Raw genomic sequence first — 114,457 nt, 5'->3', positions numbered from 1 at the left:
CATAGCCGACGATCAGGTCTATCTTTTTCTCTGGATAGTCGGCGAGGGCCTGAGCCGAGGTAATGCTTGCGAGGCAGAGAGTGGCGGCGATGGTTGAAAACTTAGTGAGCATATTGTTGTACTCCCGTTTACATTCACGGATGGTCTAAAAGGCAAAGCCTGTCTAGTGCAGTGAACAGTACAGAATTACTTGATTAAAGCGAATAATGTTTAACTGTGTGGTAAGTTTTTCTGTATCTATGGGGAGGATAGGCGATAAAGCCCATGTCATCGGGGTTGGCCGCTAATACCATGACGAACGGCCAGTAAAGGCTTACGACTATGGTCGGGGGTGGTGGGAGTAATTCAGTGTGACTATGTATTTAGTGTGACTATGTATTGAGCGAGGCTGGTGCGCCGGGGGGATGAAATAGAGATAAACCGGCGCGGGACAGCAGTGCCTCGCGTCGGTCTGTTAAATGAGTTTATTTCCAGGGCGTCTCTTCCCAGGTGCGACGCGCCAACTCATCCTGGGCCTCGGCCAGGGCTCGATAGTCTTCCCCATAGATGACGCTCAGCGGGTTGCCCTGCTGTGCCATATCGGAGCTAAAGTCCGCGTCCTCGGCCACATCCTCAAGTGCGCTCAGCAAGGCAGAGCGAATGTCATCCGGTAGGTTGGCCGGTGCCGCCAAGCCGCGCAACGAGCCCATTTCGATATCGAAGCCGAGCTCCTTCGCCGTCGGCACGTTGGTGGCTTGCTCCAGGCGCTCGTCGGCCAGCACGGCCAGTACGCGTAGCTCTTCTTCAAAGCCCACCGTCTGGCTGTAGGCCATGGTACCCATGGCCACGTGCCCGCCCATCAGTGCGCTTCGCGCCTGGGCGGCGCCATTAAACGGTACGTAGTTTAGTTCAATGTCGGCCGCCTCGGCGAACTGGATAGCGGAGAAATGGTCGTTGCCGCCTAGCGAGGACAGGCCCACCGGCATCTTGCCTTGGACGTCCCTGGCGTGCGCGATCAGGTCTTCCACCGAGGCGATGTCAGAGTCTTTCGGCACCACTAGGGTATTAGGATCGGAGACAAAGTTGGCTAGCCAGGTGAAGCTGTCCACGTCGTAGTCAGCCTCGCGGTCATAGGTTAGTGCCAGGGCAGCTGGCAGGTTCATGGTGCCAATCGTGTAGCCGTCTGGACTGGCCGAGGCTAGCGCCGAAAATCCGATCTGGCCGCCCGCGCCAGGCATGTTCTTAACCACCACCGTGGCGCCGTCGCCCAGTTGCTCCTCCAGATACTTGGCGACTGTGCGGGCCATGACGTCCGTGCCGCCACCGGCGGAGTAGCCGACCACCAAGTTGATCGGTTTGTCGGGATAGTCGGCTTGAGCGAGGCTGGCGCCGACCAGGAGGGAAGTCGACGCGACAGCGGCGAGGGACAAGCTTAAAAAACGTTGTTTCATGTTGGCGTACTCCGATCTTGTTGTTGAACTTGTGGGCATGGCTCTTTAACGGCGCGGTTAGTTAGGTCAGGAACCGGCAGGTAGCCGGTAGACCCGTGTAGCCGTGTCGTGAAACACGGCGTTGCGTTCCTCCTGGCTCCAGGAGGCGGTGAGTCGGTGATAAGCGTTCCACAGCACGCCGTAGCAGATACTGCCCTTATCGACAGGGAAGTTGCTCTCCAACATGCAGCGCGATGGTGTAAAGCGCTCAATGCAGGCGTCCACGTCGGGGGCGATGGCATCGGCAAGGTGCTGTGAGTTCGGTGGCGTCTTTCCTGTGTTGAAGCTGAAGCCCATGATCGGCATGCCAAAGCCGCCGATCTTGAGCATCACATTGGGGAGTTCGGCCAGTCGCGCCAAACCGTCGCGCCAGGCCTGGCGATGGATCGAGTTATGGTCACTATGAGGACTGGGATAGGATCCGACGCCCAGAGGCCCTCCAGCATGGTCGAGAACGATGGTCAGCTCGGGCAGGCGGCGGGCCAAGGTTGCTACCTCGTCGAGCTGGGTTTGGTAGGCCCATATATCCAACGACAGACCGAGGCGGGACAGCTGCCGTGCTCCCTCGACGAAGGGTTTGCTGACCATCAGCCCCTCCGGTGCTGGCACGGGGTTGGAACGAACGATGGGGTCGGGATGCGCCGCGACGGGCATGCGCACACCGCGAAAGCGCCCGCCGCCAGCCTCCATCAGCGCCTCGAGCACCGGCGTGACGCTGGCACCCATCAGTAGGTCGGCATAGCCAACGATGGCCGTTGCCACGTCGGTGGGCCCGTAGTGGCCGCTACGCGACTGAGCGGAGAGGCCGCGAACGAACTCGATCTCACCGACGGATCGATAGGCCTCGGGGCCGCTCGCGCGATACATCGTCCGGCACTGGATGTAGATCGAGGCAGTCACCCAATGGCCACTGTCGCCGATGTCGTCGGTGAACTCCTCAAGCAGATAGCGAAAGCCTCGGCGATCCCAAAGGTGGTGATGGGCATCGACGATCTTCTGATCCGGAGCCAGCGAGGGCTCCCGAACCTGGGTGAGCCAGTCCGGCCGCGGCGGCGGGTTCGGTGAGTCTACGACGGGGCGTCGGCGCCAGGGTCGCTCGTTGGCGGCATCGTCACTGTCTTGGTGATTCCGCTGGGTCGTGGAACAGGAGGTAAGGAAGCTGTCGTAGGGCTGCGGTTTCGTCGTCAGCATCACATACCCCAGCCGGAAGCCATGGGAAAGCCGCCGACGGGCAGCTCAGCGCGCAGAATAGTGCCGGTGTCAGACTCGGTGATGAAGAGTGTACGGCCTTCCGGCTCGCCGAAGGCGCAGTTGGTGGTGCCGAGCCCACGAGGGGATCTCACCACGGCGATTGGCACACCGAGCGCATCGTGTACCCAAACCAGCCCCATGCCGGTCTGACACACCACCACGCCGCCATCCTCGGTCAGTGCCAGGCCGTCCGGGCCCGCTCGACCACCGGAAAACTGCAGGAATAGCCCCGCTTTTACCACGCGCCCGCTGTCCGAGATCGGCAGACGCCAGACAGCATTGGCGCGGGTTACCGCCACATAGAGTGCATGGCCAGCCTTATCGAGCACCAGCCCGTTGGGACTCGGCACCTTGTCGATAAGGCAGTCCAGCCGACCGCTGCCTGGGTGCCAGCGGTAGACACGGCCAGAGGGATCCTGCAAGCCGGTTTGGCCCTGATCGGTGAAATACAGCGAGCCGTCGGGGCCGAAGTGCAAGTCGTTGCAGCCCTTGAAACCCTCGGTGTCAGCATCGCCAAGCGCGGTGGTCACTTCGCCGGTATTCGGGTTCAACTGCATGATGCCGTTACGAAAATCGGCAATGTAGATGTGCCCGGCGGCGTTGATCTTCAGGCCGTTGGGCTGGCCTTCGTACTCGGTGATCTGCTCGACGGCGCCGTTAGGTGAGGCGCGAAAGACCCGACCAAAAGGAATGTCAACGAACCACAGGTTGCCTTCGAGATCGAAGGATGGGCTCTCAATGAAGCTGTCGACCACCGCCCCGCGCCGGTTGCGATCCGCCCAGTAAGAGCGTTGGCCGGATCTTCTCAGTGACGTCGGCAGTGTGGTGAAAACCTCGGCCTCAATCAGTATCGGGTCGGGATGGGGGAATGCCATATTCAACCTCCAAAGGTCGTGGTTGGGAGCCACAGGGCGATGTCGGGGAACCAGATCAGCAGAACAAGGAAGGCCAGGATGATCAGGAAGAAGGGCAGCACACCCATGACGACGTCTTCGACTTTAACGGTGGGATCCGAACTTGCGACCACGAACAGGATGATGCCCAGTGGTGGCGTCAGTTGGCCGAGCTCGACCAGGATGACCACGAACACGCCAAACCACACTGGGTCGATGTTCATCGCCATCAGCACTGGAAAGATGACCGGTACAATGATCGCGATCATGCCTAGACCTTCCATAAAGCAGCCGAGGATGGCGAAGGTGACCAGCAAGATCATTAGAAAAACGAACGGCGACATGTCCGCGTTGGACACCCAACTCACCAGATCCTCGCCGACGCCGGACAGCGCGGTGGCGTAGGCGAAAATCATCGAAATAAAGACGATAAACAGAACATTGCCGCTCATCACCAGGGTACGTGAGATGGCTTTGCGCAATATGCTCAAGCTGAGCCTGCGGTAGGCGGCGGCGATCACTACTGCCCCAACTACGCCAACAGCACCGGCCTCGGTAGGCGTAGCGATGCCCGAATAGATACTGCCCAGTACGAAGCTGATCAATATCATGAACGGCACGACATCCAGCGCCGCTTTCAGGTAATCGGCAAGCCGCAACTGGGTGATGTCGCGTGGCACCAGCGAGGGGTTGAGTAGCGAGCGCGCGGCAATAAACAGGCTATAGCAGCCAGCCAGCAGGATACCGGGCACCAGCCCGGCCGCGAACAGCTTGGCGATGGAGGTTTCGGTGAAGGTGGCGTAGATGATCATGGTGATCGAGGGTGGAATCAATATGCCCAGGGTGCCACCGGCGGCCAGTGAGCCTGCGATGATACGCTTCTGGTAGCCCCGTGCGGATAGGGCTGGCAGGGCCACGGTCGACATGGCTGCGGCTGTGGGAGCGCTGCCGCCAGCGACGGCGGCGAAGATGCCGCTGCCCATGATGTTGGTATGTAGCAGCCCGCCCGGCAGGCGACGCATGAAGGGTGCGATGCCGTTATAGAGCCGGCCACTCAGGCCGCTGCCGAGCAGGATTTCCGCCATCAAGATGAACAGCGGAATGGCGGCTAGGGTGAAGCTGTTGGACGCCCCCCAGCTAACCATTCCAAGGGCATTCCAGCCAGCAAATCCCTTCATCAGCCACAGATACCCCAGGGCCGCGGCTCCTACGGCGAAATGCACCCAAAGACCGCCGAGGATCAGTAGCAGCAAGACGGAAAAGGCAATGATTGCATCCATCAGCGTTGTCCTCCGATACCTAGTTGCAGCAAGGCACGCTCTAACAGGAAAAGGGTCATCACGGACAGGCCCACAGGCAGCAGCATCTGCGGGGTCCAAAGCGGTGTCATCAGGGCGGTGGGCGCCACGTTGCCGCGTGCGAACGAACTCATGACGAGCAGGGAGGAGTGCCAGGCGAGCACACCGCAGATGCCCATGGCTAGCGCGACGTACACCAGACCAAGCACCTGTCTGACCCGAGGCGGCAAGGTTTCATATATAAAACCGACCTGAAACAATGCATTGTTCCTGATTGCTAGGCTAGCGCCGAACAGAGTGGTGGCGATAACCAAGTAGCCGGAGAGCTCCTCCACTACATGTAGGGAACTGTTGAAAAGCAACCGTGATCCGATCTCGGCGACGACCAATACCGTTAGCGTTATTAGCCCAGCGCTAGCGAGAATGCGCACAATAGCGGAGAGTACGTCAAAGATGGGGCTGGCGGAGGCCGGCCCTTTTCTTGTGTCATGTTGGGGGGCAGACATGTTGAGATCCTCTGAAAGATCAATCACTTGCCGAGCGCTGTGAGCACATCCTGCAGTGCCTGTTCATGCTCAGGACCGGCTTCGCTGGCCCATTCCTGCCAGAACGGGGCGAGAGCTTCCTGGGCCTTGATAATCTCTGCATCACTTGCTTCAACGATGGTCATGCCAGCGTCCGCCTGCGATTCCTTTTGGGCCTGCTCGTCTAGAAGGAAGGCCTCGGTGATGTTAGAAGCCTCCTCTCTGATGATGGTGGCGAAGGTTTCGCGATCGGCTTCGTTCAGGGACTCGTAGGCGTTGGTATTGGCGATAATGGCGCTATAGGCGTAGTTCACCGGTAATCGGTAGTTGTAGTCGAGGAACTCGTGCCAGTTTTTTGCACCGCCCGCACTGGCTGTTAGCACACCATCAATTACGCCGCGCTCCAGGGCAGTTGGAACCTCGGAGCCGGATAGGGTGATCGGTGAGCCCCCGAAGGCCTCGACGAAGGCACCCTGCTCGGGCGAGGTCACGCGGATCTTATGACTTTCGAGATCGTCGAGGGAGTCGATCTCGAACGAGGTGAAAATGACTTGTTGAGGGTAGCGATAAGCGCCCAGAAAGGTAACATCCTGCTCGGCGAAGCCTTGCGTGAGATAGGGAGACATGGCCGCGTAGGCTTTATCCCACTCCTCATCGTTCTGGATCAGCATTGGCAGATTGAGGATACGCGCTATGGGCACATTGCCGGAAAAAAAGAGATCAGCCGAGAAATCGATAAAGCCATTACCGACCGCCTGGGTAATATCGCTGGAGGCAATCTGCAGTGTCTTTCCCAAATGCAGCGTGATCGACAGGTCTTCGGTTTCAGCTTCAGTACGGTCTATGATGCGCTGCATTCCCTTTACTGCCGCGGTAGTGGAAACCGACGAATAGGTGTAGCCGGTCCAATCAGCGGCTTGAGCAGCACCTGTCGTGGCTATACCCATGATGAGTAGGCTAGTTACCAAAGAGGGCTTGAAGGCTTTCATATCGATACCTCATTAATCGTTGTTATGTCTCTACCGTTCGAGGAACTGGCGGTACAGCGCATGTTGTTAGATGTTGATCTATGATCGAAAAGACGCGAACCACGGGCATCTAAGCCATTGGTAAGCGTGTTTCTAGCAGAAGTGGAACATGAAAAGAGTTTCTGTATAAAGCGCGTTTTTCTTGAAGAAGTATGAAGAATTTCTTAATTAAAGAACCGTGACTTTATAGCCTTGTATATGCCGCTTTAGTGGTAGTTTATTGGCATGGCGTAGCAAAAAGATGCAAACGTGCTTGAGGCGATATCAACCTATACGGTTGCATTGGGGGCAATATTAGAACGGGAATCGAGCAGAATCGAACTCCGCCAATCCGTATCAAAAGAGGTAAGTTAGCTTGTTATAGGGTGAGGTTTTATTGATTATCTAGTCACCCATAATAGTGATGCATCTATAAACGTTATTGGTTTGAAGTCGCCTGCGTATGCAAGGGCTATGGGTCACTCAGCTTTTACGATCCTTGTTTAGAGCCACTAGCAGCACGAGTAACATGGCTACTATGGGGAGGCTGCTCAAACCGAAGATGACGCGGTTGGATGTATTCTCGGCGATTAGTCCGGCTGCCATAGCCCCCATGGCTGGTAGGCCTCGAAAGATCATTGTATAGAGTGAGAGCACTTTTCCTCTCACCGACTCTGGCACCTGTGTCTGCAGAACAACTTGCGTACACACACCATTGGCCAGGATGGCTCCTGACAAACAGGCGAGGGTTAATAATCCTGCCCATAGCACATGACTAATCAGGAATAATCCGCATGCCAATACTGCTGATAGTCCGAAGCCTATGGCCAGTGAGAGAGGAGAGCCTTTTGTTAGTAAGAAGGAGGTCATCAACCCACCGCCTATCGCACCGAGCCCTTGAGCTGATGTCATCAAAGAGAAGGCCTTTGCTCTTGCTGCTTCTCCAATAACGACCTGACCGGCAAAAGCCGGTAATAATTCGAAAATAGGCCTATAACATAGCGCTAGAAGGGCGAAGAACAGCAGCAAGAGCTTGTGATGTCCAGTCAGTGCATGTATTACCGCTGACCATGTTGAGTGGCTGAGTTTGCCTTCCGTCGACCCTTCCAGTCCCTCAGACCCTCGCCTTTGGTTAGTATTTTCTGATTGGGAAAGCCGCGCTAGTATCAGTGCAAAGAGCAAATAGCTAATTGTGTTAAATAAGAAGACCGACCAAAGTGCTTCCAGCGTTAGCGCCATGCCGGCGGCGGCTGGACCTAACATCCGCGCAAGGTTAAACACCATGGAGTTGATCGTTATCGCTCCAGGCACATCTTCTTTAGGGACGATGCTACCGACAACGACCATACGCGTTGGATGATCGAATCCGTTCAGGATGCCAGTTAATCCAGCCACGATTAGCAACATTGTCGGGCTGACAAGCTCGGCCATTATGGCAATCAGCATAATGCAAGGCGGCGCTATTGAGAGAAGCTGCAGCCACAGGGCTAGGCGAATTTTGTCTTGTCTATCGACCAATGTGCCTGCAAAGGGAGCCACGACCATTGATGGCAGCAGGTCCGCCATTGCCATTAGCCCTAGCATGAAGCTCGACTGTGTCATCTCCCAGGCGAGCCATAGCAGCACCACACGTTGCGCCCAGGTGCCAACAGCCGAAGCCGCGTTACCCGCCAAGTACGCGCGAAGCCGAGCGTTTGCCAGCGGGGCGGCGGCTTTGGGCAGGTGCAAACTCAGCCTCGCAGGAGGCTGCAGCCCGTCATTTCCAAAGCCTTATCGACCCAGGTGCGGTCGTTCTCGCCAGTATGTATGGCGACCATTTGCTTCTCTTCGGAGGCCTGTTTCGCTTGGGCGGCTTTTAGCACTGTCTCGGCATCAGCGTAGGGAACGGCCAGCACGCCATCGGCGTCACCCAGAATTAGGTCGCCCGGCTCGATAACCATCCCGCCAAGGTTGATCGGAGTATTGATCTCACCTGGCCCGTTTTTGTATGGGCCGCGATGCGTGACGCCCACGGCGAAGGTCGGCAGGTTGGTATCGCGAAAGCCGTCCAGGTCGCGCAGCGCACCGTTGAGCACGAAACCCGCAACGCCTTTCTTGACCGCGTAAGCCAGCATTAACTCACCCATCAGGGCATTGGTGGTGTCCCCTCCGGCATCGCAGACGATGACGTCACCGGGCTGGGCCATGTCGATGGCCTTGTGCAGCATCAGGTTATCACCGGGGCGCGTACGAACAGTAAGGGCGACCCCGGCTAAATTGCCAGCGCGATGCATCGGGCGAAGGTCTGGGCCACCGGCGAAGACGCGGGACATGCTATCGCTGACCACCGCTACGGGCAGTACTGCGAACGCCTTAACGAGGTCGTCGTCGACACGGCGCTGGCGCTGAAGAACTCTATTTCCGACTGTCATGGCATTACTCCGTCATGTGACTCAACATTAAAGATGGTGCGTTCAGGCTAGGGTGTTGACCAAGCGGGCTTTCGGTAGGGTTTCTCCAGCGAGGAAGTCCACGATACCGCTTACCGCCAGTTCGCCGACGCGCTTGCCAGCTTCTTTGGTGACGCCTGCGATATGGGGCGTGAGAATGACTCGCTCAGACGCGGCCAGAGCGTTCACGTCCAATGGCGGCTCCTGTTCGAAAGTGTCTAGTCCTGCGCCTGCGATATGCCCACTCTCTAGGGTGGCAAGCAGGGCCGCCTCGTCGATCAGACCACCCCGAGAAGTATTGATGACGTAGCTGTCGGCCGGCATCAGGGCGAGCATCGCGGCGTTAAGCATGTGCGTATTGCTTTCGGTAAGGGGGCAGTGCAGGCTGACGATGTCCGATTGGCGGAGCAGGTCCTCGATGCGTTCGGCGCGGCGTGCGCCCATAGCTTCGATGGCGTCCACCGAGGCATAGGGGTCGTAGACGAGCACGTCGAGACCCATGCCTTTCACCAGCTTCGCTACGGCGGCAGCGATGGCGCCGCCACCCACTAGACCTAAACGCATGCCGGATAATTCTCGACCGAGGAATCCCGCCTTTTCCCAGCGTCCTGCCCGCATGCCTGCATCCAGTGGCAGCAAACGTTTGATCGTCGAGAACATTAGAGCAACCGTGTGTTCCGCAACAGAGACTGCATTGCCACCTGCCGCCCGGATGACTTGGATACCATGTTGGGTTGCTGCATCGATGTCGATATTGTCGACGCCTGCGCCATGCTTGGAGATAACGCGCAGCGATTTCCCTGCTGCGACAGCACCGGCACCAAATTGCCCCATTCGAGACACGACCCCAACCGGGTCGTACTGTTTGAGGAAGTCAGCGAGTACCTCCTCAGATGGATAGGGGGGTGTGTGAACAAGGGTATAGCCAGCGTCTTCGGCCATTTGCTTTGCAGTGGGGGCAAGGTCGGGGCCTGTTATTAGAATCAAAGGTTGTAGTGCCAAATCAGATCCTCCCTGTTGTAACGAGGGCAGCCAGACACTGATCGGCGTAGCATCACAGGCGACTGCTTTCGAATTGATTTTTAGAATACAGGAAGATTTTTTATACAAAAGCGAATAAAATTTGCCTTTATGTTAAGCATTTCTTCATTTAAGGAGGGTTTATGGACACTCGCCAACTACGAACATTCGTAGCGATCGCTGAGCATGGCACATTCGCGCGGGCGGCCTTGATCGTAAATTTGACCCCTTCCGCTGTTAGCCAACAGGTCCATTCGCTTGAGCAGGAACTGGATACCAAGCTGTTCAATCGTGACTCCCGCCCTCCTAGCCTCAACCTCCAGGGGCTGAAAATGCTTGAAACGGCTAAACAGATTCTGGCCTTGGTGGATGAAACGCGTGGCGTTCTGTCCGGGAAGCAGATAACGGGTACGCTCAATATTGGCTCGGTGCGCACCAGTACTATCGGCCTACTGCCACGTGCCATCGTGGCACTGCGACAGGAGTTCCCCGAGCTGAACGTAAACCTACGAGTGGGCATGTCTTCGACGCTGATCAGTGATGTCAACGCCGACCGGCTGGATGTGGCGGTGGTCGCCGAGCACTCCGGCGTGTCGCGCGATCTCTTGTGGTCGCCGTTCATACGCGAGCCGTTAGTGGTGATAGCGCCGCCCGGAACACCGCCGATGCCGGTTCAGCAGTTGCTGGAAACGTTGCCCTTCGTGCGCTTTGGCAGTAACGTGCCGCTGGGCGCAATGATCAACAACGAGCTGGCCCGGCTAGGCATAGCGGTGCAGGACATCGCTGAGATCGACACCGTGCCAGCCATCGTGGAGTGCGTGGCCGCGGGCCTTGGTGCCAGCATCGTGCCAAATGTCGCGGTGCGCGAGAACGGTCGCGACATGCTGACATTGCCGTTCGGTGAGCCCCAAGTCTTCAGACAAATTGGCATGATCCATCGCGCCAGTTCGGCCAAGGCCGAGCTACTGACAGCGTTACACAATAAGCTGGCGGAAGTTGCGGGAGAGTTTGGTGTTTATCGAGAATAGTCGTCATTACGGAAGTCGTAGATACAATATCGCACTTGCCCGAGCCGTCCCCGCTACGCTGATGAAACGTCAACAGGCCCTAGAATATACTGGACGATTCAGTTTCTACGAAAAATCGTCTCGCAACCAACGATCTATACATGCCAAGCAACCATTTCCCTAAAGCTACTGGCGAATTTTCATAGCGTGTAGTGATGTGGAGACTATGCTTTCCCGCCTTGGTCTGATCACGGCCCAGCTTGACGGGTGGTGATCTCACTGCCTCTCGCCGATCGCCATACTTATCACAGCATACGCGCTGTCGATATCCGCCTTCAGCGCTTCTACGGCAGCCTCGGTATCACGGGAGGAGATTGCTACCAAAAGGTCGCGATGCTGGCAATTTGACACGCGATAGTGCCCCGATGACTGCAAAAGGTGGAACTGCGGCGTTATTCTCAACCATAGCGTCGCGATGATATCGAGAAGCAACGGCGATCCCGCATACCGATAGATGGCGAAGTGGAACTTATAGTTTTCATAGATAAATTCCTTAACCCGCCCAGCCTCCTCGGCTTTTTCCATCTCGGCGAGGATTCCGGCCAGCTGATCGATAAAGGCCTCGTCCGCAGCCGCGACCGCCCAACGTAATGCGGTCGTCTCGACCTCGATACGAACCCTACGTAGATCGGCAAGTTCTGCGGGGCCTAGCCGGGGCACGCCGACGGATCGTCCGGAGACCACGGTCAATGCTCCTAGCGCCATTAACTGTGAGATCGCCTCGCGGACTGGCATGGGACTCACATCCAAAGCCTTAGCAATACGCGCCACTGTCACTGACTCCCCAGGCACGAACGCACCCTGGAGAATCAATTCACGTAATTGCTGATGCACTTGTGACTGCAAGGTCTCATGCCTCAGCGGCATCACTCCTTCAAACATTGATTTCAGTCCTTGTTTCTTTACCACAATTATACTCCTGCTGCGTCTAAAGTATACCTTTTAATAATTGATCAAAAATCAAAAACTGCCTATCTTAAAAAAACGGCTCGAAAGAAGCCGCTTAAACAATAGGAGGTCATATGCTGAATTTGAGTTACAAGGGTGCTGTGCGCGCCGCAGCCGTTGCACTTTACGCGGCGGTGCCAACGCTAGGCCATGCGCAAGAGGAGCCCTATGACATTTACCTCTCGATGAGCTACAGCGGCAATGACTGGCAGGCCGAAGCCTCAAACATGATCAAAGCGCTGGCCGCTAGCAGCGACTATGCCGACAAAGCGAATCTGGAGGTGCAAGTTGCCGGCCCCAACACTCAACGCCAGATTCAGCAAATCAACGCAATGGTGCAAGCGGGTGCCGATGCCATCGTGGTTTATCCGATATCACCCACAGCGTTGAATAACGTCGTCAGAAGTGCCTGTTCACGTGGTGTGGCAATCATTGCCTATGATGGCGAGATTACTGAGCCCTGTGCCTACAACGTTACCATCAACCAGTCCGAGGCGGGCCGAAAGACGGCGGAATGGCTGGTCGACCAGCTTGATGGAGAGGGGGACATCATTCTCGTCAAAGGGGTACCTGGCACGTCGGTCGATACCGCCCGAACGCAGGCTGCCAAGGAGGTTTTTGCGCAGCATGATGGTATTAATGTCATTGGCGAGGCCGATGGTATGTGGAGCCAAGCCGTTGCGCGTACGGAGCTTAACAAGCTTATGTCGACCCGCGATTGGTCTGATGTGGATGGTTTGTGGATGCAGGTTGGCTGCTATACCGCCAACGCTATGCAACTCGAGTCCGGGATCGCCCCCGAGGATGTGGCCCCCTGTGCTGGCGAAGGATCAAATGGTGGACGCATTCAGATGCTTCCGTTGGGGACGGAGGTCGATGGTGCAGAGTTACCCTATGCCCCATTCGGGGCCCCTCGCATTTCTTACGCTGCGCCTCCCTATTCCGGAGCGATGGCATTTAAGCTTGCCGTAGATATCCTTGAAGGAAAGGAGGTCGACAAGCGAACCGAACTGCCACTACCACTCATTACGAATGAAACGGTTCAACTGTGCGAGACAGGTAGTTGGGATGAGCAGAAAGCGGGCTGTAATGTCTTCAACCCCAGCTTGGTGTCGAACCCCGGATGGTTCGCCTCGATATTTTCCGAAGAGCTGCCGCAGTTGGGCTTGGACGCAGCCCTTGAAGGGCTGCCGGAAAACTGAGCCCTTCCGAGCTCCGACGGCCAGTGCCGCCGGAGCTTTCGAAATTCCGGGACTCCAAGGAAACACTATGTCCGCAGACCATGAAACTGTGCCTGGGATCGAGGTACAGGGCCTAACCAAGGCCTATGGCCCGACCCTGGCAAACAGCGACGTTACGTTTAAGGTAGCTCCCGGCTCCGCCCATGCATTACTTGGGGAGAACGGTGCTGGCAAGTCCACCACAATGAAATTGCTTTCGGGACTGATAAGGCCCGACAGCGGTGAAATTCGTATTCACGGCCAACTTGTTACCCTTAACAACGCCCGCGACGCCCACGCAAGAGGCATCCAAACCGCCTTTCAAGAATTAACATTGATCCCCGATCTGACGGTGTTAGACAACATGCTGCTGCCGCGAGCGCCTTGGACGCTGTTCGGCACACTGAACCGAACCCGCGTCCGGCATGAGATGTTGCAACATTTCGCGGCACTTGAGCTAGATATCGATCCCGACGCGCTGGCATCGGAGTTGAACCTCGCCACTCGGCAGAAGATTGAGATTGCACGCGCGCTTAGTCGCAACCCTTCGGTATTACTGCTCGACGAACCAACTTCTGCGCTCTCTGGAGAGGATGTTGAATGGCTTGGCCGAATCATAGCTGGTGCGAAAGCACGTGGCATCACTGTGTTGTTTATTTCCCACCGGTTGCCTGAGGTTCGCGCATTCTGTGACACGATGACGATCCTGCGCAACGGCAAATCGGTCTATTCGGCCCGTGTGGATGCGGTGACAGACGACGAGGTGGTTGAGCTGATTATCGGTCGGTCGGTCGAAAATGCTTTCCCGCCGCGCCGTCCGGTGTGTGATCGCAGCGGCGAGACGCCGGTGCTCGCTACGCGTGGATTATCCGCAGGACCGAAGTTGCGGGAGCTTGATTTGTCCCTGCATAAAGGGGAAATCGTGGGCATCGCTGGGCTTCAGGGCATGGGGCAGGAATCACTATTTCCCGCGCTTTTCGGTGAAGAGATAGTAACGGCAGGGCGCATTGAACTGGATGGTAAGACGCTACACCTGCGGTCGGCAGCCGATGCACTGGATCCTTCCGTCGCAATCGGTATGGTGCCTGAAGAGCGCAAGACAGGAGGGCTGTTCCTAAAACTGTCAGGACGTCAAAACGCCACGCTGCCAGCGCTGGGGCGTTTCCATCGTGGCTTGCTGCTAAATGAAGGCGCAGAGGCGCGTGCGGCCGCAGGGGCTTTTGCGGCGGTCGAGGTAGATGAGCGTGCACATTATATGCCAGCTGGAGCGTTCTCCGGCGGCAATCAACAGAAGATAGTAATAGCCAAGTGGCTGGTGGCGCAGAGTCGGATCCTTTTACTCTTCGACCCGACTCGCGGCATCGACGTGGGCACTAAGGAACAACTCTACGCACTATTCCGCGCATTTACCGATGCGGGTGGGGCGGTGCTGTTTCACTCCACTGAGATTCCCGAGCTTGTGCATCTCTGCGACCGGGTGGGTGTGCTCTACGAGGGTCGGCTGGCCTCCTGGCTGGAGGGCGAGACGCTGACGGAAAACGCGATTCTGCAGGAGACTCTGGGTGGGGTAGACCCATTGGCTAAGGCCGCTGTGCGGGAGGCGAGCACATGATTGATCAGGCGAGAAAACAGAGATTTCGCTATCGGTTCGGAGTGCCTGGTGGGAGCTTAAATGGGGTGATGCTCGCTGCGCGCCGTGGACAGGCAGTCATCGTTACCGTCTTAGTCTTTTTGGCACTGATGTGGCTGAATGTGGGGCTATCCCCTTACCCCCTGAACTACTTCGACATTTCCTTTTTGGCGAGCGGCGGCGCAACCACTGCCATCGCCGCTGCGGGGCAGTCGTTAGTGATCCTTTCTGGAGGTTTCGACCTGTCGGCCGGGGCAGTTGTTTCGCTGGTCAACGCCGTGCTGGCGACCTCAATGGATCCTGCACAGGAGGAGGCCTCCGTGCTCCTCTGGACGCTTATAGGCATCGGAATCGGGGCCTGTGTCGGTGCAGTGAATGGGTTCTTTGTAGCGGTAATGCGGCTGCAGCCCATCGTGGTGACGCTCGCGGTAATGTTCATCGTGCAGGGCATCACGCTTCTGGTAATGGCTACCCCGGGCGGTTTCGTGTCGCCCTCGCTGGGCATGGCCTACCTGGGGGATGTGATCCCTGGTCTGCTACCTGCACCGGTGGTGCTGTTGTTGGTAGTGGCCGTGTTGTGGCTCTGGCTGAAGCGCACTTCCTTCGGTGTGACGCTGTATGCCGTGGGAAGCGACTCAGAGGCTGCGGGCACCACCGGGCTACATACTAAGGCGGTGACTTTCGCGACCTATGTTCTCGCGGGTGGTCTCTATGGTCTTGCTGGTGTATTCGTGAGCGCGCAAACCGGGGCGGGCGACCCGCTGGTGGGTAATTCCCTGTTACTGCCAACCTTCGCAGCAGTGGTGATAGGTGGTACTCGATTGGGGGGCGGGAAGGGCGGCATAGTAGGCCCACTCTTTGGTGCTTACGTGCTAATGATCGTTGTCAATCTGCTATTGTCGCTGAACGTCTCAGCCTATTACTCAACCATCGCTGAAAGTGCGGTACTTATGATCGCCGTTCTGATGGGGTCGCTGTCGCGTGATAGCGTGCTGTCGAAGCGACTGCGTGATTTGAAGGCAGGGCTTGGCGCGCGGCGCGCCGGGCAGCTTGCTGTGCAACGCGCGCGAGAGGATAAGCGGTTGACCTTCACCGCACCCGGCGAAGATGTGCCACCTTCAAGTTTTCTGCAGCGACATGGTCCGACGCTACGCCATGTACTGCCGAGCTACATCTGCCTGCTATTAGTGGTAATCGTCACGCAAGTAGTTCTGAGCAATGTCTTCGGTAATCAACGCTACTGGGACTCCCTGCTTGTGCTGTCGAGCTTCCTGGCCATCCTCGCGCTGGGGCAGGGAGCGGTGATCCTCACTGGTGGACTCGACCTGTCGCTACCTTGGTGTATCGCACTCTCGGGTGTGATGCTCACCGGTCTCGTCGGCGGGCAGGATGTTGGCCTCTGGTCCGCGATTCCGATCGTACTTCTCGTAGCCACCGCCATCGGTGTGCTCAACGGGCTAGGTGTGGTCGCTCTAGGCCTCTCCCCCATCGTCGTGACGCTTGCAATGAACGGCTTCCTGCAAGGTGCAGCTCTGATCTGGTCGGATGGCTCGCCTGCCGGCTTCGCACCTCCCTCCCTGCGCTGGCTTATGACCAGTAAGGTAATGGGCTTCACTCCAGTAACCATGTTTATGGTGGTCTTTGTCGCTTTCGCCATTCTGTTGCTTAACCGTACCAAATTCGGTCGTCAGGTCTATGCCGTGGGCAACAGTGAGCTTGCTGCACGCTTGTCGGGCGTGCCCGTCGGACGGGTCATTGTTTCGGTCTACGTGCTCTCAGCGCTTTGTGCGGCGCTGGTGGGGATTCTACTTGCTGGATTCTCGGGGCAAGCAAGCCTTGGCATGGGCGATGACTATCTGCTGCCCTCGATTGCCGTTGTGGTGGTTGGCGGCGCCCTCATCACCGGTGGCCGGGGCCATTACGTAGGGATGTTGGGTGGGGCGCTGCTGCTGACTGCAATGCAGATGTTGTTGGCGGGTACGTCACTGCCAAGCGCCTTCCGAGCGGTGTTCTTCGGATTATTAATCCTGGCGGCGGTGGTCGCAATCAAGGAATGAAGGAGAAGAGACAATGACTAATATGAAATTGCCAGGCCTAAACGGTTTGCGTGTGGCCGTTACCGCTGGGGCCGGAGGAATCGGCTTCTGCATCGCACGGGGGCTGGTACAGCAAGGAGCCCGAGTCGCTATCTGTGACGTGGATAAGATGGCGCTCGACGCCGCGGCAGAAGAGCTGGGTGTCGAGGTCGCCACCGTTGCCGATGTTTCTGACGAAGCACAGGTCGCGGATTTCTTCGCTGCAATCAGGACGAAGCTCGGCGGTCTCGACGCGCTAGTGAATAACGCGGGGATCTCCGGGCCGACTGGCGGTGTCGAGGAGATACCTCTTGCCGACTGGAAGCGCTGCATCGATATCTGTCTGACCGGTCAGTTCCTGTGCTCGCGACACGCAGTGCCCATGCTTAAGGCCGCCGGTGGCGGCGCCATCGTCAACATCTCCTCGTCAGCGGGGAAGTTCGGATATGCTTACCGCACCCCCTATTCCTCAGCCAAATGGGGTGTCATCGGCTTCACACAATCCTTGGCCAAAGAACTGGGACCGTCGAACATCCGTGCCAACGCAATCCTACCTGGGATCATCGAAGGGCCACGTATGGAGAACGTGATTACTGCCCGTGCTGAGCAGACTGGCGTTAGCTACGAGCATATGAGAGCGGAGTACCTTGGCCGCATTTCGCTGCGCCGAATGACCCCACCAGAGGATGTGGCGGACATGGCAGCCTATTTGATCTCGGAGGCTGGGAGGAACCTTTCGGGCCAGAGTTTTCCCGTCGATGGCAACGTGGAGGCACTGTGATGTTAGCTCCTGTCGCTTGTATCGGCTCCGGCCTGATTGGACGGTCCTGGGCGATAGTCTTCGCCCGAGCGGGCCACGAAGTTCGTTTATGGGACGCCAAGCCCGAGGCATCCGAGGCCGCTCGCGCCTTTTGTGCCGAGGTACTACCCGAGTTGGAACAACTTGGGCTCATCGACTGCACCGCCACCGATGCCTTGGCGCGTATCCACACAGCCAGCACGTTAGAAGAGGCTCTTGATGGCGCCATTCATGTACAGGAAAGCACCTTCGAGAATCTCGCAATGAAACGGGAAATCTTTGCGTGGCTTGATGCGGTGGCTGCACCGGAGACAGTGCTAGCCTCCTCCACCTCGGCGCTGCTTCCCTCGGCCATTTCCGAGGGGCTAGAGGGCCGCGCCCGTGTCATGGTGAATCATCCAATCAACCCATCCTACCTCGTGCCGGCGGCCGAGCTGGTACCAGCGCCTTGGACCGACAAATCGCTAATGAACCGCACGGCGGAAATGCTGCGGGCCGCCGGTATGCATCCCATCGTAATGACTAAAGAGGTTGATGGTTTCGTTATGAATAGGATGCAAGGCGCGCTTTTGCATGAGGCGTTCCGACTTGTCGCAGGCGGCTACGCAAGTGCTGAAGACGTCGATATCGGAATCCGGGAAGGTCTTGCGCTGCGTTGGTCTTTCATGGGGCCCTTCGAGACTATCGATCTTAACGCTCCCGGCGGTGTGCGCGACTATGTCGGCCGTTACGCCGGGGTCTATGAAAACTTAGCTGGCCAGCCCGCAGTCGACTGGCAGGGTAAAGTGTTGGACCAGATCGAGGCGGATCGCCGTGTGGCGCTGCCGCAGGAGAAACTTTCCGAGCGCCAAGCTTGGCGTGACCACCGGCTGATGGCGCTGGCCGACCACAAGCGGCGTGCCGCGAACGAGATTGGAGACTAACTCATGCCCAACAAGGTTATTATTACTTGCGCCGTGACGGGCGCAATCCATACCCCGACCATGTCGGAACATCTGCCCATTACACCTGATGAGATCGCTGAGGCAGCAATCTCTGCAGCAGAGGCGGGCGCGTCGATACTTCACCTCCACGCCCGTGACCCTAAAACGGGCAAACCCGATCAGTCCGCTGAAGCATTCAGGCCATTTCTTGGGCGGATCAAACAATCTACCAATGCGATTGTGAACATCACCACGGGCGGCTCACCCTATATGACCGTGCAGGAACGAGTGCAGCCAGCCGCGCAATGGCAGCCTGAGGTTGCCTCGTTGAACATGGGGTCAATGAATTTTGGTTTCTTCCCACTGCTCGCAAAGTATAAGGAATTTAAGTACGAATGGGAGCGAGATCACCTTGAAGGTTCGCGAGACTTGGTCTTTCGTAACTCGTTCAAGGATATCGAATACGTGCTCGAAACCTGCTATGGCAATGGCACACGGTTTGAATTCGAATGCTACGACATTTCGCATCTCTATAACCTCGCGCATTTCGCTGACCGAGGCTTGGTGAAGCCACCTTTTTTCGTGCAGTCGGTGTTCGGTCTTCTGGGCGGAATCGGCACACATCCCGAGGATGTGATGCACATGAAGCGCACCGCCGATCGTCTGTTTGGTAGTGATTACCGCTGGTCCGTACTTGGAGCGGGTAAAGATCAGTTCCGTATCGCCACGCAGGCAGTTGCGATGGGTGGAAATATCCGCGTGGGGCTGGAGGATTCGATCTGGATCTCCCGCAGCAAACTCGCGGAGTCTAATGCCCAGCAGGTAGTAAAGGCGCGAAGCATCGTCGAGGGGCTAGGCCTGGAAATTGCGACGCCCGATGAAGCGCGAGAGATGCTCTCGCTCAAGGGTGACGATGCGGTGAATTTTTGAGGAGGAGGAGGAGGAAATATGCAAATTGACATATTGCTGGACGTCAAGACTACCCTGGGCGAGGGGCCGGTCTGGGATGTGGAGCAACAGCGACTCTATTTTATCGACTCAATGGACGGTCGGGTATTTCGCTGCGCCGCTGACGGAACAGATCTGAGAGCTTGGGACGTACCGGGCAAGATCGGCTCGATGGCGCTTCGCAAGAATGGTGAGGGGGCTATACTTTCACTCGATAAAGGATTCTGGCTCCTGGATTTCAAAAGCGGCCACTGCGAGCTGTTGCATGATCCTGAGTCCAATCTGGTGGATACCCGCATCAACGATGGAAAATGTGACCGGATGGGGCGCTTCTTTGCCGGGTCGATGGATATGATGGAAGAAGGTCCGAAGGGGGCACTCTACCGCGTTGACCCGGACATGACCGTGACCAAGATCGAGGATGGAATCATTTGTTCCAATGGACCCTGCTTCAGTCCCGACGACAAGACCTTTTACTTTACCGACACCTGGACCGGCGAAGTCTGGGCCTATGACTATGACATCACCACGGGCGAGATTTCTAATCGGCGAACCTTCGCCAAGGTTGATACGTTAAATGGCGGAGCTGCGGACGGAGCAACGGTGGACTCCGAAGGTTACTACTGGATGGCATTGGTCTATGACGGGCGGATCTGTAGGTTTGCGCCCGACGGCACACTAGACCGAGAAATCGAGATGCCGGTAAAAAAAGTGACGAGTGTGCAGTTCGGCGGACCCGATCTAGACGTGCTCTACGTTACCTCTATGGCTAAGCCGCCGCTACCTCGCTTCCCGAGCGACGGCGTGCAGCGCGGCAGTCTCTTCGCCATTACTGGGTTGGGCGTGACGGGTGTGCCCGAGCCCCGCTTCGGCGGCTGATTCAGGGATACCGGCCAATTATACTGGCGGGATTCTGCTCGGTCGCGGATCATGTCTGATTACTTACGTTTTGAGTCAGTACAAGATGAGCCGACTGGGCTCTAAATACACCCTTTGCCACCAGATCCGCCCCTCGAGGGGCGGATCTATTTCGGTTTGAACTAACCTCTGTCCGACACTGATCTGGAGGCGCCACTAGCCACCTACATGCATGGAAAGAAGCCAGTATGCGTCGGACACCTTCCAGAAGCTGCTAACGCAACATGGTTATCGGTGCAACATGAGTCGTAAGGGAAATTGCGGGGATAATGCCCCATCAAAGGTGAGTATTAATATCTTGTCATGATGCTCAATATTTACAGCCGCAAAATCATCGGCTGGGAAGTCTTCCACGCGGAATCGGCACATAACTCCCGCACGGTTCTGGAACGTGCAGTGCTGGCCGAGAAGGTCGTCGATCAACCCTTGGTACTTCATGCCGATAATGGCAGTCCGTTTAAGGGGGCCACGTTACTAGAGAAACTACATGAGCTAGGCATCGCCCCCTCGTTCAGTCGCCCACGGGTCAGCAACGATAACCCCTACTCGGAGTCGCTGTTCCGTACGTACAAGTATCGTCCCTGTTATCCCACGAATGGCTTCGCCCATGTTGATGCCGCACGGGAGTGGGTAGCTGGCTTCGTTCAGTGGTACAACCACGAGCACCGCCATAGCGGAATCCGTCTCGTCCCCCCCCCCCACGCAACACCAATCCAGCGCGATGGAGCGGCCACACCCTTAACTGGACGCCAGTGAAGACAGTATCACTTAACCCAGAAAGGGAGCTGAGTGTTACGGTAAACGAACCAGAAAAGAAGGCTGCATACATATAGTCAGAGACGACAACTTACTTGACGATTATCGCCGATATGGCGACGCTATTTCACCTCGACAGGGCGCTGCTCAATACTCACCCGATTGGGATCTTGCCTAACCCCGCCCGCCACGCCAGCGTGGTACCAATGAGAACACCAATGGACTGATTAGGCAGTATTTTCCTAAAGGTACTGACTTCCGAAAAGTGACCAATGCCGAGCTACGAAGTGTCGTCAATAAGCTAAACGATAGACTAAGAAAGCGACCGGGATAGCGAACCCCAGCCCAGGTGTTCTTGTGTGAATACTAAGGAGCACTAGAAACCGCAGGCGCTGCACTTATTAGTTGAATTCAGGGTTGATGCCTATCATGATGAACTAACAGCACTAATGACTGAACAAGGTATTGATTCGGAAGATATCGATATCGCAAGAGATAGCAGTAATAGGCACTCAATTGTGCTCAAAACCCCATTTTTTGGCGGCCCTGATGACAGTCAAATAACCGCTTTAAGAGAAGCTTTGCAAGCTATCATCGAAACTAAAGATACAGCCTTGGAAGTAAAATTTACTCTTCGCTTCGATCAAACGAGTGATATATCTCCAAGTGAGAGAGAAGAAATTGAGGCGTTAGAACAGGAATATACCGTTGCGTTAGAAGTGGAAGAACACGTGATTCTGGTAGATTACGGTATCCAAGACGGGCTGAGAACCGCTTTTTCACAAGATGGAACGATACATAGCGACGCTAGATGCAGTATGGCCATGACGGTCGAGCCGGCGCTCCCATTCCGGAAGTTAACGATACGCAGTAAGTCTGAAGAAGCGTTTGAGCATATATTCGTTAAAAAACTAAATACCAGCAATAGTTTAAGGGAGACTCCAGTAGAAATTACGACCGGCAATCAAAAACTGCTGGAAGCTTTAGAAAGCAATGAGGTAGCTATGCTCGTCAATATACGAGAGGAGTATATCAATCCCATAAGACAACATTTTGAAGGAAGGGATGATAGCCAACAGTTAGAGCTGGATCTCGGATCAATGGGCACGATACGTCATGAGTATGGAGCCGTAAATAGATCCCAAATGTGGGGGCTAGAAGAGAAGTGCACCAATATAGCTGTCACTTATGGTCGACCGTTCACCTAAGTACGGGGAATCATTAGACAGGTTGGAGTCGGTTAGCTTCAACTAGAATAGCCGCTCTTTTCTGCATGCCGCTGAATAGCGTGCCCCATATCCCCTAGCCTGAAGCGCTCATATGTTTCAGGGCTCTAGCAATAAATTCATTCCTTTTGAGAATGGCCCGCCTCATTCATGAGGGTGTCGATTGAGAGTTTTTGAGCCAGGGGTTGTCAGCTTCGGTTTGCCGCAGCCGTATCGATGGCGTGATGGTATATTGATCAATACCCCAGGTGCAGCGCTTATCTCTGCTATTTATAACGTTCAGGCAGAGGCTGTTCAGGTGGCCGCCCACCATGTCGTTAGTCTCTGCAAACGACGCGACCAGCGGCGAGTAGGTGTGGGCACCGTAATGACCATGAAAGGCCATCCACTATCCAAGGAGGGGGTTGCACTCAGAGCCTGCATCCGCCCTGTGGCCAACTGGCGCGTCCCATACCCAGTGATCAAAATTGAGCTTTCCTTTTCTCAATGGCTATATTAAAGCTATAATGCGTAAGATATATGTTTAAGGGTTACCTTAAATTTTAAAAATATAGGAATTTAGACTATGGCGTCGGTACTGAGTAACTATCTCAAAAAAGAACAGATGTTAAAGCAGCTGCAGGAAGAACTGCAAGCGCTGGAAAACAACAGTGAGCTAAAAGCAGAGCTTGAATTCAAAGAAAGACTACAAGCACTTATGACTGAGCACGGAAAATTAGCGCGCGACGTATGTGAAATGCTTGACCCATCTTACCGCTCTAAACCAGCAAAAGCTGGAAAGGTAAGCACCAGCAGCACAGATGGGCGTAAAAAACGTCCCTTGAAGGTATACAAGAACCCACACACTGGTGAGGTAGTAGAAACCCGTGGCGGGAATCACAAAGTTATCCAGGAGTGGAAGGCTGAATTTGGTAATGAAGAAGTGGTCAGTTGGGTTGTGAAAGAAATCGCGCAATAAGACTAATTTTTATTAGTGGTGACAACGCCAGCTTGGCAAAGTTACCCTTTAAAACGCTCACTGAGCCCGCTCAGTGAGCGAAAAATTATTTAAGCGATGTGCTGGGAAAGAAAAGTAACGAGTAAGTCCATCAGCCATTCGTTAATTTCGCGACAGGTCTTCCCTGAGGATAGGTACTTCTACTCTACTAAGGCCGCCCAATCTCCATGCCTCGACTGAGTTGCTACCCTCTGGCACGTTGAACGACCCCCAAATCACTCGAAACGTGGTTGCGTACACAGACCCGTCTCCCATGACGATGTTTGCATCAATGTGAAATCGACGCTTTTGCTCTTGCATTAATGCATCATCAAAATCAGATGTCGTTTCAATATCTGCTATACCGTTATCTCTGCATGCTGTATGGAAGGCAGAGAATTTTTCCTCATAATATAGATCGGGTTCAATTTTCCGCTGGTGCATTGAAAGATGTCTTTCTTTATCACCCTCGCAGATCGCTTGAACAGCGGCTTCGACCATACCGGTTGCTGTCTCGCTGTACACCTCATCCGCCAAAGCCGAGGAAGATAGCAGCAGAGAAAGAGCCGTGGCGGTCGAACGAGAGATTAAATAGCTGTTTTTTAACATTCCCATTTCCCTTTATTTTTTAGCTCCGCTCAACTAGAAGCCGAGCATAAGCGTAGGGCGACTGATGACCACATAGGCTATAGAGGTTTTCCTCTGCTGCCCGATAGAGTGCTCTAAAGCAATTCATGTCATGTGGGTGCAGGCCTATGGGCACCTACCCCAGCAAGCAACCACAATACCCCAGTTCCGTGCCGTGATTCGGACGGCGCCTTCTAATATTAGTGGTAGTGAGCGGGCTCGCAAATTTAACTTTACTAATGCAGTGATTCTCCTCGGTGGTGCTGGGGGATGTAGATGCTAAGCCTCACACGGGTTGTAATCTGATAGCTACCCTATCGCAGTAGTATAAAGCCGTAATGGCTGTTCGTAGGTTCTTGTGCTTTGATCAGGTCTGATCAATAGATTTTGTATTTGACCGTACCGCTGAAGTACGAGGGATAAAGAACTTAACCGTTGTCGACGACGATACCCATGAAGCATGGCCATCGTGCCCGAGCATGCTATGGGCTGTCATTAACGCAGATTCTGGATCAACTGGCTGTGTAGCGTGGGCCATCTAGCACCATTCGTACAGATGATGGAAAGGAATTCTGTGGGCGCGCTATGTTGACGTGGGCTCATCAGCGTGACGTTGCACTGTTTTTAATTGAGTCTGGAAAAATCAATCATAACGCCCACATAGCATCGTTCAACGGGCGGTTTCGAGATGAATGTCTGAACGAGCGTTGGTTCACCAGCCCTCATCACGCCAAGGTCGTCATCGATACTAATTGCTGCTAAGACGCTTCCAGAAAGTATCAGCAGTTGCATCATGATTACCTAGCCATCTCACCAAAATTATCTCTAAATGATTCGAGGGCATATCGGGGTATAGTCTAACCAACCGGCCTTCCTCGACTAGAGGAGCTATCATGTTATGTGGCATACAGGCGATGCCCATCCCTAACGAAACCATAGGCTTGAGCGCTTCTGATACAGTAGCTTCGAAGGTTCTTTTTAGGCGATTTGGTTCAGGATGCCGAGCTACTTGAGGTCGCGATAATTCATGTAATTGAGCCGATCTGGCATAAGTGAGCCAAGGAATAGTGCCATGAGACTGTTGGCACAATTTGGCCATCTCCGGTGTGCCTACCCAATAAAGCTCTTCTGTTCCTAGCGAGAGCACTTCAAAGTCATCGCGCTGAAAATACCGCTCCGATTCAGTGTCACGGTAGAACAGAATAAAGTCGCTGCGCCCAGACACAAGTGACATGTAATAATTCTCGGTACTTTTATGCCCTGTATCGATCCGTGTAAATAATGGTTCGTCTAGAGTGGAGTACTGGGATATCCATTGTGGAAAGAAGTTGCAGGCAAGCGTATGCAACGATGCAAAGGTCAAAGGGTGGTCAAGTACTCTTACACTCTGTTCGCATTCTTGAGAAAGCCGTACTAACTCAGACGCAGTAGGCGTGAGCGCTTTACCAGATGGGGTCAGGCGAATAGGTGTGACACGTCGATCAAAAAGCTGTGTGGCTAGGTGATTTTCCAGCAACTGAATTCTGCGACTTAAAGTCGATTGTGAACATTGCCTTAAGCTTGCAGCAGCTGTGAACTTGCCCGTTTCAGCAAGTGCTAGAAAATCTTGGTACCAAGTAATGTCCATGTCGTCTCCAGATAGACCTTAGGGATAGCAGTCTCTGTTTGTAAGCCATATGCGGAAGTTCAATAAAATTGCTAACCAATATTACTTGAGAACTGCACTGGAACTGGTAGCTAGTGTGCCAGATTAGCGGGCATCTTTAATATTAGGCTATCCGTATATTAGATACTGGGTGCAAGAATGGCGATCAGTCAGCACTCGCGACCGATTCTTAGGGGGAGTAGAGTTATTGAGAAGAAACAAAGCAATATCAATAATAAGTCAGATTAAAATCTTGACGAAACAAGGATAAAGATATGAAAAAACCACTCTTATTGAAAAAATGCGCAGTCTACAGTGTTCTAAGTGTTGGTATCTCCATGATGGGCAGCGTTCAAGCAAGTCTGCTCGAAGATGTGAAATCCCGCGACACACTGCGCTGTGGTGTCAGCAGCGATAAGGCAGGTTTCTCTCATCTAACAGATGACGGTGAATGGGGTGGGATGGATGTCGATCTCTGTCGCAGCGTGGCCGCAGCGGTACTCGGTGATGCCAGTAAGGTCGATTTCGTGATCACTACGGCGAAAAACCGATTTACTGCACTCGCCTCAGGAGAGGTGGATGTGCTGGCTCGCGCTACTACCTGGACAGCTTCGCGTGACGCCAACCTCGGGGTTGATTTCACAACACCTTGGTTTTATGACGGCCAAGGTGTAATGACGCATGCCGACTTCGGTGTTAGCACTATCGAAGAGCTCGATGGGGCTGTCTTCTGCCTTTCTCCCGGCACTACCTCCGAGCAAAATCTTGAGGATTACTTTGGTCGTCGCGACATGAGTTATAGCTCTGTGGTGATCGAGAAGAGCACTGAATTGTATAACGCCTTTCAGCATGGCCGCTGTGATGCCATCACCAACGATATGAGTGGCCTTGCGTCAAGGCGAACACAGTTTGCTGATCCAGATGCCTTTACCCTTCTACCCGAAACCATCTCAAAGGAGCCTTTGGGTGCTTATGTCCCTCAGGGTGATGCTCAATGGCGCGATATTGTTACCTGGGCAGCCTTCGCATTGATGAATGCTGAAGAGCTCGACGTGACGTCAGAGAATGTCGAAGAAATGCGCAATAATTCTGACAACCCCAACGTTGCGCGGCTGCTTGGCAGCGATGGTCATATTGGAGAGAAGTTCGGGCTGGATGATGCATGGGCATACCAGGCCATCAAACAGGTCGGGAACTATGAAGAGATCTTCAATCGCAATGTCGGTCCCGATACTCCACTGAATTTCGAGCGCGGGCTTAATCGTCTGTGGAGCGATGATGGCATCCTCTACGCTGCTCCCGTTCGATAACTCTGTGCCTACTTAGTAGGCATTGACTGACTGGGGCGTTCGAACAATAAGGCTATCAGGCCGCCCTTGTCTTGCCTCTCATGTCTCAACTGCTATTTCGTCATCACACGGCCTAACAACAGGTAACACTTATGTGGACCAAGATTGTTCATAACGCCCGCGTACTCAGCGCATTACAGCAGTGTATTGTGTTAGCCGTTGTTGCTGTTGCTTTCTATGTGCTGATCACTAATGCCAGTGCGAATATTGATGCTTTAGGCATCGCCTCGGGATTCGGTTTTCTTCAAGAGCGGGCTGGCTATGCGATTAGCTTCCAACTGATTGACTATAGCCCGAATGATACCTATTTGCGTGCTTATGCAGTAGGGCTTCTCAACACATTACTTGTTTCAGTATTGAGTATTGTTTTCGCGACGATTATTGGTGTCTTCCTTGGTGTATGCCGCGTTTCTGAAAATTGGCTGCTTGGGCGTCTTAGTCACCTAGCAGTTGAGTTCCTCAGAAACGTGCCACTCATTGTGCATTTGATTTGGTGGTACGGGCTTATGCTGGCCCTCCCTAATGTTCGCCAAGCGATCTCTTTTCAGGATGGTGCCTTTCTTAGCAACCGTGGGTTGACCGTTGCATGGGCATCCGATGGTTCTTTAGTCGGCTGGGGAGTCGTGTCTATCATCGGAGGCGCTGTCCTCGGTTACGCACTGATTGCACGTTATCGAGCAGGTTTACAATGGAAGGGATTTGGCCCTCCAGTGTGGCCAGCGATATTGGCCGGTGCCATCGCAGTTCCGATACTCGTATACCTCTTTACTGGTAGTTCCTGGCAATGGGATGTGCCGGTTTCGCGAGGTTTTGGCTTTGCAGGTGGGGTCAACTTACCACCCGAGCTACTGGCTCTTTGGTTAGCGCTCTCCTTTTATAGCGCGAGCTATATTGCCGAGATCGTGCGGGGCTCGATTCAGTCTGTTTCACGCGGCCAGTACGAAGCAGCCAGCGCCTTAGGCTTCTCTGAAATGCCTACCATGCTGCGTCTGATCGTACCCCAAGCAATTTACCCAATGGTTCCCCAAGTCACCAGCACCTATCTCAATATCATTAAGAATTCTTCTTTGGGCGTGGTCGTAGGCTACATGGAGTTAGTGTCTGCCACGGGAGGCACAACGCTTAACCAAACTGGCCAGGCGATCGAATGCATTGCCTTAGTGATGGCTACCTACTGCGCTATTAGCCTCATTACATCGCTGCTGATGAATATTTACAACTACCGCATCAGCCTGCGCACCCACGGTTAAGGAGCGATGATGACCGTATCAGCTACACAAAGTCATAGCGGTGTACAAGTACCACCTCACCATCCTTTGGGGCATCAAGTGACTCGATGGATCAAGACGCAACTCTTCCCTACTCCATTTCAGTCTTGTTTGAGCCTGATCACATTGGCGCTATTGGTATGGTTCACTCCGCTCGCACTGGATTGGTTGCTGTTCTCCGCTACCTTTGTTGGCGACAGCAAGGCCGATTGTGTCGGTGGCGGAGCCTGCTGGCTACCAGTGACACAACGTATCGAGCTATTTGTCTATGGGTTTTATCCTGATACCGAAATTTGGCGCGTCAATATCGCGTTCGGTCTAGCAGCGGCAATCTTGCCTTTGCTGTATATCAAGCAAATTGATCGCCGCTGGGTGTTGGGATACCTAATCGTTCTTCCGTTTTTGATGTGGTGGCTTCTAAAGGGTGGTATTGGCCTGCCCGAGGTCTCCTCAACGAAATTTGCAGGGATTCTGGTTACCGTATTTCTTGGCGTAATCGGCATGCTATTCGCTCTGCCGATGGGGATTCTGCTTGCCCTCGGTCGACGCTCTAATAAGCCGGTGATCAAACTACTTTCAGTACTTTATATCGAGCTCGTGCGCTCGGTACCGGTGATCACGCTGCTGTTTATGGCGTCGCTCATGATCCAACTGCTATTCCCCGAAGGGATGACCATCGACATTTTCCTGCGCGTGCTGATCGTGTTGATTATGTTCACTGCGGCCTATATGGCAGAAACCATTCGTGGCGGCCTGCAGGGCATGCCAAGTGGGCAATATGAAGCCGCAAAAGCCCTGGGTTTTTCCTATTGGAAAACGATGGGGCTGATCATTCTGCCGCAGGTCTTACGTAACACCATACCTCCATTGCTTACCCAGTTCATTGGTCTCTTCAAAGAAACCACCCTCGTCGTGGTGGTCGGCGTGCTTGATGTCGTCGGTATCGCGATGAGTACCACAGCAGCTCCTGAATGGCTCGGACTCGAGCATGAGGTCTACCTCTTCCTAGCCTTATTCTTTTTTACGATCTGCTTCACGTTGTCTCGCTACGCGCGACATTTGGAAAAACAAATGGAAAAGAGTCGCTCATGAGTACTGCATCCCAATTCAGCAGCACAGTATCAGCTAACCACGACACTACTGCGATTAGCATCGACAATCTCAACAAGTGGTATGGCGACTTCCACGCGCTAAAAAACATCTCTCTCAAGGTAACCAGTGGCGAGCGTATTGTGGTTTGTGGGCCTTCGGGGTCTGGAAAATCAACGTTGATTCGCTGCGTCAATCAGTTGGAACGGCATCAGCAAGGGTCTCTGACCGTGCTAGGAGAAACGCTGGATGAAAACCGTAAGCGCCTGCAACGGATCCGGCGCAACGTCGGGATGTGTTTTCAGCATTTCAATCTTTTTCCCCACTTGAGCGTACTCAAGAATTGTACGCTGCCTCAAACTGCGAATTTGAGGGTTCCCCAGGCGGAGGCGATTGAGTATGCGCTGTCTCTTCTGGATCGTGTTCAGATGCGAGAGCACGCCAATAAATATCCTGGCCAACTCTCAGGTGGCCAGCAGCAGCGTATCGCTATAGCTCGAGCATTGTGTATGCGGCCAAAAATAATGCTCTTTGACGAACCTACTTCGGCACTAGATCCCGAAATGATTGCTGAAGTACTGGAGGTAATGGTGGATCTTGCCAATGATGGCATGACCATGCTGTGCGTCACTCATGAAATGGGGTTCGCGCGGCGCGTCGCCGACCGTGTTGTCTTTATGGATCAGGGCGAAATCGTTGAAGAAGCTCCACCGCAGCAGTTCTTTGATACCCCTCAGTCAGCCCGTACCAAGCGATTCCTGACACAGATTCTCGACCATGGAGTAACTGCTGCATGAATAAGCCCCCTATCGCCATTGCGATTCACGGTGGCGCCGGTGTGCTAACCCCCGGCTTGTTGTCGCCTCAGGATGAGGACGCGATTCATGAGGCCTTGCGCCAAGCTATTGATGCTGGCCACCGGATACTGGCAGCAGGTGGCACCAGTCTGGATGCAGTTGAGGCCTGTGTCGTGTCGCTGGAAGAGTGTTCCTGGTTCAACGCAGGTAAAGGTGCTGTGTTCACTGCAGACGGCATTCATGAAATGGATGCTGCTATAATGAACGGAGCTGATCGGAGTGCAGGTGCCATTGCGGGTGCTCATTATGTCCGTAATCCGATCCGTGGAGCTCGTGCTGTTATGGAGCACAGTGATCATGTCATGTTGGCTGGAGAAGGCGCCGATCGTTTCTTGCGTGAGCAGAATCAGCCTCAAGTAGCCAATGATTGGTTTGATACCGAGCTACGCCGTCGTCAATGGCAGGGCAACCGCTCTAGCTCAACAGCCCCCAGTCTCGAACCAAGCCACGCTGATCACCATATTGAAGAAACTGCGGTAAATGATAACTCGGGACATAAATTTGGCACCGTAGGGGCTGTTGCTCTTGATAGCCATGGTCATGTCGCAGCCGCCACATCGACCGGCGGCATCACTAATAAACGTTACTCACGTATAGGCGACACGCCGATTATTGGCGCGGGCACTTGGGCAGACGACCGTAGTGCAGCGATATCGGCGACAGGGCACGGTGAATACTTCATGCGTGCTGTAGTAGGGCATGACATAGCCGCCCGCATGCGCTTTGCTGGCCGCGATCTTCATAGGGCCTGTGACGAAGTCGTCCATCAGGAGCTAAAAACGTTAGGAGGACAGGGTGGCGTTATCGCCGTGTCACCGAATGGAAAAACCCAGTTGAGCTTCAATACACCTGGCATGTATCGGGCGTGGAGGGATGATTACGGTCAGCTTCACACTGCGATTTATGCAGAAGACGACCGAGTGCATGGCTAATCGGATATTAAGGGAAAAAGAGGTTGGGAAGCCAATGGCTTCCTACCATCTTGGCTATAATCTGGAACTCAATCAATAAGTGAAGCACCTACGGTGTTCGTTCCTCAGTCCTTTGCTCTGTCATTCTTCTCCAGCAACGATAGACATTGGTTTAAGCGATTATCCGGGCTTCAAAAGCCTCCGGGCTGATCATCTCTGCCGCCGCTGCTTGTTGTAGTCGATTTCCTTCGGTGGTTCATCACCCGCTAACGGCTGCGCCTTTTGATCTGATACATATGGCTGTCAGCACGGCTCAGCAGGGTATCGGCGTCTTCCCCGTCGGCGGGGTAGCAGGCCACGCCGATGCTGCAGGATGGCATTTTGACCTCGCCGAATTCAGCACCTAGTGGCTCGTTCATGACCGTGAGAATCTGTTCCACCTTTTCTGTCACAGCGTGCGCTGACTTGATGTCCGTTAACAGCACCGTGAATTCATCACCGCCCATGCGGGCCACCGTGTCCGTCTCGCGTACACAGCCTTCCAATCGTCTTGCTACCGTGCAGAGCACCCGGTCACCCGCCGCATGTCCATGAATATCGTTGATGCTTTTGAAGTCGTTAATATCCAGAAATAGCAATGCCAGGTTGTTCTGATAGCGATGGGCCATGCTCAGGCCCAAGGTAAGGCGGTCATAGAAGAGCGCTCGGTTGGTCAACTTTGTCAGTGGATCATGGTGGGCGAGGTAGCGTAACTCTTCCTCGGCCTGCATAAGCGCTATGACGTTGCGCGCTACACCGACCCGCACTTCCTCTGCTTCGTACCAGCGGGCAGACCACAGGATATGCACGATACCGCCGTCTTTGCGGATATAGCGGTTGCGGTAATCAATATGGGGCTTACCGCTCATCACACGAACAATGGAGTCCCGCGTGGCCGCTAAATCGTCAGGGTGCATGTAGTTCGTGATTAGAGTGCCGATCAACTCTTGAGGAAGGTAACCGAGCAGCGACTCACAGGCATCACTCACGAAGACGATCTGGTTGTCTTTATCGACCACGAAGACGGTGTCCAGCATCAGGTGAATCAGTTTGGGGTAAAGGGCTTGCAGGTCAACGGTCATAGACAAGGGATAATCCGGTTAGCGTTCCTCGACTATAGAGCAATCGCGAAGTGGACGATAAAGAATTCTGGAAATTTTGGGGGAAAGGTCACTCCCGTAATGACAAGCGCGTATCGGCCATCGCCAGGGTAGGCTTTGCCCTCCCGGGGCGAGTGCCAACGGACGACATTCAGGGGTTGAAGCTTTAGTTACTAGAGGTTTTATAGTACCGGGAATGAAAAAACTTAACGAGGTTTATATATGGGACATCATCATGATCATCCCCACATTGATCCTGCCTCTGGCGACCGACGTGTCAGTATTTCCATTTGGGCAAATGGCTTATTAACCATCGCCCAGATCGTCGGCGGTATTATGGCGGGCAGCCTCTCGCTGATCGCTGATGCGCTGCATAATTTTTCTGATATGGCGGCGCTTGTTATTGCCTTTGCTGCGCGCAAGATCGCAAGACGGCCCGCCGATGCGCAAATGACCTTCGGCTATGGCCGAATAGAGATAGTGGCAGCACTGATTAACTACACTACGCTCATTCTCGTTGGCCTCTATCTGATTTACGAAGGCGCCATGCGCATGATTGAACCGCCAGAGATCCAGGGTTGGTTGGTCGTTATCATCGGTGGCGTCGCTCTTGTTGTCGATGCCCTCACCGCCATGCTTACTTGGTCAATGCAAAAAGGTAGCGTCAATATTCGCGCCCTTTTTCTGCATAACCTGTCTGATGCGTTCGCCTCCATCGCTGTGATTATCGGCGGTTCATTAATTCTGCTCTACGACATGCGCTGGGTAGACCCTGCGATTACGATAGGTATTGCGCTGTATATCCTTTACCTCGCCTTTTCGGAGATTGGGGGGCCTATCCGCACACTGATGCTGGGCTCTCCCCCAGATATTAACGGTCAACTCGTCATTGAAGCCGTGCGTGGTGTCGAAAGTGTCCACGATATTCATCATGTGCACCTATGGCAGATGCAGGAAAACATGGCCGCCCTTGACTGCCACGTGGTCATTACGGAAGCAGGCTGGCAGCAGCTTGAGGCAATTAAGACAGAGATCAAAGAGCAGTTAAAAACGCGCTTCAACATTGTCCATTCCAGCTTAGAGTTTGAGCATATTGATCACGCACATCAGGATGCCAACCTCTATGGGCATGAGTAATACACGCTCACGCTGGTATACATAGGCAGTCATTTAGCTTGGTTTGTGCAATCAAATCTTGGCCTAATTTGCCAAATAATCACTGAAATCGAGAGAGAAAAATGTTCAAAAAAGCGACTTTAATGCTTGCGGGTACGTTGATGCTGACAGCTGCCATCGTGGTGGTATTGAAACCTGCACTATTGGACATGCAAGCTGAGGCGGCGAGTGAGGATGCTGGACAGGCCGAGAGCTCCTTGGTGCGTTCACACTCACCGATCCTGGGGCCGCAAGAGGCACCTATAACCATTGTGGAATTTTTCGACCCGGCCTGCGAAGCCTGCCGTGCTTTCTATCCTCTCACCAAAAGTATTCTGGAAACCTATCCTGAGCAAGTGCAGCTAATCGTGCGCTACACACCTTTCCACGGTGAGGTTTCTGATACGGCCATACGCGTGCTGGAAGTCGCTCGACACCAGGACGTATTCGAACCGGTACTCGAAGCTCTGCTCTCTCGTCAGGATCAATGGGCATCTCATGGCCGTTTCGATGAATCAGCTATCTTGGAGATTGCCAGCCAAGCCGGTCTTGACCGAGCTGCCGCTGAGGAGCAACTCAACTCAGCTGAGGTGCAAGCGGTGATTGACCAAGACATGGCAGACGTCAAAACGAATCAGATTCGCCAGACGCCAACCTTTTTTGTCAACGGTGAGCTGCTAGAACCCTTTGGTATGCAGGAGCTGATTGATGTCGTAAAGAGTGAAATCGAGGAGATATCTGAAGAAGCAAAAGCCCAATGAATCAGCGCTGGTTGCTGATAGGGCTTATGAGTTTAAGCCCCGCGCTGGTCGAGGGCGGTTGGCGAGAGCACCTATTTTTGGGGTAAACGCGGCCAAATTGACTGCCCAATCGGCGTTGTATTCGCCACAAGACAATAAGGCAAATCATTCAACTTTCATTTTACTGACATCGCCTCGTCACTTAATACCCGCAATCTGCTTAATGTTGGATCGTCTTCCTCCTTACGAAACAACGTCGAAAGAACGATCGAACGGCTTCAGCTTTGGCGTCATAGGCGCATCATTCGAACGACATCTCTCTGGATTAAGGAGCAGTAAAATGGCCGATACTCCCTCAGTAGATAATGCGGGTGGCGGTGCTGATTCCGCAATCGCCGACATGAAAGCAGTGTTCGATCAGGCGATCGAGAAGTCCGCAGAAATCACCAAAGTCACGACAGAGAAGAAAACCGAGCTCGACGCTACCAAGCAGCGTCCGCAAAACTGATGCTCGGAAGTCGCGGGCGGCGTCAGTCGCTCGCGGCCTTGTTGTCGTTTCCTGTCCACGCATTCCTGGACGGTAGAGATTTCAAAACCTCGCCCGGATGAATGCCCCTGTATCGAGACATTCGACGGAAGAGCCCCTCCAAGCTTCGTACGACACGGCGAGTTAAGTATATGACTTTATTCACCTCAGCTTCAGCGTCGGTACGCGAAGCCGTTACGACGCTCAAGGTTATCGCAGGCTTGCATCGTGGTGCCTCCATTACGCTCACTGAGCCGGTCTGCTGTATCGGTAGCGACGATTCTACTGATGTCATGCTCGGCGATCCGGGCACTGCGCCACACCATATTGTGTTGAGATTCTATGGTCGTTATATCGCTATCGAGGCGCTTGGTGGCGACATCACCATTAATGGTCGTAGTGTCAGCCAGGGCACTGGTTTGCGCTGTGAATTGCCAGCGAAGCTCCATTTCAACGACGTGGCACTCGAGCTTTCACGCCCCCCAGCGCCTGCCATATTCCCTGGGCTGCCGACAGTTCCTGTGCGTTGGCGTAAGTGGCTAAATCGCAGTGCCACGCTTGCCGCACTAGTCGTAACGCTGGGAGTACTGGCTTTCTATGAGTTCATCGATGTCAATCAAGCCGACGCCAACATTGGCTATCATCCAGTCACGGCAATGCTCGATGAGCAGCACATGATGGACACTGCTCAGAGTACTCCCCCAGTGATGGATGAGGTTCGCCCGAGCCCGGTTCAAGCACTGCGTGAGCGCCTGGCGGAAGCCGGGCTTGCATCGCTGGAGGTTGCCGACAGTGGCGACTATATCAGCGTCTCCGGTCACTACGACCCCGACCAGGTGGGCGCTTGGAATGCCACACAGCGTTGGTTCGACCAACATTACGGCAGCCATAATGTATTGCTGAATGAAGTCAAACAGCGCGAGGCCCCGGTTCGACCCGACCTGCAGTTGCAGGCCGTATGGTTAGGCAAGAACCCGTACGTGATCGACGCTCGTGGACAGCGCCTCTATCCAGGCGCGTCGCTGTCGTCTGGCTGGGTTATTTCCGCTATCGAAACGGATCGAGTGCTGTTGAGCCGTGGCGATGACCAGTTCGCCCTGACACTATAATCCGGCGTATATCGCTATGAAGATCACTGATCGTCTTGTTCCAAGGGATCGTTATCACGTCGCTGGCATTGATCCCGTCAAGCCTAGCGTCGTTGAGAAACCGCCGCAGCAGGACGATACGTTCACACACGCTGCCAGCGAAGCCCGGCAACGTGGCTCAAACCGCCCGGCGTGGACTGAGCGCCTCGAAGCACTCGCACGCCCGGAGGCCATTGATCCTGCCAGCTACGCTAACCTTCGCAGCATCGAGCTGCTCCAACACGTAGCTGACAACGTTCTACCTTCGCTGGACGCCGATGATGAGATCATGGCGTTGGCGAAGGAGGTGATCGGTGAAGAGATTGATTGGCGCCAGGCATGGGAAGGGCGGATGAGTGAAGCAAGCGCGCTGCCGCTGGACAACATCGCCGATCAGGAGAGCGTGCCATGAGCGATACCGCTGATCGCGATGCCGTCGACCTACTGCATTTGATGGGACACCTCTATCTCAAAAGTGGTCAGGTACAGCGCGGGTTGATATTGCTGCTTATCGCGACACGCATGGCACCGAATCACACCGGCGTGCTGCAGGCGCTGTGCCAGGGGTTCCTTGCCAGCGGCAACGGTCAGCGTGCGCTCAATGTGCTCGACCGGCTCGAGGCCGCCGGTGAACAGGATGACGCCATGCAACTCTTGCGTAGCCGCGCCCACTGGATTAACGGCGAACGTGATACCGCTCGTCGCCTATGGCGAGAGTATCTCGAGCGGCGGCGTCACCCGGAATCCCGGCAGGGAGAGCCCGTTACATGAATAAGCTCCTCGGCCGTCTCAATACCCTGGCTCGTCAGGCGTCCCAGCGCAGTGACGTGATCATCGCCGTTTTCATGGTGCTTGCAGTAGTGATGATGATCATCCCGCTGCCGACGGCAATGGTCGACACCCTGATTGGTATCAATATCGGTTTCAGCCTTCTGATTCTAGTGGTGGCGTTCTATATCTCGCATCCGGTGGAATTCTCCTCGCTGCCGCCGATCATTCTGCTTGCCACACTGTTCCGGTTGGCGCTGTCGATCTCTACTACCCGACTGATTCTACTAGAGGGTGACGCCGGCCAGATCGTTTCCGCCTTTGGCAATTTCGTTATCGCCGGCGAAGTGGTCATCGGCATGGTGGTCTTCCTGATCATTACGGTGGCCCAGTTTCTGGTGATTACCAAGGGCTCGGAGCGCGTAGCGGAAGTGGCGGCGCGTTTTACTCTTGATGCCATGCCCGGCAAGCAGATGAGCATCGACAACGACATGAGAAACGGCGACATCGAACCCGCTGAAGCCCGTCGCAGACGCTCGCTGCTGGAGAGCGAGAGCCAGCTCTACGGTGCCATGGATGGGGCGATGAAGTTTGTTAAGGGCGATGCCATTGCTGGTTTGGTGATTCTGTTCGTCAATCTTATCGGTGGGCTGTCGATCGGCATGCTCAAGCACGACATGCCCTTCGGCACGGCGGTGGAAACCTATTCGCTGTTGACCGTCGGCGACGGCCTGATCGCACTGATCCCTGCATTACTGATTTCGGTTGGCGCGGGTACCGTGGTGACCCGCGTTAGCTCCGATAACGCCAGCGATTTGGGCAGTGAGATTGTCGGCCAGCTTGGCAGCAACGCCAAGGCACTTGGTTTGACGTCGGCGGTGCTGTTCTGCGCGGCCTTCGTGCCGGGCTTCCCATCGACCGTCTTTCTGACGTTGTCAGCACTGCTGGGCTTAGCTGCCTTTTTCCTGCATCGCCGTCGCCAGACGGCCGATGCCGAGACGGAGCAAGCAGCGCAGTCCGAAGTCATCTCAGCGCCCCCAGCCGCGGAGATCAACGCCGTGAATGAGGCGATGAACGAAGCACCACCGCCCAATGCCGCCGACGATCCACGCCAGTACCGCGTGATGCTCTGCCTGGCTGCAGGGCTTGTCGATAAGTTATCACTCGACTTACTACGTGAAAGCGTTCAGGCCACCCGCGAAGGTGTTGAACGCGATCTGGGAATTGCCATTCCTCAGGTCGGACTACGCCTGGAACCCGCCCTCAGCGACCAGCGCTTCGCCATTGAGCTGGATGAAGTGCCGGTGCTCAACGGTGAACTACCAGACTCTTCAGTACTGCTCGACGACGATGCCGATGTTTTGGAATTGCTTGAGTTGACCGCCTTCACGCAACCAGCGCTCGTTGGCCGCGGCAGTTGGCAATGGCTTCCTGATGAGGCGACTTCAGCGCTGACGGAAGCCGGGATTCGCTATCGCACGCTGGATCAGGTGCTGGAGCGCTGTCTTGAGCGCACGCTAACGCGTTACGCCGGGGAGTTCGTGGGGATTCAAGAGGCGCGTGCCCTGCTTTACAAGATGGAAACACACTATGCCGAGCTGGTGACCGAGGCCGTTCGGGTGGTATCGCTACAGAAAATCGCCGAGATTTTACGTCGCTTGGTCAGTGAGGGCGTTCCGGTTCGAGCCATGCGCACTATTCTTGAAGCCATAGTGGCCTGGGGGCCGCAAGAGTCGAGCAGCGCTCGGCTGAGCGACCGCATACGCCTTGCCATGGCGCGGCAGATCAGTCACCGCCATGCCCGCAGCGATCGGGTTCTGCCTGCCTGGATCGCGACCCGACCGTTGGAAGAGGCCCTGCGTACCGCCCAGCGAAATAGTGAGAACCAGCCCGTCCGTAGCGGCATGCCGGCACCGCTTTCGCGGGCCTTGAACGGCTGGTTCCAGCAGCAACTTGAGGCGCTCGATAGCGACCTTCAGCCAGTGGTAGTAGCGGCAAGCGACGTGCGTGCCGCGCTGCAGCAGTGGCTAAAACAGCACGATATCGATCTTCCGGTCATGGCCTGGCAGGAGATCGCACCGGAATTCAGCCTGCAAGCAATTGCTCAGATACGCCTGCCCAAACCGGTTCCACGCCGGGAAACGGAAACAACCGCCAAGTTGTAACACGCTTGCGAAACAATGGCGCCGTGCGTCGATGATTCAGCACCCATGCAAATCGCTACAACAGGGATGAAGAACAACCGTGATCAGCATAAAACCCGCCGATAGAAACCCTCCCCAGGCTGTCCGGAATTCGACGCTTTGGGTATGGGCGTTACTGCTGTGGTTCGCGGTAATTACTGCCAGCGCTGATGTTTCCGTGGACGCTTCCGGAGGTGCGATGACGCTGGAGACCGGGCAGGGGCGTATCCTGCGCTTCGACCAGGACGTTGCGTCGGTGTTCGTCGCTAACCCTGAAGTTGCCGATGTGCAGGTGGTTTCTTCCGGCGTCATCTATCTCTTCGGCAAACAGGCCGGCGACACCAACCTTATCGCGCTGGGGGCCGACGAGCAGAGCCAAGCCTCGTTGCGGCTGCAGATTCGCGACGATAGTGCGTTGGCTTCTCAGGCGCTACGGGATATCGACGGTGACAGCCAGATCCACTTGCGTATGGCGGGCAACCAACTGGTGGCCGAGGGCAGCAGCCCCACGGTCGAGAGCGCCATGGCCACGCAATCGACCCTTGATGCCCAGGCGCCGGCCGGCGGTAGCATCAATCGCTCGACTTACGACGGCGCCACTCAGATCAACATTCGGGTGCGCTTCGCCGAAGTCGCCCGGGATGAACTGCTCAGCTATGGAGTCAGTTGGAATACGCTGATCAACAACGGCTCGTTCTCTTTCGGTGTGCTCACCAGCAATATCGCCCCCAATCCTATCGGTGGGGGTACCGATAGCATCGACGGTTTACTCCAGGCGCTACAGCAGAACAATCTGCTGCAGATCCTCGCCGAACCCAACATCACCACCGTCTCAGGGCAGACGGCGAGCTTCCTTGCTGGCGGCGAGATTCCTATACCGGTACCGGTTAACAGCGAACTGGTGGGTATCGAGTACAAACAGTTCGGTGTCTCGCTGCTGAGCACGCCAACGCTACTGCCTAACGGCCGCATCTCGATGGAAGTCCGCCCCGAAGTCAGCAGCATTGCCAGCGATAGTGTCCGTATTGGTGGCTATGACGTTCCGTCGCTTCAAGTTCGGCGCGCCGATACCGTAGTCGAGGTGGGTAGCGGGCAGACCTTTGCTATCGCCGGCCTGTTTCAACGCCAGGCGAGCAACCAGATCGAACGAATCCCGCTCCTCGGTGATATGCCGATTCTGGGCAATCTATTTCGATCACGACGTTTTCAGCGTAACGAGACCGAGCTGGTCATCCTGATCACCCCCTATCTGGTGGCGCCATCCTCCGCGCCGGTACCCAGAATGCCGCTGGATCGGGCACAGGTCAGCCGTAATCCCCAACTCGAAGATGACCCATTCGGATTCTATCTGCAATGAGTAGAGGCAACGTTTGCATGTCGCAGCTATTTACCTATTGGACGCGTACGGCTTCACGCCTTGGGCTCTGTTTGGTGGCGTTGCTGCTGGCCGGCTGCCAGTCCTCGATGGGGCCGATGGGCTGGGATACCGGGTACCGTCAAGTGACGACTGCCGCGGCGACTAACGCCCCCCATGAAGCAACGATCATGCCGCGTCTCTGCCAGGCTGGGCCTGACGATGCAGAGCGAGTCGGGCTGCCACCCGGCTGCGCCAACGACTTCAATCTGCAGCAGATGATCGTTGAGCCACAAGATTTGGTAAGGGGAAGAGCAATGGGGCCCGCCATGGGGGCGCCGGTAGCAGATGCCGCGAATGAGTATCTAAACGGCCGCGAACGTGCCAACCAGCGTCGTTCGCTATTGGAGCAGGAAGCGCGCAATGCCATGGGCACCAACGCCACTACCAGTGATCTGTGACGGTATTAGTTAGAGGCTGATGCCAACCCGAGTGCCCGGGCGCGAGCGGCGGCATCGGGCAGCGTTGCTATGTGCTCGGCACTGGCTATCAGGGAAAGGCGGTTGGCCGCTGATAGGTCGGGGATATCGACTTGCTGTGCCTCATCGCTACGCCCGGCCAGTACCAGCACAAGAATCAGGTTGCGGAAATGGCGTTCCTCTGCCAGCGGGGAGCCCGTAATGCGCTGCATGTTCGCGATGGCCTGGGTATTTTCGCCGGCTAACGCTTCGGCTAGCGCCAGGTTGGCCTGAGCGTCGAGATCACGCGGCTCGAGCGCTACGGCGTTAGCAAACGCACTGGCCGCTCGGGCGGGCTGACCGGCCAGCGCTTGGGCGGCGCCAAGACGGCTCCAGGCTGCCACGCTGTCCAATTCGGGCGCCGCCAGGGAAAGGTTGCGCAGGGCGCTTTCCGGTTGACCTAGGCGCAGTTGGGCCGTTCCGAGGCCGAGTAATGCTGGCGCGAAGTGGATGTCTTCGGCAAGCGCGGCACGAAACGCCTCAGCGGCTGCCTGGGGCTCGCCACTGGCAAGCAGTGCATTGCCCAGGCGAACCTGAATATCTGCGGAGGGGCCGTTCTGCTCCAGGGCGCGCTCGTACATCGCGGCGGCGGTCGCATGGTCGCCTTGCTGATCGACATCTTTGGCCAAGTTTAGCAGGCGACCTTCATCGATCTCGACAGGCGTCGCAGCGCAGGCTGACAGTAGCAGGCTCAGTATCAGGCTTGGCCCGGCGACGAGTGCAGGCCGGCTCATGCTGGGCAAAAACGTACAAAATTCCTTCATCCGTGACTCAGTCCAGAGGGTTAGGAAATGAAAATCAGTGTACCGGAGAAACCAGGCTTGGGGCAGCAGGGATATGGATGAAGCGTGATGCGTGTTTACCCCAGAAGGGCAAAAACTCAAAAAGACAGATTGCCGGTCACTCAACTGTCATCGGGGGGTGGGTAGGATGATGGCAGATAGGTGGAAGCACCCCTGGCTGGGCCATCTTGTGATGCTGGTGCTCGGTTGTTGTTTGCCAGACAGCCCCACGCTGGCCGCCGAGGCGCCTTGGGCGGATCGTGAATATCGCTACATTGTGATTGAGCAAAGCGTGCGTGATGTGTTGCAGGAGTTTGGTCGCAACCTGTCCCTGCCCGTTGAGGTCAGCGACGCGGTGGATGGCGAGGTGCGTGGTGATATCCGCGCCAGCACCGCTGGCGAGTTCCTCGAACAGGTCTGCGAATCCAATGGCCTGGGATGGTTTTACGATGGCTACGTACTGCATGTCGCCGCCCGACAGGAGCTGAGCCGCCGGAGGTTTGAACTCACGGATGTCGATGTACCACGCCTGCGCGCGGAGATTACCCAGGCACAGGTCGGCAAGCCGTTGAGCGCAATGATTAATGCAGAGCACGACAGTCTTGAAGTGATGGGGCCACCCGCCTGGATAGCGGACATAGCCCAACGGGTCGACGCGTTGCGCCAGCCGAGTGCGCCGTCGATCCCCGCTGAAGTTGAGGTCTTTCGAGGCAGTGTGGCCCAGCCGCCTGGCTCGTGAGTGAGCAAGCGATGAAACCCACAGGAGGCAGTCCATGGCTATCGATCCCGTCAGCAGTAGTAACCCGGCAACAGAGTCACTCCCCGATTCCCAGGCTTTCGACGACGCCGTCGATAACGCGAAGCTGCAGGAAACAATGGTAGAGGGAATGGTCAAGGTCGGCGGGCAGATGATTCTGATGCCGATGATGAACAATATTCTCAAGGAAGCACAGTCCGACGAGTAATGACGAGGGCGCGACCCCAACCGCGGTGTTCGCGCCTTTCTCATTCTATGCGGCGGGCTCTGTTCTGTAAGGAGCTATTGCGACGAGGTGAATGATGACTCCCGCGACACCACCGGGCAGCGGTGCGCTAACTCCGACACCCATGCCAGAGGTTAGCGCCGATACGTTGGCATCACAGAATATTTTCGAACATATGACACAGCAAGCCGGTTCATCTTTATCGGGGGCCAGCCCCAGTGAGCTGGGGTCAAGTCTGCTCAACAACCTTGATGGCTTTATTGACCGAGTCAATAACTTCGCTCAGCAGGCTAAGACTCCCGATGTGCAAACACCTGATCGTTTAGCTCAGGTGATGCCCCAGAGCGTGCCCGACGCTGGCGACACGCCACCCGCCTTGGGGGATGACAAGCTGGCGCAAGTCGTCGAATCGCTGGGGCGTGTTTTTGATCACTCCATCGAAACCACCATGATCGTTCGCGGCGCCACTCAGGTTTCGGGGTCGGCGAATACCTTGCTAAAAGGCCAATGACACTTGCACTTTAATAAACAATTCGACGGCAAGCAGCAAGTGTCACAACGCAGGTGGCGTAACGCCCTGCGGGGCATGGTGTTTCTGGTAATGGCGCTGCTGCTTCAGGCCTGCGACACCGATCTCTACACTAACCTCGACGAGCGCGAGGCGAATATCATCGTGGCAACGCTGGCCCGCAACGGCATACCTGCCGCACGTCAGGCACAGGACGAAGGTCAAATGACCGTCACTGTCAGTGAGGAGCGCTTCGCCGAGGCGGTAGAGATACTCGATCGTGCCGGGCTGCCGGAACAGAAATTCGCCAATATGGGCGATATTTTCCAGGGTAACGGGCTGGTGTCGTCTCCCGTGCAGGAACGCGCTCAGATGATCTTTGCGTTGAGCCAGGAGCTCTCGCACACCGTGTCGCAGATCGACGGCGTACTCTCGGCGCGGGTTCATGTTGTGCTGCCGGACAATGATTTGCTGCAGCAGAACAGTACGCCGTCTTCGGCCTCGGTCTTCGTGCGCTACATTCCATCGCTTGAGATCGCCCCACTGATTCCACAGATCAAGACGCTGGTAGCCAATGGTATTGCTGGCCTCTCCTACGAAAAGGTCTCGGTGGTGCCTGTTGTCTCTGCTATTCCCGAGGAAATGGACACGCTGCCGCAGCCGATGATGGGCTCATTTCTGGGTGTCGCGATGCCAGCGTCCAGCGTTTCCCGTATCGGCTGGATCATCGGTCTGCTGAGCGTTGCGGTGATCGGGCTTGCCGGTGCGGTGTGTTGGTTGGTCTGGCGTCAGCGTCGCCAGCGTCCCTATTCATTGACGACAGCGCCATGAATAGTGCCTCTAAACGCGCTAGCGAATCGACCGCACCGGTCTCTGGTATCGAGACGGATATCGAGCCTGCTATCGAACCACCGGTACGAGTTGCTCTCGACCACTGGGTTGACTGCCTGGACGGCATTGCCGCCGACGCGATGCTGCGCCGTTGGTGCACTCAGCCGCGCTTTCGCCAGCGCTTGCTTGCCCGCCTGCAGCGCCGTCATCAACTCACCTCTATCGCGGAACAGCCGCTAATGGATGCCGCCGACCAGGCGCTATGTCAGCTGGACAGCGATGATTTTACCGCCTGCGCCCGTGCCGCTGGAGTGATCATTCACGCCAATGCCTTTGTGCGCGAAATTCATGCGCCGCGAGTTGCGGCACTCAAACAGTGTTTCGGCGCTGAGCTCTATTCCCTGGCGCTTACCCATCGTGACCACGCCAGTACCGAAGCCTGCGCTGAGGATGATCTCGACGCGCTGGAGGCCGCTGTCGAGCACGATGGTCGACGCTGCTTGGAGCGATGGTGGCAAGCGCAAACGGTGGCGTTGCGTGCCTGGCTACGGCTGGGGTGGGCTGGCCAGTTTGAGGAGCCTGAAACGATCGCAGCAGATACCGCAGCTGTTGATATTGCCCGCTTGGCCGCTACACACGGCCTCTTCCAAGCCGACGATAAAGAGCGAGCAGGGATATGAATTCACTGCCACCACGCCCCGGGAAGATCATCCTGCGCGCAGAGGAGGCCAACGCTTGGGTCGATGGCTACGCTTTTCTCGAGCGGGCGCGTCAGCGAGCCGATGATAAAGAGGCCTTCATTCGTCGCGCCCGCGAAGAGGGCCATGCCGAAGGCTTTGAAGCCGGTCGCCGCGATGGTGAAGCCCGCGCCGCTGAGCTGCTGGCCAGCACCCAGCGTGACGTCAAACGTTATCTCGACGGGCTCGGCCCCGAGCTGGCCGAACTGTCGCTGACTCTGATACGGCGTATTCTCGGCGAGTTCGACGATGTAGAACTCATCACTCGCTGCGTACGCCATGCCCTGAGCGAGTGGCGCCATGAACACCTTATCCGTATTCGTGTTGCACCGCCGCTAGAGGCGCGAGTCGCCGAGTCTCTCGCCGCGTATTCGCCTGCGACGGCCGACTATCAGGTCGAGGCCGACGCTCAATTGGCGCCAGGTCAGTGTTTGCTGGTGAGCCCCATCGCGGTTATGGACATCGGCCTGGAAGCGCAGCTCGAGGCACTGCGGCGTGCCTTGCGGGATGATTGGGAGGGTGCATGAGCGCGAATGCGTTCGGGGATCTGCTGCCGCGGCTCGGCGAACGTTTTGCCCTAGCCCAAACTCGCCCCGTCAATGGCCGGGTACGCCGCATTCGCGGTTTGTTGGTTTACGCTAGCCTCGAAGGTGCTGGCATTGGCGAGCTTTGCTACCTGCGCGATCCCGTCAGCGGTCGCCGTGTCGCCGCGGAGGTGATCGGCTTCGAAGAGGAGAACGTCGTGCTCTCGCCGATTGGCGAGCTCCAGGGACTGTCGACCCGCAGTGAAGTAATTGCCACTGGCAGTGCCCAGGGTGTGGCCGTGGGTGATGCCCTGCTCGGTCGCGTCATCAGTCCGCTCGGCGACTGGCTTGATGGTCGCGCTGCACCAGCGCCCGGCTCACTGCGCCATTACCCCGTCCATGCCGAGCCCCCCGCGCCGCTGTCCCGCCAGTTGATTGAGCAGCCGCTGGCACTCGGGGTACGTGCTATCGATGGTCTCAATACCGTTGCCCGCGGCCAGCGCGTCGGACTGTTTGGCGAAGCCGGCGTCGGTAAGTCATCACTACTTTCGGCCATCGTCCGTGGCAGTAGTGCAGAGATCGTGGTACTAGGGCTGGTGGGCGAGCGCGGTCGGGAAGTCCGCGAGTTGCTTGATGTGCAGCTGGGTGCCGACGCGCGCCAGCGCACGGTATGCGTCGTGTCCACGTCTGATCGACCGGCGATCGAGCGCGCCCGTGCTGCCATGGTGGCGACCAGCGTGGCGGAGTATTTCCGTGATCAGGGGCGCGATGTGCTGTTGTTGGTCGACAGTCTTACCCGCTTCGCCCGCGCCCAACGCGAGATCGGACTGGCTGCCGGTGAACCGCCGACGCGTCGTGGTTACCCGCCTTCACTGTTTGCGGCGCTGCCCCGTTTACTCGAACGCGCCGGGCCCGGTGGCGCGTCGGGAGGCACCATTACGGCAATCTATACGGTATTGACCGAGGGCGATGGCATGCTGGATCCGGTGGCCGAGGAGGCCCGGGCCATTCTTGACGGTCACATCGTTCTGAGCGCCGATCTCGCCCGCCGTGACCACTTTCCAGCCATTGATATCCTCGCCAGCCGCAGCCGCTTGATGGAAAACGTTGCCAACGCCGAGCATCGCCGTGATGCCGGCAAAATGCGTGAGTTGATGGCGCGTTATCGCGATGTCGAGCTGCTACTGCAAGTGGGCGAGTACCGGGAAGGTAGCGACGCCGCCACGGATGAGGCGATTCATAAACGTGCTGAGATCGAGGCGTTCCTACGCCAATCCCGCGATGACCACAGCGCCTTTGAAGACACCTTGAAACAGTTAAGGGAGGCCGTCCAATGACATCGCAACGTCAGCTTGACCGGCTGATGCAGCTTCGGTGCCAGCGTACGCGTCTCGCCGAGGAAGCCCTGGCAGCAGCGCAGCGCCACTGTCGGGAGTTCGAGGTTCACTGCCAGACGCTCGGGCAGGCCCTGGAGCAGCACCAATACCAAGCAGTTCAGCGCGAGCAGGCGCTGTTCGAACAGGGTGAACAACGACCGCTGAACGCCGAGGATCTGGCCGGTTGGCAGCAAACACTTGCCGACGATGCCGCCCACCAGGAGGCATTGCTTGAGCAGCAGGCAAGCAGCATCCAGACCCTGCGGGCCGCTGAGCGAGAGCGCGAATACCGCGCTACGGAATGGGCGTACCGGTTACGCGCCCAGCGTGCGCTGGAGCAACTCCAGACTTGTCAGGGGCAGGCGCGGGCGGTCAAGGCCGAGCATCTGGCCGAACTGGAGATGGAAGAGAGCCGGATCGGCCGGGCAGGTGAAGTATGACTGCCTTCAGCTCAACCGTTCGCGCGGAAGTGACGCCAGTGCCGCTAACCTTGACGCACTATGATGCCGAAACGCTAACCCTGCATAACGCGCTGCATCGTTCTCGACAGCCGCTGACTTTCGGTTGGCATGGGCGTTCTGCCAGCTTGTACCTGATGCCGGAAGCGGCGGAGGTCACCGCTGACATGACCGTCGCGGTATGCCTCGGCAACGAGCAACTGGCCTTGAGCGCCAGTTGGCGCACATTCGACCATCTCAGTGAGCACCCTGATCGCAGGCGCTCTATGGAGGACGTCGATGCGGAGCTGGCCGCGATGTGGCTGGAGGCGGTGTGGTTGGCGTGGCTTGAACCGCTGGAGGCGACACTGGGTGTCGATATCCGTGTGCAGCCCGCCGACCTGCATGGTCGAACGGCAAACCCGATCCACATCACTCTGGCCTTTGAGCTCGACGGCGATGTTCATCCGCTGCGTGTGGGGCTCTCGGCCGCTACTGCCAAACACTTGCTGCCCCTGTTTGATCGCTATTTCCCCACGCAGCCCGCGATGGCGAGCAGCGTAATGGTGATGTTGAGCCTAATGGCCGGAGCCCAGACATTGACCCTGGGGGAGTGGCGCAGCCTTCGCCCAGGCGATGTGGTTATGCTCGAGTCATTCGCCACTAGCGACGATCCCAATGGCGCAACGTTGAACGTTGGCGACCGGTTTAGCGTCGGCGTCAGCTTAAGCGCCGATAGCGTGTGCCTTAAAGGCCCGCTGACCTCTCTTACCTCTTCCCAAGCGTCGAACCCACCATTCGAGAACCTCATGAGCGCCCCCCCCGTGGATAACCCAAACCTGGATGATCTGCCCGTCCGCCTGACTTGTGAAATGGGCAAACTGGAGATGTCGCTCGGCGAGCTGCGCGCGTTGGGCGAAGGCAGCGTACTGCCGATGCAGCGTCGACCTGAGCAGGCGGTTGACCTAATCGTCAACGGCCGCTGCATGGGGCATGGCCGCCTGGTGATGATCGGTGACAGCATCGGGGTGCAGATCGAGAGGCTCGCGCTCGATGAAGGACACGCCGGGGATGAGTGAATTTCAGCCCAATTTGATCGCCATCATTATCGTCGTTGCGACCATCGGCCTGGTGCCATTGGCGGTGGTGACCATGACGGGCTTTCTCAAAATTGCCGTGGTGCTGTTCTTGATCCGTAACGCGCTCGGCGTGCAGCAGACGCCGCCTAACCTGGTGCTCTATGGCATTGCCTTGATTCTAACGGTCTACATCACCACGCCGCTGGTCGGCGATATGCTTCATCAGTTCGAGCAGCGACCCGCAGGGATGGGCAGCGTCGAGGAGATCAAGCAAACCGGCGAGGCGCTGCGTGGGCCCTTGCAGGATTACCTTTCTCGCTATGCCAGCGAACGCGAACGGGCTTTTTTCATTGATGCGACGCGCACACTTTGGTCGGAGGAAGCCCGCAGCGGTCTTCAGGACGACGACTTAGTGGTGCTTATTCCTGCCTTCGTGAGCTCGGAGTTGACCCGTGCATTCGAGATCGGTTTCTTGCTCTATATCCCGTTTCTGGTGATCGACCTGATCGTCTCCAACGTGCTGATGGCAATGGGCATGATGATGGTCTCACCCACGTTAATATCAACACCACTCAAGATATTTCTGTTCGTTGCCGTGGACGGCTGGTCACGGCTAATGCACGGCTTGATTCTTAGCTATGGTGGAGGCTGAGATGAACGACGATATCTTTCTCTCACTAATGCAGAATGCGCTGTGGACGGCGTTGTTGGTGTCGGCGCCAGCACTGCTGGTGGCCATTGTGGTCGGTTTTGGGGTTGGGCTACTGCAGGCGCTGACACAGATTCAGGATCAGACGTTGCCACAAGCCGTCAAGCTGGTTGCCGTGCTGCTGGTGCTGATCATCGCCGGGCCGCTACTGGCCGGGCCCGTCGTCAACATCACCGATCAGGTGTTGAACAACTTTCCAGCCTGGTCTCGTTGAGCCGGGCCGGCGTCGCTTATGCATTACGACGACTTCGCCCGCTTCCTGACCGATTTCGCCTATCCAATGATCGCGGCGGCAGCGGTCGGCGTGGCACGGGCGCTAGGCATGGTGCTGGTCACGCCAGCGTTTAATCGCCTGGGGCTGACCGGCATGATCCGCTCGGCAGTGGCGGTGACGATCTCGATTCCGCTGATGGTGCCGCTGTTCGATGCCATGGTGAATGCTGAACAGCTATCAAGCTTCACCCTTACCGGCATGGTCATCAAGGAGTTGCTGATTGGCGTCGTCATCGGGCTGGTCTTTGGTGTTCCGTTCTGGGCCGCGGAGGTGGCTGGCGAACTCATCGACCTGCAGCGCGGCTCAACCATGGCGCAGATACTCGATCCCATGGGCTCGACTGAATCCGGCGTTACCGCCACGTTGCTGACCGTGACTTTGCTGGCGCTGTTCTTCATTACCGGCGGCTTCATGCTGCTGCTCGGCGGCTTTTATCGCAGCTACTCGTTGTGGCCGGCGGTGAATTTCACGCCACTCATGACCAAAGCATCGGCGATGGCGCTACTTGGCCTGCTCGACCAGGTGATGCAGATTGGTGTGTTGATGATAGCGCCGCTGGTCATCGCGCTTCTGGTCGCAGATTTGATGCTCGCCTACCTCGCGCGTATGGCGCCCAACCTACACGTCTTTGACCTGTCACTCCCTATCAAGAACCTGTTGTTTGCATTCTTGATGCTGGTCTACGTCATTTTCCTGATCCCCTTTATGCTGGAGCACCTCGATGCAGCCAATCTCTATATGGAACGCCTAGAAGCTATATTGGGCGCTATGGGGGGAACGCGGTAACAGCAGGGGGGACGCGGGGTACTTTGAAAAGAGGGTATCAAAGCAGCATCACAAAGTTGCCATTAGAGTGTCACGCAGTCTCTTCAGACTGGTTTTCCGTCAGTGAAATTGGGCTTCTCGTTGCCTGCCCCATCAGCTTGCGCTAACCGTGGAGGAGTATTCGATGCGTGTCGACCCAAAAACCAACCCCAAAGCAACACCGTTGACCAGCGCCTTTGGAAATTTTGGCTTTGTCCTCGACCTGGCAAAAAAGGCGGAAGCGGGCAAAGATACTGTGGAAGCGGGCAAAACGCCGTTGATGCCGGGCAGCCAGGATTATGAGGACACGCTGAATTCACTGGCAGTGGATATGGCGGATGGCATCGATATCGACAACCGCAAGGTGTCCGCCCTGAAGGGAGACGCTGCGGATAAGTTCGAGGCGCTGGTCACCGCCGAGCTCAATGCGCAGCGCGCCGATGGCAAAAGCGCTGATCTGTCCAAGGCGATCGACAGTGCCAAGGACGCGCTGTTTGACCGCATCGGGCATGCCCTGGACAACGCAGATCGAAACGCCGACAAGGGCCTAGATGTCTTCGAGGGTTACTGGAAGCGCCATGGTGGTGAAGAGGCTGCGATCAACGCGGGCTATGACGCCTATGATGACTTTCTGGCCGATACCACGCTGACCGACAACCCTAGCTACGAAGATAACCTCAACGCTCTCGCTTCCGGGTTGGCCGGCGGCACGCTGACCGATCAACGCAAGATATTGCACCTTGACTCCTCCGATACACTGTCCCAGCTCTATAAGAATCTGATCAAGAGCAAACTGGATGAAGGTGCCACTACTGAGGAAGCGCTGAGCGAGGTCAATGATGAACTGCGTGACCGTCTCGAAAACGCTGGCGGCAAGAGTGTAGTCAATGTCTTCGACGGCTACTTCAAACGTCACGGTGGTGAAGAGGATACCAAGGCGCTGGCCGAAGAGACTTACCTGACCAATCGCGACGAAGATGACATCGCCTACGACGATACCCTGGATTCGCTTGCCAGCGACATGGCTGAAGGCATCGACATCGACAACCGCAAGGTGCGACCGCTGACAGGAGACGCCAGCGATCAGTTCAGCCAACTGGTGGAGTACCAGCTTAACCAGCAGCGTGAGCGGGGCGAGGCGCCGGATCTACAGGCAGCCATCGACGACGCCAAGGATGACCTCTTTGATCGTACCGGCAACGCGCTGAGCGATACCGACAAGGACAGCAAAGATGGGCTTGATGTGCTCAATGGTTACTGGGAGCGTCATGGTGGCAAGGATGCTGCCACCTCCGCTGGCTTCGAGGCCTACGACGACTTTCTCGCCGACACCACCGTGACGGATAACCCGAGTTATGAGGATAACCTCAACGCACTGGCCTCTGGCTTGGCGGGCAGCACGCTGACGGGGTCGCGCCAGATTCTGCATATCGAAAGCTCCGAAACGTTGTCGCAGCTCTATCAGAACCTGATCGACAGCAAGATGAGCGACGGTGCCTCCCTCGAGGACGCCACTGCCCAGGTTAACGATGACCTGCGCGAGCGGATCAGGCACGCTGCCGGAGACGACGGCAAGGCGGTTCAGAATATCTTCGACGGTTATTGGTCGAGGCACGGTGGGGAGACCAACACCCAGCGTCTCGCCGACAATGCGGAGCTGGACACAGCCCGGCGCGATCATGATCTACCGGCCTTCAGCGATGTCGATATTCAGTCGATGGAAACCAGCGAGACCGATCCGGACGACAGCTCACGCAAGCTGACCGTCAGCGAGCTGACCTGGCAGAACCTGATCGAAGAGTGGAAGACGGGGATTGAGGACGGCAGTATCGATAAAAACGATGAGCGCGCCCAGTTCTACCGTGCGCTGCGAGCCCAGGGCGCGCTTGAAAACGGCCTGGATCTGGTCGGTCTCGATATGTCGGAAGGCTTGAGTCTTGACAACGTCACCGGCGAGGATCTCTCATCCATCATCGACGGCGAGAAGCTCGATGAAAGCCTCGGCGAGCTATTCGCCTCCGAGGCGGTGCAGGAGGATTACCAGGCGACCCAGGCAGACGCGATCGACAAAGTCGCCAATAAGGACGCGATCGCTTCGCAGCTGGAGGAGACCGCCTTCAGCGAGGAGTACATCAACTACATCAACGACCTGCGCGAGAGCGGTCAGGGGGAACTCGCCGAGCAGGATATCTCGCGAACCTACAATGCACTTTCGGCGATGTTCCCGGCAACGGAAGAGAGTGACAAGGCAGCCGAGTTCGCCCAGAGCCTGCAGCTCGACTCGATGATCACCGATCTTGATGATCTGATTGCCAATCCTGATCAAATCAATGATGCCAACACCGCGACGGCCACGCAGGATGTGGTCAAGATGGTATTGACCGCGCTCAAGCGTGCCGGTGTCGATATTCCGCGGCGCACGGCGGAGACGATCGACAAGTTTGTTAACGAGTTTCTTGACGATAAGCAAACTGCTAAGAACTTCGGTAAGGCGCTGCAGGAGCTCGGGGATCGCTTCCAGAAAAATGGTTCGATCACCCAGTCGGACATCGATGGCCTGCTGAAGAACGGTGTCTACAAGGCGCTCAACGAACAGACCAACGGCGGCATGATGGCGCTGATTGGCACGCTCAACAGCAACGGCGCGTTGGGCACGACCGGCGGGCTGATCTCGCTCGCCTCGGGCATCTATCAGCTCGCAGGCGGCGCCAGCAAGCTGGCGGACAGCCACGAGGCGCGAATGGCCGTGGCCAAGGAGTTCATCAGCTTTCTGGGTGCCAGTCAGCACTTCGTCAACCTCGGCAGCAACATCTGGGACAAGGCCAAGGGCACCAACGTCAATACCATGCTGGGGCTCGACAAGACGCTGCCGCAGATATGGGCCGACGACAAGGTCAAGGGCAAGGCGCCCGCTCCTGATGCCCACACCTGGGAGCGTTTCAGCGAGAACTTCCAGCAGATCATCGACGATGCCCCGGTAGGTGATCAGAAGGCACTGGCCAAGAAGCTGGATATTTCCTATGAAGACGCTAAGAAGATAGTCGAGGGCGCCCAGAACGGATACGCCAAGAATCCGGCTCTGCCCGATGCCACGACGACGACCCGCACCGTCAGCTCTTTCCTGCGTGTGCTGGATGGCGCTGCCAACTCCGCCACTGGTGCGCTGGACATTGCCCTCGGCGGGCTGATGATCAAGCGCGGCGTGGACAGTGGCGACGGCGCTACCATCGGTCAGGGCGCCGTCACCGTCGCGGCGGGTGCCTTCGGCCTTGCCGGTGGAGCGTCATCGCTGGCGGCGCTCAAGGGCATTGCCGTCGCCCGTGCCGTCACCGGGCCGCTGTTCTGGATATCCGCCGGTCTGACGGTGGCGACGCTGCCATTCACTATTGTCCAGGATATCAAGCGCACCAACGCGCTGGAGGGGCATAAGGCTGACCTCAAGGAGCTTTTCTCGTCGCTCGATGAGGATGGCCTACTGACCGAAGACGGCCTGACCCGTTATGAGTTTCTCGAAGCGTACGTCCGGAGCTACGGTCAGCGCGATGCGCCGGACGACGAGAGCATTTTCGACTACCGCAGCGACGAGTATGAGTTCTACGTAGAGGAGGGCCATCTACCTAACTCGACCTGGGACGATTTCGAGCACGAAGATTATGCAGGTGATGGCAACAATCTCGATACGCAAATGGATAAAGGCTCGACAGTAGGTTCATAGGGTCACAGCAGCGCCATGAGCCAACAGCCCTCTGAAGAGAAATCGCTGCCGCCATCGTCGAAAAAACTTCGCGATGCGCGCAAGAAAGGCCAGGTCGCCAAGAGTGCTGACCTGGTCACCGCGATGGTGATGTTGGCCTGCACGCTTTATATCGCTATCAGCGTGAATGACATCATTGCCCGTGTGCAGGGGTTGATCGACTCGACCGCGCGACTCTATACCGAGCCGTTCGATACGCTGTGGCCACAGTTGATGACCCAGGCAGGCGAAGTACTGCTGCTCTCGGTGTTGCCGCTGGTCGGTCTAACGCTGTTGGTGATCGTGTTGACCAACATCGTGGTATTGCAGGGTTTTGTATTCTCCACAGAGCCTGTTCAACCCAAGCCTGAGAATATTGACCCGATCCAGGGGGCCAAGCGCATCTTTTCGGTACGTGGGTTGGTCGAGTTTCTTAAATCACTGTTCAAGATGGTGGCATTGGCCGTCGCGCTGGTGATTGTCTATCGTATGGGCCTTCAGTCGCTGATGGAGTCCTCACGCTGCGGCTATCCCTGCGTTCAGGGGACTTTTCTGGCTTTACTACAACCGCTGGTTATCACTGCACTGATTGCCTTCTTACTGGTTGGCGCTTTCGATGTCCTGCTCCAACGCTGGCTATTTGAGCGCGACCAGCGCATGACAAAGACCGAACAGAAGCGTGAGCGCAAGGATCAGGAAGGCGATCCGACAATGAATCAGGCGCGCCGTAAACAACGGCGCGAAATGCATGAGCTGAACGCCAAGATCGGTGTTCAGTATAGCTCGCTGATGATCGGCACCGCAGACGGTTGGCTGGTCGGCATTCGTTACGTTCGCGGCGAAACGCCAGTGCCGTTGGTGACCTGCAAGGCCTCACCCGATCAGGCCGCTAGCTTGTTGGCCAGCGCTGCGCCTCGCCGAGTCCCGCGAGTCGCCGACCCGAGGCTGGCCGAACTCATCGCCAAACGCGCGGGCAATGGCGATCCGGTGCCTGATGGTACCTTTCAGGCGGTCGCCGATATGCTGGTGGCAGCCAAGCTGATTTAGCCATCACTCGGCTGCAATCGTTTGCCATGCCACATGATTCATACGAATGACATTAAACCGGGCAACAATAAACAGGCTGTCCAACCAAACCTCTGCTTGGGAGATATCCGATGTCTACTGTAGTGTCACCTACAAGCGTAAACGCCCCCACTCAAAAAACCTCCACCTCATCCTTCGACGACCAGTTGAATATTGCCAAATCCAGTCAGGTTCTAGTGGATTATCTGAAACAGCAGGGCAAGTCGGCGATCAATGCCGATGAGCTCGCTCAGCTTGCCAACAATTCGTCAGGCGGTGTCCCTGCTGAGGTTTCGGCAGCCGCCTCTTATATGACGCGCCACACCAGTGTTTATACGGCAATCGAAACCCATGATGTCCAGGGTAAAGATGGCCTTTCCGGTGTCTGGAATTTCGAGTGGGCGGCAGACGGTGGCCTCGAAGGCACATCGGTAGAGGCGATGGCGAACATGCAGGATGTCTTTGATCGTGCCATTACGAAGTCTGCAGAAATTACCAAGTTGACTACCGAAAGCAAAACCGGATTGGATGCCACCAAACAGCGTCCGAGCAACTGAGTTTGCTTGCACGGTGAACAACTAGACGCATTAAATCGTTTGTCGAGTGGCGGATAATAAAGGCCTAGGCCTAATAAACCATCGGCGACGTAGCTGCATAAAAAAGCTCTGGTGGGTATACAGTCCTGGTAGGTATAAACCTAGCGGGTATATAGAATACCGTTAGTGATGCTTACCCTGTTCCTGGAGCTGCCTTGGATAGATTCGAAGAGATGCGCGTGTTTGCAGCGGTGGCGCAACTGGAGAGCTTTGCGGACGCCGCACGGCAGCTTGCGTTGTCGCCGCCTCGGGTTACCCGGGCGGTGGCAGCGCTTGAGGCGCGTTTGGGCGTTGCCTTGTTACAGCGCACCACAAGGCAGGTGTGCGTGACGGAGGCGGGGCGCCGGTATCTGGAGGATGCCCAGCAGGTGCTTGCTCAGCTTGCGGAGGCCGAGGCCGCTGCGACCGGCAGTTACCTTACCCCACGTGGCCTGTTGCAGGTGACCGCGCCGGTGCTGTTCGGCGAGTACTTCGTTACCCCGCAGATCGTCGATTATCTGGAGCAATACCCTGACGTGCAGGTGCGCGCTGAACTGATCGATCGACCGGTCAATCTGCAGGAGGAGGGCATCGATGTGGCGGTGCGCATCGGCCATGTGCCCCAGGATTGTCAGCACTTGACCGTGCCAGTCGGTGAGGTGCGGCAGGTAGTTTGTGCAAGCCCCGCGTGGCTGGCCGAGCACAACGAGCCAACGCACCCGCAAGAACTGGAAGCATTGCCTACCGTGGTGGCCGAAGGCGGCAACTTGAGCGGCCACTGGTGGTTCGAGGAGGAGGGCAAACGCATTGAAGTAACGCCCTCGCCACGGCTGCGCATCAGCGCTATTCATGCGGCGTTAACGGCGGTCGAGGCAGGTGCCGGGCTTACTCGGCTGCTGTCTTACCAGGTGGCTGCCAGTGAAGCCGAAGGTCGAGTACGGCGCGTGTTAACGCGTTTCGAACCAGTGGCCATTCCCATCAATATCTGGGTGACAGCGGGCCGTGGGCGTGCCGCCAGTGTGCGTACCTTCGTTGATTTTCTTGCCGAGCGGCTACGTGCCGACCCGGCGCTCGCCTACCGCAGTTAACCATGGCACTCTCCCCTGAATCACCGCTACGCTTTGAGGCCTTAAAGGCGCTTTCCGCCGTTGCCAGGCACGGCAGCGTGCAAGCCGCGGCTGAAGCGTGCAGCCAGTCGGCGGCGAAGCTCCACCGTCTGCTGCGTGCTCAGGAGCAGCATCTGGGGGTTGCTTTGGTCACTACCTCTGCCAGAGGCAGCACGTTAACGGCGGCGGGCGAGCGATTGCGCGCCTACGCCGATACGCTGATCCACGCAGTCTCCGACGCCGACACCAGTGCGCGCCAGGAGCACCGCGAGCTCAACGGCACGCTACGTTTGCAGGCGCCCCAGGCGTTGATGGAGCCACTGCTGGTGCCGTTAGTGTTGCGGCTGCAAGAGCAGCATCCTGCGCTGAAGATCTGCCTGCTGGCTGATGAATATCCCATCCGTATAGAAAGCGATGCACCGGCGCACCTACGTCTGATGCGTGGGCCGCTGCCTGCCTCCGCTTATGCCAGGCCCCTGGGTGATTTGCGCGTTGGTCTGTTTGCTAGCCCCCGTTACTTGGACAAGACCGGGCGCCCCGGTAGCCTGCAAGGCTTGGCCCGTCATGCACTTATTCACTGCCCCAGTGAAGGACAGGCGCCTGTCTGGCGCTTGTCTGAAGACTACCCGCTCCGTTTTGAGCCCAGGCTTGCCATCAGCACCAGTGCTGCTGCGCTGCGGGCTGCCATTGAAGGTGCGGGTGTCGTGTGTTGCTACCAACTGGAGGCGCGTCGCGCCTGCGAGCGGGGGCTGCTTGAACCCGTTGCTGAACCCCTCTGGCCTGCGGGACACCCTCTGGCGCTCACCTATCCCCTTGGCATCCGGGCGCCCGCCAGCGTTATGGCCTTCCTGGAACTGGCAACACCCTGGTTGCGAACGCAGTTGGTCGGCTGATTATTTCATTCAGCGCAATTTTGTATTGTTCAGTATCGCTATTCTTGCACCCCTTGATTTGGCTCAGGATAGGTGACGTCGCTTAACACATGTGACGTTCATCTATCGAGGCGCTCAATCAAGGAGATAATCACATGTCACACGCTATCAAGGTTTACCGCCACGCTCTTTCCGGCCACTGCCACCGTATCGAGCTGATGCTTTCGCTGCTCGGTTTGCCTGCCACTTTTATCGATGTTGATCTTGCCGCGGGCGAACACAAAGCGCCGCCTTTCCTGAACCTGAACGCCTTCGCGCAGGTGCCGGTGATCGATGACCAAGGGGTTATCCTGGCGGATTCCAATGCCATTTTGGTCTATCTGGAACGCCGCTATGGTGCTGGGCAGGGTGCTGGTCGCTGGTTACCGGACGATCCGTTGCTTCAAGCCCAGGTACAACGCTGGCTGTCTGTGGCGGCAGGGCCTTTGGCGAACTCCGCGATGAAGGCCCGGCTGGTGACGGTCTTTAATGCCCCTTTCGACCCTGAACCGCTGATTGCTGATGCCCATGAGCTGTTCGCGATTGTCGATGCCCACTTGGCGCATCAGCCCTTCCTGGCGAGTGAGCACGCCACGCTGGCGGAGATTTCGCTCTACAGCTACATCGCCCATGCGCCCGAAGGGAATGTCTCGCTGGAACCCTACCCGCATATCCGTGCTTGGCTGCAGCGTATCGAGGCGCTGGAAGGGTTTGTACCCATGAAGGTGACCAAGGTGGGGCTGGTGCGCTAGGCCAGCCGATATAGCATTTCAAATCGGTGCGGGCGGACTGCTCGCGAGGAGTCTAGGGTGAATAACGACGTCACCAGCAGCCCATGGCATGAAGGCGAGCTTGCCTTGCAGCGCGTGGTCGGCGTGGAAAAACAGATGGCGGAGGTGGGCCGCAAGGTGATGCGTCCCTTTCTAACGCCACAGCTGCAGCACTTCTTTCCCCAGTTGCCCTTTGTGGCGGCAGCAGCGGTGGATCATGACGGCTGGCCTTGGGTCACGCTGCTGGAGGGTGCGCCGGGCTTTGTTCATGCGCCGGACGAGTCACGGCTCGATTTAGCATTAACGCCGCCTGTGGATGACCCTCTTGCACCGCTACTTAACAGCGGCACCAGCATTGGCCTATTGGGCATTGAGCTACACACGCGCCGTCGTAACAGGGTCAACGGTGTATTGCGGGGCTCAGCAAGCCAATGGCAGTTGGAAGTGACTCACGCCTTCGGTAACTGCCCCCAGTATATTCACGACTGGTCGGCGATGAGGCCGGTGCAGCCCCAGCCGGGCCCCGCGCTAATCAAGCGTGACGCGATCCTCGATCAGTTGCCAGAGCCGGTGCTGGCGCATATCGACCGGGCGATCACCTCCTTCGTGGGTAGTTACGCGCATACCGACCAGGGCGTCCAGGTGGATGCCTCTCATCGCGGAGGGCAACCGGGGTTCATTCGGCGTCAGGGAAGTGATCTGATTCTGCCTGATTTTGCAGGCAATCGATTCTTCAACACCTTAGGTAACGTGCTGGCCAGCGGGCGCGCGGCCTTGGTGATACCGGACTTTGCCAGCGGGAATGTGCTGCATCTGACCGGCGAAGCGCGGCTTGTGGACGAGGAGACCGCTGGAGCGCGTTATCCTGGCGCTGAACGCTACTGGTGCCTGACGCCGCGGCATATCGTTTGGCGACCAAGGGCCTTGCGCTGGCGTAGTCATGCAGGTGCCGTGGCCGTTGAGGCGGCACCCCATGGGCCCTGGCAAGCGCTTGCGCCTTCCACTCAACAGCGGGTTCAGGTGGCCGCCGTGGTGCAGGAGACACCTGAGATCCGCTCTTTCTATTTGAAGAGTGCCCGACAAGACAAGGTGCTGGCGCCCTTCAACGCGGGCCAGTTTATTACGTTACACGTGCCGCGCCTGGATGGCACGGCGTTGGTACGCAGCTATACGCTTTCGGGTGACAGCCAGCAGGCCGGTTATCGTATCAGTGTGAAGGCCGAGGGTGAAGGCTCGCACTACGTGCACAGTGCGCTTCAGGTGGGTATAGAACTAGCTGTGAGTATGCCAACGGGATCATTCACTGCAGAGGCTAGTGGCTCCGAGCGTGCTCACTGGGTATTGCTGGGTGGCGGTATCGGTATTACACCGCTGGTGAGCCTGGCCCATGAGTTGACCGGCGCAGGACGGGGGCCGGTCACCCTAATTCAGAGCGTGCGCGAGGCTGCCGAGGCCCCTTTCAGTGATGAACTACGTGACCTGGAAGCTCAAGGGCTACGTTTACAACGCCATGTGACGGGCGCAAAAGCAGTACCCAACGACTGGCGGGCTGGTCGGGTGTCGCTGGCAGAGGCGCTTACCGGAGAGGCGCTGGAGGAGGTACTCCTTTATCTTTGCGGCCCTGCCGCCTTTGTAGAGCGCTATCATCAAGAAGCGCTGGAGCTCGGACTCATGCCCGCGCAGATACACACAGAAGCGTTTGGCCCCTCGGCGCTGGCGCAAACATATACGGTCCCCACCGCTGAACAGCCGGTAGAAGTCAGCTTTGCCAGCCCCAGCGCGGTGACCCACTGGCAGCCGGGTGAAAGCTTGCTGGAAACCGCTGAAAAAGCGGGGCTTCAACCTGCCTATGGGTGTCGTAGCGGTAGCTGTGGCGAGTGCGCTTGCACGCTGGTGCAAGGGGAGGTTACCTACCCAGATGGCATCTCAGCGCCAGATGGGGAAATACTGCTGTGCAGCGCCCGCCCAGCAGCGCACTCGGGGGAGATAGCCATCACGCTGTCTAACGGTTAACTGTGCCGCAATCGATTAAAAGGTTCCTGGATAGGCGCCGCCGTCTAGCAGGATATTCTGTCCTGTTAGATAACCTGCATGCTCGCTGCACATAAAGGCGCAGAAGGCGCCAAACTCCTCGGCGGTGCCGAATCGCCGTGCAGGAACCCCTTGGGCTCGCTGCTCGCGTACCTGTTCGATAGTTTGCTGACTCTTCTCGGCGACATTTTTGAAGTTGCCGCGCAGGCGGTCGGTATCAAAGGAGCCGGGCAGTAGGTTGTTGATCGTGACGTTGTGCGAGGCGAGTTGCGGCTGGCGTGCAAGCCCCGCGACGAAGCCGGTTAGCCCGCTGCGCGCGCCGTTGGATAGCCCAAGAATATCGATGGGGGCTTTTACCGCGCCCGAGGTGATATTGACCACGCGGCCAAAGCCGTTGGCGGCCATATGGTCTACCGTGGCCTTGATCAGCTCAATAGGCGTGATCATGTTGGCATCCACGGCCTGTATCCACGCCTCCCGATCCCAGTCGCGAAAATCACCCGGCGGCGGCCCGCCATTATTGTTGATCAGAATATCGACCTGCGGACAGGCGGCCAGTAGCGCCTCGCGTACCTCCTCGCGCCCGATATCCCCAGCCACAGGGCGAACTTCGATGGCTGGATTAAGGGCCCGCAACGCGTCGGCGGTCTTTTCGAGCACCTCGGCATTGCGTGAATTAATGGCCAGGTTGACGCCCTCTTTGGCCAGCGCTTCGGCGCAGCCTCGCCCCAACCCTTTGCTCGCTGCGCATACCACGGCCCAGCGTCCCGCGATTCCAAGATCCATACCATGTACTCCTGTGTGTTCGATATTTGCGCTCAACGTGACGAATAGCCACCGTCTACCGGTAATAGTACGCCCGTTATAAAGTTAGCGCCCGGTGAAGCCAAGAACAGCGCTGGCCCAGCGAGGTCGTCGGGTTTGCCCCAGCGGCCCATGGGCGTGCGTCCGACGAGTTCCGCCGAGCGTTCGCTGTTCTGGGTGAGTGCTGCCGTCAAGTCGGTGGCAATCCAACCTGGCGCAAGGGCATTGACGCGAATACCATCGCTGGCCCAGGCGATCGCCAACGACCGTGTGAGTTGGGCCACGCCGCCCTTGGAAGCAGAGTAGGCCGGGGCATGGCCGCTGCCAAAAAACGACAGCATAGAGGCGGTGTTGATAATGCAGCCACCCGCTGCCTTGAGAGCTGCATGCGCGGCATGGCAACAGCGCTGTGTACCGTTTAGGTTGATGTCGATGACCTCAGCAAAGCCTTTGGGTGTGAACTCCTTGCCGTCACGCTGGATGACGCCAGCGCAGTTCACCAGCACATCCAATGTTGGGAACGCCGCGAAGAAGCGCTCAACCTGGGCCGGGTCACGCACATCGAGTTGGTGTCGGTCGGTTACGTCTTCGGCTTGCTGTTCGCTCTTAGGCTCGATGCCGGTGACGTGGACTTCGTCACCCTGGGCGGCAAACGCCAGCGCGATCGCCCGACCAATGCCGGTAGTCCCGCCAATAACGATAACAGTGTTCATATCGCTCCTTTTTAGAACGTGAAAAGGGGGTTAGGTCGCAAAATGGGTCGGTTAAGCTGAGGTAGCTGACGCACGTGTCTGCCAGGCCGAGCGAACGCTGGAGACGATAATGGCCAGCCACACCAGCAATGCGAGCCCACCCAACATGGCGGCGATGGGGCGTTCGAAGAGCACTAGCAGTTCGCCATTGGCTTTGATCATTGAGCGCATAAAGTTGCTCTCCACTACCGGGCCGAGAATCACTGCCAGGATCATGGGGCCGATAGGGAAGTCGTTCTCCACCAGAAAATAGGCCAGCAGGCCCAGCCCAAGCATCAGCCAGACATCCAGCAGGCTGTTGTTGGCAGCGAAGGCGCCTACGATACAAAACAGCAAAATCAGCGGGTAAAGCACGCTGGAGGGCACCGCAAGGATATGGCGCGCGCCGCGTATAGCGAGCAGGCCAAGAGGTAACAACAGCAGGTTAGCCAGGATAAACACGATGAAAATGGCGTTGACCAAGGTGGCGCTGGAAGTGAAAACGTCTGGCCCTGGCGTAATGCCTTTCATCATCAGTACACCGATAATAATGGCGGTGATAGTGTCGCCTGGGATGCCAAACACCAGGGCGGGAATGTAGGCACCCGAGAGTGCTGCATTATTCGCCGAGCTGGCCGCGACCAGCCCTTCGGGATGCCCGGTGCCATACTTCTCGGGCGTGCGCGAGAGCTTGCGCGACAAGGCGTAGCTGATCCACGAAGCGATATCGGCACCCGCACCGGGCAGTGCGCCGATCAGCGTGCCAAGTACGCCACTGCGTGCGATCCCTGCCTTGTATTGCCACATCAGGCCGCCCACACCGCTAAAAGGCTTCTCCACTGGAGGGGGCGGTGGAAAGTGGGTGTGGCCAATTTCGGGCATGCGCCGCAGTAGCTCGGCGACGGCAAACAGGCCTATCAATACTGGTAGAATTGAGATGCCGCTGAGCAGATCAGAGATACCGAAGGTAAAACGGATCTGGCCTGAAACTGAGTCCATGCCCACCATGGCGATTAACAGGCCGATGAGCATTGAAATTGCACCTTTAAGCGGGTCCGCGCCGGATACCAGTACGGCGCAGGAAAGCCCGAGCAGTGCCAGCCAGAAGTACTCGTCGCTGGTAAAGCGAAGTGCGAAGTCGGCGACCAGTGGAGCGAAAAACGCCAGAATTGCCACCCCGATGAGCCCGCCAACGACCGAACACGCCAAGTTGACGCCGAGCGCCTGGCCGATCTTGCCCTGACGGCCCATCAGGTAGGCTTCTTCGGTATAAGCCGCCGAGGCGGGGGTGCCGGGGATGCGTAGTAAGGCACCGGGGATGTCGCCGGCTACGATGGCCATCGCCGTGGCGGCCACGATAGCGCTGATCGCCGGGAGCGGCTCCATGAAAAAGGTTACCGGGACGAGTAAGGCGGTGGCCATGGTCGCAGTCAGGCCAGGAATGGCGCCGATCAGCAGGCCGAATAGCGAAGCGCCGAGGATCACCGCGAGGACATCCCAGGCGAACACCATGCCTAACGCTGCTTGTAGTTCCGCCATTAGTAGATCACCTCTTCGAGAATGCCCAGATCAAGCGGCACGTGCAGCAACAGGGCGAAAACACTCCATACCACCGCACTTGCCACAATGGCGACGATAACGGCCATCCCCCAGCGGCCGTCAGACAACCAGCCAATCAATAATGCGAGCATTAAGGGCGCTACCAGCGGGAAGCCGAGCAGCGGTGTTAGCAACACGTAACCAGCAACGGCGGCGATAACAGCGAGCAGGCATGTCAAGGTGCGCGACAGCGTCACCTGCCCCTGCCAAATGAACAGTGCTCCACGCTGCTGCCAGCCACGCAGAGACAGTAGCAGGCCAAGCCCAACCAGAAAGGTGCCGATGATGGTGGGAAAAGTGCCGGCCCCGTAGGGCTGGCGCGCTAACGGCGGGAAATCCTTGGAGGCCCATATAGTAACGGCGCCAAGCAGCGCCATTACCAGCCCCAGCAAGAGGTCGTTGATGCGCATGGTGTTATTCTGCCAGGCCCAACTTATTGATTATCTCGCCGTTGTTTTCGTCGGCTTCAGCCATGAAGTTGCGAAAGCCTTCCGGACCTTCCCACTGCATGCCGAAGCCCTGATTGGTCATGAACTCCTGGAATTGGTCAGATTCATAGACGGCTTCTGCGGCCTCGGCCAGAGTATCGACCACATCATCGGGCAGTCCTGCGGGGCCGATCAAGCCACGCCAAGTACCTGCCGCCCACTCATCGCCAGTGACTTCTTCAGCAGTGGGGATGTCAGGGAAAGCATCAAGACGCTCGTTGGCGAACACAGCAAGCGTTCTCACGCGCTTCGCGTCGCGCATGGATTCAGCCTCAGGCAGCGAGGAGAACACGAAATCCACGCCACCGGCGGCGAGTTCCTGGAGGCCCGGGGCAGCGCCTTCGCTCGGGACGAGTGAAACGGTGTTGGGATCAATACCCTGCTGGTTCAGAAAACCCGCGAATGCTAGGTGATAGGCGGCACCTGGCGCAGAGCCTGAGACAGTGTATTCGTTGGGATTGGCTTCAATGTCTTGAAGGGCACTGTCTAGATCTTCCCAGTCTGATTCGGCGCTGACGTTAAATGCCGCGGCGTCGAGATTGATCAACGCAATCGGCGACAGATCCTCATACGAGATTTGAGAGCTGCCAATGTGTCGATAGGTGGTGATCTCGGCGGTCACCAGGCCAAGGGTATAGCCATCCGGCTCGGCGTTGGCCATGACCGTGTGACCCACCACGCCGGCGCCGCCGGTGCGGTTGACCACATTGACCGTTTGACCAAGCTCTTCCTGCAACCCGTTGGCCAATTGGCGGGCCACTGCATCGGTGCCGCCGCCCGCTGACCAGGGGACGATCAGTTCAATCGGTTTTTCGGGGTAGTCGGCTTGGGCAGTGCCGATGGATAAGGCGAAGGCGGCCAGGCTGATGGTTACGGCTAGCGGGGTTTTGTTGAATATCATGAGGGTGCTCCTGTCGTGTTTTTGTTGTTGGCGTTAGGGCCTTAATTCATGCGTTGGGTTTTTAAGGGAACATCTCGCTTTAGCGAATGAACCGGTCGACATAGTCACGGCCAAGCCCACAGCTTTCATAGTGCTTGCGGCACATGTCGACCTTGGTGAAGACATCTTCGAACCCGAGGTGCTTGCCCCATGGGTCAACGTAATACATGACACCGTTGACCTGAAAGAGCGTGATCATTTCCTCGACATCCTCGTCGACGACCAGGGTGTGGGTCTCACCTGGAGGCTCGTAGACATAGCTACCCTCGGTAGCCACCCAGTCATGTTCGAGATACCGCCATTTGCCTTTGAGCACCATGCCATGCACCGGGTTGGGGTGACGGTGGCGGCTGAGCACTCCAGACTTGCGGACACGCAGTAGGTTGACCCAGTAGCCCTGGGACACGTTCAGACACAGCGGACGGAAATCAACGTTTTCCGCTTGCGGCACCCAGATACGTTCATCCTGGGGAAGGGCGTGCGGCTCGACAATTTCTAGAGCGGCCTCAGCGGGTTGCGGATATTGGTAAGGCATCCGCTGATGATCATCAGCTTGAACCGGCATATTCCCTCCGTCCACAATGTGGACATAAAGATCATAATATGGACAATATGTTCTCAAGGTAAGAGCCAGGGCGAGATGCGTCAATTGACCGTGACGGATTACTGGTTAGACATTCGTATTATTTGAAGAGGCGATTAATGACGGCTGACGACGAAGAGCGAGTGCCGCGGCCCAACGTCCAGGGTGCCGCCGCGGTGACCAAAGGACTGCGCCTGCTGCAAGTGATAGCTGAGCTTGGCGTTGACGCGACCATCCGTAACATCCAGGCACGCCTGGGAATGCCCCGGCCTACGGTCTACCGGTTGCTGAACACGCTCGAACAGGAGCGGTTTGTCGAACGTAACCCTTTAGGTGGAGAGTACGTACTGGGTCGCGAGTTGCTGCGTCTCACTCATCAATCGCTGGCGCGGAGCAGCTTGCAGGAACGCGCTCGGGCCACTTTACGCGCCATTGGTAAGCAGACCGGTGAAACGGTGCACTTGGGCGTACCATTTGGCTGCCATATGACTTTCGTTGATAAGGTGGAATCGCCCGAAGCGGTGCGCATGGCTTCGTATATCGGCATGCCAGTGCCAATGCATTCTACTTCGGTAGGTAAGGCTTATCTCGCCGCCCTCGACGAGGCAACCCGTGAGCAGTATCTGGCTCAATTGACCTTAGAGCCTGTCACACATCGCACCTGCACGACGCTTGAGGCGTTACGCAATGAACTCACGCTGACGCGAGAACGTGGTTACGCAATCGATGACCAGGAAAATGAACTAGGCATTATCTGCTTCGGTCAGGCAGTTCGCGGCGCCGATGGTCGCGTTGAAGGGGCTATCAGCGTCAGCGTGCCACGCTATCGACTGCCTGATGATGGGCATCAACGTATATTGGAGTGTATCCATTCGCTATGCAGTGACGCTGGCTTGGTGTAGTGCCTTGGCTTAAGGCGTAATGAGCATTAATTAAATAGAGTGTAGTGCTGTAGGCAAGTCGTGATTAGCTAATATTATTGCGAAATGCCTAAGTCTCTTCGGTAATGGCACTCGCGTAAGCAGTGCCCTCCCAGCGGCGCACTCGGGGAGGTTAAATATCATGATTGTGTAGTCGGTAGCTATGGGGGTAAAAAATTCGATTAGCTTGCTAACATCAGTCTATCATGCTGATTCAATTTTGCGATCCTTACGGCTAGCTCATGGATATACTGGATAAACGTGCTTTCTATTTGTTGGAGGTGAACAGCTGTGGCGGTATTCGCGCAGCGGCAGAGCATCTGCATATCAACCCTTCCGTGGTGAGCCGCCAAGTACGAGGCCTCGAACGAGACTTGGGTATGGCGCTGCTAGAACGGCAGGGGCGTCATGTCATGCTGACGGAAGCGGGCCAATTGGTGGTGGATAGTTTTCTAGCTCAGCGGCGGTTGAACTCAGAGCTGGGGGATACGCTGTCTCGTCTGCGTAACATGCAGGCGGGGAAAGTGGTGGTATCTGTGGGTGATGGCTTTGTGGATAGCTTCATCAATTACGTGATGCGACGGGTTTCGAAGCAGTATCCAGATGTACTGATCGAGATAAAAACAGGTATTTACTATCCACGAGAACCCCATGAAATGGTGGCTAACGACGAGGTTGATATTGCTATTACCTATGGTCCAGTTTCTGATCCGAGGCTCATTGTGCACTCTTTTGAGCGAGGGCCGCTGTGTGCTCTGGTTGCAGTGTTTCATCCCCTCGCCAGTCAGGAAAGTGTTTCGGTGGCGGAGCTATTAAAACATAAGCTAATTTTTCTACCGGATGTGTCGGGGTCGCAGCAATTCGTCAATGCTCTGTTTAGCGCCGCTGGGCAACCGGCAACGCCTAGCTATCGCTGCAATTTGCACTCCGTATCCCGACGCATGGCGAGTGCTGGCATTGGAGTGTCATTTATGACAGCGGCGGCTGCGCGCAATGAAATAGAGTCTGGGTTACTTAAAGCGGTTCCCATTCAGCATCCTATGGCTGCCAGCAGTCAGGGCAACCTAGTGCGCCGAGTCGGCAGAAGGCTGTCGCCTGCTGCCGACTATCTGTGGAAACTTATGCTGACAATGCAGTGATGCTTAGCGGCATCAGTTAGCCATCATGTAAACGCCGGGGCCAATCGGCCATCCCATGGCTAGCCAGAACATCAGAAACGCAGACCAGGCGATCAAGAAGCTCAAGGCAAGTGGAAGCATGGTGGCGATGAGCGTGCCTAATCCCATATCAGGCTTGTAGCGCTGCATATACACCAGGGCGACCGAGAAGTAGGGGCTCATTGGGGAAATGATGTTGGTACTAGAATCACCGATGCGGAACATCGCCAATACAAAGGCGGGATCAAAGTCGATCATCATTAGCATGGGTACGAAGACCGGCGCCATTAATGCCCACTGTGCCGAGCCACTGGTCATAAAGACGTTAAGTACCGCGCTCATCGCAATAAACGCACCTACTAGCGGAAGCCCAGTAAACCCGGTGCTTTGTAGAATGTTTGAGCCTTCAATGGCAATGTACTGACCAAGCTCCGACCAACGGAAGTAGGCAATAAATTGCGAAATGGCAAAGAACAGCACGAGGGTGGGTGCCAGATCGCTAGCTGACTCGGCCATGTGTTTGGGCACGTCACGGCTACTGGTGATCTTGCTGGTAGTGATGCCATAAACCAGCCCAATAGTGACGAAGTAGATAAACATAAGCGGCACCAGCGAGCGTAGGAACGGTGATGGAATCAGGCCGCCCTCTTCATTACGCAGTGGCGATGCCTCCGGTACCACGGCTATTAGCACCAGCGCGAGATAAAGCAAAGTGGCAATGCCGACATGCTTGAGGCCTCGCTTTTCTGCCTCAGTCAATTCTGGTTTGACGATATCAGTTTTAAAGTCCTTGCCCATCGGCAGGGTACGTTGAAGTCTGGGCTCCACTATTTTATCGACAATCAAGGTGCCCATAGTCGCAAGTACAAATACTGAGCAGGCCACGAAATAGTAGTTGTCGATCGGTGACACATAGGCTTCAGGGTTGACTAAACGCGCAGCGTCAGTGGTAATGCCGGCAAACAGTGCGTCCCCTACGGTAATGAAGAGGCTAGCATCAAACCCCGCTCCAGCGGCAGCGTAGGCAGCTGCTGCACCGGCAATCGGATGTCGCCCAACCGAGTAGTACACCATAGCCGCTAAGGGAATTAAGATTAGGTAGTTGGCGTCTGATGCGATGCTGCCGCAAATGCCGGCCATAAATACACAGAAGGTAAGCAGAGAGGGTGGCGCTTTCGCCACACTGACCTGCATCAACGTTGACATCAGGCCGACTTTATCCGCCAAGCCAATGCCAAACATGACGACTAGAATCAGTCCCAGTGGGGGGAAGTTGACAAAGTTACTGACCACACTGGTCAACATGAACTCGATCCCATCCGATGAGAGCAGGCTGCGAACGTAAACCTCTGCATCGGTTTGGGGATTAATCGCAGAAACACCCAAGGTAGCGAGTATGGCGGAAATCATCACGACAATAGCCGCTAGAATGGTAAACAAAATAAAGGGGTGGGGCAGCTTATTGCCCACTCGTTCTATAGAAGAGAGTACGCCTTGCATCATTTTGACCCTTATTTTTAAACGTTATTTTTAAACCTGATGGCTTGGTAAAGGACTATTAGTAAGTGGGTTTTTAGTGCTTGGTTAGCAGTTCTTTGGCTAGGGCTACGAACATTCCGCCTGCCACTGGTAGGATTTGATCATTGAAGTCATAACGCTCGTTGTGCAGGTAAGCACCTTCGCCGTTGCCGACAAAAAAGAAGCAGCCAGGTACTTCCTGGAGATAAAAAGCAAAGTCCTCCGCGCCCATGGTGGGCATATAGTCCAACTGCTGAATATCATTGCTCACGGTGTGCTTGGTGGCTATAGACAGCACTCGTTCCGACCAGGCTTGATCATTGACTAGCGGGGGGACTTGGTGCAGGTGCTCCATATGGTAATAAGCACCATGCGCTGCACAAACACCTTGGGTCACTTGCTCAAGTTTTCCCGCCAATGCTTCTCGGGAAGAGGGTCGGTCGCTACGAATATTAACCAGTAGCTCGGCGTGGCCGGGAATAACGTTGGCAGCATCGCCAGCATGGAAGGAAGCTACTGTAATAACGCCCGCTTCCAGTGGCGATTTATGACGCCCTACCAGCCCCTGCAACTGTTGCACCAGCGATGAACCTATATAAATAGGATCTACCGCCAGGTGCGGCATGGCTGCGTGGCCAGAGACGCCTTCTATAGTGACTTTATAAGTGTCGTTTCCTCCCATTGCCGGGCCAGGTTTAACGAACAGCTGACCGGCAGGAAAGCCTGGGCGGTTATGGTAGCCAAACACGGCGTCCACTTGTGGGTTTTGTAGCACGCCCGCTTTAACCATTAAATCGGCACCGTTTCCACCTTCTTCGCCCGGCTGAAACAGCAGTTTGATATGGCCGCACAGCTCGTCCTGCATTGCCATCATAGTTTCTGCGGCAAGCAGCAGTGTGGCGGTATGTCCATCGTGGCCGCAGGCGTGCATTAGACCTTCTCGCTGGGAACGGTGGGCAAAGGCGTTGGTTTCATTAATCGGCAGTGCGTCCATATCGGCACGAAAAGCAAGCACGGGCCCTTCCCGACCTGTATCCAGTTCCGCCATGACACCAGTGGTGGCGATGCCTTCCGTTACTTGATAACCAAGTTCGCTAAGCCGCTTGGCAACGAGTCTCGCAGTATCGTTTTCTTGGAATTTAAGCTCTGGGTTCTGGTGAAGCTTATGCCGCAGTTCGGTGGCTTCATGCAGTTGCTGTTTTGAAAATACTTGCTCTGAAAACATGTCCTGTCCTTGCCGTTATCGATGTATTTTTTGGCGCTTTTACGTTAAGCGACTTGGCAGGCAGAAAAGAGGCAGTTGAGTAACGAGTTTGTTGCTTTGAAAGCAACATTGGTGGGGGAAGTGACCCCTTGCATAGTTGCACAAGCTATAGCGCAGTGTTCAGGGAGACGAGGATTAGCGACGAACCTATCGTCAAACGTTGAACGACCAAACGACAAGCCGCGGTGATGATGGATATTTTAAAGGCAAAACCACGGCCGTAGGGTGGCTCATGAGTATTCGCTCAGTGTCTCCGAAGTCGATGGTGGGGTCGAAGAGAACCAGCGCAACATAGCGAATGGTTTCCGAGCATGCCCGAAGGATTTCTGTGGACAGTATGAATCCGAGCGGCGGGAGCCAGGGAGACTCCGGGCGAGGCCCTGCATACCGAAGCACGAAGCGTTCCATGCTCTTGTCGAAGTGGTTGCCATGGATGCCTTCTTAGAGGCCACTATTACTACCAAAGTATACCGTGATGATTGAGGCCCTATGAGCTATCGTGTGCATTGTGGTATGCAAAGGTATTCAAAAGTATTCGTTTGCAGGTGTTAGCTTGATTAGCACTCTTGGTTTGTTTGGCCTGAGGACGACGGATGACCTCATGTGTAAAAACGTGGCCGAAGGGGCTGATAAGAAGGTGTTGGCGTGTGAACTACCTGCTGATGAGGTGACGTTTGCCGATGCGCCCGTAGTGATTATTAGACAGCCAAAACACGGCCTTTGAGTCGTTATTAACATTGGCGCACTGAGGTTTATCATGGCGACATTACAGGAACACAGAACCATGACAGGTCATATTGAACAACCCGGCCTGATAAGAGCGTTGGATAAGGTTTGTAGATGCCTGGAAAACGCTCTTATTTTTGTTGCCGGATCTATGATTATTTGCGCCATGGCAATTACTTTTGTCGATGTCGTAATGCGTTATATCTTCAACTCGCCGCTTAATTGGTTTTTTAACCTAATCACCATGTACCTTCTTCCAGGGTCTTATTTTCTGGCGTTCTCTTATGCGTTGAGAACGGGAAGCCATCTGAAGGTTGATTATTTCAAAAGCAAGCTGCCTTTAAAATTTACCAGCTTTTGCCTTTTGGTCTTCGGCCTCATCGCCACATTGATGTTTAGCTATATTGCTTATACCTATTCTTTAAGGGCATACAGTGCCTGGCAAGAGAACGAGATCGTTTATGGCGTTGTGAGCTGGGTTGTTTGGCCGTCTGAATTTATTATCGCTATCGGCTCCTTTGTTTTCTCGTTCAGGTTGTTAATAACAACAATAAATAACTATGTTTCTAAAGGGGGCGAGCTGTGATGGTCATTGCTTTATCTTTTCTCTTTCTGTTTTTTCTTTTGATAATAGGCATTCCGGTTGCAATCAGTCTTGCGATATCCGGTGCTTTGGGCATTTTTCTAACCAATGGGATAGATGTCCTGCTGGGGATCCTATCGGCTTCGCCAGGCTCTGCTCTGACGACCTACGAGCTGCTCACCATTCCGATGTTTATCCTCATGTCGGAATTTATGGGGGTCAGCGGTATCACCGGCTCCCTGTTTAGCGCCATTGCCAAGTGGACAGACAAGATACAGGGTGGCGTGGGGATTGCTGCTGTTGTCACAGGTGCTGCTTTTGGTGCAATTTCTGGCTCCAGTACAGCGGCTGCAGCCACGCTGGGGAAAATCAGCACGCCCGCCATGCAGGCTGAGGGGTATTCTCCGAAAATGGCCGGCAGTATTGCCGCTATTTCGGGCACTATTGCCATGCTGATTCCTCCCAGTGTCGCACTGATTTTCTATGGGCTGCTCAGCGGGGTTAGCATCAGTGACCTTCTGATTGCTGGCATAGTGCCTGGCATATTGGTGACGCTCACTATCGCCATTACCATCAAGATTCTGATCATCCGAAATCCAGTAGCCTCTAATAATAAGACCTATAGCTTCCGCGAAAAGCTGACAGCACTGAAGGTAGCTACCCCCTTTCTGATGCTGTTCAGTGTTGTTACGGGATTAATCTACACTGGCATTGCCACACCCGTTGAGTCCTCGGCTTTGGGTGCACTAGGCGCACTTTTGCTTGCTTTGAAATCAGGCAATCTCAATGCTGAAGCATTCAAAAATGCCGTTATAAATACGTGCTGCATTTCTGCCATGATCGGCCTTATTGTTGTTTGTGCACATGTTTTCGGTTACTTCATAACCATGACCGGCATCACCCGAAACTTAGTCAACTATGTGGGGCTGCTGGATGTTTCGCCATACCTTATCTTGTTCTTTTTGGTGATCCTCTATCTGGTTCTGGGGTTGTTTCTAGACCTGATCTCCATTTTGATTCTCACTATTCCTGTGGTTCTTCCGGTTGTTGTTTCGCTCGGATTCGACCCGATCTGGTTCGGTGTGATCGTCATTTTGTTGGCTGAGATAGGTATCGTCACGCCACCGGTCGGCATGAACGTCTTTGTGGTGGCGAAAGTGGCCAATGTGCCTGTCGAGGAGCTTTTCTCAGGCGTCATACCCTACATCGTCATGCTGCTTGGTTTGATCGCTTTGTTAATAGCATTTCCACAGATTGTGCTGTGGCTTCCATCAACGGCTATGTACTGACGCGTAATGTTGGTAACTAGTCTTCGCCAATTTGTAGGAGTTTGGGTCAACGATAGATAGGGTTCATCTATATAAAGGTGGGTTAAGGTTTAAGCTTGTTGTAAAAACGTTATACCTATCATCAATGCACCATGCATTATTGGAAGATTTTGTTTATCCCGCTGTATTGATTAATGACTGGCACAAAAACTGAAGAGCGATAAAAAAAGGGAGTACCATCATGAATAACTATAAAAAGCACCTTCCACTGCTGTTGACGGGTGTTTTGGCATGCGGTTCAGTCTCCGCGGCAGAGGTTGAACCAGTGACATTGAAGTTTGCCGAATGGCTGCCCACCACTTCTTTTGCCATAGAGTATGGGGCCAACCCGTTTATGGAAAAGGTGGCGGAGCTCTCCGACGGACAGATACAGTTCGACTTTTATCCGGCAGAACAACTTGGGCGTGGTTCTGAATCTCTGACCTTGTTGCAGACAGGTGTGGCGGATATTGCCAACGTATCTCCGGCTTATATACCGGAAAAGCTCCCTTTGTCTGGCGTTGTCGAGCTACCGGAAATCGTAAAAAACTCCTGTAGCGCGGCGGATAGCTTCTATGAGATGGCCCAGCCAGGTGGGGCTATTTATGAAGCGGAGTTCAAGCGGCATCACATCCGCCCTCTTTGGGTGGGCAATATGGGGCGCTATCGAATACTGACCAACAACAGCGATATTTCGTCGCTCGATGACTTGAATGGTCTGCGAATGCGTACTGCCGGTGGACCTATGACACTCACCGCTGATGCTCTGGGTTCAAGCCCTGTCACAATGCAGGCTTCAGACGTACTAACATCACTCTCTCGCGGTACGCTGGATGGTGTGTATTACCCGCTTCGAGGCATCCTGGACTATGGCCTTGCACCAGCACTGGATCAATTAATTCCGAACTTCTCCGTCGCTAGCTTTGGTCTCACCTACTCGATTAGTGACCGAGTGTGGGAGCGCCTGTCACAGCAGCAACAGGATATTCTGGTAGAGGCAGGAAGGTACGCTATGCAAACCTACTGTGATTACGTGGATAACTCTGAACCGGAAATCATCCAGACACTTGAGGAGGAGTACGGTATTGCCCAAGTGCCCCTATCTGATAGCGATCTTGAACAAGCACACGCCAACCTTGAAGGCGTCTATGACCGCTGGGCAGAACCCTTGAAAGCGCGCGGCCTGCCAACTCAAGAGGTAATTGAAGGCATGCAGTAAGTGGTGTCGCCGGGCTCAGCAAATGGCCCGGCAGTTTTAGGCGGGTGTGCAGGGCTGCGGGAAAAGCAGGCAGTTCACAGGAGAGATGACATGAGCAGAACAAAATTGCAGGGCAAGGTGCTAGCCAGTGGACTGGCGTTTCCTGAAGGGCCGATTGCCATGGAAGATGGCAGCATATTAGTCGTGGAGATTCAAAGAGGCCGCTTGACGCGTGTCCTACCTGACGGCGAGCTACAGACCGTGGCGGAGGTGGGTGGGGGGCCAAATGGGGCGGCTCTCGGGCCGGATGGGCACTGTTATATCTGCAACAATGGTGGATTCAGTTGGCGTACTGACGATGGCTACAGCCGACCTATCGGCGCTGCATCCGATTATGACGGCGGTTCGATTCAAAGAGTCAACCTTGTCACCGGCTCTGTTGAGACGCTTTACACCCACTGCCAGGGCGTTCCGCTGCATGGCCCTAACGATATCGTTTTTGACGATCAGGGTGGTTTCTGGTTTACCGATTTTGGCAAGAAATTTGATGACCGCATTATGCTGGGTTACCTCTACTATGCCCGATGCGACGGTAGCTCGATTCGCCGCGCGGCAAAGCATCTGCTGACGCCCAATGGGGTTGGCCTGTCGCCAGATGGGCGTATGTTGTACGTCTCTGAAACCGAAACCAGTCGGCTTTGGCGTTATCCGATCACCGCGCCCGGTGAGCTGGGTCAGGAGCCTTGGCCATCTCCCAATGGCGGCAAGTTGGTTCACGGCCTGCCGGGCTATCAGCGCCTTGACTCTATGGCTTTGGAAGAGAGTGGTAACATTTGTGTCGCTACCCTGGTGGATGGGGGGATCAGTGTTTTTTCTCCGCAGGGGGATTTGCTGGAGTTTCATGAAGCCCCTGAAGGGTATTGCACTAATATCTGCTTTGGTGGATCGAACTTGCAGACGGCTTACATCACGCTATCAGGTTATGGTCAGCTGTTAGCTGTTCCTTGGCCGCGCTCTGGTTTGCGTTTACATCACCAATAACTTAATCAGAGAGATATGCGCTTGGAAGGTATTTAACTGAATGGATTTAGGAGGATATAAAAGAGATTAATAATTAGCCATGCTGTTTTTGGTTCTCCTGAGAGCTGCGTTAAAGAAATATTTAAATATATAACAATTATTATTGAAGGACAGCCAACCCTTGATCCCTACAGGGCTATTAGTGCTCAAAAAAGTGCCGCACACCTTGGCGGCTCACTTCTCATTGTCATTGCCACCAGAACATACACTCGGCCAGTAAATTGCGCCCGAGGGATAACTTTTTGTTCTGGTACTGTTATGGCGCTCAGATAGTTCCCCCACAATTTGTGCAGCGGTTCGCTATCGGTTTTCATCATACATTGCGACCAAAGTATGTCGTGATAATTGCAGCTCTATGAGCTAGTGTGTGTATTATAGTATCCAACGGTATTCAAGAGTATTCTTATTGGAGGTGTTGGTTTGATTAGTACTATTGGTTTTATTGGCCTGGGGGCAATGGGTGAGCCCATGTGTAAAAACCTGGCCAAAGGGTCTGGTAAGAAGGTGTTGGCCTATGACCTTGCCTCTGAGCCGCTGGAGAGACTGGCGGCTGAGGGTGTGCAGAAGGGCGAGGACGCTCTGCAAGTGGCGCGCGAGAGTGATGTCCTCTTCCTGTCTTTGCCAAGTGGCCAGCATGTAAAAAGCTTGATGCTAGGAGAGGACGGCATTGCCAATGAACTCAAGCAAGGCGCTACAGTCGTCGACCTGAGCACAACCTCCGTAGAGGATGCCAGGTGGTTAGAGCGTGAGCTGCAGGCCTACAAGGTGAAGTTTGCCGATGCGCCTGTCGCGCGCACTCGGCAGGCTGCGATTGATGGCAACTTGTGCGTCATGGTGGGTTGCGCCGAAACCATTTACGGAAATATTAAAGAGCTTCTGCAGCACATTGCATCAGACATTATTCATTGTGGAGATGTTGGCGCCGGCCAGTTGGCCAAGATTCTGAATAACATGGTGCTCTTCGATACTGTGGCCAGCCTGTCCGAGGCATTGGTGATTTGTGAGAAAAGTGGCGCCGACCCTAAAAAGATTTTTGAAGCTATGTCGTTAGGGTCCGCAGATAGCTTTGCCCTGCGCAACCATTGCATGAAATTCATGCTCGAAAATGATTTCCCAGAAAAAAAATTCCCTACCTCATATGCATTAAAAGACCTCAGCTATGCGCTGGAACTGGCAGAGAATTACGGCTTGACGTTGGGAATGGCAGAAAATACGAAGTCCCTATTTCAGAAAGCTATAAAGGAAGGATACGGAGAGCAGTACTTTCCGGTCATCGTCAATAGTATGCGCAATGACTGAGTTTAGTCTTTAACGGAAAGTTAAATATATAACAATTACGAGAGGTGACTATGGCTTATACGAAGCAAGCATCCGTGCTGGCGGTGGTAATTTTCTTATGTGCAGCAGGCGTTGCCCATGCCGATACTCGATTGACGATTGGTTCTACATCCTCTTCGTCATCACATTATGGTTATTTCGTCGCCGTTTCGCAGATCATTAACGAGAATGTCGATGGTGTGCGCTCTTCCGTCATGGAGACGGGGGCAACCATTGATAACTTGAGAAGGATCAAACGTAATCAGGCCGATATGGGGTTAGTGACCACCAATGTTGCCTATGATGCCTATCACGGCGAGGGGGCGTTCGAGGGTAATGAAGTCCCCACTAATGTGCTATGGGTGTATGGCCCTTCGGCTCAGAATGTCGTAGTGAGAGCGGATGCTGGCCTGAACACTATTAGTGATCTGGAAGGTGTCAAATTCAACCCGGGTATTGTTGGATCGGGCACGGAAGCGACTGCCGAAGCGGTGTTTGATGTGATCGGTGTAACGCCTGACTATGTGCGTGGTTCCACAACCGACATGGTTAACCAGATCAAGGATAATCGTGTCAAAGGTTATGTGAAGAGCGGCAATGGCCGAATGCTGGATGCCTCCAGTATCGATATCGCCACTATGACCCCAGTTAATATTCTTGGCTTGAGCGATGAGCAGGCAGATGCCATTCGCCAGGAACTGCCTAGCTTGGGCATCATGAATATTGAAGAGAATGAGGCTGGTGATGGCTATCCGGCATATACCACCTGGGCGTATGGCAACACGGTAAGTTCAAGAGCTGACTTGGATGAAGAGGTTGCCTACAACATCGTTAAAGCTATCGTCGAGCATCAGGATGCTCAGGCGGCCGCTTTCTCAGTTTTAAAAGATGCAGATATCCCAGAGATGACAATTGAGCTTGCAACGACGCCTCTTCATCCCGGCGCTATTCGCTATTTTGAAGAGCAGGGATATGAAGTTCCTGAGCATCTTAAACCCTAAGTTGTGAAATAAAGAGTGGTCGTTTTTATGAAATAGAGCTGACTTGAGTGTTAGCTCTATTGCCTTCTGGCGTGAAGTTATCTTCATGGTGAGACTTATGTTAGAAGCTGTTGAATCGGAATCACAGCCTATAGAAAGCACATCATCCAGGCTTCCTGAGGTGATAAAAAAGCTGGTTGCATTCTCACTTGGCATGATGATCCTTTATACGGGGATCGCTGGTGCTTTTGATTCTCTTGTGCAGCGTTCGGTGATGCTGGCAAGTGTGATTTTATTGGCATTCATGGTGTATCCGCCAAGTATAAAAGGACGTTTTCTTTTCCTGGGGCGAGCCATTGATGGCTTGCTGTGCGTTTTTGCCATTGCCGCGTGCCTTTATGTGGCCTGGAATCAAAACCGCATCCTCACGCAGTTGCCCATCGCTGGGGTGGTAGATATCACCTTATGTGTGCTGCTGGTGATCACGGTACTGGAAATATGCCGACGCTCCGTCGGGATCGCGTTTCCATTGATGGTGTTGCTGTCACTGGCTTACGTCTTCTTTGGCGATCGATTGTCGGGTGATTTTGGACATCGTGGATATGGCGTTGAGTTAGTGGTCGAAACCCTTTTCCTGTCGGATTTGGGGTTATGGGGCATGCTGACGGGGATTGGCGCAACGGTCATTGCCTCTTTTGTGCTGTTTGGCGCTGTACTTATCCGTACTGGCGGCAGTCAGGTGTTTATGGATCTTGCCATGATCTTTGCGGCCAACCGGGTGGGCGGGGCCGCCAAGATGGCCACGGTAGCCTCGGCTGCCTTTGGCTCCGTCAATGGCAGCGCGGTCGCCAATGTCGCCACGACGGGCGCCATGACCATTCCGTTGATGAAGAAAATGGGCTACCCAGCACCGCTGGCGGGGGCTGTAGAGGCGGTGGCTTCCACGGGAGGGCAACTGACACCGCCGATTCTTGGTGCAGCGGCCTTCATCATGGCTGAGACGTTGGGCATCAGCTATTTGTCGGTAGCGTTGGCGGCCCTGATTCCCGCGTTGATGTTTTATTCCAGCGTCTTTATGACCATTCACTTAATCGCCTTGAGAAAGGGGATCGGTGGGCTGCAGGGAGAGAGCGATGTGCCCAAACTGAGGGAAGCCATTAAGCTTTCCAAATCCGCACCGCTGCTAGTTGGGCTTGGGGTGTTGGTGGTGATGGTGTTAAGCGGTCGCTCGGTCGCTTTTTCCGCCTCCTTATCCATCGTGGGCATGCTGATCACCTATGCGTTGGCCGTCCTTGTCCGCGGGGAAGGTATCAAGCCGATCCTCGACACCTTCGTTGACTCGTGCGTGGATGCGGGTTACGGAATATTGATCATTATCACGATGCTGGTCAGCGCGCAGATCGTCGTCGCCATGATCAACATGACCGGCGTGGGCGTGACCATATCGTCCTTGGCCGTGGGGCTGGGCGGTGGTTACCTGTTTGGTGTCGCCTTTATTGTGGCGCTGGCCTGCTTGCTGTTGGGCATGGGCATTCCGACAACCGCAGCCTACGTACTGGTAGCGGCGGTCATGGCGCCCGCACTAGTGTCAGCAGGAGTGGAGCCGATTGCCGCGCATATGTTCGTCTTCTACTTCGCGACCATTTCGGTGATTACACCTCCTTTGTGTGTTGCCGTATTTGTTGCTTCCTCGATTGCCGATACCCGCTGGGAAAGAACTGCGCTGCAGGCTGTACGCTTAGCAGCCGTCACCTACGTGATTCCGTTTCTGTTTATTACCTACCCAGGCGTTCTCTTTAACGGAGATGTGTCCCAGATATTGGAAGCGGTGCTGTCTGGCGCAGTGCTAGTGGTATCAGCGTCGATCGTACTCTCTGATATTTTTGAAAAAGACATGAAGAGGAAAATAGGCGCACTGCTGTGCATTGTATCAGCGGCTATGGCCATTATCCCTTCCCTTTATGCCCTGTTCGCGGGAGCGGTTGTACTGCTGTTTGTTCTAGCGTTCGTGAAGCCATTCTCCAGAAATGCTGCAACGTTAAACTAATACATATAACTAAATTGAAGGAATGATGTAATGGGTGAGATGAAGCGCTATCAACTTCGTATTGGCGATCAATGGTGTGATGCGGCAGATGGAAAAGTGCTGGAATCGATCAATCCGCTTAACCAGCAGGCATGGGCATTGATCCCTCAGGCAACTGCTTCTGATGTTGACGCCGCGGTGCAAGCTGCACGACATGCCTTTGAAACCGAATGGCGGTCTACAAATGGCCTACAACGCGCTGCGCTAATGCACGAATTGGCTAATCTGCTCGAATCCGACACCGAGCGCATGGCCCAACTTGAGACCACCGACAACGGCAAGGTAATCCGCGAGACACGGGTGCAGATGCGTTTTGCGGCTCGCAACTACCGCTACTTTGCTGGCTGGGCGGACAAGCTCCAAGGCGAGAGCATTCCGCTAGACCGTCCTGAGCTGGTTGATTTCACTACTCGCGAGCCGCGCGGCGTGGCAGCCTTGATCACCTCTTGGAACTCGCCGATAGCGATCCTCGCCAACAAGCTTGCACCGGCCTTGGCGGCGGGTTGCACCGTTGTAATTAAGCCCTCAGAGATGGCGAGCGTGACCACCCTGGCTTTCGCTGAGCTGTGCGAAAGAGCTGGCTTTCCTCCTGGCGTGATTAACGTGGTGACCGGTGACGGTAGCGTCGGTGCGGCACTCACCGGGCACCCTGATGTCGACCTGATCAGTTTCACCGGCGGTACCGCTACAGGCAAGGCGATTTCTCGGGCCGCCGCCGAGCATCTAACACCGGTGACCCTTGAACTGGGAGGTAAGTCGGCCAACATTGTATTTGCCGATGCTGATCTTGAGCAGGCTGTGACCGGAGCCGTGGCGGGGATCTTTGCCGCCGCCGGTCAGACCTGTATTGCTGGCTCGCGACTGCTGGTGCAGCGGGACATCTACGATCAGGTGGTGGCGCAGGTTTGTGAACGCGCCCGGGCGATTCGTATTGGTGACCCTCGCGATGAGAACACTGAGATGGGCCCGATGGCGACCCAGGGGCAGCATCAACGAGTACTTGACTTCATCGAACGTGCCCGCACTCAGGGTGCTAAGTTGGCGGCGGGCGGTAGGGTGCCGCAGGGCGACGTATATGGTCGCGGCTATTTCGTCGAGCCGACGGTATTCTCTGATGTGGCGCCGGACTCCGAACTGGCTCAAGAAGAAGTGTTTGGGCCAGTGTTAGCGATTATTCCCTTTGATACGGAGGAGCAGGCTATCGCCATCGCTAACGGCACCGCTTACGGGTTAGTCGCCGGGCTATGGACGCAAAATTTGGCAAGAGCGCATCGCGTTGCCAGACAACTTCAGGTTGGTGGGGTATGGGTCAATACCTATCGCACAAATGCTGCACAAGCACCATTCGGCGGGGTTAAGGCCAGTGGTAGTGGCCGTGAGCGCGGAATGCACGCTTTAGATGAGTACCTTGAGATTAAAAACCTGATGATCGACTTGTCTAACGAAGCCCGCGATCCTTTTGCGATTCGTACTTGATTTAGTCGTCATAACTCTCAAAAAAAGCCTCTAGACGGATCTTGTAGGCCTCACGGATATGGTTGCGTGCCAGCTTTTCCGCGGCTTCCGGGTCGCGTGCTTCGAGCGCGTCAATGATTGCCTGATGCTCACTGCGCGCGGCTTCGGCACGGTTTGGTTTAGCTAGGGTGCTACGCCCAAGCAACATCATTGATTCATGCAGTGAGTGCAGCATTTTAAGCAGGTAGCGGTTGTGTGCACAGCGGTAGAGAGTGCTATGAAATAGCTTATTATTCTTAACTAGATCTTGGGTCTCCTTTAACCGTGCATCGCGATCGCTAATTTCGCGTAGGAAAGCGATTTCAACCTCTGAAGCGTGTTGTGCGGCAAAGCCCGCAGCAGTCCCCTCTAACATCTCGCGCATAGCATATAGCTCGCTAATCATGCTGTGGTCGAGTTCAGTGATGATGGTGCCACGGATCGGATCATTAGCTACCAACCCTTCAAGCTGTAAACGATTAAGAGCTTCGCGTACGGGTGTACGACTTAAGCCTATGCGCTCAGATAAGTCGACTTCACGAATCCTTGTCCCTGGTGGCAGGGTGCCTTCCTTAATAGCTTCGATGATGTAGCTGTAGGCCTGCTCACTGCGCGGTTCGCCGCGCTGATTGGCTGCCTGGGTGGCGGCGTGCTTGCGTGGTGTGGATTCAGTCATAGCTACAAGCCTTAAATTGCGATTTTGACGAATGGTAATGATATGACAATGAACAACACTTGTCATTTTGAACACTGTTGGATACATTTGTATGTATTAGAATTTGGTGTGCGCTTTTACCGTCACCATCTCTTCTTGTCAGTAATCATGAGGGAGTTCCAATGTTGTCATCGACTGGAGAGCGGCTCAGTGAGGCCGATCTGACTGGCCATGACGTGCTGGTGATTGGTGGAGGTAATGCTGCGTTGTGTGCCGCTTTATCGGCGCGTGAGCAGGGTGCCAGCGTGCTATTACTGGAGAGTGCTCCACGTCAATGGCGCGGTGGAAACAGTATTCACACCCGTAACTTGCGTTGCATGCATCGTGAGCCCACCGATGTGCTGAGTGACGCCTACCTTGAGGATGAGTTTTTCGATGACGTTTGGCGTGTTACCGGCGGCATCACCAACGAAGTGTTGACGAAGCATGTGATTCGAGCCTCAGAAACCTGCACCGATTGGATGAAAAGCTACGGTGTGCGCTTTCAACCATCGCTGGGTGGCACTCTGCACCTGGGGCGAACCAACGCCTTTTTCCTGGGGGGCGGCAAAGCACTCGTCAATACCTACTACCAGGCAGCTGAGCGACTTGGGGTGACAATCCTCTATGAGGCTGAAGCTGAACAGTTGGTCTTTGATGACAACCGCTTTGACCATGCGTTGGTGACTTACAATGGCTCACCACGCAAGGTGAGTGCTAAGTCAGTGGTGATTGCCTCGGGCGGCTTCGAGTCCAACCAAGCGTGGTTGGAGGAAGCATGGGGAGAGGTCTCCCGTAACTTCCTGATCCGTGGTACTCGCTTCAACCAGGGTAAGATGCTGCGCAGCCTGATTGATAACAGCGCCATGGTGATTGGGGATCCAACGCAAGGTCACGCGGTAGCTATCGATGCACGCGCGCCCAAGTACGATGGCGGTATCGTCACCCGTGTCGACTGTGTATCCCTGGGGATTGTGGTTAACCGCGATGGCAAGCGCTTCTATGACGAAGGCGAAGACTTCTGGCCCAAGCGTTATGCCATCTGGGGACGGCTGATTGCCAAACAGCCGGGGCAGGTGGGCTATTCGATTACCGACTCCAAGGCGCAGGGGCGCTTTATGCCCTCAGTTTTTCCCCCTGAGCAGGCCGATACGCTTGAGGAGTTGGCGCTTAAGCTCAACCTGCCGGTTGACGCCGTACTCAAAACTGTCGATGAATTCAATGCTGGCGTACAGCCTGGCAACTTCGATCACAGTGTGCTCGACGATTGCCATACACAGGGTGTTACACCCGAAAAGACCCATTGGGCGCAGCGTATCGACGAGCCTCCATTCTACGGCTACCCACTTCGTACTGGCATTACCTTCACCTACTTAGGCGCTAAAGTCGATGAAAAAGCGCGTATGTACATGGCTAACGGCGAGTTGGCGGACAATGTTTTCCTAGCCGGTGAGATCATGGCCGGTAATATTTTAGGCCAGGGCTATGTTGCTGGCTTTGGTATGACCATCGGCACCGTATTTGGTCGCATCGCAGGCACAGAGGCAGGCAATTATGCAAAAGATTGACGCACTAATCGAAGAAACCCGCAACAACATGACGATCTGCAATGCCTGCCGGTATTGTGAAGGGTTCTGCCCGGTATTTCCGGCCATGGAGCGGCGTCGTACGTTCACTCCCGAGGATCTTAAGTATCTGGCCAACCTATGTCACAACTGCGGTGAGTGCTACTACGCTTGCCAGTACGCTCCGCCCCATGAGTTTGCCGTTAACGTACCGCAGTCAATGGCCAAGCTTCGTGTCGAGTCTTATCGACAGTATGCTTGGCCACAGCCGTTGGCCCGTCTGTTTGACCGCAGTGGCTTGCTTGCCGCCTTGGCACTGGCGGCAGGATTGACTCTCATCCTGTTGATTGCCATTGCGCTTAATGGTGATCTGTCGGCGGTGGTCACCACTCAGCATAGTGGCGACTTCTACGCGCTATTGCCGCATAACACGATGGTGGTGACCTTCGGCTCGGTGTCGTTGTTTGTGCTACTAGCGTTGATCATGGGGATGGTGCGCTTTTGGCGCGAAAGCGGCGAGGGCGTAACTGGGCTTGGCGATGCCGAAAGTTGGCGGCAGGCACTCAAAGAAACTTTTTCACTCCAGCATCTGCACGGTCAGGAAGAGGCTGGCTGCACTTACCCAGATGCCTATCATTCGCACTGGCGGCGGCGCTTCCACCATTTTACCTTTTACGGGTTCATGCTTAGCTTCGCAGCGACCGTGACCGGCACCATCTATCACTATGTGTTTGGCTGGCAGGCGCCCTACGATTTTATCAGTCTTCCCAAACTGTTCGGTACCTTGGGCGGCATCGGCCTTTTGATAGGTCCGGCGGGGCTTTTGTACCTCAAGCTGGTGCGTGAGCAGGACACTGCTGATGTGCGCCAGATGGGAATGGATGTGGCTTTCATAGTGCTGCTGTGGCTGACCGGCTTAACAGGCCTGTCCCTAATGCTGCTACGTGAGACCTCAGCCATGGGGGTTATGCTGGTGGTCCATTTAGGCGTGGTTATGGCACTTTTCATTACCATGCCCTATGGCAAGTTCGTGCACGGTTTCTATCGCTTATTGGCGGTCTATCGTAACGCCCTGGAGCGCAATCGCCTTGACCAATAAGCTTCTCTCCAGAGGCAGCACCCGCACGCCAGCCGACATAATATCGTCTGTAGGCCTCTACCAGGTGCCACCTTACCGCTTATCAAGTGGCCGCGAATCGACTTGTGACTAAGGTTATTAGCCATGAGAGGTTGCCCTCTCATGGTTGTTACGACGAAGACGCTGAGCGGCACGGAAAGCGTCAATGAGGAATTGTAGCCCTAGTGCGGCGAAGCCGATCGGTAGGAGTACTGACGTTAAGCTCGCTGGCTACGCTTGTTTCACGAAGGTATTCGTTTGCCTGGTAATGGCCATTTAGAATCCGCTGGAGTCCTGAGAGGCACCTCAAAGGCCTTATTAATCCAGGTTATCGAGCGATCAGTTCGGCAATTCGCTGGGCAGCTGCTTTTACTTCCGTGATAGCGGTCTCTTTATCTAGATCCTCCATGGCCACCACGCCCACACAGGCCTCAATGGTAGGGCGAAACGATGTGGACGAGATAGCGCTGGCCACGCCTACTGCCCCGCGTTGTAGCTGCCCATGAGTCAGGCTGTAACCGTCGAGTCGTGCCTGCTTTATCGCCTCACCTTCTTCCGGGTGAGAGGGCCGTTCGGCAAGGATGGCAATACCGGCAGCGCCCAACGTCAACGGATGGCGGCTACCCACTCGGTAGCCGATTTGCAGAGGCATTTCTCCTGACTCTGCCACCATTAACACAACGCATTCCTCCCCCTGAGCGACAGAGATGAAAGCGGTGGCGCGGGTGGCTCTGGCTAGTGCTTGCAAGAGTGGCTGGGCAATAGCGCGTAGATGAGGTTCAAAGCGAGACGCAAGCAGTGCCGTGCCAGCACCCAGGCGAATGGGGCCTTCGGGGGTGCGCGTAATCAGCCCATGGCTGGCCAGAGTGGTCACGATGCGGTAGGCAATGGCTCGATGAATATCGAGGCGTTCAGCTAGATCGGCAATGGAAATGCCATCGCTATGCTCGGAGACAATTTCCAGTGCCTTGAGTCCGCGATCAAGCGTTTGCAACGTGTTGTTAGCCATAGAAAGGCACCTCGGTATTAGGGTTCGGTAAGTGGGCGCGATAACAGGACTCAATAGTTAGCCAAGCGATACAGACTAACGCAGCTACGCTGAGGAGTTGACTCGCCGACAGAAACTGCCTACCTTCATTGTGCATTAAAAGAAACTAAGTGTTCGATAAAAGTAAAACAAATACGAGCCACTTAATTTTACGGAGCCCTTCATGGCATCAGTGTCTCACCGTTCTGGTAGTGCATCAGGCGAGTGCCCTTTTCAACCATCACAGGCGTCCGTGGCATTATCGCCTACCGGTTGCCCAGTCTCCCCTGAAGCGGCCGAATTCGATCCCTTCGATGCGCCTTATCAGCTTGACCCCGCTGAGGCGCTGCGTTGGTTCCGCGAACAGGAGCCGGTGTTCTACAGTCCCAAACTCGACTACTGGGTCGTGAGCCGCTATGAAGATGTAAAGGCGGTTTTCCGTGACAACGTCACCTTCTCGCCCTCTATCGCGTTGGAGAAACTAACCCCCGCACCGCCCGAGGCGACGAAAATTCTCGAGGGCTACGGTTTCGCAATGCGTCGTACCATGGTCAACGAGGATGAACCGGATCACATGGAACGCCGCCGCCTCCTGATGGATGCCTTCCTGCCCGAGAACCTTGAGAAGCACGAAGCGTGGGTACGTGAGTTGGTGCGTGACTATATGGATCGCTTCATCGACAAGGGGCATGCAGATCTGGTGGGCGAGATGTTTCGGGAAATTCCCATGACCGTCGCACTGCGCTTCCTGGGTGTTCCCAATGAAGATGCCAAGGAGCTTCGCAAGTTCTCGGTTGCCCACACGCTGAATACCTGGGGCCGCCCATCCCCGGAGCAGCAACTGCAGATTGCCGAGGATGTGGGCCAGTTCTGGCAAACCGCACAAACTATCCTCGACCGCATGTGTGCCGATCCCAGCGGCGAGGGGTGGATGTACGACTCTATCCGCATGCACAACAGGCATCCTGACATTGTGCCGGAGAGCTATTTGCGCTCGATGATGATGGCCATTCTGGTGGCTGCCCATGAGACCACCGCGTTCGCCACCACCAATGCCTTTCGTACTCTGCTATCGAACCGGGAGTCATGGAACGACATCTGCGAGAACCCTGCTTTGATCCCCAGCGCTATCGAGGAGTGCCTGCGCGCCGCCGGTTCGGTCGTGGCCTGGCGACGTATCGCTACCGAAGACACCCTGGTAGGGGGCAAGAAGATTCCGAAGGGGGGTAAGCTGTTAATCGTGCAGGCGTCGGCCAACCGCGATCCGAGGCACTTTGAAAATCCTGACGAGTTCGATATCTACCGCCATAACTCAGCGGAGCACTTCACTTTCGGCTACGGTGCGCACCAGTGCATGGGGAAGAATATCGCCCGCATGGAGATGCGCATCATCCTTGATGAATTTGTCCGTCGATTACCCCATATAGATCTGGTCGAGGACCAATCGTTTGAGTATCTGCCCAACACCTCTTTCCTTGGGCCCACGTCGCTATGGGTGGAGTGGGAGCCTGCGCAGAATCCTGAACGGCGACACCACGCTGTGTTGGAGAACCCTACGCTTTTCCATATTGGCGCACCTATCAAGGAGGATATCGTGCGTCGGGTCGTGGTCGCCGAGGTGCAACGTGAAGCTGAGGCGGTGATCCGTGTTGGTCTGGTGGATCCCCATGGGCGTGAGCTACCCGACTGGACCCCCGGTTCGCATATAGAGCTGGTATCGGGAGAGTGGCGCCGCTACTACTCACTGTGCGGGACACGCGATGACCGTAACCGTCTTTCCATCGCCATCCTGCGAGAACCCGAGGGGCGCGGCGGCTCGGTGTACTTCCACGATACGGTCAAGCCGGGGGATGTATTGCATATCGCTGGTCCCAAGAACCATTTCCACCTGGACGAGACGGCAACGCGCTATACCCTGATAGCCGGTGGTATTGGCATCACGCCGATTATTGCCATGGCGGATCGACTCAAGGCTCTCGGCAAGCCCTATGTACTCCACTACTGCGGTGCCGGACGGCGAACCATGGCCTTTTTGGAGAGAGTCGAACGTGACCATAGCGCCGCGCTAACCCTCCATGCCGGTGATGAAGGGTGTCGCCTTGATCTACCGAGTGCACTTAGCAGCCTAGCCGAAGGTGAACAGGTCTACGCCTGCGGCCCTGAGCGCCTGCTGGAGGCGCTTGGGTCGCAGGCGGAGAAGTGGCCCGAGGGTACCTTGCACGTTGAGCACTTCACCGCTCGCTCCAACATCCTCGATCCTGAGAACGAGCACGCCTTCGAAGTAGTGCTGGCGGACTCCGACCTGACGCTGCAGGTCGGTAACCACCAGACCCTGCTTGAGGCGCTAACCGCGGCGGGGGTGGATGTACCGAGCGACTGCTGCGAAGGCCTGTGTGGTACCTGCGAAGTGGCTGTGACCGATGGGAATATCGATCACCGAGACCTAGTGCTCAGCCGTACGGAGCGCGACGCTAATGACCGAATGATGGCCTGCTGCTCGCGGGCAGCGGGCAAGCGTCTGACTTTGGCGCTCTAAACGTTAACACCCTTAAAAGAACCTCTGTTTTACACTGGCACCATCGGGTACATGAACCATCAAAAAGGATAATCACAATGAAAAAAATGGCGACTTTGACCACCTTTTCAGCCCTGATGCTCTTGAGCTCTTTTCAAGGCGCGGCAGCGGCCGATACCGTGCTTCAAGTGAGTACCTGGGCGGGCCCTAACCACGGCGTTAATACCATCGTCTGGCCCACATGGGGGAAATGGGTTGAAGAGGCGACCGATGGTCGCGTCAGTGTCAATGTGACCCACGACCTTGGGCCGCCTAACGCGCAAATGGAGTTGGTGGCAGACGGTGTCGCCGATGTCACCTGGCTCTTCCACGGTTTAATGCCAGGGCGCTTTGAGCTGACCAAACTACCGGAATTCCCCACCTTTGAAGACTTTTCATCAGAAAATGCCTCCGTGGCTTACTGGCGTACTCACCAAGAATACCTAAGCGATGCCGGAGAGCATCGCGGCGTAGAAGTCCTGGGGTTGGGAGTGCATGGCCCTGGGGCGCTCTTCCTGGCTGAACCGATCGAAAGCCTTGACGATTTGCAAGGTAGACGGGCGCGCATAGGGGGCGGCGTGATGGCAGATATTTCCAGCGCGCTAAGCCTCACCGGTGTCGCACTACCGCCAGGTGGGACATACGAAGCAGCCACGCAAGGGGTGATCGACGGTGCAATGCTAACCCTTGAGGGACTTAAGAGCTTTCGATTAGCCGAGGTATTGCCCTACACGGTACAAATGCCGGGCGGCTTCTATCGTGGCAGCTTTTCCCTGGTCATCAATCCTGATACCTGGCAGTCGCTTTCCGAGCAAGACCGTAACGCCATTATGGATGTCTCAGGCGAAAAGCTGTCCCGTCTGTTTGGTTTCATGATGGATACCGTCGATGTGCGTGGCGTTGAGTTTGCCAAGGAGGAGGGCAACACCTTTATCGAGTTGCCTGCTGAAGAGGTCGAAAACTTCATGCAATTGGCGGCTAACCTTCCCAGCGACTGGTTTGAAGTGGCAACTGCGAAAGATGTTGATGGAGAGGCTGCCCGCGCATTCTTTCTCGAACAATTGCAGGTTGTCGCAGGCGACGATGAAGGCCTGAGCGCTGACGATGTGGTTGATCCTGACGCCTAAACTACGTGTTTTTAATGTGCTAGGCTTTGTTTGAAAAGTCGGCGAGCGAAGGCCAGACAAGGCAAAAATCGGCGAAAAGACGGAGTTTACATGGTGTAAATGAGTACTTTGAGCCGATTTTTAACGCCGTATGGTCGAGCGCAGTCAGTTTTCAGACAGAGCCTAACTCATATTCAGTCAATGCTGCCTCGCTTAGAGAAAGATATATTGGCAAAACTTATCGGAATGAGGGAATCTTGATCTAGGCAGTAATAGGCTTTTGGTGAGTATAGCGTTTCTGAGGAGCTGTATTGCTCATAAGCGAACTCGTTGAGTTCGCTTATTATGCGGCTGAATAGTTGTGGAGTTTTATTCGACTCCATCACTATTGTCAGATGTTTAACTAGAGATGTGGGAATAAGTTATAACTTGTTGGTGAGTTTTTTTAAGGCTTTCTGTGTGCGATGCATAAGTTGCCTGCTAGGTCTTCAGATACAGGTATGGCGTCAAGTTTGTCACAGTCGCCTGTTAAGCAGTCTCCCGTTTTAATGTCAAACGCCGCCCCATGCGCACTGCATAGAAAACGGTGGCCATCTGATGAAATGATACTGTCCGACCGATAGTTTAAAGGTAAATATTGGTGGGGGCAGGCATTAACGTAGCAATAAATCGTGCCATTTATGCGTGTTGCAATGACCGGGAAAGATCCATTGCTGCTCATTACTTCCACGCAGCGTGCTTTGCCTTCTGGTATAGCGCTAGAAGGGCAAATAACAGCCCCCTCTTGGGGGGCATTTTCATAGTTACGCCAAGCGTCATGCACGGTGTGCCCTTTTACTATTCAGCGGTACTTTGCAACACGCCGCGGTTAATCTGATCCTCTTCGATGGACTCGAAAAGTGCTTTAAAATTGCCCTCTCCAAAACCATCATCGCCTTTACGCTGGATGAACTCGAAAAAGATGGGGCCAATCACCGTTTTGGAGAAGATTTGTAGCAAAATTCGAGTTTCACCGCCGCCCACGACACCTTCGCCGTCAATCAAAATGCCACGGCTGCGCAGTTTATCGAGAGGCTCCTGGTGGTCTTTAACACGCTCTAGCGACTTTTCGTAGTAGATGCTCGGCGGGCCAGGCATAAATTCGAGACCTGCATCAGCGATTAAGTCAGTACCGGAGTAGATGTCGTTTGTGGCAATGGCGATATGCTGAATGCCTTCGCCGTTATATTCGCGCAAGTACTCTTCAATCTGACTGTGATCGTCGGCACTTTCGTTAATGGGTATGCGAATTTTACCATCGGGAGAAGTCAATGCACGGCTGGTAAGGCCTGTCATTTTACCGGTGATATCAAAGTAGCGTATTTCGCGGAAGTTAAAGGTGTCATGGTAAAACTTATACCATGTGTCCATATTGCCGCGAATAACGTTATGAGTGAGGTGATCAAGATAGTAAAAACCAAACCCCTTAGGATTAGGATCTACCTCATCGAACCACTCAAATTCGTTTGAATAACAGCTGCCTTTTTCGCCATACGTATCAATAAAGTAAAGCAGCGAACCGCCTATGCCAATAACCGCAGGCGCATCGATGGACTTATTACCTGTGAACTCTTCTGCACCCAAGTCGACGGCACGTTTTAGCGCATGCTGAGCATCAACGACGCGCCAAGCCATTGCTGGAGCACAGGGGCCGTGCGCCTCAATAAATGCTGACGCATGCGAGTTAGGCTCACTGTTAAGCAGGTAGTTGATATCGCCTTGACGATAAACGGTGATCGACTTGTCACGATGTTTTGCAACGGGAACGAAACCCATTTGCCGAAATAAACTATCTAGTTTTTCCGGCTCGGGGTGTGCAAATTCAACAAACTCGAAGCCATCTGTGCCCGCTGGGTTTGCATCATTTATGGTTGCTTTGGGTGCGTCATGAGGGAAGGGGCCCATCGTTGTCTCTCCTTTATTGTCTTGTTGGGTGACAAGTTCAGTATAGGGAAGAGCCGGTACAATTAGGTTGCAAACTAACCTAAGATGCAGCCAAATAGTGCATAGAATGTGCGCAAAAGGAGTGCTGTATGCACGGAATTTCATTGGATCGTTATGATCTTGCAATTTTGTCAGCATTGCAAAAGAACTCAGCCCTCACCAATTCAGAGCTGGGTGAGCGAGTCAGCCTGTCTCCCTCTCAGTGCTCCCGACGCAAAGCGCGGCTAGAAGCCGAAGGTGTGATTAAGGGCTATTCGGCTAGGCTTGATGCTACTAGCCTAGGGTTTGGGCTGCGCGCTATCACCAGGGTTAATCTCAAAGCTCATGGTGAAAGCATGGATGATGATTTTGTGACATTACTGACGAAGCACGCCATGGTTCGTGAGGCCTATTCTGTGTCGGGAGACGCAGACTATGTGTTACATATCATCGCCAAGGATCTAACAGCGTTTTCGGACTTTATTCATCATCATTTATTACCTCATCCTAATGTCACCCAGGTTCGCTCTGAAATAATACTGCGTAGTATGAAAGAGGAGCAGGGGTTGCCGGTGGAAGGTGGCTAAGTAACTGCGTTTGTTTTGTGCTGTGAGGGTTCTATGCGTCTTAAATTTCACTGTCAGAATCGAATCGGCATTCTTCGCGATATTGTGGCCCAATTTGCTGACTACAGAATTAATGTCGCGCGAGGTGAAGTGGGGGGCGATCACGGCAGTACCATCTATCTACATGTCCCACAATTACTTAATGCTCAGTTGAGTACGCTTAAACCAGTATTGGAAGGCATTCCCGGTGTGTTTGGCGTTAAGCGCGCTAGCTTGATGCCCAGCGAACGGCGCCATTTGGAGTTGGATGCGCTGCTATCCTCGCTTTCTGACCCAGTGATGTCGATAGATATGCAGGGTCGGATTGTGGCGGCCAACCGTATTGCTGTCCAGGTATTGGGGGTGCGTGTTCAAGAAGTACCAGGGCTCTCGCTGGATCGTTACCTTGATGAGGTAGACCTTCCCGATTTAATTCGCCGTAACAACTCACGCATCAATGGGCTGCGGATCAAGCTGAAAGGCGATACCTATCTTGCTGATATCGCTCCCCTGCACACCGAAGACACGAATGTAGATTCATTAGCCGGAGCGGTTGTGACGTTACATCGTGCTGACCGCATCGGTGCCCGTATTTATCAAGTACAGCGCCAAGAGCTGCGTGGCTTTGAAGCCATCTTTCAATCGAGTTCGCGATTGGAGGCCGTGATCAACGAGGCGCGTCGCATGGCGCCATTAGACGCACCGCTACTGATTATGGGTGAAACGGGAACCGGGAAAGAGCTAGTGGCCAGAGCCTGTCATTTGGCCAGCCCCCGTGGGCAAGCGCCGTTCGTGGTGCTTAATTGTGCTGGGCTTCCTGAATCAATGGCCGAAACAGAGCTTTTCGGTTACGCACCCGGTGCCTTCGAGGGCGCTCGCCCGGAAGGAAAGCTTGGCCTTCTGGAGCTTAATGCAGGCGGTACGGTCTTTCTTGATGAAGTCGGTGAAATGAGCCCTCGGCTGCAGACGAAACTGTTACGCTTCCTTCAGGATGGCGGATTCCGTCGAGTTGGGAGCGACGAAGAAACCTTTCTTGATGTGCGGGTGATCTGCGCCACTCAGCAAAACCTACCTCAGCTATGTAGTGAAGGTCTGTTTCGGCTAGATCTTTATCACCGTCTCAATGTGCTCTCTCTACAGGTGCCCCCTTTGCGCGAATGCCTGGACGGCATCGAAGACTTGGCGGCCTATGTGCTTGATCGTGCGGCGCGTCAGATAGGCTGTCCTTTACCGGAGCTTTCGACTGCTGCGTTGGAAAAGATAACCGGCTACGACTGGCCGGGTAATGTGCGTCAGTTGGAAAATGTGCTGTTTCAGGCGGTGTCATTATGCGAAGAGACGGCCATTCAGCCAGCGCATTTGCGCCTTCCGCAGAGCGAAGTGTCGCCTGCGCTTACTTGCATTCCCTTAGAGGGAAGCTTGAGCGACATGTTAGGGGAGGTGGAAAGAAATATCTTAAGTACGTTGTATCAACAGCATCCTTCCAGCCGCCAGTTAGGAAAGCGGTTGGGCGTTTCGCACACCACTATTGCCAATAAGCTCAAGCGTTACGGCATTGGTGCTCAAGAAGATTCTTAAAAAGTCCCATGGCAGGTGAATTAACTGTCACGATTTGTTTACGGGGTGTCAGAAAAACGCAACGGCAAGACCCCAGCCCTCGGCATATCCTCTTACGCGTAACGATTAGTTTACAGTTGAGACTCGCTTATGTGGGTAGCATCGCGCTCAATGTGATGTGACCCCATTCCTGCCCTATCGCTATCCCCATAGACTCTTTATAGATTGCTCTTTATGACTGGTTGATCACAGTTGGTTGGCTTTTATAAGTAGCTAATCGCTCTTAAGTAGCTGTTCTAGCTGCTCATAAATAAATAGCCTAAAAAACAATATCAATTTATAAGGTTTCCCAATGACAACGACAAATACGCCTCCCAATACGCTGTGGCTGGGCCGCTGGGGATTTGTACTGGCAGCCACTGGTTCTGCAGTGGGACTCGGTAATATCTGGAAGTTTCCTTACATCACGGGCGAGTTCGGGGGTGGCGCTTTCGTGCTGGTCTACCTGGCCTGCATATTGGCGGTAGGCGTCCCCATCATGATGGCTGAAATCAGTTTTGGCCGCCGCGGGCGAGGAAGCCCGGTTGACGCTATCCGTCGGGTGGTGCATGAATCGGGTCATGGTAGCTTCTGGTCGATCTTCGGCTGGATGGCCATGCTCTGTGGCTTCATGATTTTGTCTTTCTATGTGGTGGTCGCTGGCTGGTCATTCTCCTACCTGTGGAAAATGCTGAGCGGCGGACTGGCAGGCAATAGCGTCGATGACATGGCGGCAATTTTCGCCGCTAATAATGCCAACCCTTTCACGCTAGGTGCTTGGAGCACGCTAGTGACGGTGCTGACCATGTTCATCGTCGGCAAAGGCGTGCAGGCTGGCATTGAAAAGAGTGTCAGTTGGATGATGCCAGGTATGGTGATCATGCTGGGTATATTGATCGGCTACGGTGCTTTTTCCGGTGGCTTTGCTGAAGCATGGTCTTTCCTGTTCTCTTTCAATACCGAAGGGTTAAGCAGTGAAGGATTATTAGCAGCGCTGGGGCATGCCTTCTTTACCTTGTCGCTCGCATCGGGTGCGATTCTTACCTACGGCTCTTACCTGCCAGAAGGGCACTCCATCGCGCGCACGACATTCAGCGTGGCCATTGCCGATACCGTTGTCGCACTAATGGCAGGCTTGGCTATTTTCCCGATTATTTTCGCAAACGGAATGAATCCCGGCCAAGGGCCAGGATTGATCTTCATGAGCTTGCCATTGGCCTTCCAAGCGATGCCGTTTGGTACGCTGTTTGGCGTTCTGTTCTTTGTCATGCTGTCGATGGCTGCGCTTACGTCGTCGATTTCGATGATTGAGGCGACAGTCGCCTGGCTTGTTGCAAGCAAAGGGCTGACGCGTAAACGAGCATCGTGGGGTGTGGGTATCGTGCTGTGGTTGGTGAGTACCTTGGCAATGCTGTCATTCAACATGGGCGCGGATTGGACGTTTGCAGGTCGCACTTTCTTCGATTGGCTGGACTACCTGACCTCCCGCTGGATGATGCCGTTAGGCGGTTTGGGTATGGCGCTAATGGCAGGTTTCCTGCTGCGTACTGAAATATTCAGGGAGGAGCTAGGGCTCTCCCGTACCCAGCATGCACTGTGGCTATTTATGGTGCGTTACGTCAGCCCATTAGGCATCGTGTTAATTTTCATTGATACGCTGGGCCTAGCGACACTCCAGATAGGTACTCAGTGGCCGTGGTTACTAGCACTGCTGGTGCTGATCACCGTGGTAGGAGAGTTCGCTAGCCCGCGATTACGTCAACCGGCTTCCTGAAGCTTTTCAGGAACAAGTGCTCAATAGATCTGAATAGAGAGATTGAAGCGCTCCCATCCACAGATGGGGGCGCTTTACGTTAGAGGGATACAATGAGCCGGTTTGCCTGCTGCCAGTTGCCCTGCCACTTCCTGTTTTAAGTTGTGGGCTAACGTTGCGGTTGACGTTACATAGCAGCGTTTTGTTAGCGAATCGGAATAGCGGTCTCTTCTTTGATATTACGTAGCACGAAATTGGAATTGACCTGGGAAATGCCATCCAAGGTGAAGAGTTTCTCATTCAGAAAGCGGTCATAAGCCGCCATGTCTTCGATAACCACTCGCAGCACGAAATCCGCGTTGCCGGTAGTGGCATAGCACTGCAGCACTTCTGGGTATTGCAGGATGCGGTTTTCGAACTCGACGGTGTTGTCGATGTGGTGGCGAACCAACGTCACCATCACCAATGCCGACAGTGGCTGGCCCACCAGGCTGGGTTCCACCAACGCCGCAAAGCGGCGGATCACGCCACTCTCTTCCAATGCCTTTACACGTCGCCAGCAGGCGGCGGGGGATAGCCCGATCTGTTCGGCGAGCTCATTGTTGGTAATGCGCCCCTGTTGCTGAAGCAGGGTAAGAATGCGCTGATCATGCCTGTCTAAGGTGATTAGTTTGGTCGCTTCTTTCATAGTGCCATTTCATTTGTTTGTGGTTTGTTGAATATCATTGCGTTAAATCTCAAAAAATGAAAGTAATGATCAATAACCAGGCTTTTGAAGAGTGAATTAGCAAGCACCTTTAGTGCGCTCTTGGCTAGACTCAAGCGTATTACAACCATAACTCTTCAACCGTACTGGTGAACTCCCATGACAACCCCCTCGATCGCTGAGCAGGCGGGTTCTATTGCCCAGCCTCTCGATATTGCACTCGATGACAATCTTCTCGATGACTATGCGCTGGCCGATCGCTATACCCGCGGAGAAGGCCGTGTCTTTCTCACCGGCACCCAGGCATTGGTGCGTATCGCCTTACGCCAAGCCGAGCTTGATTGCCACAATGGCCGCCATACGGCAGGACTCATCAGCGGCTATCGAGGCTCGCCCTTAGGCGGTGTAGACCAAGAGATCTGGCGGGCGAAAGCCGCCATGGAAGAGCACCACATCGATTTTGTCCCTGCTATAAACGAAGACCTTGCCGCCACCATGATGCTGGGTTGCCAGCAAGTCGAGACAGACCCCGATAAGCAAGTAGATGGCGTGTTTGGCATGTGGTACGGCAAGGGGCCTGGCGTTGATCGCGCGGGCGATGCCTTAAAGCACGGTAATGCCTACGGTAGCTCGCCGACTGGCGGTGTGCTGGTGGTTGCCGGGGATGACCATGGGTGTGTGTCGTCCTCCATGCCACACCAGTCTGATGTCGCCTTTATGGCGTGGTTCATGCCGGTAGTGAGCCCTGCATCATTGGCGGAATATGAACGCTTTGGGCTTTGGGGCTATGCACTTTCACGCTTCTCGGGTTGCTGGGTGGGTTTCAAAGCCGTTTCTGAAACCGTAGAGAGTGGCGCGTCGGTGGACGTGCCTCCCTTGCCAGAATATGTAACGCCCGATTTCGATATGCCGGAAGGCGGGCTGCACTACCGCTGGCCCGACTTACCTGGGCCCCAGCTTGAGACTCGCCTTGAGCACAAGCTGGCCGCCGTTCAGGCGTTTGCCACGGCCAACCCGATTGATCAGTATTTATTTCGCCAAGAACAGGCGACGTTTGGGCTGGTGACCACAGGCAAGGGACACCTGGATTTACTTGAATCGCTGCGTTTATTGGGGCTGGATGAAGCGAAGCTGCGTGAGCTGGGAATCGAAATATACAAAGTCGGGATGGTGTGGCCTCTCCATCGCCCCAGCATTCTTGAGTTTATTCATGGCAAGCGCGAGGTGCTGGTCATTGAAGAGAAGCGCGGCATCATCGAAAGCCAGTTGAAGGAGTACATGTCGGAACCCGATCATCCAGGCGAGGTCATCGTTACCGGCAAGCAGGATGAAACCGGCAAACCCTTGATTCCCTTTGTTGGAGAGCTGAGCCCGCGTCTCTTGGCAGGCTTCGTGGCAGAGCGTTTAGAGCGCTTTTTCAAGATCGATTTTAGCGACAAGCTGGCAACTGTTGATGCCTGCCGCGCTGGTGTTAAAGAGCTCGGGGGTGTACGCCGTATGCCCTATTTCTGCTCCGGCTGCCCGCATAATAGCTCGACTAAGGTACCCGAAGGCAGCAAGGCGCTGGCGGGTATCGGATGCCATTTTATGGCTTCGTGGATGGATCGCAGCACTGAATCGTTAATTCAGATGGGTGGCGAAGGTGTTAACTGGGTGGGCAAGAGCCGCTTTACCGGCAATGGCCATATTTTCCAGAACTTAGGCGAAGGCACCTGGTTTCACTCGGGCTCAATGGCCGTGCGCCAGGCAGTGGCTGCCAACGTTAATATTACCTATAAAATTCTGTTCAACGACGCGGTTGCCATGACGGGCGGCCAACCTGTAGATGGGCAAATCAACGTGCCCATGATTGCCCGGCAATCGCTGGATGAGGGCGTTCGCCGAGTCATGGTGGTCAGTGACGAACCGGAGAAGTACCGGGGGCATGAAAAGGAATTCCCTAAAGAGGTTACCTTCCATAGCCGCGAAGAGATGGATACGCTGCAGCGTGAGCTGCGCGAAATTACAGGCTGTACGGTGTTGATTTATGATCAGGCATGCGCGGCTGAGAAACGTCGTCGGCGCAAGCGCGGTCAGTTGGAAGACCCCGCCCGCCGGGTGTTTATCAACCACCATGTTTGCGAAGGCTGTGGTGATTGTTCCGTACAGTCCAACTGTTTATCGGTGGTGCCTCGCGAGACCGAGCTAGGTCGCAAGCGCAAAATCGACCAGTCCTCCTGTAACAAGGACATGTCCTGCGTCAGTGGTTTTTGTCCCAGCTTTGTCACTGTAGAAGGTGGCGGGCTGCGTAAAGGCCAGGGCGTTGCGGCAGATAACGCCTTTTGGCAACGTATAGCGCATTTGCCTAACCCCTCCATTGCCACTTTGACGGCCCCTTACGACTTGCTGGTGGGGGGCGTTGGTGGCACGGGGGTGGTGACCATCGGGCAACTGATCACCATGGCGGCACACCTGGAAGGCAAGGGCTCCAGCGTGCTCGACTTTATGGGGTTTGCGCAAAAAGGTGGGGCAGTACTGAGCTATGTGCGCTTGGCATCTCAGCCCAGTGAGCTTAATCAGGTACGTATCGAAGCGGGGCAGGCCGATGCGATGATCGCTTGCGATATGGTGGTGGCGAGTTCTCAGAAAGCGCTGAATGTGCTGCAGCCGACCACGCGTATTGTGGCGAATCTGGCCGAGCTAGCCACAGCGGATTATGTGCTTTATCGCGATGCGGATATGCAGCCCAGCAAGCGTCTTAACATGTTGCGTGAAGCGGTAGGAGATGAACGCTTTGCTTCTCTAGATGCCAATCGCCTAGCTGAACAGCTGCTAGGGGATACCGTATTCTCCAATATGATGATGCTCGGGTTTGCCTGGCAGCAAGGGCTGGTGCCGCTTTCTGAGCCTGCGCTGCAGCGTGCTCTAGAACTCAATGGCGTCGCAGTGGAAAAGAACCGCCAAGCATTTGCCTGGGGGCGCTTGGCAGCGGTGGAACCTGATTACCTCCAGCAGCACCTGGATAAGATGCCACTGTCCGCGAATGCCACACTGGACGAAGTGGTAGCGCGTAATCGTCGCCACCTGGAGCGCTATCAGAACCGAGCCTGGGCTGAACGTTACGTGACCCAGGTGACTAAAGTGCGTGAAGCAGAAACAGCGCTAAAATGTGGCCAATCACTGAGTGAGGCCGTTGCTCATCAGCTCTATCGTTTGATGGCGTATAAAGATGAGTATGAAGTGGCGCGACTTTACACCCAGAGCGATTTTCTGGATGAGATCAAAGCAACGTTTTCTGGTGATTACCAGTTAACCTTCCACTTGGCGCCGCCGCTTATAGGTGGTCGTAAGGATGCTCAGGGGCGTCCAGTGAAGCGCCGCTTCGGCCCCTGGATGCTGAAGGCAATGGGCGCGTTGGCAAAGATGCGCGGTTTGCGCAACACGGCTCTCGATCCTTTCCGCTTCAGCGCCGACCGCAAGCTCGACCGCGCCTTATTGGCTGATTACGAGCAGTTGATTGATGAGTTAGTGGCACGTCTTGATGGCACGAATCACGCCACGGCATTAGCGCTTGCTAAGCTGCCGGAAGAGATTCGTGGTTTCGGACCCGTTCGCGAAACTGCCGCTGAGAAAGCTAACGAGCGTCGTGAGACGTTGCTGAAGGAGCTACGTGAAGGTCGCTCGAAGACCATCGCTGTCGAAGCTGCTTGAGGCGATCCATATAGGTATGAAAGGCCACGCAATGCGTGGCCTTTTGCTATGCATCTATACAACGACCCACTAAGCCTCTTTTCGGCGGCATACCAGCAGCCAGTGGCTTAGCAAGGCGAGTAGCCCCATCAGCCCGATCGTCAAGGCCATGGTGCGCGAGCTGCCGTCGTGGAATTGCCCGACTAATCCACCTACCACAGCGGCAATTGTCATTTGCAGAAAACCAAACAAGGAAGATGCCGCGCCTGCACATTGAGGGTTGGGCGCCAGTGCACCGGCCATTGTTTGTGGCATCAAAATGCCCACCCCCAGCATAAACACTATATGGGGGCCCACCACCGCCCAGGGGTGATGGACGCCAACGGCAGCCAAGCCCGCCATGACGAGGCCCCCAGTTGCGCAGATTACGGTGCCCAGGGTAATGAGGCGATCACGACCCAAGCGGTGGCTATATCGGCCGCTGACCAGCGTCCCGACGAAGAAGCCCGCGACAATCAGCGTGAACAGCACGCCATAAAGGGTAGGGGCGACGCCCATGTACTCGATGAGCACAAAAGATGAGCCAGAAAGGTACGCGAATAACCCGGAGAACGCGGCAGCATTCACCAAGGTGTAGCCAATAAAGGCACGCTGAGTCAGTAGTAAGCGAAAGTTAGCCAGTACGGATTTCGGGTGGATCGATTGCCGCCGCTCCTTCGCCAACGGCTCGGGCAGCATAAGTATCAGCACCGCCAGCATCACTGCCGCGTAGAGCGCCAGCACCACGAACACCGATTCCCAGCCAAAAAACAGCAGTAACCCCGCGCCTACCACAGGGGCCAGAGCAGGGGCGAGCGCCATGGTACTTGCCATATAGGCGAGGATACGTCCGGCCTCGATGGGGCCATGAATATCACGTACCGCTGCCCGTGCTAATACCGGTCCAGCAGCACCGCCGAAGGCCTGCAAAAAGCGGCCTGCCAGTAACCACTCGACGCTAGGCGCCCAGGCACACAGTAGGCTCGCAGCGAGAAACAGCGATAACCCTGTGATCATCACCGGGCGGCGGCCAAAGCGATCAGAGATTGGCCCGCACAATAGTTGGGCCAGAGCGAATCCAGCCATATAGAGGCTAAGGGTCAGCTGTATTCGGTCTGGGCCAGTATTCAGCGCTTCTGCCATGGCGGGCATGGCTGGCAAGTACATATCCGTCGCCAGCGGGCCGAGCGCAGTCACTGCAGCCAGGGCCACGACGGTGGCGGTAGAGGGCAGCTTTAGCACCCCTTAACTCCTTATGGTTGGACGTGATGCCCCTTCGGACACGAGGCGGGCGCCTTCCCGAATGGAAAGACGCCCGCTTATGTTAGCCTGCTTAGTATAGCTTGACTTAGCTGGCGTCAGGCTGCACCTCTGGTGCTGCCTTTTCGAAGGCTGGCAGTGAACGACAATTGGCAGCGATACGCTGAATCGTCGGATAGGCTGACAAATCACACTCGAAACGTTCCGCGTTGTACACCTGGGGAATCAGGCATATATCCGCAAGCGTAGGGGTGTCGCCATGGCAAAAATCTCCACTGCTGGGGGCATTGGAGAGCGTTGCTTCCAGAGCGGTGAAACCCTCGGCAATCCAGTGGTGGTACCAGGCTAGCTTAGCCGCTTCATCCGCTCCCATTTCTCTCACTAAATACTTGAGTACCCTCAGGTTGTTGAGTGGGTGAATCTCGCAGGCCACCGACTGAGCGAGCGCACGAACCCGCGCCCGTTCTAACGCGTTAATCGGCAGCAGGGCAGGCTCGGGATGTACTTCATCGAGATACTCGCAGATCGCCAGTGACTGGTTAATCACCGAGCTATCGTCCAACACCAGGCTAGGCACCAGCCCCTGAGGGTTGCGCATCAGGTGGTCGTCACCCCGTTGCTCACCTTTCACCAGGTTGACCGGGATCTGGTCATAATCCAGTCCCTTAAGGTTTAAGGCAATACGCACCCGGTAAGCAGCCGACGAGCGGAAATAGCCGTAAAGCGTCGTCATGTTGCCTTCCTTTATTTGGGCTGGTACTGCACTACTTGCTGATCGATCGTACCAAATATGTTGTTGCCATCGCGGTCGAACATCTCGATACGAACCCGGTCGCCAAAACGCATAAAAGGGGTTTTTACTTGGCCGTACAGTATCTGCTCCACCATGCGCACTTCGGCTAGACAGCTATAGCCAACGCCACCGTCAGCCACCGGCTTTCCAGGGCCGCCGTCGGGGTCTGGGTTGGAAACGGTGCCTGAACCAATGACAGCGCCGGCACCGAGATAGCGGGTCTTAGCCGCATGGGCCACCAGCTGTGGAAAGTTAAAAATCATATCTGGCCCGGCTTCTGGCTCGCCAAACTTCTCGCCATTCAAGTGCACGGTCAGTGGCAGGTTCACTTTACCATCCTGCCAGGCATCGCCCAGTTCATCTGGGGTCACCGCAATGGGCGAGAACGAAGAGGCGGGCTTTGCTTGGAAAAAACCGAACCCCTTTGCGAGTTCACCTGGAATCAGACCACGCAGACTCACGTCGTTGACCAGCATCACTAGCTTAATGTGCTTGGCGGCTTCCACGGGGGATACTGCCATCGGTACGTCACCCGTAATGACCGCGATCTCGCCTTCAAAGTCGATGCCATGCTCTTCACTAACCGCCTCAATATCGTCGGTGGGTGCCAAGAAGCAGTCGCTACCGCCCTGATACATGAGCGGGTCTGTCCAGAAGGTGTCAGGCATCTCGGCATTACGCGCCTGGCGTACCAGCTGGACATGGTTCAGATAGGCGGAGCCGTCAGCCCACTGATAGGCACGCGGTAACGGGGAGTGCAACGCACTTTGATCAAGCTTAAAAGCGCTTTCAGTACCACCACTGTTAAGCTGAGCATAGCGCTCTTCAAGCTGAGAGCTAACCGCTTCCCAGTTCTCAAGGGCAGCCTGAAGTGTGGGAGCAATATCAACGGCGCTCACAGCGCGGGAGAGGTCACGCGAGACGATGATGAGTTCTCCGTCGCGGCCCTGCTTAAGTGTTGCCAGTTTCATAGTGATTCAATCCTTGTCGTCAGGGTGGTATAGGGTTCAGGGCTGGCTTGGGTTGAAGTGGGAGCGCAGCGTCGACCAAACATCCACATAATCACGTTGACGGAAGTCAGCATTCAGTGCCGCAGGGGTCGGGTGAAAGAAGTAGCGGCTTTCAAACATGAAGGCCAGTGTATCGCCTATGAAGTGGGGCTTAAGCTCAGCGTTGGAGGCCTTTTCAAAGGTCTCAGCATCGGGGCCGTGGGGCGACATTGAGTTATGTAGACTGGCGCCGCCAGGGGTGAAGCCTTCAGCTTTTGCATCGTACTCGCCATGAATAAGCCCCATAAACTCGCTCATTAGATTGCGATGGAACCAGGGCGGTCTAAAGGTGTTCTCGGCAACCATCCAGCGTGGCGGAAAAATCACAAAATCAATATTAGCCATTCCCGGTGTATCGGAGGGTGACGTCAATACGGTGAAGATTGACGGGTCCGGATGATCGAAGCTAACCGTATTGATGGTGTTAAAGTTGGCAAGATTATATTTATAAGGCGCGCAGTTGCCGTGCCACGCCACCACATCTAACGGCGAGTGGTTTAGTTTTGTCTCCCAGAAACGACCAGAGAACTTAGCCACTAAGCGGTAGTCGCCTTCGAGGTCTTCGTAGGCTGCCACAGGGCTTTGGAAGTCACGCGGGTTTGCTAGGCCGTTAGCCCCGATAGGGCCGAGGCCGGGCAGCTCTAAAGGACTACCGTAGTTCTCGCAAATATACCCCCGTGCAGCCTCAACACCCTGAGCTTTACGCACTTGGAATTTCACACCGCGAGGAATGACGGCAATTTCACCGTTATCGATCTCAATGTCACCAAATTCGGTACGTAGACGAATGGCCCCCATTTGCGGAACGAAAAGCAGTTCTCCATCGGCGTTGTAAAAAAACCGCTCTGTCATGTCCTTATTAAAGGTGTAGACATGCACGCCCACGCCCGCTTGAGTACCCGCATCGCCGTTCACCGCAATGGTAAACAAGCCATCGATAAAATCAGTCGGTTCATTAGGTAATGAAACGGGATCCCAGCGCATCTGGTTAGGATCCGCCGCTGGCTTGTTTAACGGGGCCGTGTGTACGTTGTTATTTTCTAGTGGCTGGTAAGCGCTCTGAACGACAGAAGGGCGAATGCGGTAAAGCCAACTGCGAAAGTTTTGATGACGTGGCGCTGTGAATGCGGAACCGGTTAGTTGTTCTGCATATAATCCATAAGCGCACTTCTGAGGGGAGTTTTGCCCAATCGGCAATGCCCCTGGAAGTGCTTCAGTTGAAAAGTGATTATGAAAACCGCTCTGATATTGCAATTGTTCAGTCATTGTTAAGTCCTGCGTTATTTGAACGTTATAGTGAACAATGTATGTCGGCTACTTATCGCCCACTAACCCAGCATGGGAAATTGCCTCTTCAAGCACCCGTTGATCGCCAATGTGGTTAGCAAGCAACAGGATTAGGCGTGCATTGATACGCTCGCTCTCGGCTTCGCTGCGGTCACGATGCAGCGCCGTTAGCGCGGCGTAAAAGGCGTCCGGATCAGTGAAGTTCGGATTCAGCTCAAGCCTTGGCATGGCAGCTTTCCTGGAAGGTAGTGTCAACGGCGCCCGCAAGATGAATACCCAGCGCGCGGTCTAACGCGTCGTCAACCTTGCGGGCAGTGATGGCGTGCCAGCGAGCGGCAATATGCTGATCAGGGCGAATAAGGTACCCGGCTCCTGAATTCAGGCCGTATCGTTGCGCCACGAGCCCCTCTGCATCGTCTACGATGGTTGTGCGCGGTAGAGCGCTAAGCTCATCCGTTGCTGGGCCAACGACCACCATGCTTAAATCAGTGCGACGGCCTAACAGCTCTTTCAACGGCGTGGCAAGCGTGTCGGTGTGTCCATCCTCAAAGCGGCCGTCGAGTAACAACACAAAGCCATCGCCAAATTGATTGAGTAGCCAGGCGTTCTCTTCTCTCAATCGAATGGGAGCGTCCTTGGCCGGGCTGCCGGGGCGCAGTTCTCTCGGGCCACCATTAACATCGGGTGTATTGAGCGGTGAGGTGTCATAGCGGCAGGGCATGGAAAGGCGACCGCTGTTGACCAGGCTACGTGCGAAGGCATGTTTCTCAGCCAGCTCCAGCGTCACATCTCGGAACACTTGGCTGATATGGCTCTTCGGGGTAATAAAATCAGTGGCGCGGGTCGAGTTAAGGATGTTCTCTGCCGCGCCATGCTGGCGCTCAGTGTTGTAGGTGGACAAAAGCGTTTTTGGCGCCTGCTGTTTGAGAACGCGGGCTAGTTTCCACACTAAATTATCCACACCCTGTAGGGCACCATTGGCACCTCTGGCGCCAAAGGGGGATACCTGATGAGCCGCGTCACCTATGAATATCACGCTATGGTGAATGAAATTATCCATCTTACGGCAGCGGAAGGTGTAGACACTGGCCCACTCAAGCTCGAACTCCACGTCTTGGCCAAGCATTGCCTGCACTCGTGGGCGAATGTTCTCTTCTTTCTTTTCTTCTTCCGGGTCAGCGTCCCTGCCTAGCTGGAAGTCGATACGCCACACATTGTCCGGTTCTTTGTGAAGCAGGACTGACTGATTGGGATGAAAGGGCGGGTCAAACCAAAACCATCGTTCTGTAGGGAAGTCGGCCTTCATCACCACATCAGCAATCAGGAACCTGTCCTGAAATACTTGGCCTTTGCACTCAAGGCCCAGTATGTCTCGGATTCGGCTGTTAGCTCCATCCGAGACGAGGAGGTAGTCACAAGTCAGCTGGTAATCACCGTCTTGGGTAGAGACCTTGATGGCGGAGCACTTAGGCTGAGCATCGACATCAATGACCTTATGTTTCCAACGAAGGTCAATTTGCTCTGGAAAGTCGTGAGTGCGGTTGACCAGAAACTCTTCAAAGTAATACTGCTGCAAGTTAATAAAGGCGGGCATACGGTGGCCGTCTTCTGGCAGCAGGTTGAAGCCGTAGACCTCGCGATCCTGGAAGAAGACGCGACCGTGCTGCCAGGTGACGCCTTTTGCAAGCATCGGCTCGACGCAACCCAGGCGGTCTACAATTTCCAGCGAACGTTTAGCAAAACACAGGGCCCGCGACCCCACGCTAACGGTGTTGTTATCGTCCAGAAGAATCGAATTAACGCCTTGCTGAGCCAAGTCGATGGCGGCGGCGAGGCCGCTAGGTCCCGCTCCGACAATCACTACCGGATAGTGGCGAACTTCTTGAATATCGAGTTCAGGCGGGCGCCGATAAGGATAGACAGGATTTTTATAGGTTGTTGGCATCTATTTGCTCCCGTTCAGCGTCGGGTGCGTGACACCCGACTGCTGGGCATGATCAGTGGGTGTCACTGGTGGCACTTACTGATTTTCGACGGCGTCCTGTAGCGAGTGCCACATAGCGGTATCGCGTTCTGCCGTCCAGATGCGGGGATCCGGGTACTCGCCGCCTGCTTCGTCATAGCAGCGAGTGATATCGAAAGGCACACAGTGATCGAAGATGACCCAGTGACCATACTTCAGCTTAAGTACCGCGTAGGTCTCGGCGTAACACTCGGAGAGAGACTTGCCCGCCGCCTTGCCCGCTTTAACACTTCCATACATATCATTTAGGAAGTCGCGAGTGCCCTGAATGGCTTCCTGGCACTGTTCGGCAGTTTGCAGTGCATCACCGCGGCCAGGCACTAGCTTTTGGGGCTGCATGGATTGCAGGCGATCAAGCGTGGCAGGCCAGTCCTCGTGGTAAGCGTCACCGGTGTAAGGGGTGGCGCCATACTCAACGAGGTCACCGGAAAACATTACTTTTTCCTTCGGCAGCCAGACGACGGTATCGCCCTTGGTATGTCCGCGGCCAAGGTGGATGATCTGTACCTCACGCTCACCCATGTAAACCGTCAGCTTCTCTTGAAAAACTATGTTTGGCCAGGTTAAGCCAGGCACAGAGTCCACACCCTTGAACAGGCGAGGGAAACGACCGACTTCTGACTCATAGTCTTGCTGACCACGTTCGTTGATCAGGTCATAAGTGTTCTGGCTAGCGTAGATATTCTCTGCATCGTACGCGGAAGCGCCGAGAACACGCACGGCATGGTAATGGGTCATTACCACATGCTTAATCGGTAGGTCAGTCACTTCGCGGATACGGCGGATGACATCCTGAGCCATGACGGGCGTTGCCTGGGTGTCGATAACCATCACGCTGTCATCGCCAATCACGATGCCCGTATTGGGGTCACCTTCAGCAGTGTAAGCATAGAGCCCTTCTGCCAGCTTGGTGAAGCTGATCTTCTTCTCTTCGGTATCGGCATGGGACGCGAATTTCTTGCTCATGATATCTCCGGTGCTATCAGGGTGATTCAGGTATTCATTGAATTGTTGTGTGCTTGAAGGATAGTTTCTAATGAAACTAAATGTCCAATGTTTCATGGACGAATCACTCTGTCTTTTGCATCGTATTGACGATAATTCTTAATAAATCAGATGGTTATTGCAAATTAATACTTAAGTATAATAAATAAAATCGTGAAATTAGTTGCAAGGGAGAGTATCTGTCGGCACTGTTCCACCTTATGATAGGTGCATTGCTGGAGCCTACATTCCCAGCTATCGTGCGGATTTTGGTCATCACCACTTCTGATAAACGGTGGCTTTAGGAGAAACAAAATGACGATGGATAAAGCAGACGGCGATGTGTCACTGGAATCTTCAGCCAGGGTAGAGCTGGATCTCAACCAATTTTTACCCTATCAGCTTAACCGTTTAGCTGACCGAATCAGCCAGGCGTTAGAGAAGCTTTATGCCGAGTCTTATGAACTCAATATTGCCCAGTGGCGTGTGCTTGCCTGGCTTAGCCACTGTGATGATTTAACCGCTAAGAAGGTCTGCGCTTACACCAATATGGATAAGGCTCGCGTGTCTCGCGCTATTCAGTCACTGGAAGACCGTGGACTGATAAGCCGCACGCCCTCACAGCAGGATCAGCGACTACATGACTTGCAACTGACGGACGCCGGACAAGCGCTACTCAATAAGTTAGTGCCCGAAGCCCAGGCGTGGGAGGCCGGCCTGGTGTCGACCCTGAGCGTTGGTGAATATCGTGATCTGCTTAATACAATGCGCAAGCTTGAACGGCAACTGGAGAGAATTGGCTAGAGGCTTGATGCTGGGAAGTCGAGCCCAGGTGACAGATCGCATTTTTGCCGGTGGTGTGTCGTTAGTGTATCGATAGATAAGATTTGTGTAACAAAAGAATGGGCGAAAAATAACCCCATATAGCCATTGATAGTCACACGAAGAAACAATGTTTTTGGTGTAAGTGTTTGTAGTTTAAGTTAATAATGTAAGTTAATACTTAAGTATTAGAATCTATTAGTTGATGGATCGTTGCATGATCCACGTATCTAAAGGCATTGTGATGAATAACGTGATTCGTATAATTTATATATTTCAATAATAAAGTATCACGTTAGGCGCAATGAGTGATTAACTAGCAATCTCACCCACCGCACGCATGGCTTATCAACATCATTCAACAAAAACGATGAGCGCTTTACCCAGTTCGTGACGACCAGATGGCGCTATGCTGGTGCCGGAAGGCCTTAGAAGCTTTCGGGTAGCCGAGGTATTTCCCTATACCTTGACGGTGGATGGGGGCTTTTATCGAGGCAGCTTCACCATTGTAGTGAATCCGAGTATCTGGGATGAGATGTCTGCAGAAGATCGTGCCGCTGTGGAAGACGTCTCGGGTGAGCGGTTATCGCGACTGTTTGGCTACATGATGGATGTATCCGATGAGCGGGGCGTCGAGTTCGCCGAAGAGCAGGGTCATACCTTTACAGCCCTTGGCGACGAAGATCTAGAGACGCTGCGCGGTATCAGTAATGACCTGGTTGACACCTGGTCCGAGAACGTAAGTGAACGGGGTGTCGATGCGCAGGCTGCGCTTGATTACTTCCACCAACAGCTTGAAGAAGCTGCTACACAAGAGAGCGTGGCATCCTTAGTGCCACAATCATAATTACCCTTCGCCAAGTGGAGGGCGACTATGCAGATCCTGACGTCTCGCTGGTCAAATGTCGGTAGGGTCATGCAGCTGGCGCTGGAGGGGGTGGCGGGTGCCACCCTCTTTGCCTTGATGCTGCTGACGACTGCTGATGTAGTAGGCCGTTATTTCTTTAATCTACCTATCCTTGGAACCGTCGAGTTGACCCAGCAGATGCTGGCCGCTGTGGTGTTCCTGTCACTGCCAGTAGCATGCTGGCGTGAAGAGCACGTTAGCGTGGATCTCTTGGATGCCATATTCCCTGCGCGCTGGATATGGCTGCGCCAGATGATCGTCAACTTAATTATCGCAGTGGCTTTATGGGTGATCGCTACACGGGTTTGGGCACTGGGCGTGCGTGCTTTCGAGTGGGGCGATGTCACTGAGTTTCTACGCATTCCCGATGGTTACCTTATTTACTTGATTGCCATCATGCTGTTTCTTTCTGCTCTACTCACCTTCGGTCGAGCGGTGAGTTACCTGCTCGAAGGTGTGGGTGTGATTAAGTGCGGTGGCCCAGTCAGCCAGGGAGATAAGCATGATTGAAGCACTTTATGGGTTTGCAGCGCTGTTGATATTGGTATTCCTGCGCATGCCTCTGGCTTTTGCCATGGGGATCGTGGGCTTTGTGGGCTTCTACTACCTGACCGGTAACTGGAACGCGGCTGAAGCCATGGCGTCGCGCCGGGTAGTCGACACCGCTAGGGACTACGGTCTATCGGTGATACCACTGTTTATCTTGATGGGTAATTTGGTGTCCCATGCTGGGCTCTCTGATGCGCTATTCCGGGCCTCCAATGGTTTTCTTGGACACCGTAAGGGCGGTCAGGCGATGGCCACCATCGTGGCTTGTGGTGGTTTTAGTGCTATTTGTGGGTCGAGTCTTGCGACCTGCGCCACTATGGGGCGTGTTGCCATGCCCCAGATGCGTAAGTACGGCTACAAGGACTCGCTGGCGGCAGCCTCCATTGCAGCGGGCGGAACCCTTGGGATACTGATTCCTCCCAGTGTGATGCTGGTGATCTACGGCATCATTACTGAGACCAGTATCCGTGAACTGTTTGCGGCGGGCTTCATTCCCGGCATGCTGGGCATTGTGATGTATCTCGGCGCGGTTAAGTGGGTTCTGTGGCGTGATCCCAGCGCTGGGCCAGCGGCCGAAAAAGTACCCTGGAACGAGCGCCTTTCGGCCCTAAAAAATGTGGGGAGCACCCTGGCGCTGTTCGTATTGGTTATCGGCGGCATCTATTTGGGTATATTCACCCCAACCGAAGCGGCGGGTATTGGCGCAATGGGTGCCTTTGTGATTGCGCTGCTCAAGCGTGCTTTGACGCCGACGATACTCATGAATGTCCTGATGGACACTGTGCGAACAACAGCGATGCTGTTTGCGGTGGTGTTGACGGCGCTAATCTTTGCTAATTTCATTAACCGCGCGGGGCTTCCCAATGACCTCCTGGCGTTGGTCACCGGGCTGAACGTGGCCCCCTTCGTGGTAATTCTCGTTATCTTGGCCATTTACGTACTGTTAGGCTGTGTATTCGAAAGCATGTCGATGATGCTGCTGACCGTGCCGGTCTTCTTCCCGGTCGTGGCGGGGCTTGGCTATGATTTGGTGTGGTTCGGCATACTGGTGGTTATCGTCATTGAGATTAGTTTGATAACGCCCCCTGTCGGTATGAATGTGTTCGTATTGCGGGCTGTATTACCGGACGTATCAACAGGCACTATCTTCCGCGGCGTTACGCCTTTCTGGGTCGCCGGTACCATACGCGCACTGCTCGTACTTATATTCCCAGCGATCGTGCTTTTTCTGCCGCAGTTACTGTATTAAAGCTACGCTATTAATACAGTGCTATTAACGTCCTTGCTAAACAAACGGCTGACAGGGTAAGCGCCCTGTCAGCCGTTTTTTGTCGTCTTAAGGCACCCGCGACGGCGGCTCAGCGCGAAGGCTAAGCAGTTTCGCAACCACCCTGGCACCGCTGCGCGCTGCTTTTGCGGGTGCGCTTCGCTTACCACGCACTACATGTGTTGGCTGGGGCGTTACTGCTGCTTGGCCACCAGCGTTAGAATGTCATAGCTGGCGACCAGTTCATCGTTTTGATTGGTCACCGCTACGTCCCACATAACCACGCCCTGTGGATGCCCGTCGGGAGAAGCCCTGCCCTGATCAATCTTGCGTTTACACGTGAGGCGGGCGCGGATAGTGTCGCCTACCAACACAGGTGTAATAAAGCGCAGTGTATCCAGGCCGTAGTTAGCCAGTACGGGGCCTTCGCCTGGGTAAACGAATAGACCCGCAGCGGCAGACAGCACAAAGTAGCCGTGGGCAATGCGCTGGCCGAACTGGGTCTCTTTGGCGGCAATGTCGTCGAAGTGCATATAGAAGTGGTCGCCGGAAAGGCAGCCAAAATTGACGATGTCGGCTTCAGTGACGGTGCGGCGGTGGGTTAACAGTGACTCCCCAACCTGCAGGTCGTCGAAATGGCGGCGGAACGGGTGGACGTCAGTCTCGATCACCTTGGCGCCACGCACATATTCCTTTGTGACTGCCGCGAGCATGCTCGGAGAGCCCTGGATGGCGGTGCGCTGTAGATAGTGGTGAACCGCACGAATGCCGCCGAGTTCCTCGCCACCGCCTGCGCGGCCGGGCCCGCCATGCTTGAGCATCGGTAGCGGAGAGCCGTGGCCAGTGGATTCCTTTGACGCCTGAGTATCCAGAATCTGCAGGCGGCCGTGCTGGGCGGCCAGAATGGGGATCATTTCAGCCGCAATGGCAGGGTCTTTCGTGGTCAGCGTGGTCACTAAGCTGCCCTTGCCCTTGGCGGCGATGGTCAGGGCTTCGTCGATGCTGCTGTAGGGCATTAGCGTCGCGACGGGGCCAAAGGCTTCAATGTCGTGAGCGCCGCCGTCGTTCAACGGGTTACGATTGATCAGCAAGTGGGGAGTAATGAAGGCGCCGTTTTCAACACCCTGGCCGACAGGCTTGAAGCTGCCGTCTCTGCCGAAGACGCACTCACTAGTCTCTAGCAGTTGTTCAATTGCGTGGTTAACGTCTCTCAATTGGTCACGGGAAGAGAGCGCGCCCATGCGTACGCCTTCTTCATGAGGATCACCGACCACAATGTTGGCAAGCCGCGACTTAAGTGTGTTCGCCAATGCATCCAGATGCGCGGCGGGCACTAAGATTCGGCGGATCGCGGTACATTTCTGACCTGCCTTGGCGGTCATCTCCTTGACCACTTCTTTGGCAAAGATTTCGAACTCTTCGTCTTCCGGGCTAACATCCGGGGCCATGATGGCGCTGTTGAGCGAGTCCGCCTCGGCGTTGAACGGGATGCTCTTCGCCATGATGTTAGGGTGGCTTTTCAGCTTCAGGGCGGTGCTTGCCGAGCCGGTGAAGGTGACAAAGTCCTGCTCTTCCAGATGATCCAGTAAGTCACCGGCTCCGCCGATAACCAGTTGCAGCGCTCCTTCCGGCAGCAGGCCTGAGTCGTTGATGACGCGCACGGCTGCTTCGGTCAAGTAGCTAGTGGCGGTTGCCGGTTTGAAGATACACGGCATGCCTGCCAAAAAGGCGGGTGCGAACTTCTCCAGCATGCCCCATATGGGAAAGTTAAACGCATTGATGTGTACAGAGACGCCGCGGCGGGGCACCAGTATATGGGTGCCATTGAAGTGGTTCTCTTTTCCTAGCTGAGTCACCGGGCCTTCATGGGCCACATTGCCGGAGGGCAGTTCCTTGCGGCCAGTGGAGGCGTAGGTAAACAGGGTGCCAAAACCACCGTCGATGTCGATCCAGGAATCGGCCTTGGTGCAGCCAGTGTGGTGAGAGATGGCATAGAGCTCACGCTTACGCTCTTGGATATAGGCGGCCAGCGCTTTAAGGATGGCGGCCCGTTGCTGGAAATCCAGTGCCAGCATATTTTTCACACCGGTGTTGCGGGCATACGCCACCGCTTCACGGAAGTTGATCTCTTCTTGGTGGGTATGCGCAACGGTTGTGCCGTTAATGGCGCTAATAAGCGCTTTGGATTCGGCCTTTCCGAACCACTGGCCTGCGATGTAACTCTGTAAAACTGACATTGCGTACTCTCCCGCAAAACATAGACGAAGCCGACGCGTTCGCTGGCTTGGAAGTGGGTGGGTTAGGGTTTATACCTCGTCATAGTCAAGCACCACCCTGTCGCTGATCGGATAGCACTGGCAGGACAGCACGTAGCCGGCATCGATTTCGTAATCTTCCAGGGCGTAATTGGCGTCCATTTCCACCTCGCCTTCGATGACTTTGGACTTGCAGGTGGAGCACACCCCAGCCTTGCATGAGAAAGGTATATCGGCCCCGTGCTCGTTACCTGCTTCCAGGATGCTCTGGGTGTTGCGGGGCAGGTCATATTCAATAGTACGGCCGTCGATGATTACCTTGATGTGCGAGGTTTCTGCTTTCACCTGGGCCGCTTTCGTCGCCTGGCGGCGCTTGGCGCCTGCTGTCGGTAGCCCGGTAGTAAACAGCTCGAAGTGCACTTTTTCCTTCGGCATTCCATGTTGGGTCAGAACACCACGCACGATCTCGGTCATTTCTTGCGGGCCACAGATAAACGCGGCGTCGAGCTTGGATACGTCTACCCAGCGGTCAAACAGGGCGTTGCATTTGTCGGCGTCGATCCGGCCGTTGTAAAGATCGATTTCCTGTTGTTCGCGGCTGAACACATAAATGATGTTGAGGCGTTCCAGGTAGCGATCCTTGAGATCCTGAAGGCGTTCGCGAAACAGCGTCCCCGTGGTAGAACGGTTGCCATAGATTACGGTAAAGCGGCTGTTTGGCTCGCTTTCCAGGGTGGTGGAGACGATTGACATGATGGGGGTCACGCCGCTGCCTGCGGTGACCGCCAAATAGTGCCCTTCACGGTTGGGGTCGAGTGGCACGAAGAACTTGCCCTGGGGGGGCATCACGTCTAACTGATCACCGGGCTGCAAGTGCTGGTTGGCAAAGGTGGAAAAGCTGCCACCCGGCACCAGCTTGACGGCGACTCTCAGCTCATGTTCGTGGACACCGGTGCAAATCGAGTAGGAACGACGGACATCCTCACCTTCGATGTCGCGACGTAGAGTCAGGTACTGCCCTTGGGTAAAGCGAAAGGCGTCCAGCAGGTCATCGGGAACGTCGAAAGCAATGGAAACGGCATCATGGGTTTCCTTGCGAACATCCTTGACGGTCAGGGCGTGAAATCGGCTCATGGGAAATGGTCTCGTCGTTTTACAGACACTTGAAATAATCGAAAGGCTCCAGGCAATCGCGACAGCGGTAGAGCGCCTTGCAAGCCGTAGAGCCGAATTCGCTGACGCGTTCGGTCGCGTTGCTGCCACATAAAGGGCAGGGCACTACCGGGTCAGACTGGCCGGTCAGGCTACGTTTGCTAGCACTTCCTACCGGTGGTGCGATGCCGTAGGCGCGCAATTTTTCGCGCCCGGCTTCGGTTAACCAATCGGTGGTCCAGGCGGGGGACAGGCGGCGCTGAATTAGCGGGTCTGAGTAGCCAGCGGCCACCAGCGCTTCATGGATATGCTGTTCGATGACTTCCGTAGCCGGGCAGCCGGAGTAAGTTGGCGTTACGTTGACCGCCAACCGACCGTCCACCCAATCGATATCCCGCACAATTCCCAGCTCAACCACGCTGACCACCGGTACTTCCGGGTCAGGCACTTCCTGCAAAATGGCCAGCACGGCTTCAACATCGCCTTCGTCACCGGCTGGCGGCAGGCCGCTGCGGTCGCTACCGATTAAGTCACTGGAGGGCCAGTCATCGGTAAGCGTCGGTGGGTGGTTACCAGACGGTCGCATCGGGATAGGCCCTCGGCAGGTATTGCATTTCCGCTAATAGAAAGCCCAGATGCTCGGTGTGATGCCCGACTTTACCGCCGGTATACATCCAAGCTTCGTAGGAAGGGCGCTCCAGCGTGGCTTCTTCAAACACCTCTTCCACGGTGGCTTTCCAGCGGGTGGCCAGCGTCTCTGGGGCTGGCGCAATACCGGCTTCCAGCATGGCCTGATCAACCTCGTCGCCCTGCAGTAGCTCACCGGTGAACTGCCAGAGGTTGTCGAGCGCTCGCTGCATGCGGGTGTGGCTCTCTTCCGTGCCATCGCCCAGGCGAATCACCCATTCAGAGGAGCGGCGTAGGTGGTACGTTGCTTCCTTAAGCGACTTGGCCGCCACTTCAGCAATACGTGGGTCGCTGGAGTGAGACAGCCCGTCAAGCAGGTGGACGTGCCATGCATCGAACAGGAACTGGCGCCCCATGATGTCGGCGAAGTCACCGTTGGGCTGTTC

Annotated in this window: 106 protein-coding genes and 3 pseudogenes (2 of these 109 only partly in view); 69 read left to right on the top strand and 40 right to left on the bottom strand. The window is 55.3% G+C overall.

The features are described 5' to 3' along the window. From E0L35_RS15245 to E0L35_RS15200, 10 genes are all read right to left on the bottom strand, one after another. On the bottom strand, positions 1-112 hold the beginning of the coding sequence (locus E0L35_RS15245) for a tripartite tricarboxylate transporter substrate binding protein (protein WP_138800741.1). Its footprint begins 845 nt before the window's first position; the window shows 112 of its 957 coding nt (coding positions 1-112); the start codon lies at positions 110-112; its stop codon lies off the left edge, out of view. A gap of 352 nt (positions 113-464) precedes the next feature. Then, on the bottom strand, positions 465-1,430 hold the full coding sequence (locus E0L35_RS15240) for a tripartite tricarboxylate transporter substrate binding protein (RefSeq protein WP_249362149.1): 966 nt from the start codon (positions 1,428-1,430) through the stop codon (positions 465-467). Positions 1,431-1,496: 66 nt separating this feature from the next. Continuing rightward, positions 1,497-2,660 (bottom strand): amidohydrolase family protein, encoded by a 1,164-nt coding sequence (locus E0L35_RS15235; RefSeq protein WP_249362148.1) that lies wholly within the window; start codon positions 2,658-2,660, stop codon positions 1,497-1,499. Further along, a complete protein-coding gene (locus E0L35_RS15230) occupies positions 2,660-3,595 on the bottom strand; it encodes an SMP-30/gluconolactonase/LRE family protein (protein WP_171051163.1) in 936 nt (311 codons plus the stop codon). The genes E0L35_RS15235 and E0L35_RS15230 overlap by 1 nt, the downstream gene beginning before the upstream one ends. Before the next feature lie 2 nt (positions 3,596-3,597). Further along, complete coding sequence (locus E0L35_RS15225) at positions 3,598-4,893, bottom strand: TRAP transporter large permease (protein WP_138800737.1); 1,296 nt, start codon at positions 4,891-4,893, stop codon at positions 3,598-3,600. Further along, positions 4,893-5,417 carry a TRAP transporter small permease gene (locus tag E0L35_RS15220; protein WP_138800736.1) on the bottom strand — a complete coding sequence of 175 codons (525 nt, stop codon included), beginning with the start codon at positions 5,415-5,417 and terminating at the stop codon, positions 4,893-4,895. The genes E0L35_RS15225 and E0L35_RS15220 overlap by 1 nt, the downstream gene beginning before the upstream one ends. 23 nt (positions 5,418-5,440) lie before the next feature. Then, positions 5,441-6,424: a TRAP transporter substrate-binding protein DctP gene (dctP, locus tag E0L35_RS15215; RefSeq protein ID WP_212751691.1), complete on the bottom strand. Its 984-nt coding sequence runs from the start codon at positions 6,422-6,424 to the stop codon at positions 5,441-5,443. 501 nt (positions 6,425-6,925) lie between these two features. Then, a complete protein-coding gene (locus E0L35_RS15210; protein WP_283241541.1) occupies positions 6,926-8,170 on the bottom strand; it encodes an MFS transporter in 1,245 nt (414 codons plus the stop codon). A 2-nt stretch (positions 8,171-8,172) separates the two neighbouring features. Then, a complete protein-coding gene (locus E0L35_RS15205) occupies positions 8,173-8,853 on the bottom strand; it encodes an RraA family protein (protein ID WP_138800734.1) in 681 nt (226 codons plus the stop codon). Positions 8,854-8,895: 42 nt separating this feature from the next. Then, positions 8,896-9,873 (bottom strand): hydroxyacid dehydrogenase, encoded by a 978-nt coding sequence (locus tag E0L35_RS15200; RefSeq protein WP_249362147.1) that lies wholly within the window; start codon positions 9,871-9,873, stop codon positions 8,896-8,898. Between the two features lie 161 nt (positions 9,874-10,034). Between E0L35_RS15200 and E0L35_RS15195 the strand changes: the two genes are divergently transcribed. Next, the gene (locus tag E0L35_RS15195; protein ID WP_041157235.1) at positions 10,035-10,919 is read left to right on the top strand and encodes a LysR family transcriptional regulator; all 885 of its coding nucleotides are present in this window, start codon (positions 10,035-10,037) and stop codon (positions 10,917-10,919) included. 255 nt (positions 10,920-11,174) lie between these two features. Here the strand turns inward: E0L35_RS15195 and E0L35_RS15190 are convergent, their stop codons facing one another. Further along, positions 11,175-11,867 carry a GntR family transcriptional regulator gene (locus tag E0L35_RS15190; RefSeq protein WP_212751690.1) on the bottom strand — a complete coding sequence of 231 codons (693 nt, stop codon included), beginning with the start codon at positions 11,865-11,867 and terminating at the stop codon, positions 11,175-11,177. Positions 11,868-11,980: 113 nt separating this feature from the next. On the opposite strand from E0L35_RS15190, the gene E0L35_RS15185 reads away from it, so the two are divergent. The 10 genes and pseudogenes from E0L35_RS15185 (at position 11,981) to E0L35_RS15145 (ending at position 22,383) form a co-directional block, all read left to right on the top strand. After that, on the top strand, positions 11,981-13,108 hold the full coding sequence (locus E0L35_RS15185; RefSeq protein ID WP_138800733.1) for a sugar ABC transporter substrate-binding protein: 1,128 nt from the start codon (positions 11,981-11,983) through the stop codon (positions 13,106-13,108). A 67-nt stretch (positions 13,109-13,175) separates the two neighbouring features. Next, positions 13,176-14,738 (top strand): sugar ABC transporter ATP-binding protein, encoded by a 1,563-nt coding sequence (locus E0L35_RS15180; RefSeq protein WP_138800732.1) that lies wholly within the window; start codon positions 13,176-13,178, stop codon positions 14,736-14,738. Continuing rightward, positions 14,735-16,813 carry an ABC transporter permease gene (locus tag E0L35_RS15175; RefSeq protein WP_212751689.1) on the top strand — a complete coding sequence of 693 codons (2,079 nt, stop codon included), beginning with the start codon at positions 14,735-14,737 and terminating at the stop codon, positions 16,811-16,813. Before E0L35_RS15180 ends, E0L35_RS15175 begins: the two co-directional genes overlap by 4 nt. 13 nt (positions 16,814-16,826) lie before the next feature. Then, the gene (locus E0L35_RS15170; RefSeq protein ID WP_138800731.1) at positions 16,827-17,612 is read left to right on the top strand and encodes an SDR family oxidoreductase; all 786 of its coding nucleotides are present in this window, start codon (positions 16,827-16,829) and stop codon (positions 17,610-17,612) included. Further along, positions 17,612-18,553 carry a 3-hydroxyacyl-CoA dehydrogenase gene (locus tag E0L35_RS15165; RefSeq protein WP_138800730.1) on the top strand — a complete coding sequence of 314 codons (942 nt, stop codon included), beginning with the start codon at positions 17,612-17,614 and terminating at the stop codon, positions 18,551-18,553. The genes E0L35_RS15170 and E0L35_RS15165 overlap by 1 nt, the downstream gene beginning before the upstream one ends. 3 nt (positions 18,554-18,556) lie before the next feature. Then, positions 18,557-19,483, top strand: a complete 927-nt coding sequence (locus tag E0L35_RS15160) for a 3-keto-5-aminohexanoate cleavage protein (protein WP_138800729.1) — start codon at positions 18,557-18,559, stop codon at positions 19,481-19,483. Between the two features lie 18 nt (positions 19,484-19,501). Continuing rightward, positions 19,502-20,380 carry an SMP-30/gluconolactonase/LRE family protein gene (locus E0L35_RS15155; RefSeq protein WP_138800728.1) on the top strand — a complete coding sequence of 293 codons (879 nt, stop codon included), beginning with the start codon at positions 19,502-19,504 and terminating at the stop codon, positions 20,378-20,380. Between the two features lie 345 nt (positions 20,381-20,725). Further along, complete coding sequence (locus E0L35_RS15150; protein ID WP_171051161.1) at positions 20,726-21,175, top strand: integrase core domain-containing protein; 450 nt, start codon at positions 20,726-20,728, stop codon at positions 21,173-21,175. Positions 21,176-21,362: 187 nt separating this feature from the next. After that, positions 21,363-21,509: pseudogene (locus E0L35_RS26675) on the top strand (IS30 family transposase); the annotation flags it as partial. Positions 21,510-21,624: 115 nt separating this feature from the next. Further along, positions 21,625-22,383, top strand: a complete 759-nt coding sequence (locus tag E0L35_RS15145) for a hypothetical protein (protein ID WP_138800726.1) — start codon at positions 21,625-21,627, stop codon at positions 22,381-22,383. 166 nt (positions 22,384-22,549) lie between these two features. On the opposite strand, the gene E0L35_RS15140 is transcribed toward E0L35_RS15145, so the two are convergent. Continuing rightward, entirely contained in the window at positions 22,550-22,786 is a 237-nt protein-coding gene (locus tag E0L35_RS15140) for a hypothetical protein (protein WP_138800725.1), read from the bottom strand. Between the two features lie 180 nt (positions 22,787-22,966). Between E0L35_RS15140 and E0L35_RS15135 the strand changes: the two genes are divergently transcribed. Then, complete coding sequence (locus E0L35_RS15135; protein ID WP_027958395.1) at positions 22,967-23,359, top strand: histone-like nucleoid-structuring protein, MvaT/MvaU family; 393 nt, start codon at positions 22,967-22,969, stop codon at positions 23,357-23,359. A gap of 141 nt (positions 23,360-23,500) precedes the next feature. On the opposite strand, the gene E0L35_RS15130 is transcribed toward E0L35_RS15135, so the two are convergent. Further along, on the bottom strand, positions 23,501-23,986 hold the full coding sequence (locus tag E0L35_RS15130; protein ID WP_022521385.1) for a hypothetical protein: 486 nt from the start codon (positions 23,984-23,986) through the stop codon (positions 23,501-23,503). A 383-nt stretch (positions 23,987-24,369) separates the two neighbouring features. Here E0L35_RS15130 and E0L35_RS26670 point away from each other — a divergent pair. Next, positions 24,370-24,754, top strand: a pseudogene (locus E0L35_RS26670) (integrase core domain-containing protein); the annotation flags it as partial. Here the strand turns inward: E0L35_RS26670 and E0L35_RS15120 are convergent. Continuing rightward, a complete protein-coding gene (locus E0L35_RS15120; RefSeq protein ID WP_081742569.1) occupies positions 24,753-25,631 on the bottom strand; it encodes a LysR family transcriptional regulator in 879 nt (292 codons plus the stop codon). The pseudogene E0L35_RS26670 and the gene E0L35_RS15120 overlap by 2 nt on opposite strands. Before the next feature lie 293 nt (positions 25,632-25,924). Between E0L35_RS15120 and E0L35_RS15115 the strand changes: the two genes are divergently transcribed. The 5 genes from E0L35_RS15115 (at position 25,925) to E0L35_RS15095 (ending at position 31,144) form a co-directional block, all read left to right on the top strand. Then, on the top strand, positions 25,925-26,959 hold the full coding sequence (locus E0L35_RS15115) for an amino acid ABC transporter substrate-binding protein (RefSeq protein WP_138800724.1): 1,035 nt from the start codon (positions 25,925-25,927) through the stop codon (positions 26,957-26,959). Positions 26,960-27,090: 131 nt separating this feature from the next. Continuing rightward, positions 27,091-28,248 carry an ABC transporter permease subunit gene (locus E0L35_RS15110; protein WP_027958393.1) on the top strand — a complete coding sequence of 386 codons (1,158 nt, stop codon included), beginning with the start codon at positions 27,091-27,093 and terminating at the stop codon, positions 28,246-28,248. Positions 28,249-28,257: 9 nt separating this feature from the next. Continuing rightward, positions 28,258-29,358, top strand: a complete 1,101-nt coding sequence (locus E0L35_RS15105; protein ID WP_223828073.1) for an amino acid ABC transporter permease — start codon at positions 28,258-28,260, stop codon at positions 29,356-29,358. Next, a complete protein-coding gene (locus E0L35_RS15100) occupies positions 29,355-30,152 on the top strand; it encodes an amino acid ABC transporter ATP-binding protein (protein ID WP_027958391.1) in 798 nt (265 codons plus the stop codon). Before E0L35_RS15105 ends, E0L35_RS15100 begins: the two co-directional genes overlap by 4 nt. Next, a complete protein-coding gene (locus E0L35_RS15095; RefSeq protein ID WP_138800722.1) occupies positions 30,149-31,144 on the top strand; it encodes an isoaspartyl peptidase/L-asparaginase in 996 nt (331 codons plus the stop codon). Before E0L35_RS15100 ends, E0L35_RS15095 begins: the two co-directional genes overlap by 4 nt. Before the next feature lie 245 nt (positions 31,145-31,389). Here E0L35_RS15095 and E0L35_RS15090 read toward each other — a convergent pair whose 3' ends face one another. After that, entirely contained in the window at positions 31,390-32,244 is an 855-nt protein-coding gene (locus E0L35_RS15090) for a sensor domain-containing diguanylate cyclase (protein WP_138800750.1), read from the bottom strand. Positions 32,245-32,484: 240 nt separating this feature from the next. Here E0L35_RS15090 and E0L35_RS15085 point away from each other — a divergent pair, with 240 nt between their 5' ends. The 9 genes from E0L35_RS15085 to E0L35_RS15050 all read left to right on the top strand — a co-directional run bounded on the left by E0L35_RS15085 (position 32,485) and on the right by E0L35_RS15050 (position 40,576). Beyond that, positions 32,485-33,399 (top strand): cation diffusion facilitator family transporter, encoded by a 915-nt coding sequence (locus E0L35_RS15085; protein ID WP_009286094.1) that lies wholly within the window; start codon positions 32,485-32,487, stop codon positions 33,397-33,399. Between the two features lie 101 nt (positions 33,400-33,500). After that, positions 33,501-34,178 (top strand): thioredoxin domain-containing protein, encoded by a 678-nt coding sequence (locus E0L35_RS15080; RefSeq protein ID WP_138800721.1) that lies wholly within the window; start codon positions 33,501-33,503, stop codon positions 34,176-34,178. A 319-nt stretch (positions 34,179-34,497) separates the two neighbouring features. After that, complete coding sequence (locus tag E0L35_RS26295; protein ID WP_162836275.1) at positions 34,498-34,665, top strand: hypothetical protein; 168 nt, start codon at positions 34,498-34,500, stop codon at positions 34,663-34,665. Positions 34,666-34,835: 170 nt separating this feature from the next. Next, positions 34,836-35,792 (top strand): EscD/YscD/HrpQ family type III secretion system periplasmic domain-containing protein, encoded by a 957-nt coding sequence (locus tag E0L35_RS15075; RefSeq protein ID WP_027958387.1) that lies wholly within the window; start codon positions 34,836-34,838, stop codon positions 35,790-35,792. Positions 35,793-35,808: 16 nt separating this feature from the next. Beyond that, entirely contained in the window at positions 35,809-36,222 is a 414-nt protein-coding gene (locus E0L35_RS15070) for a hypothetical protein (RefSeq protein ID WP_027958386.1), read from the top strand. Next, a complete protein-coding gene (locus E0L35_RS15065) occupies positions 36,219-36,581 on the top strand; it encodes a hypothetical protein (RefSeq protein WP_051051801.1) in 363 nt (120 codons plus the stop codon). The genes E0L35_RS15070 and E0L35_RS15065 overlap by 4 nt, the downstream gene beginning before the upstream one ends. Further along, complete coding sequence (gene sctV / locus E0L35_RS15060) at positions 36,578-38,743, top strand: type III secretion system export apparatus subunit SctV (RefSeq protein ID WP_171051160.1); 2,166 nt, start codon at positions 36,578-36,580, stop codon at positions 38,741-38,743. Before E0L35_RS15065 ends, sctV begins: the two co-directional genes overlap by 4 nt. A 79-nt stretch (positions 38,744-38,822) precedes the next feature. Next, positions 38,823-40,118, top strand: a complete 1,296-nt coding sequence (locus E0L35_RS15055) for a type II and III secretion system protein family protein (RefSeq protein WP_138800719.1) — start codon at positions 38,823-38,825, stop codon at positions 40,116-40,118. Positions 40,119-40,135: 17 nt separating this feature from the next. Next, on the top strand, positions 40,136-40,576 hold the full coding sequence (locus tag E0L35_RS15050) for a hypothetical protein (RefSeq protein ID WP_051051799.1): 441 nt from the start codon (positions 40,136-40,138) through the stop codon (positions 40,574-40,576). A 5-nt stretch (positions 40,577-40,581) separates the two neighbouring features. Here the strand turns inward: E0L35_RS15050 and E0L35_RS15045 are convergent, their stop codons facing one another. Continuing rightward, positions 40,582-41,397, bottom strand: coding sequence for a tetratricopeptide repeat protein (locus E0L35_RS15045; RefSeq protein WP_138800718.1), 816 nt, complete (start codon positions 41,395-41,397; stop codon positions 40,582-40,584). 166 nt (positions 41,398-41,563) lie between these two features. On the opposite strand from E0L35_RS15045, the gene E0L35_RS15040 reads away from it, so the two are divergent. The 19 genes from E0L35_RS15040 to E0L35_RS14950 all read left to right on the top strand — a co-directional run bounded on the left by E0L35_RS15040 (position 41,564) and on the right by E0L35_RS14950 (position 59,850). Beyond that, positions 41,564-42,154 carry a type III secretion protein gene (locus E0L35_RS15040; RefSeq protein ID WP_138800717.1) on the top strand — a complete coding sequence of 197 codons (591 nt, stop codon included), beginning with the start codon at positions 41,564-41,566 and terminating at the stop codon, positions 42,152-42,154. A 34-nt stretch (positions 42,155-42,188) separates the two neighbouring features. Then, positions 42,189-42,380 (top strand): hypothetical protein, encoded by a 192-nt coding sequence (locus tag E0L35_RS15035; protein WP_035537911.1) that lies wholly within the window; start codon positions 42,189-42,191, stop codon positions 42,378-42,380. A 94-nt stretch (positions 42,381-42,474) separates the two neighbouring features. After that, a complete protein-coding gene (locus tag E0L35_RS15030) occupies positions 42,475-42,909 on the top strand; it encodes a hypothetical protein (RefSeq protein ID WP_212751688.1) in 435 nt (144 codons plus the stop codon). A gap of 3 nt (positions 42,910-42,912) precedes the next feature. Further along, entirely contained in the window at positions 42,913-43,737 is an 825-nt protein-coding gene (gene sctJ, locus E0L35_RS15025; protein ID WP_138800716.1) for a type III secretion system inner membrane ring lipoprotein SctJ, read from the top strand. Continuing rightward, the gene (locus E0L35_RS15020) at positions 43,734-44,417 is read left to right on the top strand and encodes a hypothetical protein (RefSeq protein ID WP_138800715.1); all 684 of its coding nucleotides are present in this window, start codon (positions 43,734-43,736) and stop codon (positions 44,415-44,417) included. The genes sctJ and E0L35_RS15020 overlap by 4 nt, the downstream gene beginning before the upstream one ends. Next, positions 44,414-45,001, top strand: coding sequence for a type III secretion system stator protein SctL (sctL, locus tag E0L35_RS15015; protein ID WP_138800714.1), 588 nt, complete (start codon positions 44,414-44,416; stop codon positions 44,999-45,001). The genes E0L35_RS15020 and sctL overlap by 4 nt, the downstream gene beginning before the upstream one ends. After that, positions 44,998-46,335: a FliI/YscN family ATPase gene (locus E0L35_RS15010; RefSeq protein ID WP_138800713.1), complete on the top strand. Its 1,338-nt coding sequence runs from the start codon at positions 44,998-45,000 to the stop codon at positions 46,333-46,335. Before sctL ends, E0L35_RS15010 begins: the two co-directional genes overlap by 4 nt. Then, positions 46,332-46,814, top strand: a complete 483-nt coding sequence (locus tag E0L35_RS15005) for a hypothetical protein (protein ID WP_138800712.1) — start codon at positions 46,332-46,334, stop codon at positions 46,812-46,814. Before E0L35_RS15010 ends, E0L35_RS15005 begins: the two co-directional genes overlap by 4 nt. After that, positions 46,811-47,890 (top strand): type III secretion system cytoplasmic ring protein SctQ, encoded by a 1,080-nt coding sequence (gene sctQ / locus E0L35_RS15000; protein WP_138800711.1) that lies wholly within the window; start codon positions 46,811-46,813, stop codon positions 47,888-47,890. The genes E0L35_RS15005 and sctQ overlap by 4 nt, the downstream gene beginning before the upstream one ends. After that, entirely contained in the window at positions 47,883-48,542 is a 660-nt protein-coding gene (gene sctR / locus E0L35_RS14995) for a type III secretion system export apparatus subunit SctR (protein ID WP_027958374.1), read from the top strand. Before sctQ ends, sctR begins: the two co-directional genes overlap by 8 nt. A 1-nt stretch (position 48,543) precedes the next feature. Then, complete coding sequence (gene sctS / locus E0L35_RS14990; RefSeq protein ID WP_138800710.1) at positions 48,544-48,813, top strand: type III secretion system export apparatus subunit SctS; 270 nt, start codon at positions 48,544-48,546, stop codon at positions 48,811-48,813. An 18-nt stretch (positions 48,814-48,831) separates the two neighbouring features. Next, positions 48,832-49,659, top strand: a complete 828-nt coding sequence (gene sctT, locus E0L35_RS14985; RefSeq protein WP_138800709.1) for a type III secretion system export apparatus subunit SctT — start codon at positions 48,832-48,834, stop codon at positions 49,657-49,659. 163 nt (positions 49,660-49,822) lie between these two features. Continuing rightward, positions 49,823-53,392, top strand: coding sequence for a hypothetical protein (locus E0L35_RS14980; protein ID WP_138800708.1), 3,570 nt, complete (start codon positions 49,823-49,825; stop codon positions 53,390-53,392). Between the two features lie 15 nt (positions 53,393-53,407). Next, a complete protein-coding gene (locus E0L35_RS14975; protein WP_138800707.1) occupies positions 53,408-54,457 on the top strand; it encodes an EscU/YscU/HrcU family type III secretion system export apparatus switch protein in 1,050 nt (349 codons plus the stop codon). 110 nt (positions 54,458-54,567) lie between these two features. After that, a complete protein-coding gene (locus E0L35_RS14970) occupies positions 54,568-55,032 on the top strand; it encodes a hypothetical protein (RefSeq protein ID WP_035581462.1) in 465 nt (154 codons plus the stop codon). 194 nt (positions 55,033-55,226) lie between these two features. After that, positions 55,227-56,138: a LysR family transcriptional regulator gene (locus E0L35_RS14965; protein WP_138800706.1), complete on the top strand. Its 912-nt coding sequence runs from the start codon at positions 55,227-55,229 to the stop codon at positions 56,136-56,138. 2 nt (positions 56,139-56,140) lie between these two features. After that, the gene (locus E0L35_RS14960) at positions 56,141-57,049 is read left to right on the top strand and encodes a LysR family transcriptional regulator (RefSeq protein ID WP_138800705.1); all 909 of its coding nucleotides are present in this window, start codon (positions 56,141-56,143) and stop codon (positions 57,047-57,049) included. Positions 57,050-57,183: 134 nt separating this feature from the next. Then, positions 57,184-57,819 (top strand): glutathione S-transferase, encoded by a 636-nt coding sequence (locus tag E0L35_RS14955; protein WP_138800704.1) that lies wholly within the window; start codon positions 57,184-57,186, stop codon positions 57,817-57,819. Positions 57,820-57,876: 57 nt separating this feature from the next. Continuing rightward, positions 57,877-59,850, top strand: coding sequence for a pyridoxamine 5'-phosphate oxidase family protein (locus E0L35_RS14950; RefSeq protein WP_138800703.1), 1,974 nt, complete (start codon positions 57,877-57,879; stop codon positions 59,848-59,850). Positions 59,851-59,865: 15 nt separating this feature from the next. On the opposite strand, the gene E0L35_RS14945 is transcribed toward E0L35_RS14950, so the two are convergent. From E0L35_RS14945 to E0L35_RS14920, 6 genes are all read right to left on the bottom strand, one after another. After that, entirely contained in the window at positions 59,866-60,654 is a 789-nt protein-coding gene (locus E0L35_RS14945) for an SDR family oxidoreductase (RefSeq protein WP_138800702.1), read from the bottom strand. A gap of 32 nt (positions 60,655-60,686) precedes the next feature. Beyond that, a complete protein-coding gene (locus E0L35_RS14940; RefSeq protein ID WP_138800701.1) occupies positions 60,687-61,385 on the bottom strand; it encodes an SDR family oxidoreductase in 699 nt (232 codons plus the stop codon). Between the two features lie 51 nt (positions 61,386-61,436). Beyond that, positions 61,437-62,942, bottom strand: coding sequence for a tripartite tricarboxylate transporter permease (locus E0L35_RS14935; protein WP_138800700.1), 1,506 nt, complete (start codon positions 62,940-62,942; stop codon positions 61,437-61,439). Then, a complete protein-coding gene (locus E0L35_RS14930; protein WP_022521400.1) occupies positions 62,942-63,412 on the bottom strand; it encodes a tripartite tricarboxylate transporter TctB family protein in 471 nt (156 codons plus the stop codon). The genes E0L35_RS14935 and E0L35_RS14930 overlap by 1 nt, the downstream gene beginning before the upstream one ends. 4 nt (positions 63,413-63,416) lie before the next feature. Continuing rightward, positions 63,417-64,391 (bottom strand): tripartite tricarboxylate transporter substrate binding protein, encoded by a 975-nt coding sequence (locus tag E0L35_RS14925; RefSeq protein WP_022521401.1) that lies wholly within the window; start codon positions 64,389-64,391, stop codon positions 63,417-63,419. A 79-nt stretch (positions 64,392-64,470) separates the two neighbouring features. Then, the gene (locus E0L35_RS14920; protein WP_138800699.1) at positions 64,471-64,995 is read right to left on the bottom strand and encodes a 2,4'-dihydroxyacetophenone dioxygenase family protein; all 525 of its coding nucleotides are present in this window, start codon (positions 64,993-64,995) and stop codon (positions 64,471-64,473) included. A 137-nt stretch (positions 64,996-65,132) separates the two neighbouring features. Here E0L35_RS14920 and E0L35_RS14915 point away from each other — a divergent pair, with 137 nt between their 5' ends. Together E0L35_RS14915 and E0L35_RS14910 are read left to right on the top strand one after the other, a co-directional pair. Then, the gene (locus E0L35_RS14915; protein ID WP_022521403.1) at positions 65,133-65,915 is read left to right on the top strand and encodes an IclR family transcriptional regulator; all 783 of its coding nucleotides are present in this window, start codon (positions 65,133-65,135) and stop codon (positions 65,913-65,915) included. Positions 65,916-66,175: 260 nt separating this feature from the next. Further along, positions 66,176-67,072: a LysR family transcriptional regulator gene (locus E0L35_RS14910; RefSeq protein WP_138800698.1), complete on the top strand. Its 897-nt coding sequence runs from the start codon at positions 66,176-66,178 to the stop codon at positions 67,070-67,072. Between the two features lie 12 nt (positions 67,073-67,084). Here E0L35_RS14910 and E0L35_RS14905 read toward each other — a convergent pair whose 3' ends face one another. After that, on the bottom strand, positions 67,085-68,593 hold the full coding sequence (locus tag E0L35_RS14905) for an AbgT family transporter (protein ID WP_249362146.1): 1,509 nt from the start codon (positions 68,591-68,593) through the stop codon (positions 67,085-67,087). Between the two features lie 70 nt (positions 68,594-68,663). After that, positions 68,664-69,833 carry an amidohydrolase gene (locus E0L35_RS14900; RefSeq protein ID WP_022521406.1) on the bottom strand — a complete coding sequence of 390 codons (1,170 nt, stop codon included), beginning with the start codon at positions 69,831-69,833 and terminating at the stop codon, positions 68,664-68,666. A gap of 640 nt (positions 69,834-70,473) precedes the next feature. Here E0L35_RS14900 and E0L35_RS26870 point away from each other — a divergent pair. The 9 genes from E0L35_RS26870 (at position 70,474) to E0L35_RS14860 (ending at position 80,625) form a co-directional block, all read left to right on the top strand. Beyond that, positions 70,474-70,596: a hypothetical protein gene (locus E0L35_RS26870; RefSeq protein WP_283241540.1), complete on the top strand. Its 123-nt coding sequence runs from the start codon at positions 70,474-70,476 to the stop codon at positions 70,594-70,596. A gap of 60 nt (positions 70,597-70,656) precedes the next feature. Next, entirely contained in the window at positions 70,657-71,184 is a 528-nt protein-coding gene (locus E0L35_RS14895) for a TRAP transporter small permease (RefSeq protein ID WP_052475703.1), read from the top strand. Further along, the gene (locus tag E0L35_RS14890) at positions 71,184-72,470 is read left to right on the top strand and encodes a TRAP transporter large permease (RefSeq protein ID WP_041159080.1); all 1,287 of its coding nucleotides are present in this window, start codon (positions 71,184-71,186) and stop codon (positions 72,468-72,470) included. The genes E0L35_RS14895 and E0L35_RS14890 overlap by 1 nt, the downstream gene beginning before the upstream one ends. Positions 72,471-72,690: 220 nt before the next feature. Next, positions 72,691-73,707, top strand: a complete 1,017-nt coding sequence (dctP, locus tag E0L35_RS14885) for a TRAP transporter substrate-binding protein DctP (protein ID WP_022521409.1) — start codon at positions 72,691-72,693, stop codon at positions 73,705-73,707. A gap of 90 nt (positions 73,708-73,797) precedes the next feature. Further along, positions 73,798-74,727: an SMP-30/gluconolactonase/LRE family protein gene (locus tag E0L35_RS14880; RefSeq protein ID WP_138800697.1), complete on the top strand. Its 930-nt coding sequence runs from the start codon at positions 73,798-73,800 to the stop codon at positions 74,725-74,727. A gap of 459 nt (positions 74,728-75,186) precedes the next feature. Then, positions 75,187-76,065 (top strand): NAD(P)-dependent oxidoreductase, encoded by an 879-nt coding sequence (locus E0L35_RS14875; RefSeq protein ID WP_199105065.1) that lies wholly within the window; start codon positions 75,187-75,189, stop codon positions 76,063-76,065. A 50-nt stretch (positions 76,066-76,115) separates the two neighbouring features. Next, positions 76,116-77,084 (top strand): TAXI family TRAP transporter solute-binding subunit, encoded by a 969-nt coding sequence (locus tag E0L35_RS14870; RefSeq protein WP_138800696.1) that lies wholly within the window; start codon positions 76,116-76,118, stop codon positions 77,082-77,084. 160 nt (positions 77,085-77,244) lie between these two features. Continuing rightward, a complete protein-coding gene (locus tag E0L35_RS14865; RefSeq protein ID WP_171051159.1) occupies positions 77,245-79,110 on the top strand; it encodes a TRAP transporter fused permease subunit in 1,866 nt (621 codons plus the stop codon). Between the two features lie 30 nt (positions 79,111-79,140). Next, positions 79,141-80,625, top strand: coding sequence for an aldehyde dehydrogenase (locus E0L35_RS14860; RefSeq protein ID WP_212751686.1), 1,485 nt, complete (start codon positions 79,141-79,143; stop codon positions 80,623-80,625). 1 nt (position 80,626) lies between these two features. Here E0L35_RS14860 and E0L35_RS14855 read toward each other — a convergent pair whose 3' ends face one another. Then, positions 80,627-81,319 (bottom strand): GntR family transcriptional regulator, encoded by a 693-nt coding sequence (locus E0L35_RS14855; protein ID WP_138800694.1) that lies wholly within the window; start codon positions 81,317-81,319, stop codon positions 80,627-80,629. A gap of 161 nt (positions 81,320-81,480) precedes the next feature. Between E0L35_RS14855 and tcuA the strand changes: the two genes are divergently transcribed. Both tcuA and tcuB read left to right on the top strand, forming a co-directional pair. Then, on the top strand, positions 81,481-82,905 hold the full coding sequence (tcuA, locus tag E0L35_RS14850; RefSeq protein ID WP_138800693.1) for an FAD-dependent tricarballylate dehydrogenase TcuA: 1,425 nt from the start codon (positions 81,481-81,483) through the stop codon (positions 82,903-82,905). Beyond that, positions 82,892-84,001 (top strand): tricarballylate utilization 4Fe-4S protein TcuB, encoded by a 1,110-nt coding sequence (gene tcuB / locus E0L35_RS14845; protein ID WP_138800692.1) that lies wholly within the window; start codon positions 82,892-82,894, stop codon positions 83,999-84,001. The genes tcuA and tcuB overlap by 14 nt, the downstream gene beginning before the upstream one ends. 346 nt (positions 84,002-84,347) lie before the next feature. On the opposite strand, the gene E0L35_RS14840 is transcribed toward tcuB, so the two are convergent. Next, positions 84,348-85,028, bottom strand: coding sequence for a helix-turn-helix domain-containing protein (locus tag E0L35_RS14840; protein WP_022521418.1), 681 nt, complete (start codon positions 85,026-85,028; stop codon positions 84,348-84,350). Positions 85,029-85,230: 202 nt separating this feature from the next. On the opposite strand from E0L35_RS14840, the gene E0L35_RS14835 reads away from it, so the two are divergent. Together E0L35_RS14835 and E0L35_RS14830 are read left to right on the top strand one after the other, a co-directional pair. Continuing rightward, positions 85,231-87,582 (top strand): cytochrome P450/oxidoreductase, encoded by a 2,352-nt coding sequence (locus tag E0L35_RS14835; RefSeq protein WP_171051158.1) that lies wholly within the window; start codon positions 85,231-85,233, stop codon positions 87,580-87,582. Positions 87,583-87,659: 77 nt separating this feature from the next. Next, on the top strand, positions 87,660-88,727 hold the full coding sequence (locus tag E0L35_RS14830; protein ID WP_138800691.1) for a TRAP transporter substrate-binding protein: 1,068 nt from the start codon (positions 87,660-87,662) through the stop codon (positions 88,725-88,727). 424 nt (positions 88,728-89,151) lie between these two features. Here the strand turns inward: E0L35_RS14830 and E0L35_RS14820 are convergent, their stop codons facing one another. Both E0L35_RS14820 and hppD read right to left on the bottom strand, forming a co-directional pair. After that, positions 89,152-89,529: a Rieske (2Fe-2S) protein gene (locus E0L35_RS14820; RefSeq protein ID WP_138800689.1), complete on the bottom strand. Its 378-nt coding sequence runs from the start codon at positions 89,527-89,529 to the stop codon at positions 89,152-89,154. 14 nt (positions 89,530-89,543) lie between these two features. After that, positions 89,544-90,650: a 4-hydroxyphenylpyruvate dioxygenase gene (gene hppD, locus E0L35_RS14815; protein WP_022521422.1), complete on the bottom strand. Its 1,107-nt coding sequence runs from the start codon at positions 90,648-90,650 to the stop codon at positions 89,544-89,546. A 128-nt stretch (positions 90,651-90,778) separates the two neighbouring features. Here hppD and E0L35_RS14810 point away from each other — a divergent pair, with 128 nt between their 5' ends. The 3 genes from E0L35_RS14810 to E0L35_RS14800 all read left to right on the top strand — a co-directional run bounded on the left by E0L35_RS14810 (position 90,779) and on the right by E0L35_RS14800 (position 94,643). Further along, a complete protein-coding gene (locus E0L35_RS14810; RefSeq protein ID WP_022521423.1) occupies positions 90,779-91,255 on the top strand; it encodes an Lrp/AsnC family transcriptional regulator in 477 nt (158 codons plus the stop codon). A 33-nt stretch (positions 91,256-91,288) separates the two neighbouring features. Next, positions 91,289-92,851 carry a sigma-54-dependent transcriptional regulator gene (locus E0L35_RS14805; RefSeq protein WP_138800688.1) on the top strand — a complete coding sequence of 521 codons (1,563 nt, stop codon included), beginning with the start codon at positions 91,289-91,291 and terminating at the stop codon, positions 92,849-92,851. Positions 92,852-93,182: 331 nt separating this feature from the next. Beyond that, complete coding sequence (locus tag E0L35_RS14800) at positions 93,183-94,643, top strand: sodium-dependent transporter (protein ID WP_041159076.1); 1,461 nt, start codon at positions 93,183-93,185, stop codon at positions 94,641-94,643. Between the two features lie 184 nt (positions 94,644-94,827). On the opposite strand, the gene E0L35_RS14795 is transcribed toward E0L35_RS14800, so the two are convergent. Beyond that, a complete protein-coding gene (locus tag E0L35_RS14795) occupies positions 94,828-95,310 on the bottom strand; it encodes an Lrp/AsnC family transcriptional regulator (RefSeq protein ID WP_138800687.1) in 483 nt (160 codons plus the stop codon). Positions 95,311-95,487: 177 nt separating this feature from the next. Here E0L35_RS14795 and E0L35_RS14790 point away from each other — a divergent pair, with 177 nt between their 5' ends. Then, positions 95,488-99,018, top strand: a complete 3,531-nt coding sequence (locus E0L35_RS14790; RefSeq protein ID WP_138800686.1) for an indolepyruvate ferredoxin oxidoreductase family protein — start codon at positions 95,488-95,490, stop codon at positions 99,016-99,018. Between the two features lie 69 nt (positions 99,019-99,087). Here the strand turns inward: E0L35_RS14790 and E0L35_RS14785 are convergent, their stop codons facing one another. The 7 genes from E0L35_RS14785 to E0L35_RS14755 form a co-directional block, all read right to left on the bottom strand. Further along, entirely contained in the window at positions 99,088-100,278 is a 1,191-nt protein-coding gene (locus tag E0L35_RS14785) for a multidrug effflux MFS transporter (protein WP_138800685.1), read from the bottom strand. 106 nt (positions 100,279-100,384) lie between these two features. Continuing rightward, positions 100,385-101,029: a maleylacetoacetate isomerase gene (gene maiA, locus E0L35_RS14780; RefSeq protein ID WP_138800684.1), complete on the bottom strand. Its 645-nt coding sequence runs from the start codon at positions 101,027-101,029 to the stop codon at positions 100,385-100,387. 11 nt (positions 101,030-101,040) lie between these two features. Then, on the bottom strand, positions 101,041-102,060 hold the full coding sequence (locus tag E0L35_RS14775) for a fumarylacetoacetate hydrolase family protein (protein ID WP_138800683.1): 1,020 nt from the start codon (positions 102,058-102,060) through the stop codon (positions 101,041-101,043). A 36-nt stretch (positions 102,061-102,096) separates the two neighbouring features. Then, positions 102,097-103,404, bottom strand: coding sequence for a homogentisate 1,2-dioxygenase (hmgA, locus tag E0L35_RS14770; protein WP_138800682.1), 1,308 nt, complete (start codon positions 103,402-103,404; stop codon positions 102,097-102,099). 48 nt (positions 103,405-103,452) lie between these two features. Then, positions 103,453-103,653, bottom strand: coding sequence for a DUF2783 domain-containing protein (locus tag E0L35_RS14765; protein WP_138800681.1), 201 nt, complete (start codon positions 103,651-103,653; stop codon positions 103,453-103,455). Next, complete coding sequence (locus E0L35_RS14760) at positions 103,640-105,370, bottom strand: FAD-dependent oxidoreductase (protein ID WP_138800680.1); 1,731 nt, start codon at positions 105,368-105,370, stop codon at positions 103,640-103,642. Before E0L35_RS14760 ends, E0L35_RS14765 begins: the two co-directional genes overlap by 14 nt. A 75-nt stretch (positions 105,371-105,445) precedes the next feature. Beyond that, entirely contained in the window at positions 105,446-106,414 is a 969-nt protein-coding gene (locus tag E0L35_RS14755; RefSeq protein WP_022521434.1) for an MBL fold metallo-hydrolase, read from the bottom strand. Between the two features lie 333 nt (positions 106,415-106,747). On the opposite strand from E0L35_RS14755, the gene E0L35_RS14750 reads away from it, so the two are divergent. The 4 genes and pseudogenes from E0L35_RS14750 (at position 106,748) to E0L35_RS14735 (ending at position 109,959) form a co-directional block, all read left to right on the top strand. Next, complete coding sequence (locus E0L35_RS14750; RefSeq protein ID WP_022521435.1) at positions 106,748-107,236, top strand: MarR family winged helix-turn-helix transcriptional regulator; 489 nt, start codon at positions 106,748-106,750, stop codon at positions 107,234-107,236. Positions 107,237-107,654: 418 nt separating this feature from the next. Continuing rightward, a pseudogene (locus E0L35_RS14745) lies at positions 107,655-108,101 on the top strand (C4-dicarboxylate ABC transporter substrate-binding protein); the annotation flags it as partial. Between the two features lie 27 nt (positions 108,102-108,128). Beyond that, positions 108,129-108,671 carry a TRAP transporter small permease gene (locus E0L35_RS14740; protein ID WP_138800679.1) on the top strand — a complete coding sequence of 181 codons (543 nt, stop codon included), beginning with the start codon at positions 108,129-108,131 and terminating at the stop codon, positions 108,669-108,671. Continuing rightward, a complete protein-coding gene (locus E0L35_RS14735) occupies positions 108,664-109,959 on the top strand; it encodes a TRAP transporter large permease (RefSeq protein ID WP_138800678.1) in 1,296 nt (431 codons plus the stop codon). Before E0L35_RS14740 ends, E0L35_RS14735 begins: the two co-directional genes overlap by 8 nt. A 212-nt stretch (positions 109,960-110,171) precedes the next feature. Here E0L35_RS14735 and paaZ read toward each other — a convergent pair whose 3' ends face one another. The 4 genes from paaZ to paaC form a co-directional block, all read right to left on the bottom strand. Beyond that, the gene (gene paaZ, locus E0L35_RS14730) at positions 110,172-112,214 is read right to left on the bottom strand and encodes a phenylacetic acid degradation bifunctional protein PaaZ (protein ID WP_138800677.1); all 2,043 of its coding nucleotides are present in this window, start codon (positions 112,212-112,214) and stop codon (positions 110,172-110,174) included. A 69-nt stretch (positions 112,215-112,283) separates the two neighbouring features. Further along, complete coding sequence (gene paaE / locus E0L35_RS14725; RefSeq protein ID WP_138800676.1) at positions 112,284-113,366, bottom strand: 1,2-phenylacetyl-CoA epoxidase subunit PaaE; 1,083 nt, start codon at positions 113,364-113,366, stop codon at positions 112,284-112,286. A gap of 19 nt (positions 113,367-113,385) precedes the next feature. Beyond that, complete coding sequence (gene paaD / locus E0L35_RS14720; protein ID WP_230804447.1) at positions 113,386-113,970, bottom strand: 1,2-phenylacetyl-CoA epoxidase subunit PaaD; 585 nt, start codon at positions 113,968-113,970, stop codon at positions 113,386-113,388. Beyond that, positions 113,954-114,457: the 3' portion of a 1,2-phenylacetyl-CoA epoxidase subunit PaaC gene (paaC, locus tag E0L35_RS14715; protein ID WP_138800675.1), read on the bottom strand. 276 nt of this gene lie beyond the right edge of the window; 504 of the gene's 780 nt are visible here — the last part of the coding sequence; its start codon lies off the right edge, out of view — the gene reads right to left on this strand; it ends in the stop codon at positions 113,954-113,956. Before paaC ends, paaD begins: the two co-directional genes overlap by 17 nt.

Origin of the sequence: Halomonas sp. ATBC28 (assembly GCF_005937175.1) — a bacterium.
GTDB lineage: Bacteria > Pseudomonadota > Gammaproteobacteria > Pseudomonadales > Halomonadaceae > Vreelandella > Vreelandella titanicae.
This window is presented reverse-complemented; position numbering and strand designations above follow the sequence as displayed.

Excerpts from the sequence above, each read along its gene's own strand:
- E0L35_RS15240 (WP_249362149.1), bottom strand. The coding sequence starts at position 1,430 with ATGAAACAACGTTTTTTAAGCTTGTCCCTCGCCGCTGTCGCGTCGACT.
- E0L35_RS15235 (WP_249362148.1), bottom strand. The coding sequence starts at position 2,660 with ATGCTGACGACGAAACCGCAGCCCTACGACAGCTTCCTTACCTCCTGT.
- E0L35_RS15230 (WP_171051163.1), bottom strand. The coding sequence starts at position 3,595 with ATGGCATTCCCCCATCCCGACCCGATACTGATTGAGGCCGAGGTTTTC.
- E0L35_RS15225 (WP_138800737.1), bottom strand. The coding sequence starts at position 4,893 with ATGGATGCAATCATTGCCTTTTCCGTCTTGCTGCTACTGATCCTCGGC.
- E0L35_RS15220 (WP_138800736.1), bottom strand. The coding sequence starts at position 5,417 with ATGTCTGCCCCCCAACATGACACAAGAAAAGGGCCGGCCTCCGCCAGC.
- dctP (WP_212751691.1), bottom strand. The coding sequence starts at position 6,424 with ATGAAAGCCTTCAAGCCCTCTTTGGTAACTAGCCTACTCATCATGGGT.
- E0L35_RS15205 (WP_138800734.1), bottom strand. The coding sequence starts at position 8,853 with ATGACAGTCGGAAATAGAGTTCTTCAGCGCCAGCGCCGTGTCGACGAC.
- E0L35_RS15195 (WP_041157235.1), top strand. The coding sequence starts at position 10,035 with ATGGACACTCGCCAACTACGAACATTCGTAGCGATCGCTGAGCATGGC.
- E0L35_RS15185 (WP_138800733.1), top strand. The coding sequence starts at position 11,981 with ATGCTGAATTTGAGTTACAAGGGTGCTGTGCGCGCCGCAGCCGTTGCA.
- E0L35_RS15180 (WP_138800732.1), top strand. The coding sequence starts at position 13,176 with ATGTCCGCAGACCATGAAACTGTGCCTGGGATCGAGGTACAGGGCCTA.
- E0L35_RS15175 (WP_212751689.1), top strand. The coding sequence starts at position 14,735 with ATGATTGATCAGGCGAGAAAACAGAGATTTCGCTATCGGTTCGGAGTG.
- E0L35_RS15170 (WP_138800731.1), top strand. The coding sequence starts at position 16,827 with ATGACTAATATGAAATTGCCAGGCCTAAACGGTTTGCGTGTGGCCGTT.
- E0L35_RS15165 (WP_138800730.1), top strand. The coding sequence starts at position 17,612 with ATGTTAGCTCCTGTCGCTTGTATCGGCTCCGGCCTGATTGGACGGTCC.
- E0L35_RS15160 (WP_138800729.1), top strand. The coding sequence starts at position 18,557 with ATGCCCAACAAGGTTATTATTACTTGCGCCGTGACGGGCGCAATCCAT.
- E0L35_RS15155 (WP_138800728.1), top strand. The coding sequence starts at position 19,502 with ATGCAAATTGACATATTGCTGGACGTCAAGACTACCCTGGGCGAGGGG.
- E0L35_RS15150 (WP_171051161.1), top strand. The coding sequence starts at position 20,726 with ATGCTCAATATTTACAGCCGCAAAATCATCGGCTGGGAAGTCTTCCAC.
- E0L35_RS15145 (WP_138800726.1), top strand. The coding sequence starts at position 21,625 with ATGACTGAACAAGGTATTGATTCGGAAGATATCGATATCGCAAGAGAT.
- E0L35_RS15140 (WP_138800725.1), bottom strand. The coding sequence starts at position 22,786 with ATGGCCTTTCATGGTCATTACGGTGCCCACACCTACTCGCCGCTGGTC.
- E0L35_RS15135 (WP_027958395.1), top strand. The coding sequence starts at position 22,967 with ATGGCGTCGGTACTGAGTAACTATCTCAAAAAAGAACAGATGTTAAAG.
- E0L35_RS15130 (WP_022521385.1), bottom strand. The coding sequence starts at position 23,986 with ATGTTAAAAAACAGCTATTTAATCTCTCGTTCGACCGCCACGGCTCTT.
- E0L35_RS15120 (WP_081742569.1), bottom strand. The coding sequence starts at position 25,631 with ATGGACATTACTTGGTACCAAGATTTTCTAGCACTTGCTGAAACGGGC.
- E0L35_RS15115 (WP_138800724.1), top strand. The coding sequence starts at position 25,925 with ATGAAAAAACCACTCTTATTGAAAAAATGCGCAGTCTACAGTGTTCTA.
- E0L35_RS15110 (WP_027958393.1), top strand. The coding sequence starts at position 27,091 with ATGTGGACCAAGATTGTTCATAACGCCCGCGTACTCAGCGCATTACAG.
- E0L35_RS15105 (WP_223828073.1), top strand. The coding sequence starts at position 28,258 with ATGACCGTATCAGCTACACAAAGTCATAGCGGTGTACAAGTACCACCT.
- E0L35_RS15100 (WP_027958391.1), top strand. The coding sequence starts at position 29,355 with ATGAGTACTGCATCCCAATTCAGCAGCACAGTATCAGCTAACCACGAC.
- E0L35_RS15095 (WP_138800722.1), top strand. The coding sequence starts at position 30,149 with ATGAATAAGCCCCCTATCGCCATTGCGATTCACGGTGGCGCCGGTGTG.
- E0L35_RS15090 (WP_138800750.1), bottom strand. The coding sequence starts at position 32,244 with ATGACCGTTGACCTGCAAGCCCTTTACCCCAAACTGATTCACCTGATG.
- E0L35_RS15085 (WP_009286094.1), top strand. The coding sequence starts at position 32,485 with ATGGGACATCATCATGATCATCCCCACATTGATCCTGCCTCTGGCGAC.
- E0L35_RS15080 (WP_138800721.1), top strand. The coding sequence starts at position 33,501 with ATGTTCAAAAAAGCGACTTTAATGCTTGCGGGTACGTTGATGCTGACA.
- E0L35_RS26295 (WP_162836275.1), top strand. The coding sequence starts at position 34,498 with ATGGCCGATACTCCCTCAGTAGATAATGCGGGTGGCGGTGCTGATTCC.
- E0L35_RS15075 (WP_027958387.1), top strand. The coding sequence starts at position 34,836 with ATGACTTTATTCACCTCAGCTTCAGCGTCGGTACGCGAAGCCGTTACG.
- E0L35_RS15070 (WP_027958386.1), top strand. The coding sequence starts at position 35,809 with ATGAAGATCACTGATCGTCTTGTTCCAAGGGATCGTTATCACGTCGCT.
- E0L35_RS15065 (WP_051051801.1), top strand. The coding sequence starts at position 36,219 with ATGAGCGATACCGCTGATCGCGATGCCGTCGACCTACTGCATTTGATG.
- sctV (WP_171051160.1), top strand. The coding sequence starts at position 36,578 with ATGAATAAGCTCCTCGGCCGTCTCAATACCCTGGCTCGTCAGGCGTCC.
- E0L35_RS15050 (WP_051051799.1), top strand. The coding sequence starts at position 40,136 with ATGTCGCAGCTATTTACCTATTGGACGCGTACGGCTTCACGCCTTGGG.
- E0L35_RS15045 (WP_138800718.1), bottom strand. The coding sequence starts at position 41,397 with ATGAAGGAATTTTGTACGTTTTTGCCCAGCATGAGCCGGCCTGCACTC.
- E0L35_RS15040 (WP_138800717.1), top strand. The coding sequence starts at position 41,564 with ATGATGGCAGATAGGTGGAAGCACCCCTGGCTGGGCCATCTTGTGATG.
- E0L35_RS15035 (WP_035537911.1), top strand. The coding sequence starts at position 42,189 with ATGGCTATCGATCCCGTCAGCAGTAGTAACCCGGCAACAGAGTCACTC.
- E0L35_RS15030 (WP_212751688.1), top strand. The coding sequence starts at position 42,475 with ATGACTCCCGCGACACCACCGGGCAGCGGTGCGCTAACTCCGACACCC.
- E0L35_RS15020 (WP_138800715.1), top strand. The coding sequence starts at position 43,734 with ATGAATAGTGCCTCTAAACGCGCTAGCGAATCGACCGCACCGGTCTCT.
- sctL (WP_138800714.1), top strand. The coding sequence starts at position 44,414 with ATGAATTCACTGCCACCACGCCCCGGGAAGATCATCCTGCGCGCAGAG.
- E0L35_RS15010 (WP_138800713.1), top strand. The coding sequence starts at position 44,998 with ATGAGCGCGAATGCGTTCGGGGATCTGCTGCCGCGGCTCGGCGAACGT.
- E0L35_RS15005 (WP_138800712.1), top strand. The coding sequence starts at position 46,332 with ATGACATCGCAACGTCAGCTTGACCGGCTGATGCAGCTTCGGTGCCAG.
- sctQ (WP_138800711.1), top strand. The coding sequence starts at position 46,811 with ATGACTGCCTTCAGCTCAACCGTTCGCGCGGAAGTGACGCCAGTGCCG.
- sctR (WP_027958374.1), top strand. The coding sequence starts at position 47,883 with ATGAGTGAATTTCAGCCCAATTTGATCGCCATCATTATCGTCGTTGCG.
- sctS (WP_138800710.1), top strand. The coding sequence starts at position 48,544 with ATGAACGACGATATCTTTCTCTCACTAATGCAGAATGCGCTGTGGACG.
- sctT (WP_138800709.1), top strand. The coding sequence starts at position 48,832 with ATGCATTACGACGACTTCGCCCGCTTCCTGACCGATTTCGCCTATCCA.
- E0L35_RS14980 (WP_138800708.1), top strand. The coding sequence starts at position 49,823 with ATGCGTGTCGACCCAAAAACCAACCCCAAAGCAACACCGTTGACCAGC.
- E0L35_RS14975 (WP_138800707.1), top strand. The coding sequence starts at position 53,408 with ATGAGCCAACAGCCCTCTGAAGAGAAATCGCTGCCGCCATCGTCGAAA.
- E0L35_RS14970 (WP_035581462.1), top strand. The coding sequence starts at position 54,568 with ATGTCTACTGTAGTGTCACCTACAAGCGTAAACGCCCCCACTCAAAAA.
- E0L35_RS14960 (WP_138800705.1), top strand. The coding sequence starts at position 56,141 with ATGGCACTCTCCCCTGAATCACCGCTACGCTTTGAGGCCTTAAAGGCG.
- E0L35_RS14955 (WP_138800704.1), top strand. The coding sequence starts at position 57,184 with ATGTCACACGCTATCAAGGTTTACCGCCACGCTCTTTCCGGCCACTGC.
- E0L35_RS14945 (WP_138800702.1), bottom strand. The coding sequence starts at position 60,654 with ATGGATCTTGGAATCGCGGGACGCTGGGCCGTGGTATGCGCAGCGAGC.
- E0L35_RS14940 (WP_138800701.1), bottom strand. The coding sequence starts at position 61,385 with ATGAACACTGTTATCGTTATTGGCGGGACTACCGGCATTGGTCGGGCG.
- E0L35_RS14935 (WP_138800700.1), bottom strand. The coding sequence starts at position 62,942 with ATGGCGGAACTACAAGCAGCGTTAGGCATGGTGTTCGCCTGGGATGTC.
- E0L35_RS14930 (WP_022521400.1), bottom strand. The coding sequence starts at position 63,412 with ATGCGCATCAACGACCTCTTGCTGGGGCTGGTAATGGCGCTGCTTGGC.
- E0L35_RS14925 (WP_022521401.1), bottom strand. The coding sequence starts at position 64,391 with ATGATATTCAACAAAACCCCGCTAGCCGTAACCATCAGCCTGGCCGCC.
- E0L35_RS14920 (WP_138800699.1), bottom strand. The coding sequence starts at position 64,995 with ATGCCGGTTCAAGCTGATGATCATCAGCGGATGCCTTACCAATATCCG.
- E0L35_RS14915 (WP_022521403.1), top strand. The coding sequence starts at position 65,133 with ATGACGGCTGACGACGAAGAGCGAGTGCCGCGGCCCAACGTCCAGGGT.
- E0L35_RS14910 (WP_138800698.1), top strand. The coding sequence starts at position 66,176 with ATGGATATACTGGATAAACGTGCTTTCTATTTGTTGGAGGTGAACAGC.
- E0L35_RS14905 (WP_249362146.1), bottom strand. The coding sequence starts at position 68,593 with ATGATGCAAGGCGTACTCTCTTCTATAGAACGAGTGGGCAATAAGCTG.
- E0L35_RS14900 (WP_022521406.1), bottom strand. The coding sequence starts at position 69,833 with ATGTTTTCAGAGCAAGTATTTTCAAAACAGCAACTGCATGAAGCCACC.
- E0L35_RS26870 (WP_283241540.1), top strand. The coding sequence starts at position 70,474 with ATGTGTAAAAACGTGGCCGAAGGGGCTGATAAGAAGGTGTTGGCGTGT.
- E0L35_RS14895 (WP_052475703.1), top strand. The coding sequence starts at position 70,657 with ATGACAGGTCATATTGAACAACCCGGCCTGATAAGAGCGTTGGATAAG.
- E0L35_RS14890 (WP_041159080.1), top strand. The coding sequence starts at position 71,184 with ATGGTCATTGCTTTATCTTTTCTCTTTCTGTTTTTTCTTTTGATAATA.
- dctP (WP_022521409.1), top strand. The coding sequence starts at position 72,691 with ATGAATAACTATAAAAAGCACCTTCCACTGCTGTTGACGGGTGTTTTG.
- E0L35_RS14880 (WP_138800697.1), top strand. The coding sequence starts at position 73,798 with ATGAGCAGAACAAAATTGCAGGGCAAGGTGCTAGCCAGTGGACTGGCG.
- E0L35_RS14870 (WP_138800696.1), top strand. The coding sequence starts at position 76,116 with ATGGCTTATACGAAGCAAGCATCCGTGCTGGCGGTGGTAATTTTCTTA.
- E0L35_RS14860 (WP_212751686.1), top strand. The coding sequence starts at position 79,141 with ATGGGTGAGATGAAGCGCTATCAACTTCGTATTGGCGATCAATGGTGT.
- E0L35_RS14855 (WP_138800694.1), bottom strand. The coding sequence starts at position 81,319 with ATGACTGAATCCACACCACGCAAGCACGCCGCCACCCAGGCAGCCAAT.
- tcuA (WP_138800693.1), top strand. The coding sequence starts at position 81,481 with ATGTTGTCATCGACTGGAGAGCGGCTCAGTGAGGCCGATCTGACTGGC.
- tcuB (WP_138800692.1), top strand. The coding sequence starts at position 82,892 with ATGCAAAAGATTGACGCACTAATCGAAGAAACCCGCAACAACATGACG.
- E0L35_RS14840 (WP_022521418.1), bottom strand. The coding sequence starts at position 85,028 with ATGGCTAACAACACGTTGCAAACGCTTGATCGCGGACTCAAGGCACTG.
- E0L35_RS14835 (WP_171051158.1), top strand. The coding sequence starts at position 85,231 with ATGGCATCAGTGTCTCACCGTTCTGGTAGTGCATCAGGCGAGTGCCCT.
- E0L35_RS14830 (WP_138800691.1), top strand. The coding sequence starts at position 87,660 with ATGAAAAAAATGGCGACTTTGACCACCTTTTCAGCCCTGATGCTCTTG.
- hppD (WP_022521422.1), bottom strand. The coding sequence starts at position 90,650 with ATGGGCCCCTTCCCTCATGACGCACCCAAAGCAACCATAAATGATGCA.
- E0L35_RS14810 (WP_022521423.1), top strand. The coding sequence starts at position 90,779 with ATGCACGGAATTTCATTGGATCGTTATGATCTTGCAATTTTGTCAGCA.
- E0L35_RS14805 (WP_138800688.1), top strand. The coding sequence starts at position 91,289 with ATGCGTCTTAAATTTCACTGTCAGAATCGAATCGGCATTCTTCGCGAT.
- E0L35_RS14800 (WP_041159076.1), top strand. The coding sequence starts at position 93,183 with ATGACAACGACAAATACGCCTCCCAATACGCTGTGGCTGGGCCGCTGG.
- E0L35_RS14795 (WP_138800687.1), bottom strand. The coding sequence starts at position 95,310 with ATGAAAGAAGCGACCAAACTAATCACCTTAGACAGGCATGATCAGCGC.
- E0L35_RS14790 (WP_138800686.1), top strand. The coding sequence starts at position 95,488 with ATGACAACCCCCTCGATCGCTGAGCAGGCGGGTTCTATTGCCCAGCCT.
- maiA (WP_138800684.1), bottom strand. The coding sequence starts at position 101,029 with ATGACGACGCTTTACGGCTATTTCCGCTCGTCGGCTGCTTACCGGGTG.
- E0L35_RS14775 (WP_138800683.1), bottom strand. The coding sequence starts at position 102,060 with ATGAAACTGGCAACACTTAAGCAGGGCCGCGACGGAGAACTCATCATC.
- hmgA (WP_138800682.1), bottom strand. The coding sequence starts at position 103,404 with ATGACTGAACAATTGCAATATCAGAGCGGTTTTCATAATCACTTTTCA.
- E0L35_RS14765 (WP_138800681.1), bottom strand. The coding sequence starts at position 103,653 with ATGCCAAGGCTTGAGCTGAATCCGAACTTCACTGATCCGGACGCCTTT.
- E0L35_RS14760 (WP_138800680.1), bottom strand. The coding sequence starts at position 105,370 with ATGCCAACAACCTATAAAAATCCTGTCTATCCTTATCGGCGCCCGCCT.
- E0L35_RS14755 (WP_022521434.1), bottom strand. The coding sequence starts at position 106,414 with ATGAGCAAGAAATTCGCGTCCCATGCCGATACCGAAGAGAAGAAGATC.
- E0L35_RS14750 (WP_022521435.1), top strand. The coding sequence starts at position 106,748 with ATGACGATGGATAAAGCAGACGGCGATGTGTCACTGGAATCTTCAGCC.
- E0L35_RS14740 (WP_138800679.1), top strand. The coding sequence starts at position 108,129 with ATGCAGATCCTGACGTCTCGCTGGTCAAATGTCGGTAGGGTCATGCAG.
- E0L35_RS14735 (WP_138800678.1), top strand. The coding sequence starts at position 108,664 with ATGATTGAAGCACTTTATGGGTTTGCAGCGCTGTTGATATTGGTATTC.
- paaZ (WP_138800677.1), bottom strand. The coding sequence starts at position 112,214 with ATGTCAGTTTTACAGAGTTACATCGCAGGCCAGTGGTTCGGAAAGGCC.
- paaE (WP_138800676.1), bottom strand. The coding sequence starts at position 113,366 with ATGAGCCGATTTCACGCCCTGACCGTCAAGGATGTTCGCAAGGAAACC.
- paaD (WP_230804447.1), bottom strand. The coding sequence starts at position 113,970 with ATGCGACCGTCTGGTAACCACCCACCGACGCTTACCGATGACTGGCCC.